The organism is Pantoea sp. UBA5035, assembly GCF_002415245.1.
Classification (GTDB): Bacteria; Pseudomonadota; Gammaproteobacteria; order Enterobacterales; family Enterobacteriaceae; genus Pantoea; species Pantoea septica.
Genome location: NZ_DICD01000007.1, coordinates 1 through 114,464, shown reverse-complemented (window position 1 = coordinate 114,464; position 114,464 = coordinate 1). Strand labels below are relative to the sequence as shown.

At 58.1% G+C, this 114,464-nt stretch carries 105 protein-coding genes, 1 tRNA gene, 1 rRNA gene and 3 pseudogenes (1 of these 110 running past the window's edge); 63 read left to right on the top strand and 47 right to left on the bottom strand.

The features are described 5' to 3' along the window. The 6 genes and pseudogenes from dppB to B3229_RS04710 all read right to left on the bottom strand — a co-directional run. Positions 1-129, bottom strand: partial view of a dipeptide ABC transporter permease DppB gene (gene dppB / locus B3229_RS04735; protein ID WP_033754467.1) — the beginning only. It extends 891 nt beyond the left edge of the window; 129 of the gene's 1,020 nt are visible here — the first part of the coding sequence; its start codon is at positions 127-129; its stop codon lies beyond the left edge, outside the window. 299 nt (positions 130-428) lie between these two features. After that, the gene (dppA, locus tag B3229_RS04730; protein ID WP_048783778.1) at positions 429-2,039 is read right to left on the bottom strand and encodes a dipeptide ABC transporter periplasmic-binding protein DppA; all 1,611 of its coding nucleotides are present in this window, start codon (positions 2,037-2,039) and stop codon (positions 429-431) included. A 1,328-nt stretch (positions 2,040-3,367) separates the two neighbouring features. Then, positions 3,368-3,444, bottom strand: a tRNA-Pro gene (locus B3229_RS04725). A gap of 140 nt (positions 3,445-3,584) precedes the next feature. Next, positions 3,585-5,249, bottom strand: a pseudogene (gene eptB, locus B3229_RS04720) (kdo(2)-lipid A phosphoethanolamine 7''-transferase); the annotation flags it as partial. A gap of 257 nt (positions 5,250-5,506) precedes the next feature. Next, positions 5,507-5,935 (bottom strand): organic hydroperoxide resistance protein, encoded by a 429-nt coding sequence (locus tag B3229_RS04715; RefSeq protein ID WP_033754461.1) that lies wholly within the window; start codon positions 5,933-5,935, stop codon positions 5,507-5,509. Positions 5,936-6,023: 88 nt separating this feature from the next. Beyond that, positions 6,024-6,488 (bottom strand): MarR family winged helix-turn-helix transcriptional regulator, encoded by a 465-nt coding sequence (locus tag B3229_RS04710; protein ID WP_048785091.1) that lies wholly within the window; start codon positions 6,486-6,488, stop codon positions 6,024-6,026. Positions 6,489-6,551: 63 nt separating this feature from the next. Here B3229_RS04710 and B3229_RS04705 point away from each other — a divergent pair, with 63 nt between their 5' ends. Continuing rightward, positions 6,552-7,145: an HD domain-containing protein gene (locus B3229_RS04705; RefSeq protein ID WP_286869821.1), complete on the top strand. Its 594-nt coding sequence runs from the start codon at positions 6,552-6,554 to the stop codon at positions 7,143-7,145. Positions 7,146-7,186: 41 nt separating this feature from the next. Here B3229_RS04705 and B3229_RS04700 read toward each other — a convergent pair whose 3' ends face one another. Beyond that, a complete protein-coding gene (locus B3229_RS04700; protein ID WP_033754453.1) occupies positions 7,187-7,480 on the bottom strand; it encodes an HTH-type transcriptional regulator in 294 nt (97 codons plus the stop codon). A 525-nt stretch (positions 7,481-8,005) separates the two neighbouring features. Here B3229_RS04700 and B3229_RS04695 point away from each other — a divergent pair. Next, complete coding sequence (locus B3229_RS04695) at positions 8,006-9,607, top strand: gamma-glutamyltransferase family protein (protein ID WP_048785086.1); 1,602 nt, start codon at positions 8,006-8,008, stop codon at positions 9,605-9,607. Between the two features lie 37 nt (positions 9,608-9,644). On the opposite strand, the gene metF is transcribed toward B3229_RS04695, so the two are convergent. From metF to metB, 3 genes are all read right to left on the bottom strand, one after another. Further along, positions 9,645-10,541: a methylenetetrahydrofolate reductase gene (gene metF / locus B3229_RS04690; protein ID WP_048785085.1), complete on the bottom strand. Its 897-nt coding sequence runs from the start codon at positions 10,539-10,541 to the stop codon at positions 9,645-9,647. Between the two features lie 212 nt (positions 10,542-10,753). After that, positions 10,754-13,189: a bifunctional aspartate kinase/homoserine dehydrogenase II gene (locus B3229_RS04685; RefSeq protein ID WP_048785083.1), complete on the bottom strand. Its 2,436-nt coding sequence runs from the start codon at positions 13,187-13,189 to the stop codon at positions 10,754-10,756. A gap of 2 nt (positions 13,190-13,191) precedes the next feature. Further along, the gene (gene metB / locus B3229_RS04680) at positions 13,192-14,352 is read right to left on the bottom strand and encodes a cystathionine gamma-synthase (protein WP_048785080.1); all 1,161 of its coding nucleotides are present in this window, start codon (positions 14,350-14,352) and stop codon (positions 13,192-13,194) included. 265 nt (positions 14,353-14,617) lie between these two features. Here metB and metJ point away from each other — a divergent pair, with 265 nt between their 5' ends. The 3 genes from metJ to B3229_RS04665 all read left to right on the top strand — a co-directional run bounded on the left by metJ (position 14,618) and on the right by B3229_RS04665 (position 18,527). Next, the gene (metJ, locus tag B3229_RS04675) at positions 14,618-14,935 is read left to right on the top strand and encodes a met regulon transcriptional regulator MetJ (protein ID WP_033754441.1); all 318 of its coding nucleotides are present in this window, start codon (positions 14,618-14,620) and stop codon (positions 14,933-14,935) included. Between the two features lie 228 nt (positions 14,936-15,163). Next, the gene (locus tag B3229_RS04670) at positions 15,164-16,882 is read left to right on the top strand and encodes a ShlB/FhaC/HecB family hemolysin secretion/activation protein (protein WP_286869813.1); all 1,719 of its coding nucleotides are present in this window, start codon (positions 15,164-15,166) and stop codon (positions 16,880-16,882) included. 64 nt (positions 16,883-16,946) lie between these two features. Beyond that, positions 16,947-18,527: a filamentous hemagglutinin N-terminal domain-containing protein gene (locus B3229_RS04665; RefSeq protein ID WP_286869810.1), complete on the top strand. Its 1,581-nt coding sequence runs from the start codon at positions 16,947-16,949 to the stop codon at positions 18,525-18,527. 202 nt (positions 18,528-18,729) lie between these two features. On the opposite strand, the gene rpmE is transcribed toward B3229_RS04665, so the two are convergent. Next, entirely contained in the window at positions 18,730-18,945 is a 216-nt protein-coding gene (gene rpmE / locus B3229_RS04660) for a 50S ribosomal protein L31 (RefSeq protein WP_033754439.1), read from the bottom strand. A 233-nt stretch (positions 18,946-19,178) separates the two neighbouring features. Between rpmE and priA the strand changes: the two genes are divergently transcribed. From priA to rraA, 6 genes are all read left to right on the top strand, one after another. Continuing rightward, a complete protein-coding gene (gene priA / locus B3229_RS04655; RefSeq protein WP_286869806.1) occupies positions 19,179-21,374 on the top strand; it encodes a primosomal protein N' in 2,196 nt (731 codons plus the stop codon). A 145-nt stretch (positions 21,375-21,519) separates the two neighbouring features. Beyond that, a complete protein-coding gene (gene cytR, locus B3229_RS04650; RefSeq protein ID WP_286869804.1) occupies positions 21,520-22,554 on the top strand; it encodes a DNA-binding transcriptional regulator CytR in 1,035 nt (344 codons plus the stop codon). Positions 22,555-22,707: 153 nt separating this feature from the next. Beyond that, positions 22,708-23,661, top strand: coding sequence for a cell division protein FtsN (ftsN, locus tag B3229_RS04645; RefSeq protein WP_286869803.1), 954 nt, complete (start codon positions 22,708-22,710; stop codon positions 23,659-23,661). A 90-nt stretch (positions 23,662-23,751) separates the two neighbouring features. Further along, a complete protein-coding gene (hslV, locus tag B3229_RS04640; protein WP_071997483.1) occupies positions 23,752-24,282 on the top strand; it encodes an ATP-dependent protease subunit HslV in 531 nt (176 codons plus the stop codon). Positions 24,283-24,291: 9 nt separating this feature from the next. Beyond that, positions 24,292-25,623 carry an HslU--HslV peptidase ATPase subunit gene (hslU, locus tag B3229_RS04635; protein WP_033754427.1) on the top strand — a complete coding sequence of 444 codons (1,332 nt, stop codon included), beginning with the start codon at positions 24,292-24,294 and terminating at the stop codon, positions 25,621-25,623. Positions 25,624-25,784: 161 nt separating this feature from the next. Continuing rightward, positions 25,785-26,270 (top strand): ribonuclease E activity regulator RraA, encoded by a 486-nt coding sequence (gene rraA, locus B3229_RS04630; RefSeq protein ID WP_286869800.1) that lies wholly within the window; start codon positions 25,785-25,787, stop codon positions 26,268-26,270. A gap of 55 nt (positions 26,271-26,325) precedes the next feature. On the opposite strand, the gene zapB is transcribed toward rraA, so the two are convergent. After that, on the bottom strand, positions 26,326-26,565 hold the full coding sequence (gene zapB / locus B3229_RS04625) for a cell division protein ZapB (RefSeq protein ID WP_033754422.1): 240 nt from the start codon (positions 26,563-26,565) through the stop codon (positions 26,326-26,328). A 419-nt stretch (positions 26,566-26,984) separates the two neighbouring features. Between zapB and B3229_RS04620 the strand changes: the two genes are divergently transcribed. The 3 genes from B3229_RS04620 (at position 26,985) to glpX (ending at position 30,512) form a co-directional block, all read left to right on the top strand. Beyond that, a complete protein-coding gene (locus tag B3229_RS04620; protein WP_033754419.1) occupies positions 26,985-27,833 on the top strand; it encodes an MIP/aquaporin family protein in 849 nt (282 codons plus the stop codon). A 27-nt stretch (positions 27,834-27,860) separates the two neighbouring features. Beyond that, positions 27,861-29,378: a glycerol kinase GlpK gene (glpK, locus tag B3229_RS04615; RefSeq protein WP_048782928.1), complete on the top strand. Its 1,518-nt coding sequence runs from the start codon at positions 27,861-27,863 to the stop codon at positions 29,376-29,378. Between the two features lie 123 nt (positions 29,379-29,501). Continuing rightward, complete coding sequence (gene glpX, locus B3229_RS04610; protein ID WP_286869796.1) at positions 29,502-30,512, top strand: class II fructose-bisphosphatase; 1,011 nt, start codon at positions 29,502-29,504, stop codon at positions 30,510-30,512. Here the strand turns inward: glpX and emrD are convergent. Next, positions 30,502-31,692 carry a multidrug efflux MFS transporter EmrD gene (gene emrD, locus B3229_RS04605; protein ID WP_193390079.1) on the bottom strand — a complete coding sequence of 397 codons (1,191 nt, stop codon included), beginning with the start codon at positions 31,690-31,692 and terminating at the stop codon, positions 30,502-30,504. The genes glpX and emrD overlap by 11 nt on opposite strands. Positions 31,693-31,981: 289 nt before the next feature. On the opposite strand from emrD, the gene fpr reads away from it, so the two are divergent. From fpr to tpiA, 3 genes are all read left to right on the top strand, one after another. After that, complete coding sequence (gene fpr, locus B3229_RS04600) at positions 31,982-32,728, top strand: ferredoxin--NADP(+) reductase (protein WP_048782924.1); 747 nt, start codon at positions 31,982-31,984, stop codon at positions 32,726-32,728. Between the two features lie 117 nt (positions 32,729-32,845). Then, a complete protein-coding gene (locus B3229_RS04595) occupies positions 32,846-33,472 on the top strand; it encodes a DUF1454 family protein (protein ID WP_286869793.1) in 627 nt (208 codons plus the stop codon). Between the two features lie 83 nt (positions 33,473-33,555). After that, a complete protein-coding gene (gene tpiA / locus B3229_RS04590; protein WP_072010464.1) occupies positions 33,556-34,323 on the top strand; it encodes a triose-phosphate isomerase in 768 nt (255 codons plus the stop codon). Positions 34,324-34,363: 40 nt separating this feature from the next. On the opposite strand, the gene B3229_RS04585 is transcribed toward tpiA, so the two are convergent. The 6 genes and pseudogenes from B3229_RS04585 to cpxP form a co-directional block, all read right to left on the bottom strand. Continuing rightward, positions 34,364-35,122, bottom strand: a complete 759-nt coding sequence (locus B3229_RS04585) for a CDP-diacylglycerol diphosphatase (RefSeq protein WP_048782920.1) — start codon at positions 35,120-35,122, stop codon at positions 34,364-34,366. Positions 35,123-35,236: 114 nt separating this feature from the next. Then, positions 35,237-36,226, bottom strand: coding sequence for a sulfate ABC transporter substrate-binding protein (locus B3229_RS04580; protein ID WP_033754394.1), 990 nt, complete (start codon positions 36,224-36,226; stop codon positions 35,237-35,239). A gap of 149 nt (positions 36,227-36,375) precedes the next feature. Then, the gene (gene pfkA / locus B3229_RS04575; RefSeq protein ID WP_033754393.1) at positions 36,376-37,338 is read right to left on the bottom strand and encodes a 6-phosphofructokinase; all 963 of its coding nucleotides are present in this window, start codon (positions 37,336-37,338) and stop codon (positions 36,376-36,378) included. A 205-nt stretch (positions 37,339-37,543) separates the two neighbouring features. Further along, positions 37,544-38,446, bottom strand: a complete 903-nt coding sequence (gene fieF, locus B3229_RS04570; protein ID WP_048782918.1) for a CDF family cation-efflux transporter FieF — start codon at positions 38,444-38,446, stop codon at positions 37,544-37,546. Between the two features lie 208 nt (positions 38,447-38,654). Then, positions 38,655-38,840, bottom strand: coding sequence for a general stress protein (locus B3229_RS04565; protein WP_033754389.1), 186 nt, complete (start codon positions 38,838-38,840; stop codon positions 38,655-38,657). A gap of 506 nt (positions 38,841-39,346) precedes the next feature. Next, a pseudogene (cpxP, locus tag B3229_RS04560) lies at positions 39,347-39,856 on the bottom strand (cell-envelope stress modulator CpxP). Positions 39,857-40,005: 149 nt separating this feature from the next. Here cpxP and cpxR point away from each other — a divergent pair. The 3 genes from cpxR to trmL are packed head-to-tail and all read left to right on the top strand — an operon-like array spanning position 40,006 to position 42,586. Continuing rightward, positions 40,006-40,704 (top strand): envelope stress response regulator transcription factor CpxR, encoded by a 699-nt coding sequence (gene cpxR / locus B3229_RS04555; protein WP_033754385.1) that lies wholly within the window; start codon positions 40,006-40,008, stop codon positions 40,702-40,704. Then, complete coding sequence (cpxA, locus tag B3229_RS04550; RefSeq protein WP_096072346.1) at positions 40,701-42,080, top strand: envelope stress sensor histidine kinase CpxA; 1,380 nt, start codon at positions 40,701-40,703, stop codon at positions 42,078-42,080. The genes cpxR and cpxA overlap by 4 nt, the downstream gene beginning before the upstream one ends. A 35-nt stretch (positions 42,081-42,115) precedes the next feature. Then, positions 42,116-42,586, top strand: coding sequence for a tRNA (uridine(34)/cytosine(34)/5-carboxymethylaminomethyluridine(34)-2'-O)-methyltransferase TrmL (gene trmL / locus B3229_RS04545; RefSeq protein WP_048782913.1), 471 nt, complete (start codon positions 42,116-42,118; stop codon positions 42,584-42,586). Here trmL and cysE read toward each other — a convergent pair. From cysE to B3229_RS04520, 5 genes are all read right to left on the bottom strand, one after another. Continuing rightward, on the bottom strand, positions 42,583-43,404 hold the full coding sequence (gene cysE, locus B3229_RS04540; protein ID WP_033754376.1) for a serine O-acetyltransferase: 822 nt from the start codon (positions 43,402-43,404) through the stop codon (positions 42,583-42,585). The two genes, trmL and cysE, sit on opposite strands and share 4 nt — an antisense overlap. A gap of 68 nt (positions 43,405-43,472) precedes the next feature. Next, positions 43,473-44,489 (bottom strand): NAD(P)H-dependent glycerol-3-phosphate dehydrogenase, encoded by a 1,017-nt coding sequence (gene gpsA / locus B3229_RS04535; RefSeq protein ID WP_286869778.1) that lies wholly within the window; start codon positions 44,487-44,489, stop codon positions 43,473-43,475. After that, positions 44,489-44,953 carry a protein-export chaperone SecB gene (secB, locus tag B3229_RS04530; protein ID WP_033754370.1) on the bottom strand — a complete coding sequence of 155 codons (465 nt, stop codon included), beginning with the start codon at positions 44,951-44,953 and terminating at the stop codon, positions 44,489-44,491. The genes gpsA and secB overlap by 1 nt, the downstream gene beginning before the upstream one ends. A 39-nt stretch (positions 44,954-44,992) precedes the next feature. Further along, positions 44,993-45,247 (bottom strand): glutaredoxin 3, encoded by a 255-nt coding sequence (gene grxC / locus B3229_RS04525; protein ID WP_033754368.1) that lies wholly within the window; start codon positions 45,245-45,247, stop codon positions 44,993-44,995. A 20-nt stretch (positions 45,248-45,267) separates the two neighbouring features. Next, entirely contained in the window at positions 45,268-45,699 is a 432-nt protein-coding gene (locus B3229_RS04520; RefSeq protein WP_033754365.1) for a rhodanese-like domain-containing protein, read from the bottom strand. A 254-nt stretch (positions 45,700-45,953) separates the two neighbouring features. Between B3229_RS04520 and envC the strand changes: the two genes are divergently transcribed. The 4 genes from envC to B3229_RS04500 all read left to right on the top strand — a co-directional run bounded on the left by envC (position 45,954) and on the right by B3229_RS04500 (position 50,396). Continuing rightward, entirely contained in the window at positions 45,954-47,255 is a 1,302-nt protein-coding gene (gene envC / locus B3229_RS04515; protein ID WP_286869772.1) for a murein hydrolase activator EnvC, read from the top strand. After that, a complete protein-coding gene (locus tag B3229_RS04510) occupies positions 47,256-48,161 on the top strand; it encodes a divergent polysaccharide deacetylase family protein (RefSeq protein ID WP_286869769.1) in 906 nt (301 codons plus the stop codon). A 104-nt stretch (positions 48,162-48,265) separates the two neighbouring features. Then, on the top strand, positions 48,266-49,492 hold the full coding sequence (locus tag B3229_RS04505; protein WP_286869766.1) for a glycosyltransferase: 1,227 nt from the start codon (positions 48,266-48,268) through the stop codon (positions 49,490-49,492). Beyond that, positions 49,485-50,396: a hypothetical protein gene (locus tag B3229_RS04500; protein ID WP_286869763.1), complete on the top strand. Its 912-nt coding sequence runs from the start codon at positions 49,485-49,487 to the stop codon at positions 50,394-50,396. Before B3229_RS04505 ends, B3229_RS04500 begins: the two co-directional genes overlap by 8 nt. A 25-nt stretch (positions 50,397-50,421) precedes the next feature. Here the strand turns inward: B3229_RS04500 and tdh are convergent, their stop codons facing one another. Next, positions 50,422-51,450 (bottom strand): L-threonine 3-dehydrogenase, encoded by a 1,029-nt coding sequence (tdh, locus tag B3229_RS04495; RefSeq protein ID WP_286869760.1) that lies wholly within the window; start codon positions 51,448-51,450, stop codon positions 50,422-50,424. A gap of 10 nt (positions 51,451-51,460) precedes the next feature. Then, positions 51,461-52,654, bottom strand: a complete 1,194-nt coding sequence (locus B3229_RS04490; RefSeq protein WP_286869845.1) for a glycine C-acetyltransferase — start codon at positions 52,652-52,654, stop codon at positions 51,461-51,463. 232 nt (positions 52,655-52,886) lie between these two features. Between B3229_RS04490 and rfaD the strand changes: the two genes are divergently transcribed. Genes rfaD through B3229_RS04460 form a run of 6 tightly spaced genes read left to right on the top strand, consistent with a single transcriptional unit; the run spans position 52,887 to position 59,278 of the window. Next, positions 52,887-53,819, top strand: coding sequence for an ADP-glyceromanno-heptose 6-epimerase (gene rfaD, locus B3229_RS04485; RefSeq protein ID WP_033754343.1), 933 nt, complete (start codon positions 52,887-52,889; stop codon positions 53,817-53,819). 16 nt (positions 53,820-53,835) lie between these two features. Continuing rightward, positions 53,836-54,894, top strand: a complete 1,059-nt coding sequence (gene rfaF / locus B3229_RS04480; RefSeq protein WP_286869756.1) for an ADP-heptose--LPS heptosyltransferase RfaF — start codon at positions 53,836-53,838, stop codon at positions 54,892-54,894. After that, positions 54,882-55,850 (top strand): lipopolysaccharide heptosyltransferase RfaC, encoded by a 969-nt coding sequence (gene rfaC, locus B3229_RS04475; protein WP_048782894.1) that lies wholly within the window; start codon positions 54,882-54,884, stop codon positions 55,848-55,850. The genes rfaF and rfaC overlap by 13 nt, the downstream gene beginning before the upstream one ends. Beyond that, entirely contained in the window at positions 55,847-57,025 is a 1,179-nt protein-coding gene (locus B3229_RS04470; protein ID WP_286869754.1) for a glycosyltransferase, read from the top strand. Before rfaC ends, B3229_RS04470 begins: the two co-directional genes overlap by 4 nt. Further along, positions 57,015-58,271 carry an O-antigen ligase family protein gene (locus tag B3229_RS04465; RefSeq protein WP_048782890.1) on the top strand — a complete coding sequence of 419 codons (1,257 nt, stop codon included), beginning with the start codon at positions 57,015-57,017 and terminating at the stop codon, positions 58,269-58,271. The genes B3229_RS04470 and B3229_RS04465 overlap by 11 nt, the downstream gene beginning before the upstream one ends. After that, entirely contained in the window at positions 58,271-59,278 is a 1,008-nt protein-coding gene (locus B3229_RS04460) for a glycosyltransferase (protein WP_286869751.1), read from the top strand. Before B3229_RS04465 ends, B3229_RS04460 begins: the two co-directional genes overlap by 1 nt. On the opposite strand, the gene B3229_RS04455 is transcribed toward B3229_RS04460, so the two are convergent. Further along, positions 59,261-60,238: a polysaccharide deacetylase family protein gene (locus B3229_RS04455; RefSeq protein ID WP_048782886.1), complete on the bottom strand. Its 978-nt coding sequence runs from the start codon at positions 60,236-60,238 to the stop codon at positions 59,261-59,263. The genes B3229_RS04460 and B3229_RS04455 overlap by 18 nt on opposite strands. A 329-nt stretch (positions 60,239-60,567) precedes the next feature. Between B3229_RS04455 and B3229_RS04450 the strand changes: the two genes are divergently transcribed. The 8 genes from B3229_RS04450 to coaD all read left to right on the top strand — a co-directional run bounded on the left by B3229_RS04450 (position 60,568) and on the right by coaD (position 68,726). Continuing rightward, complete coding sequence (locus B3229_RS04450) at positions 60,568-61,692, top strand: glycosyltransferase (RefSeq protein WP_286869842.1); 1,125 nt, start codon at positions 60,568-60,570, stop codon at positions 61,690-61,692. A gap of 42 nt (positions 61,693-61,734) precedes the next feature. Next, positions 61,735-62,844, top strand: a complete 1,110-nt coding sequence (locus B3229_RS04445) for a glycosyltransferase family 9 protein (protein ID WP_286869747.1) — start codon at positions 61,735-61,737, stop codon at positions 62,842-62,844. After that, positions 62,841-63,839, top strand: a complete 999-nt coding sequence (locus B3229_RS04440) for a glycosyltransferase (protein WP_075203186.1) — start codon at positions 62,841-62,843, stop codon at positions 63,837-63,839. The genes B3229_RS04445 and B3229_RS04440 overlap by 4 nt, the downstream gene beginning before the upstream one ends. Before the next feature lie 72 nt (positions 63,840-63,911). Next, a complete protein-coding gene (gene rfaQ / locus B3229_RS04435) occupies positions 63,912-64,988 on the top strand; it encodes a putative lipopolysaccharide heptosyltransferase III (RefSeq protein WP_286869744.1) in 1,077 nt (358 codons plus the stop codon). Next, complete coding sequence (locus B3229_RS04430) at positions 64,981-66,114, top strand: glycosyltransferase family 4 protein (protein ID WP_286869741.1); 1,134 nt, start codon at positions 64,981-64,983, stop codon at positions 66,112-66,114. The genes rfaQ and B3229_RS04430 overlap by 8 nt, the downstream gene beginning before the upstream one ends. A gap of 85 nt (positions 66,115-66,199) precedes the next feature. After that, positions 66,200-67,474 (top strand): lipid IV(A) 3-deoxy-D-manno-octulosonic acid transferase, encoded by a 1,275-nt coding sequence (waaA, locus tag B3229_RS04425; RefSeq protein ID WP_048782874.1) that lies wholly within the window; start codon positions 66,200-66,202, stop codon positions 67,472-67,474. Beyond that, on the top strand, positions 67,474-68,250 hold the full coding sequence (locus B3229_RS04420) for a glycosyltransferase family 2 protein (protein ID WP_286869738.1): 777 nt from the start codon (positions 67,474-67,476) through the stop codon (positions 68,248-68,250). Before waaA ends, B3229_RS04420 begins: the two co-directional genes overlap by 1 nt. Further along, positions 68,247-68,726 carry a pantetheine-phosphate adenylyltransferase gene (gene coaD, locus B3229_RS04415; RefSeq protein WP_033754318.1) on the top strand — a complete coding sequence of 160 codons (480 nt, stop codon included), beginning with the start codon at positions 68,247-68,249 and terminating at the stop codon, positions 68,724-68,726. The genes B3229_RS04420 and coaD overlap by 4 nt, the downstream gene beginning before the upstream one ends. Here the strand turns inward: coaD and mutM are convergent, their stop codons facing one another. The 4 genes from mutM to radC form a co-directional block, all read right to left on the bottom strand. Further along, a complete protein-coding gene (mutM, locus tag B3229_RS04410; protein WP_033754315.1) occupies positions 68,727-69,536 on the bottom strand; it encodes a bifunctional DNA-formamidopyrimidine glycosylase/DNA-(apurinic or apyrimidinic site) lyase in 810 nt (269 codons plus the stop codon). A gap of 69 nt (positions 69,537-69,605) precedes the next feature. Further along, positions 69,606-69,773, bottom strand: coding sequence for a 50S ribosomal protein L33 (gene rpmG, locus B3229_RS04405; protein WP_001051798.1), 168 nt, complete (start codon positions 69,771-69,773; stop codon positions 69,606-69,608). An 11-nt stretch (positions 69,774-69,784) separates the two neighbouring features. Further along, positions 69,785-70,021, bottom strand: a complete 237-nt coding sequence (gene rpmB, locus B3229_RS04400) for a 50S ribosomal protein L28 (protein WP_010616494.1) — start codon at positions 70,019-70,021, stop codon at positions 69,785-69,787. 243 nt (positions 70,022-70,264) lie between these two features. Next, the gene (gene radC, locus B3229_RS04395) at positions 70,265-70,921 is read right to left on the bottom strand and encodes a RadC family protein (protein WP_286868983.1); all 657 of its coding nucleotides are present in this window, start codon (positions 70,919-70,921) and stop codon (positions 70,265-70,267) included. Positions 70,922-71,102: 181 nt separating this feature from the next. On the opposite strand from radC, the gene coaBC reads away from it, so the two are divergent. From coaBC to slmA, 3 genes are all read left to right on the top strand, one after another. Further along, complete coding sequence (gene coaBC, locus B3229_RS04390) at positions 71,103-72,335, top strand: bifunctional phosphopantothenoylcysteine decarboxylase/phosphopantothenate--cysteine ligase CoaBC (protein WP_286868980.1); 1,233 nt, start codon at positions 71,103-71,105, stop codon at positions 72,333-72,335. Continuing rightward, a complete protein-coding gene (dut, locus tag B3229_RS04385; RefSeq protein WP_048782859.1) occupies positions 72,304-72,762 on the top strand; it encodes a dUTP diphosphatase in 459 nt (152 codons plus the stop codon). The genes coaBC and dut overlap by 32 nt, the downstream gene beginning before the upstream one ends. 111 nt (positions 72,763-72,873) lie before the next feature. Further along, entirely contained in the window at positions 72,874-73,470 is a 597-nt protein-coding gene (gene slmA / locus B3229_RS04380) for a nucleoid occlusion factor SlmA (protein ID WP_048782857.1), read from the top strand. Positions 73,471-73,530: 60 nt separating this feature from the next. On the opposite strand, the gene pyrE is transcribed toward slmA, so the two are convergent. Together pyrE and rph are read right to left on the bottom strand one after the other, a co-directional pair. After that, complete coding sequence (gene pyrE / locus B3229_RS04375) at positions 73,531-74,172, bottom strand: orotate phosphoribosyltransferase (RefSeq protein WP_286868976.1); 642 nt, start codon at positions 74,170-74,172, stop codon at positions 73,531-73,533. Positions 74,173-74,222: 50 nt separating this feature from the next. After that, the gene (rph, locus tag B3229_RS04370) at positions 74,223-74,939 is read right to left on the bottom strand and encodes a ribonuclease PH (RefSeq protein ID WP_033754298.1); all 717 of its coding nucleotides are present in this window, start codon (positions 74,937-74,939) and stop codon (positions 74,223-74,225) included. A gap of 145 nt (positions 74,940-75,084) precedes the next feature. On the opposite strand from rph, the gene B3229_RS04365 reads away from it, so the two are divergent. Next, a complete protein-coding gene (locus tag B3229_RS04365; protein WP_286868971.1) occupies positions 75,085-76,269 on the top strand; it encodes a NupC/NupG family nucleoside CNT transporter in 1,185 nt (394 codons plus the stop codon). A gap of 35 nt (positions 76,270-76,304) precedes the next feature. Here the strand turns inward: B3229_RS04365 and B3229_RS04360 are convergent, their stop codons facing one another. Beyond that, entirely contained in the window at positions 76,305-76,736 is a 432-nt protein-coding gene (locus B3229_RS04360; protein ID WP_286868968.1) for a DUF3574 domain-containing protein, read from the bottom strand. 158 nt (positions 76,737-76,894) lie between these two features. On the opposite strand from B3229_RS04360, the gene B3229_RS04355 reads away from it, so the two are divergent. The 7 genes from B3229_RS04355 (at position 76,895) to B3229_RS04325 (ending at position 83,250) form a co-directional block, all read left to right on the top strand. Then, positions 76,895-77,758, top strand: coding sequence for a YicC/YloC family endoribonuclease (locus B3229_RS04355; RefSeq protein WP_033754290.1), 864 nt, complete (start codon positions 76,895-76,897; stop codon positions 77,756-77,758). Between the two features lie 384 nt (positions 77,759-78,142). Then, complete coding sequence (gene lpxP, locus B3229_RS04350; RefSeq protein ID WP_286868964.1) at positions 78,143-79,066, top strand: kdo(2)-lipid IV(A) palmitoleoyltransferase; 924 nt, start codon at positions 78,143-78,145, stop codon at positions 79,064-79,066. A gap of 117 nt (positions 79,067-79,183) precedes the next feature. After that, a complete protein-coding gene (locus B3229_RS04345; RefSeq protein ID WP_286868962.1) occupies positions 79,184-80,320 on the top strand; it encodes an alanine racemase in 1,137 nt (378 codons plus the stop codon). 126 nt (positions 80,321-80,446) lie between these two features. Beyond that, positions 80,447-80,842: a polyketide cyclase gene (locus B3229_RS04340; protein WP_286868959.1), complete on the top strand. Its 396-nt coding sequence runs from the start codon at positions 80,447-80,449 to the stop codon at positions 80,840-80,842. Between the two features lie 433 nt (positions 80,843-81,275). Further along, the gene (locus B3229_RS04335) at positions 81,276-81,542 is read left to right on the top strand and encodes a hypothetical protein (protein WP_286868957.1); all 267 of its coding nucleotides are present in this window, start codon (positions 81,276-81,278) and stop codon (positions 81,540-81,542) included. Between the two features lie 71 nt (positions 81,543-81,613). After that, positions 81,614-82,258 (top strand): oligosaccharide flippase family protein, encoded by a 645-nt coding sequence (locus B3229_RS04330; RefSeq protein ID WP_286868955.1) that lies wholly within the window; start codon positions 81,614-81,616, stop codon positions 82,256-82,258. A gap of 374 nt (positions 82,259-82,632) precedes the next feature. Next, positions 82,633-83,250 carry a trimeric intracellular cation channel family protein gene (locus B3229_RS04325; protein WP_033754272.1) on the top strand — a complete coding sequence of 206 codons (618 nt, stop codon included), beginning with the start codon at positions 82,633-82,635 and terminating at the stop codon, positions 83,248-83,250. Here B3229_RS04325 and ligB read toward each other — a convergent pair. Beyond that, positions 83,191-84,934, bottom strand: a pseudogene (ligB, locus tag B3229_RS04320) (NAD-dependent DNA ligase LigB); the annotation flags it as partial. The gene B3229_RS04325 and the pseudogene ligB overlap by 60 nt on opposite strands. A 242-nt stretch (positions 84,935-85,176) precedes the next feature. Between ligB and gmk the strand changes: the two are divergent. The 7 genes from gmk to B3229_RS04285 all read left to right on the top strand — a co-directional run bounded on the left by gmk (position 85,177) and on the right by B3229_RS04285 (position 94,347). Next, positions 85,177-85,800: a guanylate kinase gene (gene gmk, locus B3229_RS04315; protein WP_033754269.1), complete on the top strand. Its 624-nt coding sequence runs from the start codon at positions 85,177-85,179 to the stop codon at positions 85,798-85,800. A gap of 54 nt (positions 85,801-85,854) precedes the next feature. After that, positions 85,855-86,130 carry a DNA-directed RNA polymerase subunit omega gene (rpoZ, locus tag B3229_RS04310; protein WP_013511051.1) on the top strand — a complete coding sequence of 92 codons (276 nt, stop codon included), beginning with the start codon at positions 85,855-85,857 and terminating at the stop codon, positions 86,128-86,130. 20 nt (positions 86,131-86,150) lie between these two features. Continuing rightward, the gene (spoT, locus tag B3229_RS04305; protein ID WP_033754265.1) at positions 86,151-88,259 is read left to right on the top strand and encodes a bifunctional GTP diphosphokinase/guanosine-3',5'-bis pyrophosphate 3'-pyrophosphohydrolase; all 2,109 of its coding nucleotides are present in this window, start codon (positions 86,151-86,153) and stop codon (positions 88,257-88,259) included. 3 nt (positions 88,260-88,262) lie between these two features. After that, entirely contained in the window at positions 88,263-88,961 is a 699-nt protein-coding gene (trmH, locus tag B3229_RS04300) for a tRNA (guanosine(18)-2'-O)-methyltransferase TrmH (RefSeq protein WP_286868948.1), read from the top strand. After that, positions 88,958-91,036 carry an ATP-dependent DNA helicase RecG gene (gene recG, locus B3229_RS04295; protein ID WP_286868946.1) on the top strand — a complete coding sequence of 693 codons (2,079 nt, stop codon included), beginning with the start codon at positions 88,958-88,960 and terminating at the stop codon, positions 91,034-91,036. The genes trmH and recG overlap by 4 nt, the downstream gene beginning before the upstream one ends. Before the next feature lie 125 nt (positions 91,037-91,161). Next, positions 91,162-92,547, top strand: coding sequence for a nucleobase:cation symporter-2 family protein (locus B3229_RS04290; protein ID WP_286868944.1), 1,386 nt, complete (start codon positions 91,162-91,164; stop codon positions 92,545-92,547). Positions 92,548-92,667: 120 nt separating this feature from the next. Then, positions 92,668-94,347, top strand: a complete 1,680-nt coding sequence (locus tag B3229_RS04285) for an AsmA family protein (protein WP_286868942.1) — start codon at positions 92,668-92,670, stop codon at positions 94,345-94,347. A 36-nt stretch (positions 94,348-94,383) separates the two neighbouring features. Here the strand turns inward: B3229_RS04285 and fabY are convergent, their stop codons facing one another. From fabY to typA, 5 genes are all read right to left on the bottom strand, one after another. Next, on the bottom strand, positions 94,384-95,331 hold the full coding sequence (fabY, locus tag B3229_RS04280) for a fatty acid biosynthesis protein FabY (protein WP_033754253.1): 948 nt from the start codon (positions 95,329-95,331) through the stop codon (positions 94,384-94,386). Between the two features lie 59 nt (positions 95,332-95,390). Then, entirely contained in the window at positions 95,391-95,828 is a 438-nt protein-coding gene (gene dtd / locus B3229_RS04275) for a D-aminoacyl-tRNA deacylase (RefSeq protein ID WP_286868938.1), read from the bottom strand. Next, positions 95,825-96,694 (bottom strand): virulence factor BrkB family protein, encoded by an 870-nt coding sequence (locus tag B3229_RS04270; protein WP_096073853.1) that lies wholly within the window; start codon positions 96,692-96,694, stop codon positions 95,825-95,827. Before B3229_RS04270 ends, dtd begins: the two co-directional genes overlap by 4 nt. A gap of 3 nt (positions 96,695-96,697) precedes the next feature. Then, the gene (yihX, locus tag B3229_RS04265; protein WP_033754247.1) at positions 96,698-97,294 is read right to left on the bottom strand and encodes a glucose-1-phosphatase; all 597 of its coding nucleotides are present in this window, start codon (positions 97,292-97,294) and stop codon (positions 96,698-96,700) included. Positions 97,295-97,514: 220 nt separating this feature from the next. Then, positions 97,515-99,335, bottom strand: coding sequence for a ribosome-dependent GTPase TypA (gene typA / locus B3229_RS04260; RefSeq protein ID WP_033754244.1), 1,821 nt, complete (start codon positions 99,333-99,335; stop codon positions 97,515-97,517). Between the two features lie 435 nt (positions 99,336-99,770). Here typA and glnA point away from each other — a divergent pair, with 435 nt between their 5' ends. The 4 genes from glnA to B3229_RS04240 all read left to right on the top strand — a co-directional run bounded on the left by glnA (position 99,771) and on the right by B3229_RS04240 (position 104,095). Beyond that, complete coding sequence (gene glnA, locus B3229_RS04255; protein WP_033754241.1) at positions 99,771-101,180, top strand: glutamate--ammonia ligase; 1,410 nt, start codon at positions 99,771-99,773, stop codon at positions 101,178-101,180. Between the two features lie 220 nt (positions 101,181-101,400). Next, positions 101,401-102,450, top strand: coding sequence for a nitrogen regulation protein NR(II) (glnL, locus tag B3229_RS04250; protein ID WP_033754238.1), 1,050 nt, complete (start codon positions 101,401-101,403; stop codon positions 102,448-102,450). Between the two features lie 7 nt (positions 102,451-102,457). Further along, a complete protein-coding gene (gene glnG / locus B3229_RS04245; RefSeq protein WP_286868934.1) occupies positions 102,458-103,867 on the top strand; it encodes a nitrogen regulation protein NR(I) in 1,410 nt (469 codons plus the stop codon). Positions 103,868-103,969: 102 nt separating this feature from the next. Beyond that, positions 103,970-104,095 carry a YshB family small membrane protein gene (locus B3229_RS04240; protein WP_147632217.1) on the top strand — a complete coding sequence of 42 codons (126 nt, stop codon included), beginning with the start codon at positions 103,970-103,972 and terminating at the stop codon, positions 104,093-104,095. Between the two features lie 24 nt (positions 104,096-104,119). Here the strand turns inward: B3229_RS04240 and hemN are convergent, their stop codons facing one another. Continuing rightward, positions 104,120-105,493 carry an oxygen-independent coproporphyrinogen III oxidase gene (hemN, locus tag B3229_RS04235; RefSeq protein ID WP_286868928.1) on the bottom strand — a complete coding sequence of 458 codons (1,374 nt, stop codon included), beginning with the start codon at positions 105,491-105,493 and terminating at the stop codon, positions 104,120-104,122. A gap of 230 nt (positions 105,494-105,723) precedes the next feature. Beyond that, a complete protein-coding gene (yihI, locus tag B3229_RS04230) occupies positions 105,724-106,251 on the bottom strand; it encodes a Der GTPase-activating protein YihI (RefSeq protein ID WP_286868925.1) in 528 nt (175 codons plus the stop codon). Positions 106,252-106,899: 648 nt separating this feature from the next. Between yihI and yihA the strand changes: the two genes are divergently transcribed. Continuing rightward, positions 106,900-107,532 carry a ribosome biogenesis GTP-binding protein YihA/YsxC gene (yihA, locus tag B3229_RS04225; RefSeq protein WP_033754226.1) on the top strand — a complete coding sequence of 211 codons (633 nt, stop codon included), beginning with the start codon at positions 106,900-106,902 and terminating at the stop codon, positions 107,530-107,532. A gap of 394 nt (positions 107,533-107,926) precedes the next feature. Here the strand turns inward: yihA and polA are convergent, their stop codons facing one another. The 4 genes from polA to B3229_RS04205 form a co-directional block, all read right to left on the bottom strand. Beyond that, positions 107,927-110,713, bottom strand: a complete 2,787-nt coding sequence (polA, locus tag B3229_RS04220) for a DNA polymerase I (RefSeq protein WP_033754223.1) — start codon at positions 110,711-110,713, stop codon at positions 107,927-107,929. A gap of 377 nt (positions 110,714-111,090) precedes the next feature. Then, the gene (gene dsbA, locus B3229_RS04215) at positions 111,091-111,720 is read right to left on the bottom strand and encodes a thiol:disulfide interchange protein DsbA (RefSeq protein WP_048782817.1); all 630 of its coding nucleotides are present in this window, start codon (positions 111,718-111,720) and stop codon (positions 111,091-111,093) included. Positions 111,721-111,747: 27 nt separating this feature from the next. Then, a complete protein-coding gene (locus tag B3229_RS04210; RefSeq protein ID WP_286868918.1) occupies positions 111,748-112,731 on the bottom strand; it encodes a serine/threonine protein kinase in 984 nt (327 codons plus the stop codon). Positions 112,732-112,776: 45 nt separating this feature from the next. Further along, complete coding sequence (locus B3229_RS04205) at positions 112,777-113,052, bottom strand: YihD family protein (RefSeq protein WP_048782812.1); 276 nt, start codon at positions 113,050-113,052, stop codon at positions 112,777-112,779. Positions 113,053-113,104: 52 nt separating this feature from the next. Between B3229_RS04205 and mobA the strand changes: the two genes are divergently transcribed. Together mobA and mobB are read left to right on the top strand one after the other, a co-directional pair. Continuing rightward, the gene (gene mobA, locus B3229_RS04200; RefSeq protein ID WP_048782810.1) at positions 113,105-113,674 is read left to right on the top strand and encodes a molybdenum cofactor guanylyltransferase MobA; all 570 of its coding nucleotides are present in this window, start codon (positions 113,105-113,107) and stop codon (positions 113,672-113,674) included. Next, the gene (mobB, locus tag B3229_RS04195) at positions 113,671-114,174 is read left to right on the top strand and encodes a molybdopterin-guanine dinucleotide biosynthesis protein MobB (RefSeq protein ID WP_286868915.1); all 504 of its coding nucleotides are present in this window, start codon (positions 113,671-113,673) and stop codon (positions 114,172-114,174) included. Before mobA ends, mobB begins: the two co-directional genes overlap by 4 nt. Before the next feature lie 99 nt (positions 114,175-114,273). Here mobB and rrf read toward each other — a convergent pair. Further along, a 5S ribosomal RNA gene (gene rrf / locus B3229_RS04190) occupies positions 114,274-114,389 on the bottom strand. Positions 114,390-114,464: the final 75 nt, after the last annotated feature.

The window sequence follows — 114,464 nt, the reverse complement described above, 5'->3', positions numbered from 1 at the left end:
CCCGCGTTCGCCCGCCATGATCAGCACCGGATCGCCGGGGATCATATGCACGAATGCGAAGGTCAACAGGGTAATGCCGATAAATGTCGGGATGACAAGTCCCAGACGTCGGAGTATGAACTGCAGCATAAGCCGGATTCTCAGTCTTTTCCCGCCGCGATAAGCTGCGGGATCTATTGCTCACAACTCGCTCCCGAAAAAAATCGCGGGGGCGACGCAAAGTGCGTTAACCGTCATCTTTCGCTGCGCAGGCGCGAGGGCCCCGGCCCGACGTTTACCGCGGCAAATGTCGGAGACTGGTCGGCTCGCCGCTTTCCTGCAGCGCGAAGATGTTGGGTTTTATTCGAAGAAGTTAGCCGAAAATGCGCGTCGACCGAGCGGGCAAGCGCCCGCTCAGGGGCCGAACAGGTCGGCCCGTACCGCAGGCGTTATTCCTGGATATCGACGTTTTCGAAATGGTGTTTACCTAACGGATCGACCACGTAGCCAGAGACTTTTTTGCTCACCGGCTCAAACACCGTAGAGTGCGCGATAATCAGCGCCGGCGCCTGGTCATGCATCACCACCTGCGCCTGCTTATAAAGCTCGATACGTTTATTGTGGTCCGACTCCGCGCGCGCCGGCTGGATCAGATCTTCAAACGGCTTGTAGCACCAGCGCGAGTAGTTGGAGCCATCTTTTGCCGCCGCGCAGCTAAACAGCGTGGCGAAGAAGTTGTCCGGATCCCCGTTGTCGCCGGTCCAGCCCATCATCACCGACTGGTGTTCGCCCGCTTTCGCGCGCTTCAGGTATTCACCCCACTCGTAGGTCACGATTTTGGCTTTCACGCCGATTTTCGCCCAGTCAGCCTGAACCATTTCCGCCATACGGCGCGCGTTCGGGTTGTAAGGACGCTGAACCGGCATCGCCCACAGGTCGATAGAGAAGCCGTCCGGCATACCCGCTTCTTTCAGCAGCGCTTTGGCTTTTTCCGGATCGTAGGCGTAGTCCTGAATCGCGTCGTTGTAGCCCCACATGGTCGGCGGGATCAGGTTCTTCGCGGCCTGGCCTGCGCCCTGATAAACAGCGTCGATAATCGCTTGCTTATTCACCGCCATGGTCAGCGCCTGACGCACCTTGACGTTATCCATCGGCTTCTTCTCGGTGTTGAACGAGAGGTAGCCAACGTTCAGGCCCGGCTGCTCCATCAGGTTGATCTTGTTGTCTTTCTTCATGCTGGCGATATCGGCCGGGTTCGGGTACGGCATCACCTGGCACTCGCCCTTCTGCAGCTTGGCGTAACGCACGGAGGCATCCGGCGTGATAGAGAAGACCAGACGATCGATTTTCGGCTTAGTACCCCAGAAGTCCGGGTTAGCCTTATAGAGAATGCGCGAATCTTTCTGGTACTGCTGCAGCACGAACGGACCGGTGCCAACCGGGTTCAGATCCAGCTTCTCCGGCGTACCGGCTTTCTGCATCTTGTCCGCATACTCTTTCGACAGAATCGACGCGAAGTCCATGCCGAGGTCGGCAAGGAACGGCGCTTCCGGGCGCGTCAGGGTAAAGCGCACGGTGTAGTCGTCAACTTTCTCGATTTTGCCGATCAGCTTCGGCATATCCATGCCTTCGAAATATTCGTAGCTGCCGCCGGAAACGTTGTGGAAGCTGTTGTTTTTATCCAGCTGGCGCTCGAACGAGAACACGACGTCGTCGGCGTTGAATTCACGCGTCGGCTTAAACTCTTTGGTGGTCTGCCACTTCACGCCTTTACGCAGGTGGAAAGTGTAGGTTTTACCGTCATCGCTGACGTCCCACTTCTCCGCCAGGCCAGGCTGCAGCTCGGTGGTGCCTATTTTGAACTCAACCAGACGGTTATAGATTGGCACGGAGCTGGCGTCATAAGTGGTGCCAGAGGTGAACAGCTGCGGGTTAAAGCCTTCCGGCGAGCCTTCTGAACAGTAAACGAGGGTTTTTGCCTGAACACCTGCGGCGACGGTCATAGCAATCAGGCTCAGACCGACCTTCAGCATCCTGGATTTGGCCAGGGAGTTGATCATGCTTTTGCTCCATTGTGATGTGATGTTGTGTGTATTGCCCGACCTCTGTTTTTTTTATGCGGTTCAGGCGGACCACTGACGTGGTCGAAAGTGCGGAGCGTTCTTGTTGTGTTTTCCCGACGCCGTGGAAACTGCCGGATCACGCCGCTTCTGCAACTTTATTGACGCATCAATTTGTCAACAGTTGCAATGAACGTCAATACAGCCGCGAGTTATTTACACAGAGTGTGAGGAATAGCAAGCAACGGTAAAAAAAAGCCTTCTCGCTTAATCGCCAGATATTGCACAGCGCTTTTCGCCGTCAGACCATATATCTCACTAACCCTGACGATAATTGACAGTGATTCTCACCGCTAAAAAACAGCGGCGCTTGCGCGATAAATGTTGAATAACTGAACGATTTAGCGTGCGTTATCGCGTCCAGCCAGTGGAAAATGCTGGGATTCAGGCATAAGCAATCCGCATGACGATAAAAAAGGTCATAAGAAAAACGCGATGCGAAATAAGCGTCTGGGCCAGACGCGGCGCGCGTTAGCGCGTTGAAAGCGGCAATAATCAGATGAAACCCGCCGGAATGGCGGCAAGGAGGAATTTTGTGACGTTTTTAATAAAACGGTGGGAAAAAGTAGAAACAATCACAGGCGATATTATTTCGAAAAAAGAGCCGGCGAAATTGTTTGATACGCGCGGTTAACGCCTCACAAAAACTTATGCGAATGACATTTTAATCATGCCTGCTTTTTATTGGATAGCGCATTCGAGCATGAAGAGAATGACATTAAAGCAAGTGCCCATATGCTGCATTAAAGTTCTCAGGCGACATATGTTCAAACAGGCCGTACCTGAGCTTAAACGCGGATGGCATGGGCGGAGAAACACGAGTCGCGAGCAATCTCTTTTCAAACAAACAGCGCCACAGTCGAAACGCGGATGGTATGGACGGAGAAACACGAGTCGCGAGCAATCTCTTTTCAAACAGACAGCGCCTCAGTCGAAACGCGGATGGTATGGACGGAGAAACACGAGTCGCGAGCAATCTCTTTTCAAACAGACAGCGCCTCAGTCGAAACGCGGATGGCATGGACGGAGAAACACGAGTTGCGAGCAATCTCTTTTCAAACAGACAGCGCCTCAGTCGAAACGCGGATGGCATGGACGGAAGAGCAAAGCGTCCCGCGACAGGGCCGTCGCGGGCCGAGCGCGCAGGGATGCGTACAGCGACTTTGCGATCCGTCCATACCATCCGCGTCGGCAAAAAGCTTGCAGCCAGCAGCCCGCTTTTCTACAGACGAAAAAAAACCTGCTTTTTCAAGCAGGTTTCTTAAATCTGGTCGGTGAGAGAGGATTCGAACCTCCGACCCCTTCGTCCCGAACGAAGTGCGCTACCAGGCTGCGCCACTCACCGATGGGGGCGCATGTTACTGCGCCCGATTGTCAGCGTCAACCGCTTTTTAGCGGTTTAGCCGCGTTCGCCTGGAAAGCAGCCTGCCCGCCAAAATTCTGGTGCTTCTCAGTCACATCGCGCGCGTCGCTATGTGGCGAAACCGGCGCCTGGCACCAGTTATTCGCCGCTTTAATACCGCCGTTCGGCGAACTGTAGCCCAGACAGCCCAGAATCGTATCGAACAGCTCAACGTGGCGATGCGTCTTCCCGACGCGCTGCTGCGCCTGCAGACGCTCGAAATTAGCGCGGTTATTGGCATCGGCCAGATACTTATCCGACGCCCACACCATCATCGGCACGCGGAACTGCTCCGGCGGCGCCAGCTCGCGCGGCGTACCGTGCAGATGCATATTCTCGCTAATCGACTCGCCGTGGTCGGCGGCATAAAACACAATCGCTTTCTTATCGCGCAGCTGATCGAACACGCTATCGAGCATGCTATCCACGTAAAGAATCGAGTTATCGTAGGCGTTAATCAGCTGCGCCTTGCTGCAGGTCTCATCGACGCCCATACACTCCGGCTGATAGCGCGCGAAACTGCGCGGATAGCGTTGCGAATAGAGATAGTGCGAACCTTTGGTATGCAGCACCACCAGATGCTTGCCGTGCGGATAGCGATCCAGCGACGCCTTCAGCTCCGGCACCAGCAGCATATCGTCAACCGACTTGCCTGCGTTGCGCGGCTCCGAGCCAATCTGCTCGCGGAAGGCGAAATTATCGACCTCCGCATTATCGTAAAACCAGACCTCGCTCTGCATGGCGAACAGCTCGGACGAAAAGCCCAGCTCCTTCATCACGGCGAAAATATTCTTCTCTTTCAGCGTGCGTCCCGGACTATCCTCGGTACCGCCTTCGCGCACGAACATACAGCGCAGCGACAGCTTGGTGGCGGTGTCGCACGACTCGCCGCGGAACGCCACCAGATTCTTCTCTTTGGAAAGCTTCGGCGTGGTATCGCGATCGTAGCCCAGCATGCCCATATGATCCCAGCGCGTGGTCTCGCCGATCACAAACACCACATAGGTATCGTCGATACCCGGCGGCGCGACATAGGTAAACTTCTTCGCCGGATCGAGCAGCTCCTGACTGTCCAGCGTCTCATCAATGCGCGTCCAGGCAAACAGCCCTACCGCTGCCAGCCAGTTTGACGGCAAATAAGAGTGCGCCACCACGCCGCCGTAGCTCGGCAGATCGATATTGGTGATCTCTTCATTGGCCTTTTGCAGCTTGTCGAAATAGCGGATCGGCAGCCACACCAGCGCCACGCACAGCACCATCAACAGCGCAGGCTTAAGGCGCTGTCCCGGCGTGCGCAGCTGCTCCATCAGCGTCTGGCTGAGGTTATTACGCCAGATCATCAGCAGCGGCAGCGCGCTGACGCCGACCATCCAGAGCACGAAGTGCAGGCCGACCACCTCTTTCGACAGGTCAACGTCGGTGGTCATCACCGAGGCGACGATGCCGTAGCCGATGACCACGTTAAAAAAGGCCATATAGTAGGCTGCGGCGACGGAAATCAGTACCAGCAGCGTCGCGAGTACGCGATAGAGCCGCTTGCCGCCCAGCGACAGCAAACGCATCAGGAAAAAAGTCAGCACGACGATAGCCATCACTTCCGTGAAAGCCGTCAGCCAGTTGGTGGGTGTGGATTTGGTAAGAAAGCCGTCAAAACGACGGTAAAAGATCGGCAAATTCAGCAGGATGCCGATATATAACGCCAGCAGCAGCGACAGCTTTTGCTGAGTTATGGTCTTAATATAATTCATCTTAAAGGGTTTTCCCGGGACTTAAGCACGATGTTGAACGCTATTGTGACTATCGCAACGCGGAAGAGTTCGTTTAATTAGCGCAGAGACATGACGATTGTCAGGCGAACAGGAAGAATCTGAACGGGATCGGACGGCTCTTTCACGAGGCTGCACAGTAGAACATAAAATAACCAGCGAGGCCAGAAAAGACGGCGGCGAAGAGGCGCCAGAAAGCGGGGAAAATGAAAGCGGGCCCGCTGCCGGGCCCGTAAAACTTAGCGAATGATATTCAGCGTCACGTCGATATTATTGCGCGTGGCGTTAGAGTACGGACAAACGATATGGGCGGCGTCAACCAGCTTCTGCGCTTCCGCTTCGTCCATCTCCGGCAGGTGAATATTCAGTTTGGCTTCGATGCCGAAACCGTTCGGAATCGGGCCGATACCGACTTCGCCTTCAATCCACGCGTCTTTCGGCATCGCGATTTTGTCGCGGCCCGCTACAAATTTCATCGCGCCGAGGAAACAGGCGGAATAGCCGGCAGCGAACAGCTGCTCCGGGTTGGTCACTTCGCCGCCGGCGCCGCCCATCTCTTTCGGCACGCCCAGCTTCACGTCCAGCACGCCGTCAGAAGAGGTTGCACGACCATCACGGCCGCCGGTTGCTTTGGCTTTTGCGGTATAAACAACTTTCTCTAAAGACATAACTTCCTCTCTTTATAAACGATTTAATCGTACGCGATTAATAAAAGTGTAGCAGGTGTTTCGACGGGCGCGAGCGCCCGCTAAATCTTCAGCGCGACCGGTTAAGATTGTCGCGCAGTAAATCGAGCCCGTTCTTCAGCGCCAGCAGCGTCTCTTCATCGCAGGCCGTGGCGCACTGGACCGTCTCCGGAATGGCGCTCGCCTGGCTTTGCAGTTCGCGACCCTGATCCGTCAGCGTCACGACCACCTGACGTTCATCCTGACGCGAACGCTGGCGGTTAATCAATCCTGCGCTTTCCAGCCGCTTCAGCAGCGGCGTCAGCGTGGCGGAATCGAGAAACAGCTGCTCGCCGATTTCAGAGACGGTGAGATCGTCCTGCGCCCACAGCACCAGCATCACCAGATATTGCGGATAGGTGAGGTCGACCTGCGACAGCAGTTGCCGATAGACTTTATTCATCGCCAGGTTGGCGGAATAGAGCGCGAAGCAGAGCTGTTGATTGACCAACAGTGGCGCCGCCTTCACTTTTTTGTCATTTTGGTTACTGTTCATGGCAATCAATATAAATAGCGCGCTAGATAATTGCAAGCAACTTTTCACCAGGAGGGCTTTTGCATGCTGGAATCTCTGGAAGAGCAGGCGCGACGCTACGCGACGCGCGCTCATGCTGAAGCCGGTCAACGGCGCAAATACACCGACGAACCCTATATCGTTCATCCCGCCGCCGTGGCGGAGCTGGTGCGCAGCGTCAGCGCAGACGACGCCCTGCTGGCGACCGCCTGGCTGCACGATACGGTTGAGGATACCGCCACCACGCTAGCCGACATTGAATCACACTTCGGTTCGCGCGTGGCGCAGCTGGTCGGGATGCTGACCGACAGCGCCCAGCCGCAGGCGAAAAACCGCGCCGCGCGCAAGCTGGCGCACTTTCGCCATACCGCCGAGGCGTCGCCCGAGGCGCAAACCATCAAGCTGGCCGATATTATCGATAATACGCGCGCCATCGTACGCTTCGATCCCCACTTCGCCCGTATCTATCTGGTAGAGAAACGCGTTCAGATCCAACTGCTGAAGCAGGGAGACGCCCAGCTATGGCAGCAGGCCAGCGCCATTATCGAACAGGGGATCGCGCAGCTCGGCCAACCGCCCTACAGCGTGCCGGAAAGCTGGTTCGTTAAACAGGCGGCGAAATATGGCGAGCTGAGCTAAAAAAAAACCCGCCGCTGGCGGGTTATCTTTTTTTCTTGTTTTTAGTCCAGTAACTGCCGTCCGAGATAGGGATTTGCATGCAGCAATTTCATCAGTTTCTGCGCCGTCGCGGAAGGACGTGTACGGCGCGCTTCCCAGCTTTTTACCGAGGAGACGCTGACGCCCATCACTTTGGCAAATTCATCTACTTTCATTCCGGTTAACTCACGCAGGCGCTGCGGCTCTGGCATGGCGGGCTGAAGCTGAATTTCGGTTGTGGCAGGTGTTGCATCACGTGTCAGTACAATCTGCTCAAGGCTGCTGAGCAATTCAAAAACAGGATCTTTTACTTCCATAGAGAACTCCTTAAAACTCACTATGAATCACGTGAAAGTAGAGGTAAAAACCAAATGGTTCACACACCGATCTTTGCAGGCTGTATCCCGCAAGGGTTTATGGTTATCGTTAGTGAAACCCCTACGGGACACAGCCTGATGCCCACTGCCTGATAAGTTTGTCAGAGCAATGCGCCATCTCGCCGGGATTCTAAGTATGGATAGAGACCTGACGATTTGCTGCGTGAATATCGATTATTTTTTTAGCTAAAGCTGTCCTTTTTGCTATAAGCAAAACAAGCCCTTGATCACAAAAGGCAAACCCGCCGCGCTGCGCTTAAAAAAAGCGCAAAAATTGCAAAAAATGCGCACCGTTTACACTGCTACTGTAACGCTTTCTGTCTAATAATCAGGCAAAAATCGCGCCAGGATGCAAAGCCTGTGATTTTTTCTTGTTTCACCTCTCCCCCGGCCTGCGACAGGATAGGCATTGCACCACCTCGGCGCATCGTTATGGCGCAGCTGCACTCAGCTAAGGAACGGGAAATGCATTCTGAGTTCGATTTTCACGCCAGCTACGCGTCGCATCGCGTGCCGGTGATGGGCCGCAACGCGGTGGCCACTTCTCAGCCGCTGGCGTCGCAGGCGGGTTTGCGTATGCTGCTGCAGGGCGGCAACGCGGTGGACGCGGCGATCGCCACCGCCATGGCGCTGACGGTGCTGGAGCCGACCGGCAACGGCATCGGCAGCGACGCCTTCGCCATCATCTGGGACGGCAGTCGGCTGCATGGTCTGAACGCGTCGGGCCGCGCGCCGGCCGCCTGGCATCCCGGGCGCTTCGTTGGCCGCAGCCGCATGCCGGAGATCGGCTGGGAAGCGGTCACCGTGCCGGGCGCGGTATCGGCCTGGGCGGCGCTGGCGCAACGCTTCGGCACCCTGCCGCTGACCACGCTGGCGCAGCCTGCCATCGACTACGCGCGCAACGGTTTTCCGGTCTCGCCGCTGATCGCCGAACTCTGGCAGCGCGGTTTCGACAAGCTCCAGCATCAGCCCGGCTTTTGCGCATGTTTTGCGCCCGACGGCAGGCCGCCGCGCGCTGGCGAACTGTTTCGCAATCCGGCACAGGCCGACACGCTGCAAGCGATCGCCGAAAGCAACGGAGAGAGTTTTTATCGCGGCGAGCTGGCGCAAAAGATGGTCGCCTTCGCCCGCCAGCATAACGCCGCGCTGACGCTGGAGGATCTCGACAGACATCGCGCCGACTGGGTCAGCGTGCTGTCGCAGCCGTTTGCCGGCGGATCGGTACAGGAGTTGCCGCCCAACGGCCAGGGGATCGCCACGCTGATTGCGCTGGGCATCCTCGAACAGCTTGATATCGGCCGCTACGCGCCCGACTCCGTTCCCTGGCTGCACCTCTCTATTGAGGCGATGAAGCTGGCGCTGGTGGATCTGGCGCGTTACGTCAGCGATGAAGATCATCTTGAGTTTCCGGCGCAGCGGCTGCTGAGCGAGAGCTATCTGCGTCAGCGCGCGGCGCTAATCGATCCTCAACGCGCGGGCGACTTCGTCTTCGGCGCGCCGCAGCAGAGCGGCACCGTCTATCTCAGCGCCGCCGATGCCAGCGGCATGATGGTCTCTTTTATTCAGTCGAACTTTATGGGCTTTGGCTCCGGCGTGGTGGTGCCTGGCACCGGCATCAGTTTGCAAAATCGCGGCGCGGGTTTCTCGCTCGATCCCGCGCATCCCAACGTGGTGGCGGGCGGCAAGCGCCCTTTCCATACCATTATCCCGGCTTTCGCGCTCGACGCGCAGGGCGCGCCGCTCATGTCATTCGGCGTCATGGGCGGGCCGATGCAGGCGCAGGGCCACCTGCAGCTGGCGCTGCGCATTATGCTGCACAAACAGAATCCGCAGGCGGCAATCGACGCGCCGCGCTGGCGCGTGGAGCAGGGTCGGCACGTGGTGTTCGAATCCTCGCTTGAGCGCAATACGCTGGCGGCGCTGCGTCGGCTGGGACATCAGGTGACGCTGGAGGATCCGCTGCAGGGCTATAACTTCGGCGGCGCGCAGGCGATCGTTCGCGACCCGCAGGGGTTCTATATCGCGGCGACAGAGAGCAGAAAGGATGGTCAGGCGGTGGTGTTTTAGCGATACATGGGGCAGCAGCGCTGCCCCGTCAGGCCCCTCAGGCGGCCAGAACCGGCCGTACGCCCAGCGTATGGCAAATGGCGTAGCTCATTTCTGCGCGGTTTAGCGTATAGAAGTGGAAATCCTTCACCCCTTCGCGCGACAGAATTTTTACCATATCCATGGCGATATTGGCGCCGACCATTTTGCGCGTTTCCGGGTCATCGTCCAGCCCCTCAAACATCGCGTTCATCCAGCCCGGCACGCGCACGTTGGTCATAGTAGCGAATCGCGTTAGCTGTTTAAAGTTCGATACCGGCAGAATACCCGGCACGATCTCGACGTCGATGCCGGTGGCGACGCAGCGGTCGCGAAAGCGCAGGTAGCTCTCGACGTCGAAAAAGAACTGGGTGATGGCGCGGCTGGCGCCCGCATCGATTTTACGCTTCAGGTTGATGAGGTCAGCCTGGGCGCTTTTCGCTTCGGGATGCACTTCCGGGTAGGCGGCCACCGAAATATCAAAATCCCCGACCTCTTTCAGCAGCGACACCAGATCGCAGGCGTACATATCAGGTTTGCCGCCGTTCGCCGGCAGATCGCCGCGCAGCGCCACGATATGGCGAATGCCGTTGTTCCAGTAATCTTCCGCAATCGCGCGCAGCTCGTCGCGCGAGGCGTCAATGCAGGTCAGGTGCGGTGCCGCTTCGAGGCCAGTGCGATCTTTAATGCCTTTAATAATGCTGTGGGTGCGGTCGCGCTCGCCGGAGTTGGCGCCGTAGGTAACGGAGACGAATTTCGGCTTCAGGCTGCTGAGACGATCGATGGAGTGCCACAGGGTCTCTTCCATTTCGCTGGTGCGGGGCGGAAAAAACTCGAATGAGACATTAATTTGCCCGTTCAGCTCCGCCAGGCTCTGATTCAGCGCTTCGCGCTGGTTGGCATGAAAGAAACTCATCCTGCTTACCTCATCAAAAACGTCGGGTTAATTTGCGATCTGCGAACATCCATACGTTTAGACGTCCAGATGCACAAAATGACCCAATCTCAGGGAGTCGTCAACTGAAAAGTGATAAAGCGGCGTGACAAATGTTCAAACAGAGTGAGGGAAATTCATGCGGAGGAAAAAGCGGCGTTGCGCGCCTGCCTCCGGGGCAGGCGCGCAAAAGATTACAGCAGTTGAGCAAGTCGATGAATATCGGACTGAATTGCGCCGGCGGTGACGTCGCGTCCCGCGCCAGGACCGCGGATTACCAGCGGATTGTCGCGATACCAGCGGCTTTCGATTGCGAAGACGTTATCGCACGGCAGCAGCGACGCCAGTGGATGCTCCGGCCGCACCGCTTCGACGCCGACGCGCGCTTTGCCGCTGGCGTCGAAACGCGCCACATAGCGCAGCACCAGCCCCATCTCCTGCGCCGCTTCCAGACGCTGCAGCATCTGCTCGTTAAGCGCGTCGCCATGCTCGAAGAAGTCGTCGATCGATCCCGCCTCGCAGCCGGTCGGCACCAGCGACTCGACGCGCACCTGGTCAGGCTCAATATTGTAGCCCGCCTCGCGCGCGAGGATCACCAGCTTGCGCTTCACGTCCTGACCTGACAGGTCGACGCGCGGATCGGGTTCGGTCAGGCCCTGCTGCCACGCCTGATCCACCAGCTCGGTAAAGGGCACCGTGCCGTCAAACTGCAGGAACAGCCAGGAGAGCGTGCCGGAGAAGATGCCGCTGATGGCTAAAATGGTGTCGCCGCTGTCGCGCAGATCGCGCACCGTGTGGTTAATCGGCAACCCGGCGCCCACCGTGGCGTTATAGAGCCAGTGTCGCCCGGTTTTGGTAAAGGCATCACGGATCTGCCGCCAGGTCTGGCTGTCGGACGCCCCGGCGACTTTATTCGCGCTGATGACGTGAAAGCCGTGGCTGGCGAAATCGAGATACTGCTGCGCCAGCGGCGTGCTGGCGGTGACGTCGAGCACCACCAGATCGTCGAACGGATGCGCGCGCATCCACAGGAACAGCGACTCTTCGTCGCGCTCCTCCGCTTCGTCATCGAAGAAGGCGAGCGCGCGGCTGGCATCGAGCCCCTCATAGCTCAGCAGGCTGCGTCGACTGTCCGCCACGCCCGCCAGCACATATTCAAAGCCGGTGCGCGCCGACAGCGCCTCCTGCTCGCGCGCGAACAGCTCCAGCCAGCGCGAGCCGATATTGCCTTTGCCGAACAGCATCAGGCCGATGCGTTTTTCCGCGCGGAACAGCGACTGATGCAGCCCCTGCACCAGCGACTGCGTCGGCCCGACGCGCAGCACCGCCACCAGACTAATGTGATCTTCCGACTGCCAGACGAACTCGACCGGCTGGTCCTGGATCTCCTGCCAGAAACGGTGGCTGTGCAGCGGGTTGCGCGTGACGCCCGCGCCGACCAGCGCCACCAGCGCCAGCCCTTCGCGCAGCTGCAGATGAGCGGGCAGGCCCGCATCCTGCAGCAGCTGAAACACGCTGTTGACCACTTCGGCGGTATAGCAGAGCTGCAGCAGCTGGCGATCCGGATGCACGCCGGTCGCCAGCGGGCGTAGCTGCGCCCGCTTGAGGTGAAGCTCGACCTCTTTATGCAGCGCCGCGAAATCGTGCCGATCCGGCACCTGAACCTCAATCAGGCAGACATCGTCATGGCTGGTGACGATGCGCGCGCCGGTGCCGGACGCCAGCACGCGCTCGATGCGCGTCGAGCCCTGCTCCGGCTGATAGCTGCAGCGCAGTTGCAGATCGATATCGCTGCCGGAAACCGGCTGCAGCGTGCGCGTATGCAGCACCGGCGCGGCGAGGCGCGCCAGTTCGCTCGCTTCGTCGAGGCGCAGCAGCGGCAGCAGGCAGGCGTCGGAAACTTTACGCGGATCGGCGCTATAAACGCCGGCGACGTCGCTCCAGATGGTGACGCGGCCGACGCCCGCCAGCGCGCCGATCTGCGTGGCGGAGTAGTCGGAACCGTTGCGCCCCAGCAGCACGGTCTCGCCCGCGTCGTTGCGGCTAATAAAGCCGGTCACTACGATACGCTGGTGCGGATGCTGCGCCAGCAGCGTTTGCAGCAGCGGCCAGGATTTGCCTTCGTCGACCTGCGGCTGCGCGGCGCGCTCTGCCCGCAGGAAGTCGCGCGCGTCGAGCCAGCAGGCGTCGATCTCGCGCTGGCTCAGCACCGCCGCCATCAGCCGCGCCGACCACACTTCGCCATGGCCGACCACTTCGGCGTAGACCGCGTCGCTGATGACGCCGTCGAGCAGCGCGGCGAGTTTTTCCAGATCGCGAATAAAATTCGCCATAAGCGGCTCGGCATATTCAACCGGCAGCAGTCCGGCGATCAGCTCGCTGTGATAACGCCGTAAAGCCTGTTGCACCTGATGCGCGGCCAGGCGATCGCTCTGGCTAAGCTTTAGCCAGCTAATCAGCTGGTTAGTGGTAGAGCCAGCCGCGGACACTACCATCAAATCGCCCGGCTGACTGTAATCCGCCATGATGCTGGCGACGCGCTGGTAACAGCGCGCATCCGCCAGGCTGCTGCCGCCAAATTTGTGCAACTGCTTACTATTCGGCGTTGCCGCGCCGGCTGAAATCGTCATTTTTAACCCTCGGATGCCGTCCGGAACGCATTATCCAGATCGGCAATTAAATCTTCATGATCCTCAATGCCCACCGAGACGCGCAGCAGCGTCTCGGAAATGCCTGCCGCCGCGCGCGCTTCCGCCGACATGCCGGCGTGCGTCATGGTCGCCGTGTGGGAAATCAGGCTTTCTACGCCGCCGAGCGATTCCGCCAGCGTAAACAGCTGCAGCGCCTTGAGAAAACGACGCAGCAAGGCTTCGTCGCCGTCCAGCTCGAAACTCAGCATCGCGCCGAAGCCGCGCTGTTGACGCGCCGCGTATTCATGTCCGGCGTTTTCCGGCAGCGAAGGATGATACAGCTTTTTTACCAGCGGTTGCTGTTGCAGATAGCTCACAATCGCCAGCGCGTTGCGCTGCGCCGCCGCCATACGCGGCGCCAGCGTGCGCAGCCCACGCAGCAGCAGGTAGCTATCGAAAGCGGCGCCGGTGACGCCTATATTGTTCGCCCACCAGGCAAGTTCAGTTACCCGCGCCGGATCTTTCGCAATCACCGCGCCCGCCACCACGTCGGAGTGGCCGTTGAGATATTTGGTGCAGGAGTGGATCACCAGGTCCGCGCCCAGCGCCAGCGGATTTTGCAGCGCCGGACTGAGGAACGTATTGTCGACCACGCTAACGGCGCCTGCGCCGCGCGCCGCCTCGCAGATGGCAGCGATATCCACCACGCGCAGTAGCGGATTGCTCGGGCTCTCCACCAGCACCAGCTTCGGTTTTTCCGCCAGCGCCGCATCCAGCGCCGCGCGATCGCCCTGATCGACAAACTTCACGCGGTAAGCGCCGCGCTTCGCCATGCTGTCGAACAGGCGATAGCTGCCGCCATAGCAGTCGTGCGGGGCGACAAGCAGATCGCCCGGCTTCAGGAACACCGTCGTCACCAGATGGATCGCCGACATGCCGGTATTGGTCAGCACCGCGCCCGCCCCGCCCTCCAGCTCTGCCAGCGCGCGCTGCACCACGTCGCGCGTCGGGTTGCCGCGGCGCGAATAGTCATGCGCGCGCGGTTCGTTAAAATCGAGGAAGTTATAGGTGCTGGAGAGGTGAATCGGCGGGACAACGCAGCCATATTGCTCGTCATCATTCAAACCGCTGCGGACTGCGATGGTTGCCTGTTTACGCGTCATGGTGCTTTTTGTTCCTGAAGAGAGTAATAAAGAGGCATCAGGATAACATTCCACAATTGGACGTCAATACATCTGGACATCTAAATGTCTTTGCGTATAGATTGAGCAGAATGCTATAACCCGCTAAAATTACCCCTCATTGCCTGCGTTTTGCGTCCGCTTTTGCGGCCAGGATGAAGAAACCCCGCAGTTCAAGAGGTCAGGCACGGTAAAATCGGGCATAATCCACGGATTTCCCACTTTCAACTTTTGATTAAGGTAACCCATGGCTGAATGGAACGGCGAATATATCAGCCCCTACGCTGAACACGGTAAGAAGAGTGAGCAGGTTAAAAAGATCACTGTCTCTATCCCGTTGAGCGTGCTGAAAATTTTAACGGATGAGCGCACTCGTCGTCAGGTGAACAACCTGCGTCACGCCACAAACAGCGAACTGCTGTGTGAAGCCTTTCTGCATGCCTTCACCGGACAACCGCTGCCGGACGATGTCGATCTGCGTAAAGAACGCAGCGATGAAATTCCGGAAGAAGCGAAAAAAATCATGCGCGAAAAAGGCGTCGATCCCGACACCTGGGAATATTGATAGCGTCGCCTGCCGCTGGCAGCAGATTATCGTTTGAGACTCTGCTGCCATAGTTTTCTCCCGCCTTATTAGTAATAAAGCATTCACATCAAAAATAATGAATGTCTGTCTTATTTCAATTTAACATCCGTCATCAAATCATCACCACATTAAATTAAGCGCTATTGTTCGCCAGGGGCAAAAACCGTAAACTCCTCCGCTGCTTAATTCACCCATGTGGCGTAATAAATGGATATTTTTCTAAATACAAGGAGCAGCCTTTCTGTTTTAATTATAATTTTATCTGTATGGAATAACGCAGCCAAAGCGGCATCCGAATTACCTGAAAACAGAATAGAAACGTTAAGCAGTCAGGCAGCCGGCCAAATCGAACGGGATAAAATCAGAAAACAGCGCCTGCAGGCGACTCTGCCCGACACGCGCTCCAGTCGTGAAGAGGAAAATAAAGCCATTTTGCACTTTCCTCAGGAAAGGCCCTGCTATCCTGTCGATAAAGTAAAATGGACGCAGGACTCCCCGCAGTTAAAACTTGCGAGCCTGAATAACTTTACTCGCCAGGCTGAAGGACAATGCCTGGGAATTAAAGGCATACGCCTGTTAGCGAGCACATTACAAAATGAGATTATTCGCCTGGGCTATATTACGACTCGCATAGATATGCCGGCTCAGGATTTACATCGCCGAACGCTGCAGTTTGATATTAAAGCGGGTAAGGTCGGCAAAATTAAGCTTGTTAAAGGCAGCTCTGACTATATCAACCTGCGAAATACGCTGCCGTTCGGCGAGGGCGATCTGCTGAACCTCAGCGAACTGGAACAGGGCAGTTTCAATTTACAACGTACACCAGGCGCGACGGTAAAAATTCAGGTGGTTCCCGGCGAGGAAAAAGGGGAAAGCGATATCCTGATTAACCGCCATCAGGATAAATACTGGCAGGTGGGCGCCTGGCTAAACGACGCGGGCAGCAAAAGCACCGGGCGCTATCAGGCAGGTGGCGCAATCTATCTGCATAACGCCACTTCACTCAGCGACACCCTGTTTTTCTCGATGGGCCAGGATATCAGCACGCGGCACAAGCCTGAAGGGAGCCGCAACCGCGCGTTAGGCTACTCCCTTCCCTGGGGCTTCTGGTCGCTGGATCTCTACGCCAGCCAGAGCCGCTACCACCAGCATATTCAGGGCAGCTATGCCGACTGGATGCTTAATAATAAAAACAGCTATTACAGCGCACAGCTTAATCGCCTGCTGTCGCACACGGTGCACCAGAAAACCACCGCCGGACTACAGCTTTATCGCGCCGCGACGCGCTACTACTTTGATGATTATGAATTAAGCAGCATGCATAAAAAAAGTGCGGGCTGGAAATTGCTTCTTTCGCATCAGCGCTATTTTGATCGCGCCGCCGTTGCCGCCACGCTGAGCTATCAAAACAATATGCCTTGGTTCGGCAGCGACGACACGCTGGAAAAAAAGAGCGGGCTGGTAGATAAGCGCGGACGCATTATTATTTTGGATGTAAAAGCAGCCGTTAATTTTGCGCTGTTTGATGAGAAATTTAATTACTCCCCTTATTTAAATATCCAGCTTTCGCCCGACTCACTCTCTTCGCTCGATCGGCTGGCGTTAGGCAATCGCTGGAACGTACGCGGTTTCGACGGCGAATATAGCCTGCAGGATAATCAGGGCTGGTTTCTGCGCAACGATATTAGCTGGATAAGAGATGGAAAGCATTATCAGCCCTATATAGGACTCGATATCGGCCAGGCAATCGGCCATAGCAGCCAGCAATATTATTCTGGCAAAACCTTAGCGGGAGGCGTGGCTGGCGTACAGGGTGATCTGTGGCAGACCCACTACGATCTCTTTGCCGGCCTGCCGCTTTACCAACCTCAGGCGTTTCACACTGACCCGCTTACGCTGGGCTTCTCTCTGCAGTGGAAATATTAATAAGGAGGAACACACTACGTTGGCTTGCTTATTAAGGAAAAATGAAACTTGAATATAAGGATAAATGATGAAAAAAAGTAAACTCAACCCGCTATTTTTAGTTATTTCAGTGCTGGCTTCGCCAGCGGTTCTGGCGAATCCATCTACCTGGCAACATGCCAACGGCACCACTGTCGTCGATATCAACGCCGCTGACGCCAATGGCCTGTCGCATAATATGTGGACGGAATTTAACGTCGGCAGCAATGGAACAGTACTGAACAACAGCACCGCCGATCTGGTACGCGAAAGCGGCAATATCGCGAAAAACCCTAACCTGGCCGCCTCCGCGAAAGTCATTCTGAACGAAGTGATCTCTAATAAAGCCAGTCAGCTTAAAGGCGCGCTGGAAGTGGCAGGCCAGACTGCCGACGTGATCATCGCTAACCCGAACGGCATTACCTGTACCGGCTGTAGCTTTATCAACACCAGCCGCACCACCCTTACTACGGGTACGCCGGTGATGACGGACGGCGCGCTGACCGGCTTCAATGTCAAAGGTAGCACCGTTACCGCCAGCGGCCTGAAGAATGCCCAGAGCTACACCGATATTCTGGCTGAGACGATTAAAATCAGCGGTCAGCTTGAAACCGGCTCGCTGAACGCCATTGCCGGCAAATACAGCTATGACCGCAGCACGGGCGCAGCAGTCAGCGACGGCGCCAGCGCCAGCGGCGTCGGCATCGATATCAGCGCATTGGGCGGCGTGACCGCCGGCGTGATTCAGCTGCAAACGACGCAGGCCGGCTCCGGCGTCAATAATAAGGGCATTCTCTCCGCCGATACGCTGCAGATCTCCTCTAACGGCATTCTCAGCAATGATGGCACTCTTAGCGCGCAAACCCTGCGCGCTTCTTCCACAGGCAACATGTCCAATAATGGCGCGCTGAAAGGCACCAACATTCAGCTGATTTCGTCGAAAGAGCTCAGCAACAGCGGCACCGTCGACGCCAGCGGCGTTCTCGCTGCGACCACCGCCAGCCATATCGTTAATAAAGGAACGATGCAGGGCACGTCGGTTAATCAGCTGGTCTCCTATGCAGGTAACATCACCAACAACGGCACGCTCGCTTCAGCCGGCACGGTCAACCTGATAAGCGGATTTGCGCCCGATCAAACCGGCGCTCTTGCGCCCTACGCGAATACCAGCATCACCAACAGCGGTAACGGCACCATCAGCGGCAACGGCGGCGTGACCCTACAAGCGGTAAACGGCGTGAGCCTGACGTCTGGTTCGCTTTCGTCGCAGGGTCAGGTTTATCTGGCGGCGAACAGCATCGATAACCGTGCCGCCGTTGACGGCCAGAATCTGATTGTTTATTCAAGCGATTTTGCTAACCAGGGCACGATGACGGCCAGCAAACAGTTGACAGCGACCGGCCTGAAAAGCATCACCAACAGCGGCGTCCTGAAAGGCGACGTGGTGACGCTCAATACCAACGGCAAGCTGGATACCCAGAAGTGCTCGCTGTTTATCTTCTGTTCGGCGGGCACGATCTCTGCCGGGTCGAAACTGCACATTAACGCAGCTTCAGTAGAAAGCATCAGCAGCATTGGCGGTAAGGTGATTGCCCCAGTGGTTGAGCTGAATACCTCAGGCAGCTAAATGCGCTCTGCTTGCCGACGCTCGCCGCGTCGGCAAGTCAGCGACGGAGTATAAAATCAGGGCGTAAGCGTGCGCTGCGCATACAGGCAGTAAAAGGATTTTTATCAGGGAGTAGAGAACGGAGAGAAAGAGAGATAATGCGTGGGGAAACAGCAGAGCAGAATGACTCAGCGCCAGGCGCGAATCATTCCGCTCAGAAAACTTATTTTTTAGCGCCCGGCACGCTGAAACGCTTGTTGAAGCGGTCAACGCGGCCACCGGTGGCAACTTCACGCTGCTTACCAGTGTAGAACGGGTGACATTTACCGCAGACGTCCAGGTTCATGTCGTGAGCCATAGTAGAGCGAGTGTGAATCACGTTACCGCAGGTGCAGGTGATGGTCACAGCTTCGTATTTCGGGTGAATACCTTGTTTCATGGGAGAACCTCATAAAAGGCCGTGTCGCTCTCCGTGCCAGGCTAAAAACCCGCACAGCACCACACGCGGTTGAACATTAATGTTTAGGCTCTGGCGAGACCTTTCTCACCAAAGGCGGCATACTATACAGAAAATAACCGCTTTTAGCAAATCTTCTGCAAGATACCCGCTGGTCGCGCCAGCGTGTACACTAGGCGTCCCGCTATGAATCGTTGAACCGGAAAGAGATCGCCATGCCCGTCGTTCAGGTTGCCCTGCCCGTTCCGCTACCCCGTCTGTTTGACTATCTGCTGCCGCACGGCGCGCAGCCGGTGCTGGGCGGGCGCGTCAGCGTGCCGTTCGGCAACCGGAAAATGGTCGGCGTCGTGGTGGGATTCCGCGAACAGAGCGATCTGCCGGAGGCGCAGCTCAAGCGCGTCGCCGACGTGCTGGACAACGAATCCCTCTATCCGCCTTCGCTATGGCGACTGCTCAACTGGGCGGCGGGCTACTATCATTCGCCCGTGGGCGAGGTGCTGAGCCACGCGCTGCCGGTGCTGCTGCGCCAGGGCAAGCCGGCGCAGGACGCGCCGCTGTGGCAGTGGATCATTACCGAACAGGGCCAGGCGACCGCGCCGGAGAGCCTGAAGCGCGCGCCGAAGCAGCAGCAGGCGCTGGCGGCGTTGCGTAATCAGCCGCTCTATCGCCATCAGGTTGCGGAGCAGGATCTTACCGAAACCGCTTTTCAGGCGCTGCGTGCGAAAGGCTTGTGCGACCTGCGCGAACACCAGCCGCAGCGGCTGGACTGGCGCACGCGCTACGCCGTCAAAGGCGAGCGCCTGCGGCTCAATACCGATCAGGCGATGGCGGTCGGCGCTATCCGCAGCGAAGATGAGCACTACGCCGCCTGGCTGCTGGCCGGCATCACCGGCTCCGGCAAAACCGAAGTCTATCTTAGCGTGCTGGAAAATGTGCTGGCGCGCGGCAAGCAGGCGCTGGTGCTGGTGCCGGAGATCGGCCTGACGCCGCAGACCATCGCTCGCTTCCGCGAGCGCTTCGACGCGCCGGTCGACGTGCTGCACTCTGCGCTCAACGACAGCGAGCGTCTTGCCGTCTGGCTGCGCGCACGCCAGGGCGAAAACGCCATTATCATCGGCACGCGGTCGGCGCTGTTTACGCCGCTGGCGCGTCCGGGCGTGATCATTATCGACGAAGAGCACGACAGCTCTTATAAACAGCAGGAAGGCTGGCGCTATCAGGCGCGCGACCTGGCGGTATTCCGCGCGCGCGAAGAGGATATCCCGATCGTGATGGGCTCGGCGACGCCCGCGCTGGAGACGCTGCACAACGTGCGCAGCGGCAAATATCGCCAGCTCGACCTGACGAAGCGCGCCGGCAATGCGAAACCGGCCCTGCAGCAGCTGGTGGATCTCAAAGGCCAGCAGCTTATTGGCGGGCTGGCACCCGCGCTGATCGGCAAAATGCGCCAGCATCTTCAGGCAGATAATCAGGTGCTGCTGTTTCTCAACCGCCGCGGCTATTCGCCCGCGCTGCTCTGCCATGATTGCGGCTGGATTGCGGAGTGTCAGCGCTGCGAACGTTACTATACCCTGCACCAGCAGCAGCGCCAGCTGCGCTGCCACCACTGCGACAGCCAGCGACCGCTGCCCAATCAGTGCCCGCAGTGCGGCTCGACGCATCTGCTGCCGGTCGGCGTCGGCACGGAGCAGCTGGAGCAGCAGCTCGGCACGCTCTTCCCCGGCGTGCCGATATCGCGCATTGACCGCGACACCACCAGCCGCAAAGGCGCGCTGGAGCAGCATCTGGCCGACGTGCATCGCGGCGGCGCGCGCATCCTGGTGGGCACGCAGATGCTGGCGAAAGGCCACCACTTCCCGGACGTGACGCTGGTGTCGTTGCTGGACGTCGACGGCGCGCTTTTTTCCGCCGACTTCCGCGCCGCTGAGCGCTTCGCGCAGCTTTATACCCAGGTTGCCGGCCGCGCCGGCCGCGCTGGCAAACAGGGCGAAGTGCTGTTGCAAACCCACCATCCGGAACATCCGCTGTTGCAGACGCTGCTGCACCAGGGCTATTTCGCTTTCGCCCAGCAGACGCTGCTGGAACGCCAGTCGGTTATGCTGCCGCCCTGGACCAGCCACGCGCTGTTTCGTGCCGAGGATCACGACAACCAGCAGGCCGCTGAATTCCTGCAGCAGCTGCGCAATCTGCTCGACGCCAGTCCGCTGAAGGATACCGCGATGTGGCTGATGGGCCCGGTACCGGCGCTGCAGCCGAAGCGCGGCGGACGCTGGCGTTGGCAGCTGCTGGTGCAGCACGCCTCGCGTAAGCGGCTGCAGCAGCTGCTCGACGGCTCGCTGCCGCTGATCGCGACCCTGCCCGCGGCGCGCAAAGTCAAATGGACGCTTGATATCGACCCCACCGAAAGCTGAGCCTGCGAGCCAGATCGAAAAAAGTCGCACAAGTCACAATTTTTATGCAAATTAAGTAACAACCCAGCCGCGCAATCGTTAACAATGTGCGCGGCGTGGCTTTTTTCGGCCACAACTATCCTTTGAATGCGTCAGGAGTAGAGTGTTGGAGCAGACCCCTCAAGCGCCCGCCACCATGAAAGATGTGGCTGAAAAGGCCGGCGTTTCCACCGCCACCGTCTCACGCGCGCTGATGAATCCTGAAAAAGTGTCGGCGGCGACGCGGCAAAAAGTCGAACAGGCGGTGATCGCCGTCGGCTATGCGTCGCACGGCCTGACGCGCAACGCCCGTCGCGGCGACACGCAGACCATCCTGGTGATTGTCCCCGATATCTGCGATCCCTTCTTTAGCGAAATTATTCGCGGCGTTGAAGTGACGGCGGCGCAGGAAGGCTATCTGGTGCTGATTGGCGACTGCGCGCACCAGAATCAGCAGGAGAAAACCTTTCTCGATCTGCTACTGACGCGCCAGATCGACGGCATGGTGCTGCTCGGCTCGCAGATCCCGTTCGATCCCGTTCACGAGGAGCAGCGCAATCTGCCGCCGATGGTGATGGCGAACGAGTTCGCCCCGGAGATGGCGCTGCCTACCGTGCATATCGACAATCTGACGGCCGCTTTCGAGGCGGTCAACCATCTGCTGCAGCTGGGCCATCGCCAGATCGCCTGCATCGCCGGGCCGGAAGCGATGCCGCTGTGTCAGTACCGCACCCAGGGCTATATTCAGGCGTTGCGCCGCAGTAATCTCACCGTCGATCCCACCTATATCGTGCGCGGCGACTTCAGCTTTGAAGCGGGCGCGCAGGCGCTGAAACAGCTGATGGCGCTGCCGCAGCCGCCGCGCGCGCTCTTCTGTCACAGCGATATGCTGGCGCTCGGCGCGATGAATCAGGCTAAACGCCTCGGCCTGCGCGTACCGCAGGATCTCTCGATTGTCGGCTTCGACGATATCGAGCTCTCGCGCTACTGTGAGCCGCCGCTCACCACCGTAACGCAGCCGCGCTATCAGATTGGGCGCGAAGCGATGCTGCTGCTGCTAGATGAGCTGCAGGGCAAGCGCGTGAATAACGGTTCGCGTCTGCTGGACGCCGAACTCACCGTGCGCGGCAGTACGGCGCCTGAGAAGAAGCGCGAGAAATAGCCGCACTTTTGGGTTATTTTCAGTAGATTCTTAAGGCGAACACTGCTGGTCAAAGTTCCAACCCTTAAGTAACATGGCGGACTCCTTGCCGGGCGGTCTTTTCAGGCGTTTTCGCCCCGTTGGCACGATTTTTTGAAGGGTATCAGAACGAGAGTGGCACAGAGAGATTACGTAGGCCGCGGGCGTTCAACAGGGACGCGTCGCAAAAAAAGCAGCACCAGCCGTGGAAAGAAAAGCAAAGGCGGTTCAGGTGTTTCCAAACTCATGATAGGGCTGGCCGTCGCGGTGCTGGTGACCTTTGCCGGTGGTTTATGGTTCCTTGCGCATCATAAAAAAGAAGATGTGCCGGTGATCCCGGATCATAAAGCCAACGGCAACGGCCTGCCGCCGAAGCCTGAAGAGCGCTGGAAATATATTAAAGAGCTGGAGAACCGTCAGGTGACGGTGCCGACGCCGACTGAACCTTCGGCGGGCGGCGAGGTCCAGTCGCACACGCAGCTCACCGACGAACAGCGCCAGCTGCTGGAGCAGATGCAGGCGGATATGCGTCAGTCGCCGACGCAGCTGAATGAAGTGCCGTGGAACGAACAGACGCCGGCGCAGCGTCAGCAGACCCTGCAGCGCCAGCAGCAGCTTCAGATGCAGTCGCGTCAGCAGCAGCAGGCGACGCAAAGCGCGCCGGCGCGTCAACAGACCACGCAGCCGAGCCAGCCTGCGCGTCAGACGCAGACCTCGCATCAGTCTCAGCCGCAGCAGCAGCCGAGCGCGCGTCCGGCACCGCAGCCGCGTCAGACCCAAACTCAGACGCAGCAGCCTGCGCCCGTCACGCGCGAACCTGCGCAGGAGACGCCGAAGAAAACCGCGGAAAAGCCGGCCTCTTCGCAGCGCTGGATGGTACAGTGCGGTTCGTTCAAGGGCTCCGATCAGGCGGAATCGGTGCGCGCCGGTCTGGCATTCGAAGGTTTCGAAAGCCGCATTACTACCGGCGGCGGCTGGAATCGCGTGGTGATAGGTCCATTTAAGGATCGCAGCGCCGCCGACAGCACCCTGAAGCGGCTGCGCGGCAACGGCCATTCAAACTGTATTCCGCTCGCCGTCGGGGGTTGAAACCCGCCAAAGCCGCCCCATATCTGGTTGCATGATGCGCCGCGCCTTGCCGCGCGGCGCTTTTTTTCTACTGCAACAAGGGGTCTGCCCGTGACAACAATAGTAAGCGTACGACGCAACGGACGAGTCGTTATCGGCGGTGATGGCCAGGCAACGCTCGGCAATACCGTGATGAAAGGCAACGTGAAAAAAGTGCGTCGTCTTTACAACGATAAGGTAATTGCCGGTTTCGCTGGCGGCACTGCAGATGCCTTCACGCTCTTTGAACTCTTCGAACGTAAACTGGAAATGCATCAGGGCCACCTGGTGAAAGCCGCCGTCGAGCTGGCGAAAGACTGGCGTACTGACCGTATGCTGCGCCGTCTTGAAGCGCTGCTGGCGGTTGCCGATGAAAACGCCTCGCTGATCATCAGCGGCAACGGCGACGTTATCCAGCCCGAAAACGATCTCATCGCCATTGGTTCCGGTGGCCCCTTCGCTCAGGCGGCGGCGCGTGCGCTGCTGGAGAATACCGAGCTGGGCGCGCATGACATCGTCGCGAAATCCTTAGATATCGCAGGCGACATCTGCATCTACACCAACCACAATGTTAACTTCGAAGAACTGCCGTCCAGGGCGTAAGGATTAAAGATGTCTGAGATGACTCCCCGCGAAATCGTCAGCGAACTGAATCGCTTTATCATCGGCCAGGACGGCGCAAAAAAAGCCGTCGCCATTGCGCTGCGCAACCGCTGGCGTCGTATGCAGCTCGACGAAGAGCTGCGCCACGAGGTGACGCCGAAAAACATTCTGATGATCGGCCCGACCGGCGTGGGTAAAACCGAAATCGCTCGTCGCCTGGCGAAACTCGCCAACGCGCCGTTTATCAAGGTGGAAGCGACCAAATTCACCGAAGTGGGCTACGTCGGTAAAGAAGTCGACTCCATTATTCGCGATCTGACCGACGCCGCCGTGAAAATGGTGCGCAGCCAGGCGATTGAAAAGAACAAATACCGTGCCGAAGAGATGGCGGAAGAGCGCATCCTCGACGTGCTGATCCCGCCGGCCAAGAACAACTGGGGCCAGCCGGAACAGAGCAGCGAACCTTCCGCCGCGCGCCAGTCGTTCCGTAAGAAGCTGCGCGAAGGCCAGCTGGACGATAAAGAGATTGAGATCGACCTCGCGGCCGCGCCGGCTGGCGTCGAAATCATGGCGCCTCCGGGCATGGAAGAGATGACCAACCAGCTTCAGTCGATGTTCCAGAATCTGGGCGGCCAGAAGCAGAAGCCGCGTAAGCTGAAAATCAAAGATGCGATGAAGCTGCTGATTGAAGAAGAAGCGGCCAAGCTGGTCAATCCGGAAGAGCTGAAGCAGGACGCGATCGAAGCGGTAGAGCAGCACGGCATCGTGTTTATCGACGAGATCGACAAAATCTGTAAGCGCGGCCAGTCGTCCGGCCCGGACGTGTCGCGCGAAGGCGTACAGCGCGATCTGCTGCCGCTGGTAGAAGGCTGCACCGTATCGACCAAGCACGGCATGGTGAAAACCGATCACATTCTGTTTATCGCCTCAGGCGCGTTCCAGGTCGCCAGCCCGTCGGATCTGATCCCGGAACTGCAGGGCCGTCTGCCGATCCGCGTTGAGCTGCAGGCGCTGACCGTGAACGATTTCGAGCGCATTCTCACCGAGCCGAACGCCTCTGTGACCGTGCAGTACAAAGCGCTGATGGGCACCGAAGGGGTTAACGTCGAGTTCACCGAGGACGGCATTCGCCGCATCGCTGAAGCGGCATGGCAGGTCAACGAAACCACCGAGAATATCGGCGCGCGCCGTCTGCATACCGTGCTGGAGCGTCTGATGGAAGATATCTCCTATGACGCCAGCGATCGCCACGGCGACTCCGTTACCATCGACGCGGAGTATGTCAGCAAGCATCTGGATGAGCTGGTGGCAGACGAAGATCTCAGCCGCTTTATTCTGTAATTCCGTTTTTTCTATGCGCTTGCGCAAAGCCCGGCCACTGAGTCGGGCTTTTTTTTTCTGCATGCTGCTGATGCAGCGCCTTTTTTTCCGCTGATGATTTTGCCAACAATCCGCAACTGGCGGTATACTTACCCCTCCTGTGGCAAACAGATGAACCCATCATGAAATACGATACCTCTGAACTCTGCGACATCTACCATGAAGAAGTGAACGTTGTTGAACCGCTTTTTTCAAACTTTGGTGGCCGCACCTCATTTGGTGGTCAGATAACCACAGTGAAATGTTTTGAAGACAACGGCCTGCTCTACGATCTGCTGGAAGAGAACGGCCGGGGCCGCGTGCTGGTGGTTGACGGCGGCGGTTCGGTGCGTCGCGCACTGGTGGATGCGCAGCTGGCGCGTCTGGCGGTCGAAAGCGAATGGGAAGGCTTAGTGGTTTACGGCTCCGTGCGTCAGGTAGATGACCTGGAGGAGCTGGAGATCGGCATTCAGGCGATTGCCGCTGTGCCGGCGGGCGCGGCGGGCGAAGGCATCGGCGAAAGCGATGTGCGCGTTAACTTCGGCGGCGTCACCTTCTTTTCCGGCGATCATCTCTACGCCGACAATACCGGCATAATTCTCTCTGAAGATCCGCTCGATATCGAGTAATGCCGAAAACGAAAACGGGAGCGATGCGCTCCCGTTTTTCATTCTAATGAGGCGCTTACACCTCTTCCATTTTTCCCAGCAGCGCACGCAGGCGATCCTGCCACAGATGCTGCTCTTCCTTCAGCTGCTGATTTTCACGCACCAGCGAGTCATGATTGCCCGCCGCCTGTTGCGCTTCGTTTTTCAGCGCGTTGTTCTGCTCTTTCAGCTCTTCGATTTCCATCTGCAGCAGGGTGATGGTATCAATCGCCTGCTGTACTTTCGCTTCCAGTTTCTCGAATACTTCAAATGACATCTTTCTGACCTCTCCTAAATTCTCGCAGGGCGTTGATGATGCCAGCCTTAGCGCGTGACGCCCTGTATCAGCCAGGCCAGCAACAATGTTTCCGATTGTATGTAGCCTGATAGCGCAAGTCCAGCGACGCGGGCACTGCGGGCGCAGTCTGTAACACTTTTCGGCTTATACCTGGCCTCTTGCCGCTGCGCGCGGCCGCCGCGAAAAACGAGGCGGCTAAAAAGTTGAAATGATGTTTCATGAAAGTGAAAAGGCGCGAAAACGCGCATTTTTTTGACTCAGCACACAGATTTAGATTTCGCTATTTCTCGTTTATGCTCGTTAACGATAAATTTACACCAGCCCTACAAGAGAGCTGGGTGACTCATGGATTGAGAACAAAAACTGATAAAATTTAACCTCGCTTCAGGAATACCATTATGAGTCAGACATCGAACACACTGAAAGGGCAGTGCATCGCCGAATTTATCGGAACCGGCCTGATTATCTTCTTTGGCGCAGGCTGCGTAGCCGCGCTGAAAGTCGCCGGCGCCGCCTTCGGGCAATGGGAAATCTGTATTATCTGGGGACTCGCCGTCTCCATGGCCGTCTACCTTACCGCCGGCGTATCTGGCGCCCATCTTAACCCTGCCGTCACGGTGGCGCTTTGTCTGTTCGCCAACTTTGAAGGGCGCAAGGTGGTGCCTTATATCCTGGCGCAGGTCGCAGGCGCATTCTGCGCTGCCGCGCTGGTTTACGGCCTTTATTACAATCTGTTCTTCGATTACGAGCAAAGCCATCAGATGGTGCGCGGCACGGTTCAGAGTCTGGATCTGGCCGGTATCTTCTCAACCTACCCTAACCCGCACATCAGCGTAGGACAGGCGTTCCTGGTTGAAATGGTGATTACGGCGGTACTGATGGCGGTGATTATGGCGCTGACCGACGATGGCAATGGCGTACCGCGTGGTCCGCTGGCGCCGCTGTTGATTGGCCTGCTGGTTGCCGTTATCGGCGGCGCAATGGGTCCGCTGACCGGCTTCGCCCTGAACCCGGCGCGTGATTTCGGACCCAAGCTGTTCGCCTTCTTTGCGGGTTGGGGTAACGTGGCCTTCACGGGCGGTAAAGATATCCCCTACTTCCTGGTACCGATCTTTGGCCCGTTAGTGGGAGCCTGTCTGGGCGCCTTCGGCTATCGCGCGCTGATTGGCCGCCACCTGCCTGGCGCCGTACTGGCCAGCAGCAAAACAGAAAAACCGGTCGCACGCGCTGAGCAGCGTAAAGCGTAAGTTTCACCTTTTCATCGGGAATGCATTATGACGACTACCACTGATAAAAAATATATTGTTGCGCTCGACCAGGGCACGACCAGCTCACGCGCCGTCGTGCTGGATCACGACGCCAACATCGTTGCGGTATCGCAGCGTGAATTTACCCAGATCTACCCGAAAGCGGGCTGGGTCGAACATGACCCGATGGACATCTGGGCATCGCAAAGCTCGACGCTGGTAGAGGTGCTGGCGCACGCCGACATCCGTTCCGATGAGATCGCCGCGATCGGCATCACTAACCAGCGCGAAACCGCCATCGTCTGGGACAAAGAGACCGGCAAGCCGATCTATAACGCCATCGTCTGGCAGGATCCGCGTACCGCGGACTACTGCAACAAGCTGAAAAAAGAGGGTCTGGAAGAGTATATCCAGCACACCACCGGCCTGGTCATTAACCCCTACTTCTCCGGCACCAAAGTGAAGTGGATCCTCGACCATGTAGAAGGCGCGCGCGAACGCGCGAAGCGCGGCGAGCTGCTGTTCGGCACCGTCGATACCTGGCTGGTGTGGAAAATGACCCAGGGGCGCGTGCATATTACCGATCACACTAACGCCTCGCGTACCATGATGTACAACATTCACAAGCTGGAGTGGGATCAGCGCATGCTGGAGATCCTTGATATCCCGCGTGAAATGCTGCCGGAAGTGAAAGGCTCTTCAGAAGTGTACGGTCAGACCAATATCGGCGGTAAAGGCGGCACGCGTATTCCTATCGCCGGTATCGCAGGCGACCAGCAGGCGGCGCTTTACGGCCAGCTCTGCGTTCAGCCGGGCATGGCGAAAAATACCTATGGCACCGGCTGCTTTATGCTGATGAACACCGGCACCGAAGCGGTGACCTCTTCGCACGGCCTGCTGACCACCATCGCCTGCGGCCCGCGCGGCGAAGTGAACTATGCGCTGGAAGGTGCCGTGTTTATCGGCGGCGCCTCGATTCAGTGGCTGCGTGACGAGATGAAGCTGATCAGCGACTCGACCGACTCGGAGTACTTCGCCCTTAAGGTGAAGGATACCAACGGCGTTTATATGGTTCCGGCCTTTACCGGCCTGGGCGCGCCTTACTGGGATCCCTATGCGCGCGGCGCGATTTTCGGCCTGACGCGCGGCGCTAACGCCAACCACATTATTCGCGCCACGCTGGAGTCTATCGCCTACCAGACGCGCGACGTGCTGGAAGCGATGCAGAACGACGCCGATACCCGCCTGCAGTCGCTGCGCGTGGACGGCGGCGCGGTCGCGAACAACTTCCTGATGCAGTTCCAGTCGGACATTCTCGGCACGCGCGTTGAGCGTCCGGAAGTGCGCGAAGTCACCGCGCTGGGCGCCGCCTATCTGGCAGGTCTGGCGGTAGGCTTCTGGGGCGACCTGGAAGAGGTGCGCGCCAAGGCGGTCATCGAGCGCGAATTCCGCCCGAGCATCGAGACCACCGAGCGCAACGTTCGCTACGCCGGCTGGAGAAAAGCAGTGGCGCGCGCGCAGGCGTGGGAAGATCACGACGAGTAATATGAGCGTATGCCAGCCGCCGCTGGCAAACATCTCAACCTTCCGGGCCCGCGACGCTGTCGCGGGCTTTTTTTTGCCCTTCCCCGCTATGCTACACTGCCCTTTTTTCAGCAGGTGCAGGCCATGAAACGAGAACTTGCCATAGAATTTTCCCGCGTAACCGAAGCGGCGGCGTTAGCTGGCTATCGCTGGCTGGGGCGCGGCGATAAAAACGGCGCCGACGGCGCTGCCGTCCACGCGATGCGACACGTCCTGAATACCATTGATATCGACGGCCAGATTGTGATCGGCGAAGGGGAGATCGACGAAGCGCCGATGCTCTATATCGGCGAAAAAGTCGGCAGCGGGCGCGGCGACGCGGTCGATATCGCAGTGGATCCGATCGAGGGCACGCGAATGACCGCGATGGGCCAGGCCAACGCGCTGGCGGTGCTGGCGGTGGGCGACAAAGGCAGCTTTCTGCACGCGCCAGATATGTATATGGAGAAGCTAATCGTCGGCCCGGCGGCGCGCGGCCATATCGATCTCAATCTGCCGCTGGAAACCAACCTGCGAAATATCGCCGCGGCGCTGGATAAGCCGCTGGCGCAGCTGACCGTGTCCATTCTGGCGAAACCGCGCCACGACGCGGTTATCGCGCAGCTACAGCAGCTTGGCGTGCGCGTCTTCGCTTTCCCGGACGGCGACGTAGCGGCCTCTATCCTGACCTGCATGCCTGACAGCGAGGTCGACGTGCTCTACGGCATCGGCGGCGCGCCGGAGGGCGTGGTATCGGCGGCGGTGATCCGCGCGCTGGATGGCGATATGCAGGGGCGTCTGCTGCCGCGTCATGAGGTTAAGGGCGAGAGCGAAGAGAATCGCCGCATCGGCGAGCAGGAGCTGGCGCGCTGCGACGAGATGGGCATTAAAGCGGGCGAAGTGTTGCCGCTGGCGCGGATGGCGCGCAACGACAACGTCATCTTCGCCGCTACCGGCATTACCAGCGGCGATCTGCTGAAAGGCATTACGCGTCAGGGCAATATCGCCACCAGCGAAACCCTGCTGATCCGCGGCAAATCGCGCACTATTCGCCGCATCCAGTCGATCCACTATCTGGACCGCAAAGACGCGGCGCTGCATCCCTTTATCCTGTAACCGTGCCGCTCTGACTTTCTGGCTGGCGCGACAGCGGCAGCCAGCAGAGCAGCATCACCAGCGCGGTGGCGAACATCAGCATGCCCAGGCTGAACTGGTCGCGCTGCGGCAGCAGCGCAGACGCCCAGGCGACCACGCCCGATCCCAGGTTTTGCAATCCCCCAATCAGCGCGCCGGCGCTGCCGGCCAGCCACGCGTAGGGCTCCATCGCGCCTGAGGTCGCCAGCGGGAACAGCATGCCCGCGCCGAAGAAGAAGAGCGCGGCGGGCACCAGCAGCGTCCAGATATTCATGATGCCGAACCACGCCGGGATCCACATCAGCGCGCCCGCCAGCAGACAGCTGTTGACGCCGGTCCACATCAGGCTATGCCAGGAGCGCGCCTCGCGTCCGGCGAACCAGGCGCCGAAAAAGGCGGCGGGGATCGGCAGAATAAACAGAATGCTGACGGTAAAGGCATCCAGCCCCAGCACGCCGCCCAGCAGCACGCCGCAGCTCGCTTCGAAAACCGCAATGCCCGCCAGCGCGCCGATCAGCAGCACAATAAAGCGTACAAAGCTGGCATCGCGCAGCAGTCGCTGATAGCGGCGGAAAAAAGGCGTGACTTCGCCGCCTTGCGGACGCGTCTCCGGCAGCCACCGCATCATCGCGCCGGTCACTGCGACGCAGAGCAGCAGCAGGAAAGCGAAACAGGCGTGCCAGCCGAACAGCTTCGTCAGCAGCGCGCCGATAACCGGCGCCAGCAGCGGACTGACCAACAGGCCCATATTGAGCAGGCTATTAGCCTGACGCAGCGCGACGCCCGCATAGAGGTCGCGCGGCATAGTACGCGCCATCACGCCCGCCACGCCGGTGCCCAGCCCCTGAATGGCGCTGCCCAGCACCAGCACGTTCAGCGACGGCGCCAGCATCGCGGTCACGGCGCCGATCATAAAGATCGTCATGCCGGCGAGGATCACCGGGCGGCGCCCGATGCTGTCGGAGAGCGGACCGTAGATCAGCTGCGATCCGCCATAGGTCATCAGATAGGCCGCCATCACGCGCTGCAGCGTGCCGTCGTGCACGTTGAGCGCGTCCGCCATCTCGGCCATCGCCGGGACATAGATCGTCTGCGCCATTTGCCCAACCGCCAGCATTAAAATCAACATCAGCAACAGCGGACGATTTTCCATCTTCTTCATCGACATCTCGGTCTGGGAAATAAAGTTAATTCAGCAGCAAAACGCGCTGCATCGGGTTAATGGCGGGAAAAATATCAGGATTACGTGACAAATCGAGAGACGGGCGTAAAGAGGCTGGCGTAAAGGCGTCAAGTTTTCGTACCACCTTGTCAACCGCGGGCAACGGCGTGTTGAGACGTGCGGCGCATTTGTCGATTAGAGCCAAAAAAACGGCGCGCGGGTGGAAAAAGCGCCGTGCAGCCGCGATGATAACACTGTGCCTGAAAAATCAACGACCAGGAGAGTAACGATGGCTGAATGGGTCAATGCGCAAGTAAAGGAAGTGAAGAACTGGACGGACGCGCTGTTCAGTCTGCGGGTGCATGCGCCGATCGATGCATTCACCGCCGGTCAGTTCGCCAAGCTGGCACTGGAGATAGACGGCGAACGCGTGCAGCGCGCTTACTCTTACGTGAACGCGCCCAGCGATCCTTTACTGGAGTTCTATCTGGTCACGGTGCCGGAGGGCAAACTGAGCCCGCGTCTGCAGGCGCTCAGGCCGGGCGACACCGTGATGGTAACGAAAGAGGCTGCCGGCTTTTTTGTGCTGGATGAGATCCCGCCGTGCAAAACGCTATGGATGCTGGCGACCGGCACGGCGATTGGGCCTTACCTCTCTATTCTGCAACAGGGCGAAGGGCTGGATCGCTTTGATCATATCGTGCTGGTGCACGCGGTGCGCTATGCCGCCGATCTCAGCTACCTGCCGCTGATGCAGTCGCTGCAGCAGATCTACAACGGCAAGCTGCGCATTCAGACGGTGGTGAGTCGCGAAAACGCAGTGGGATCCCTTACCGGCCGCGTGCCGGCGCTGATCGAAAGCGGCGAACTGGAGCGCGCGGTGGGCCTGCCGATAGAGGCGGAGTCGGGCCATATTATGCTGTGCGGCAACCCGCAGATGGTGCGCGATACTCAGCAGATGCTGAAAGAGACGCGCGATATGCGCAAGCATCTGAAGCGTAAACCCGGGCATATCACCAGCGAGCACTACTGGTAAGCCGCGCTGGGATGAGATAATTCTTATCCTGGGGCAAATTTTGCCCGTCGCGCTTTTGACTTTCGCAGGTAAAACCCGTTCTAATTTGGCGCAGAGTTTACTGGTCGAGCCTACGAAATGAAGAATTTGCCTGGCGCGCTGCTGCTGAGCCTTGCGCTAACGGCCCCGGCATTTGCCGCCGATCCCACGCTGCGCGAGCGCAGCGAATCCGTGCCTGCCGCACCCTATTTGCTGGCGGGCGCGCCTACCTTTGATATGACCATCGGCCAGTTCCGCGAAAGGTATAACGCCGCCAACGCCGACCTGCCGCTGATGGAGTATCGCGCTATCGACAGCAGAAACGACAGCAGCCGCCTGACGCGCGCGGCGAGTAAAATCAGCGAAACGCTCTACGCCTCTACCGCGCTGGAACAGGGAACCGGAAAAGTGAAGACGCTACAGCTGACCTGGCTGCCGGTGCCGGTACCCGATCAGAAAGCGTCGCAGGAGAAAGCGCTCGCCTACATGACGGCGCTGCTGCGCTTTTTTGTGCCAGGTCTTTCCCCGGACGAAGCGCGGCAAAAGCTGAACGCGCTGCTGAGCGAAGGCAAAGGCGCGCGCTATTTTTCCCGCACCGAAGGCGCGCTGCGTTTCGTGGTGGCGGACAATGGCGACAAGGGCCTGACCTTCGCCGTCGAGCCCATAAAACTGGCGCTGCCGCCTGCCGATCAGGGCGGCAAAAATGACGAAAAGCAAAGCCATTGACCTGATAGATCTCTATACTGTCTGGCAGTCTACGCTGCCTGACGGCAGTGCAATTTAATGAATCGCGTAACGCGGAGGATAGAATGCGACATCCATTGGTTATGGGTAACTGGAAACTGAATGGCAGCAAGCAGATGACAGGCGAGCTGATCGAAGGCCTGCGCAAAGCGCTCTCCGGCGTTGACGGCTGCGGCGTGGCGATCGCCCCGCCGACCATCTACCTCGACCAGGCGAAACACGCCATCTCCGGCAGCCACATCGCTCTGGGCGCGCAGAACGTCGACGTTAACCTCTCGGGCGCCTTCACCGGCGAAACCTCCGCGGACATGCTGAAAGATATCGGCGCGAAATATATCATTATCGGCCACTCTGAGCGTCGTACCTACCACAAAGAGAGCGACGAGTTCATCGCGAAGAAATTCGCCGTGCTGAAAGCAGCTGGCCTGGTGCCGGTGCTGTGCATTGGTGAAACCGAAGCGGAAAACGAAGCGGGTCAGACTGAAGAAGTCTGCGCGCGCCAGATCGACGCAGTGCTGGAAACCCAGGGCGCGGAAGCGTTTAACGGCGTGGTTATCGCCTATGAGCCGGTCTGGGCTATCGGCACCGGCAAATCAGCGACCCCGGCGCAGGCGCAGGCGGTACACAAATTTATTCGCCAGCACATCGCGAAGAAAGATGCTGCGGTCGCCGAGCAGGTGATCATTCAGTACGGCGGTTCTGTTAACGACAAGAACGCGGCTGAACTCTTTACCCAGCCGGACATCGATGGCGCGCTGGTCGGCGGCGCCTCGCTGAAGGCTGACGCCTTCGCCGTTATCGTTAAAGCGGCGGCGGAAGCGAAAAAAGCGTAACTTTCGCTACGTAAAAAAGGCGGCCTGATGGCCGCCTTTTTTATTGCCGCAAAATCTCGCAGCTGTGGTCCTGTAGCTCTTCCGCCGAGCCGCGGTTTAGCAATAGCCAGTTGCGCTCAAGCGCCATTACCACCAGACGCCCATCCGGCAGCGCCGCCAGCGCCAGCCCATATTTGCCCATTTCGCCGCGCGCGTTAGGGATCTCGTTGGCCACGCGGATAAACAGGCTCTGCTGCGTCAGCTCCGGCAGGGTCAGCGCGCGTATTCGGTAAGCGTGCTGGCGCAGCTGTTCCGTCTGCCAGCGGCTGGAGAGCGCAGGCGCGAGGCGATCCAGCGCGCGGCGCACATCAGGACGCAGGCAGGAGATATGAATATGCAGCTGATTCTGGGTGCGGCCATACTCGGCGTTGATCGCCAGCGACAGCGCGCTATCGGCGACAGGCGCGCCGCGCTTTGCCGCCAGCTGCGTACGCGCCTGCCAGGCGAAGGCGAAGAAATCAGGCGTCGCGGGATTGAGCAGCGCCGGGCTTTCCATGCCGCTGATTTTCGCCAGCGGGATCAGCAGATACTGCAGCGGCCCGTTCAAATCTTTGAGCAGCGCATAGCCTTGCTCAGGCTCGACGCGCTGGCAAGGCGCGGGCTTGCCGGTTGCGCGCTGATTCGGCTCGCACTTTTCACTGACGATGTGCCACAGCGCATCGCTGTTTTTGTGCAGGTGGAATGCGGCAATCGCTAAACCGCCTGTCAGCATCAACAGCAGCAGCGCAATCAGGCCCAGCCCACGGCGACGTCCCTGCATAGCAAGGCTCCTCTTTCCGCTTTTTTCCGCATCCTCGCCTGCCTGCCGTGGAATGTCACGCACAAATAAAAACGGCCAGCATGCTGGCTGGCCGTCTTTACTGCACTTGCGCGATTAAGGCTTCATCACCTGGTCATAGGTGCCGCCATCGGCAAAGTGCGTTTTCTGCGCCTGCGTCCAGCCGCCGAACTTATTATCGATGGTAAACAACTTCACCGGCGCGAAGGTGCTGGCGAATTTCTTCGCCACTTCCGCATCGCGCGGACGATAGTAGTTTTGCGCTGCGATAGTTTGGCCTTCCGGCGAGTAGAGATACTTCAGATAGGCGTCCGCAACGGCGCGCGTACCCTGATCGTCTACCACTTTATCCACCACGGAAACGGTGGGTTCAGCCAGAATAGATTCGCTCGGCGTAACGATTTCAAACTTGTCTTTACCCAGCTTATCGACCGCCAGGTAGGCTTCGTTTTCCCAGGCGATCAGCACGTCGCCGATGCCGCGTTCTACGAAGGTATTGGTTGCGCCGCGCGCGCCGGAGTCCTGCACCTCGACGTTTTTAAACAGCGCTTTTACGTAAGCCTGCGCCTTCGCCTGATCGCCGTTATTTTGATCCAGCGCCCAGCCCCATGCCGCCAGATAGTTCCAGCGCGCGCCGCCTGAGGTTTTCGGATTCGGGGTAATGACTGAAACGCCTGGCTTAATTAAATCGGACCAGTCGTGAATGCCTTTAGGATTGCCTTTGCGCACCAGGAAAACAATGGTGGAGGTGTAAGGCGCGGAGTTATCCGGCAGACGCTTGAGCCAGTTCTTATCGATACGGCCGCGTTCGGCGATGGCATCGACATCGGATTGCAGCGCCAGCGTGACGACATCGGCGCGAATGCCGTTAATAACCGAGGTTGCCTGCTTGCCTGAGCCGCCGTGCGACTGGCGGATTACCACGTTATCGCCGGTTTCCTGCTTGTAGTGCGCCGCAAAGGCTTTGTTGTACTGCTCGTACAGCTCGCGCGTCGGATCGTAAGAGACGTTTAACAGCTGGTAATCCTTTGCCAGAACGCTGGCAGAGGCCAGCAGAAGGGTAATACCAATACTCCACTTGTTCATTATGCACGCTCCCGATGTCATTATGCCGGTAGCGTGACATAAACCATTTTAGAGCTAAAAGAATTAAAAATAAGCATTTATAACTGGCAGGAATATAGACAGCTAAAATAAAAGCGCGCCGGAGAGGCGCGCCTGAAGCGTGTTTAGGCTTAATAGAGTTTTTTCGCGGTTTCCAGCCAGTCACGCTTAAACGGACGCTTCATGTTTTCGATAGCGTCGATGATGTCGTGATGCACCATCTTCTCGTTCTGGATGCCGACGCAGCGGCCGCCGTAACCCTGCAGCAGCAGCTCAATGGCATAGGCGCCCATGCGCGACGCGAGGATACGGTCGTAAGCACAGGGCGCGCCGCCGCGCTGAATATGACCGAGCACGGTCGCGCGCGTTTCGCGTTTAGTTTCCGCTTCGATGTACTTCGCCAGATCGTCGATATCGCAGATATGTTCGGTGATCGCCACAATGGCGTGCTTTTTGCCTTTGGCGATGCCCGCTTTGATCTCCATTACCAGCTCTTCGCGGGTATAAGGAATTTCCGGCAGCACGATAAATTCGCAGCCGCCCGCAATCGCCGCCGCCAGAGTCAGGTCGCCGCAGTAGCGTCCCATCACCTCGACAATAGAGATACGCTGGTGCGAAGAAGAGGTATCGCGCAGGCGGTCAATCGCTTCGACCACGGTTTCCAGCGCGGTGAAGTAGCCGATGGTGTAGTCGGTGCCCGCAACATCGTTATCGATGGTGCCCGGCAGGCCAATGCATGGGAAACCCATTTCGGTCAGACGCTTCGCGCCCATGTAGGAGCCGTCGCCGCCGATGACAACCAGCGCGTCGATGCCGCGTTTTTTCATATTCTCAATCGCGACCTGGCGCACTTCATCGTTGCGGAACTCGGGGAAACGCGCCGAGCCCAGGAAGGTGCCGCCGCGGTTAATCATGTCTGATACGCTGTAGCGGTCGAGATTGATCATCCGATCTTCGTACAGTCCCAGATAGCCGTCATAGATACCAAAAACTTCCAGTCCTTCGCTCAGCGCTGATCGCACAACGCCGCGAATGGCTGCGTTCATGCCGGGGGCGTCGCCGCCGCTGGTCAATACACCAATTTTTTTGATCATGACAACCTCTGGATTGTTAAAACGAAAAGTTAATCCTGCCTGTCGTGCGCCGCTAAGCGGCATACCCTATGCGCGACCCGTGATGGCAGATAGTATATCAAAGGCTTGCTGCTGAATTGATTCAGGTCAGACAAGTTTTCACTAATTTTTTTGCAGTAATGTTAGCGCTTCGTCATTTTAAATAGATTAAATTGATTCAATCCGGTTAAAAGCCGGGTGAATTCTGCTGTTCAATCGGCACCACAGAGCAGGGATCCTGATGAATAATCACGTCCGAGCCGGGGAAACGCTGACGCAGCGCCTTCTCTACCTGATCCGCTACGCGATGCGCCTGCACCAGCGGCAAATCGTCATTAAGCTCCAGATGCAGCTGGATAAATTTAGTCGGCCCCGACTGACGCGTACGCACGTCATGCACGCCCTCCACGCCCGGCCAGTTCAGCGCCAGATCGAGAATGATATTGTGCTCTTCCTCCGGCAGCGCGCGATCCAGCAGCGACTGCACGGCGTCATAGCCCATCCGCAATGCGCTGTACAAGATGTAGACGCCGATGCCTAACGCGAACAGCGCGTCTGCGCGAGCGAAGCCATAGCTGCTTAAGCCCAGGGCGATCAGAATAGCGCCGTTCATCACTACATCGGACTGATAGTGCAGCATGTCGGCGCGAATCGCCTGGCTGTGCGTGTGACGCACGACCCAGCGTTGAAACGCTACCAGCAGCAGCGTCGAACAGAGCGCCACCACGGTAACCACCACCCCGACCAGCGGCGCGCGCAGCGTATTCGGCGAAGCCAGATGCTGAATGCCGGTCAAAAACAAGAACAGCGCCGAACCAGAGATAAACATGCTTTGCGCCAGCGCCGCCAGTGATTCCGCCTTGCCGTGACCAAAAGTATGGTTAGCGTCAGCAGGTTGCAGCGCGTAGCGCACGACTAAAAGATTAGTTAGCGAGGCGGCGATGTCCACCAGTGAGTCGACCAGGCCCGCCAGCAGACTGACCGAACCGGTATACCACCAGGCAAAAATTTTGACGATAAGCAGACAGGTCGCCAGGATCGTCGCCGCCAGCGCCGCGCGCTTGACCAGACGAGCATAGGTGGGTTGCATAGTGTGCTCCCTCAGCCATTACAGGCATGCACCCGAAACAAAGTAATGGCTAAAGTTTAACATCCAGATTGTCGCTGCGCATAAACCCTGCGTCATCAGAAGAAAAAAGCTGACAGAATGCCAGAAAAAACAAACCCCGCCCTCAAAGAGGACGGGGTACCGTTTCCCGCATGGGAAACGCACGGTTTACCGCTAAGCTCTAACCTCGTCAGGAAGAGCTACGGCCGCCGCCGTGGCTGTTCTGACCGCCTTTTTTGCCTGCTTCAGAGGCTTTTTCACGATCGTTTTTGAAATTACCGCTGCCGCCGCTGCTTTTTCCGCCTTTTTTACCGGCTTCAGAGGCTTTTTGCGGGTTGTCTGCGAAATTGCCTGAACCACCACGATGTTCTGCCATAACTTACTCCGTTAATATATTCAGATTGTTTACGTAATGTGGTTACTGCACTCCATTTAAATTCCCGGGGTGTGCACTTTCCTTGCTGCGACAGAATTAAGTGTAGAGGTAAGCCAGAAGAATTCAAGAAAACGGTAAAATAATTAAATTATTGATATTTATAAAATTTAAATATAATCGCAAAGCTTAGTTTCTTCTTATCATATATTTAAATAAATCGTCGCTTCGCTTTTTTATTTAAATCCGTTTCGCTTGTAGATATATTTTCACGACATAACATATGCCTTATAAAAAATAAACGAGACGACAAAGAAGAATAGTTTGCTAAATGCCTGAAGATTTAAGGGGTTAGTGCCTTTCATAAATAAAGTGTTAATACTGAAGCGAGATCGGTCTGCCAACGTTGACACTACGGCCGGAAACGCGCAAAAAGGCAAAAAAAACCCCGCCATCATGGCGGGGAAGACAGGGATGGTGTCTATGGCAAGGAAAACAGGGATACTATGTTACTGGTTACTGCTGGTACTACTCACTGCTTGCAGCGATGAAGCCGACTGCAAATTTGAGAGCTTGCGCAGCTCGGCAAGCCGCCGCTCGTAATTCTTCTGCAACGCGGCCTGCTGAGCCGGCGTGAGCAAGTGATACATCTGGTTGCGAATGCGCGCCATCTCGACATGCTGTTCGATCTGCGCCTGAGCGATTTTCTCAGCCTGGGCGCGGATAGCCGCTTCGTTAAAAGTGTCCGCCGTAATCAGACCATGCATGTTTTCGATATCGCCGATGCTGACAGGGGAACGTTCATATCGCGCCTGCGTCATCAGGTCTCGCATCTGTTGACGCTGTTCTTCCGTCAACTCGATGCCGTCGAACATGTGGCTTTGCGGATTTTGCGTCATACTGCCTGTCGTCAATCCGCCGTGATGCATTTCGTCAATCGTCGTCGTGTCTGCCACTCATGCGCTGGCGTGATTGAGAACCATCGCTGAGGCAATGACGACGGCGGTTACTGTGCGCATCGTTTACTCCAGTCCGTTCCGTTTTGCGATTCAACGAGGACCAGTGTACGGCGACAGCTGCAAACATCCGTCAGGGGGTGTAAAACTACGTAAAGCGTTGGATTGACAAGTCAGGAACACGGTATTTTGCCTGCGGAGGGCAATAAAAAATGAATAAAATCCTGTTGGTTGACGATGACCGCGAATTGACTTCGCTGCTTAAAGAACTGTTAGAAATGGAAGGGTTTGAAGTGGTGGTAGCCAGCGACGGCGAACAGGCGTTAAGCCTGCTGGATACCTCTATTGATCTACTTTTGCTCGATGTGATGATGCCGAAAAAGAACGGTATCGACACGCTGAAAGAGCTACGCCAGCAACATCAGACGCCCGTTATCATGTTGACCGCGCGCGGCAGCGAGCTGGATCGCGTGCTGGGGCTCGAACTGGGCGCAGATGACTATCTGCCTAAGCCGTTTAACGATCGCGAACTGGTAGCGCGTATACGCGCGATTCTGCGCCGTTCCAACTGGAGCGAGCAGCAACAGCAGCACGACAGCAGCTCGCCGACGCTGGAAGTGGACTGCCTGCGCCTGAATCCAGGCCGTCAGGAAGCGAGTTTCGACAATCAAACGCTGGATCTCACCGGCACCGAGTTCACTCTGCTCTACCTGCTGGCGCAGCATCTCGGCCAGGTCGTCTCGCGCGAGCATCTGAGCCAGGAGGTGCTTGGCAAGCGTCTGACGCCGTTCGACCGCGCGATCGATATGCATATCTCTAACCTGCGCCGCAAACTGCCTGAGCGCCGCGACGGCCATCCCTGGTTCAAAACCTTACGCGGCCGCGGCTACCTGATGGTTTCGGCTTCATGATTGGCAGCCTCACCACCCGCATCTTCGCCATTTTCTGGCTAACTCTGGCGCTGGTGTTGATGCTGGTATTGATGGTGCCTAAGCTGGATTCCCGCCAGATGGTTTCGCTGCTCGATAGCGAGCAGCGCCAGGGCACCATGATTGAACAGCATGTCGAAGTGGAACTGGCGCAGGATCCGCCCAACGACTTGATGTGGTGGCGCCGCCTCTCGCGCGCTATCGACAAATGGGCGCCGCCGGGCCAGCGCCTGCTGCTGGTTACCAGCGAAGGCCGCGTCATTGGCGCGCAGCATAATGAAATGCAGGTGATCCGCAACTTTATCGGACAGTCCGACAATGCCGATCATCCGCAGAAAAAGAAGTATGGCCGTATCGAAATGGTCGGCCCCTTCGCGGTGCGCGACGGCGAAGATAACTATCAGCTCTACTTGATTCGACCGGCGACCAGCTCGCAGCTCGATTTTATCAATTTGCTGTTTGACCGGCCGCTGCTGCTGCTGATCGTCACCATGCTGATCAGTTCGCCGCTGCTGCTGTGGCTGGCGTGGAGCCTGGCGCGTCCGGCACGCAAGCTGAAATACGCGGCGGATGAAGTCGCCAGCGGTAATTTGCGCCAGCATCCGGAACTGGAATCGGGACCGCAGGAGTTTCTCGCCGCCGGTTCCAGCTTCAACCAGATGGTGAGCGCGCTCGAGCGCATGATGACCTCGCAGCAGCGTCTGCTGTCAGATATCAGCCACGAGCTGCGCACGCCGCTGACGCGTCTGCAGTTGGCCACGGCGCTGCTGCGCCGCCGTCACGGCGAAGGTAAAGAGCTGGAGCGTATCGAGATGGAAGCGCAGCGTCTGGACGGCATGATCAACGATCTGCTGGTGCTGTCACGTACCCAGCACAAGAACGCGCTGGTCAGCGAGGCGATGAAAGCGAATCAGCTCTGGAACGACGTGCTGGAAGACGCGAAGTTTGAAGCCGAGCAGATGGGCAAGCAGCTCGACGTGCCCTATCCGCCCGGCCCCTGGCCGCTTTACGGCAACCCGCATGCGCTGGAGAGCGCGCTGGAGAATATCGTACGCAACGCGCTGCGCTACTCGCACTCGCATATCAGCGTCAGCTTTTCGGTGGATATCAGCGGCTTGACGGTGCATGTCGACGATGATGGCCCGGGCGTCAGCCCGGAAGATCGCGAGCAGATATTCCGTCCCTTCTACCGCACCGATGAGGCGCGCGACCGCGAGTCAGGCGGCACGGGGCTCGGTCTGGCGATTGTCGAAACCGCCATCCAGCAGCACCGCGGCTGGGTGAAGGCCGACGACAGCCCGCTCGGCGGCCTGCGCCTGACGCTCTGGCTGCCGCTCTACTCCTCCAGCCGCCAATAATTTGCTATGCTTCGGCCCCTGTTATCGGGGGCCTTATGCTTAACATCGTCTTATTTGAACCAGAAATCCCGCCGAATACCGGCAATATTATTCGCCTCTGCGCTAATACCGGCTTCAGGCTGCATCTGATTGAGCCGCTCGGATTCGCATGGGACGACAAACGGCTGCGCCGCGCCGGTCTCGACTATCACGAATTTACCGCGATTCAGAAGCATGAAAGCTATGAGGCGTTTCTGCGCGACGAGCAGCCCGCGCGGCTGTTTGCGCTGACCACCAAGGGAACGCCAGCGCACAGCGCGGTAAGCTACCAGGCGGGCGACTATCTGCTGTTCGGCCCGGAGAGCCGCGGACTGCCCGCCGAGATCCTCGACGCGCTGCCGCCTGCGCAGAAAATTCGCATCCCGATGCGTGCGGAGAGCCGCAGCATGAATCTGTCGAATGCGGTATCGGTGGTGGTGTATGAAGCCTGGCGCCAGCTTGATTACGCAGGCGCGCGGCTCAGTTAGATCCCGTCGCCAAACTCAAAACCCGGCACGGTGCCGTTGAAGTGTTGATCCATGTCCATTGAGGGTTTGTCGCTCGCCGGTTTGCCGACGATGCGCGCCGGCACGCCTGCGGCGGTGGTATGCGGCGGCACCGGCTGCAAAACCACCGAGCCTGCGCCGATCTTCGCACCGCGCCCGACCTCAATATTGCCGAGGATCTTCGCCCCTGCGCCGATCATCACGCCCTCGCGGATTTTCGGATGGCGATCGCCGCTGGTTTTGCCGGTACCGCCCAGCGTCACCGACTGCAGGATCGAGACATCGTTCTCTACTACCGCCGTTTCGCCGATAACGATGCCGGTGGCGTGGTCAAGCATAATGCCGTGGCCGATGTTCGCCGCCGGATGAATATCCACGGCGAAGGAGACGGAAATTTCGTTTTGCAGATAGACCGCTAAAGCGCGACGCCCTTCGTTCCATAACCAGTGGCCGATGCGATAGGCCTGCAGCGCATGAAAGCCTTTCAGGTAGAGCAGCGGCGTAGAGTATTTATCTACCGCCGGGTCGCGCTGGCGCACCGCCTGGATGTCGAGCGCGGCCGAGGCGATCATCGAAGGATCCTGACGATAGGCCTCTTCAACGATTTCGCGAATGGCGATAGCGGGCATAATGGGATTGGCAAGCTTGTTGGCCAGCATATAGCTCAGGGCGCTGCCGAGATTTTCGTGTTTCAACAAAGTCGCATGATAAAAGCTGGCCAGCATCGGCTCGCAATCGGCCAGCGCGCGCGCTTCCGCTTTGATGTTGTTCCAGACCAGTTCTAACTCATCAGACGACATTGCAGTTTTCTCCCGAAAAAAAAAAGCGCCTGAATGGCGCTACAGGTGACTATGCTGCGCATCCCGCATCAGCCTGAACCGTTTTCATCCTTCCTTGTACGGCCTAACAGGCTCAATGCTGCCTCTCGCGCCGGTTTTCCGCAATAGAGCACCTGATAGATTTGCTCGGTAATCGGCATTTCAACGCCGACACGCTCAGCCAAAGCCCTGACTTCTTTGGTGTTTTTATAGCCTTCTACAACTTGTCCGATAATGCGTTGCGCGTTATCCACCTCTTCGCCCTGGCCCAGCATCAGGCCGAAACGACGGTTGCGCGACTGATTATCGGTACAGGTCAGCACCAGATCGCCTAAGCCGGCCATGCCCATAAAGGTGGTGGCATCGGCCCCCAACGCGGCGCCGAGACGACTCATTTCCGCCAGGCCGCGCGTAATCAGCGCGGTACGCGCATTAGCGCCGAAGCCGATGCCGTCGGAGATGCCCGCGCCGATGGCGATGACGTTTTTCACCGCGCCGCCAAGCTGCACGCCGATAAAGTCAGGATTGTTGTAAACGCGGAAACTCTTGCCGCAGTGCAGCTTTTGCTGCAGATCGTCGGCGAAAGTGGCATCGGTCGCCGCCAGCGCGATCGCGGTTGGCAGGCCTGCCGCCAGCTCTTTGGCAAAGGTCGGCCCGGAGATTACCGCGAGCGGCGTCGCGTCGCCGAGGATGTCACGCGCCACATCCTGCAGCAGTCTTCCGGTCTCTCTCTCCAGCCCTTTGGTCGCCCAGACGATGCGCGACTCAGAACGCAGATGCGGTTTGATTTGCTTCAGCACGTCGCCGAACACATGGCTCGGCACCACCACCAGCAAATCGCGGCTGGCCGCAATGGCGCGGGCTAAGTCGGGCTCAAGCTCAAGATTGTCGGGAAAAGGCACGTCGGGGAGAAAAGCGCTGTTGCAGCGTTCGGCCTGCAGCTGCGCCAGATGCGCGGGATTGTGTCCCCACAGCAGCACGGGATGGCCGTTGCGGGCTAAGGTAATGGCCAGAGCGGTGCCGTAAGAGCCGGCACCGATGACGCTAATCGAAGCGTGTGTAGTCATCAGGCATCCTGATGTGGTTCGGCACCTTCGCCTTGCTGCTGCAGGTAGTTCATGAACAGCGCGTCAAAGTTTACCGGCGCCAGGTTAAGCTGCGGGAAGGTGCCGCGAGACACCAGGCTGGTGATGCATTCGCGCGCGTACGGGAACAGGATGTTCGGGCAGTAAGCGCCCAGGCAGTGCGCCATCTGCGTCCCTTCGATGCCGCTGATGGTGAAGATGCCCGCCTGCTGCACTTCGCACAGGAATGCGGTTTCTTCGCCAACGCTGGCGGTCACGGTCACGCGCAGCACCACTTCATAAACTTCGTCAGCCAGCTGTGATGACGCAGTATCCAGATCCAGCTTCACTTCCGGTTCCCACTCTTTCTGGAAAACCTGCGGCGCGTTCGGCGCTTCAAAAGAAACGTCTTTGGTGTAAACGCGTTGAATCTGGAATTGCATTTCGTTGGTGTTTTGTTCTGACATCTGACTAAGTCCTGTGAGTTGAAAAATCCTGCGCCGCTCTTACGCCTGCAGTAGCGGATCTAATCCTTCACGACTGTCCAGCGCGTAAAGGTCGTCGCAGCCGCCGATGTGCTGCGCGTCAATGAAAATCTGAGGCACGGTGGTGCGGCCGCTGCGTTTGATCATCTCTTCGCGTTTCGCGGCGTTCCCGTCGATAGGGATCTCCTGAAACGACACACCTTTTTGACTCAACAGCGCCTTCGCCCGGTGGCAGAAAGGACAGGTCGCCTTGGTGTAAATCTCAACATTAGCCATGTTACGTACCTCGGTAGATGTTATTTTCCGCGCACCAGCGGAAGGTTGTCTCCGCTCCAGCCGCTGATGCCGTCTTTCAGAACGGTCACCTGGCTAAAGCCGGCGGCGCTCAGTTTTTCAGCCGGCTCGCTCGCGCTCTGGCCGGTGGCGCACACCACAATTATGGGCTGAGCTTTATGCTTTTCCAGCTCGCCGAAGCTGCCTTTTTTGATGTCCGCCGCCGCAACGTTCAGCGCGCCCGAAATATGTCCTCTGCGGTAATCGTCACGCGACCGCACGTCCACTACTACCGCCTCTTCTTTGTTAATCAGGCGGGTCGCTTCGCCGCGGCTGATAACTTTCACCTTAGAAAACATCCCTTTAAAGGTGGTCACAATCACCAAAACCAGTAAAACGACCCATGCCAGACTGAGGATGGTGTGATTGCTTGCAAACTGCATAATTTCTTGCATGAGGGGTAAAGACTCCAGACCGGGCTAATTAAGCTAAAAACAAGGGTTCTGAGTATACCTGCGCCACTTCTCATGTACAGACGCTAAGCGGCCAGAGTTACGATTTGTGCGTCATTTTCTAAAAAAAATTGCCGTATGGCAAAAATGACGCAACCCTTATTTGGCATCAGGATTAATACCGACATCTTTGGAAAAGGAAATCCCGCGGCGTTGCGCTGGTAAGCGGCTGTTCATCGTGGAATAATCACTGGCCTATGAAGGGAAAAGCGACTGTTTTAGCCACAAGGACTCGTCACAGCGGAAAGAAACGCCCGTTGCCTGCACACCTGTCCACTCTCTCCTTCAGCCTGCTCTGCGCGGGCGTTCTGTTATTGCCTGCCGCCGCGCACAGCGCCGACGACAGCAAATCGCAGCTGAAATCCATTCAGCAAAATATCGCCGAAAAAGAGAAAAGCGTTAAGGCGCAGAAGCTTGCGCGCAGCAAGCTGCTCGATCAGCTGCAGAGCCAGGAAAAGATCATTGCGCAGGCCAGCCGTCAGCTGCGCGATACCCGCAACAGCCTGAACGCGCTCAGCCGCGAAGTCAGCCAGCTCACCGCCTCGATCGCGCGGCTTGAAAAGCAGCAGGCGCAGCAGGAAACCCTGCTGGCCCAGCAGCTGGATGCGGCTTTCCGTCAGGGCAAGCATAACGGCGTGCAGCTCCTGCTGGGCGGCGAAGAGAGCCAGCGCAGCGAACGTATTCTCGCCTACTTCGGCTACCTCAACGACGCGCGCCAGCAGAGCATCGACGCGCTGCAAAAAACGCGTCAGACGCTGGGTGAGCAAAAAGCGTCGCTGGAGCAGAAACAGCAGCAGCAAAAAACGCTGCTGACCCAGCAGCAAGGCCAGCAGGAGAAGCTGCAGCAGGCGAGCGCGGCGCGCAAGAAAACGCTGAGCGAACTGGAGAACGCGCTGGAAAAAGACCAGGCCGATCTGGTGGAGATGCGGCAGAACGAAAGCCGCCTGCAGGACAAAATCGCCCGGGCCGAACGCGAGGCGCGCGAGCGCGCGGCGCGTGAGGCGCGGGAAGCGGAAAAAGTGCGCCAGCGTCAGGCGCAGGCGAAAGCCAAAGGCTCGACCTACCAGCCTACCCAGAGCGAGCGCGAACTGGTGGCGCGAACCGGCGGTCTGGGCCGCGCAGGCGGCCAGGCGCTGTGGCCGGTGCGCGGTCGTATCGAACATCGCTTCGGCGAACAGCTTCAGGGCGAACTGCGCTGGAAAGGGCTGGTGATCGATGCGCCGGAAGGCGCCGAAGTCAAAGCGATTGCCGACGGGCGCGTGCTGATGGCCGACTGGCTGCAGGGTTACGGGCTCGTCGTGGTGCTTGAGCACGGCAAAGGAGATATGAGTCTCTACGGCTATAACCAGAGCGCGCTGGTCAGCGTTGGCGCCCAGGTGAAGGCAGGACAGCCTATCGCCCTGGTGGGCACCAGCGGCGGACGCGGTACGCCGTCGCTCTATTTTGAAATCCGACGTCAGGGACAGGCCGTCAATCCACTCCCGTGGTTAGGAAGATAAGTGTTTTTTCAACGTCGCCATCTCGCCGCCGCTATCGGCGGACTGCTGTTAAGCTGCGCCGCCCATGCCGGCAAACTCGCCATCGTTATTGACGACTTCGGCTATCGCCCTTCTGAAGAAAACAAAGTGCTGCAGATGCCCGCCGCGATCTCCGTCGCGGTGCTGCCTGATGCGCCAGGCGCGCGCCAGATGGCAACGAAAGCGCATCAAAGCGGCCATGAGGTGCTGATCCATCTCCCTATGGCGCCGCTCAGCAAACAGCCGCTGGAGAAGGATACCTTGACGCCGGAGATGAGCAGCGAAGAGATCGCGCGCATCCTGCGCAGCGCGGTCAATAGCGTGCCTTACGCCGTCGGTCTGAACAACCATATGGGCAGCAAAATGACCTCCAGCCTGCCCGGCATGGTAAAGATGATGCAGGCACTTAATCAGTACAATTTTTACTTTCTCGACAGCATGACCATTGGCAACAGCCAGTCGGTGCCCGCCGCGCAAGGCACGCACGTGAAGGTGCTGAAGCGCCGCGTCTTTCTGGACGACAGCCAGGATATCAACGCGATTCGCCAGCAGTTTACGCGCGCCGTGAAGCTGGCGCAGCGCGACGGCTATGCCATCGCTATCGGCCATCCGCATCCCAATACGGTGCGCGTGCTGCAGCAGATGCTGCCGACGCTGCCTGCGGATATTACGCTGGTGCGCCCAAGCCAGCTGCTGAACGAACCGCTGCGCGGCACGACGTCGCCAGCGAAACCGCAGCAGCCGCCGCGTCCGCATAAACCGGGCTTCCAGCCGCCGGGCATTTGTAAAGTGCAGCCGCAGCCGGTTCCGGCGACCAGGGCGCTTGATGCGGTGTGGGAGAGTGCGAGCCAGAGCGTAGTGGTAACAGGACTGAAACAGCTTTTTTAACACGCTATTTCACGCGGTGTTTCAGCCTTAACATTCTTTTCTGATCAGAAATCACTATAATCCGGTGCGAGCGACGCAGACCGGTTATAAGGATTTCTGTCAGGATGAGGACGGCGAAACAAAAGATTATGCTGCTGGATAACGGCAGAGAATGGGGCGGCGGCACCAACAGCATGCTGGAGCTGCTTAAGCGCATCGACCGCGACGCTTTCGATATCACCTGCTGCTTTTACCACAATTATGCGCGCGGCAACGGTGAAACCATCGAGTCGGTGCTAAACGCCATCGCTATACCGGTCGTTTTTATTCCTCAGAGAAAGCAGCCCCGCTGGGCGAAGCTCGCTAAGGAAGCGGCACGCGCCCTGCTTTTCTTCAATCGCCGCCTGAAAAAAGAGGCGGTCGACGCTATCGACGCGCGCTGGCGCGTCCGGCCAAATGCCCGCAAGCTGCGCGCGCTGCTGCAGCAAGGCCGCTACGATACGCTCTATATGAATAATCAGCCCAGCACCAATGTTGAAGGCTACCTCGCCGCACAGGATCTTGATATTGCCGTGGTACAGCACTGTCGCATTGAGCCGCTGATGAATGCCCGCCTGGCGAAAATGGTGAATGATGGGTGCGATGCCGTTATCGCCGTTTCCCACGGCGTGAATCAGACCTTACGTGACGGCGGCGTTGAGGCGTCGCGCTGTTTTACCGTTTCCAACGCCATTGATATCCACCAGCCGTTGCCTGACCGCAAAGAGGTGCGCCAGCGCTTAAACCTGCCGGCAGAGACCTTTATTTTCGGCACCATCGGCTCGCTGATCCTACGTAAGTCGAACCACCATGTTCTGCAGGCGCTGAGCCATTTCAAACAGGCCTGTCCCGAAGCAAACTGGAAAATGATCGTGGTCGGCGATGGACCTGAAGCTGCTGCGCTGCGCCAGCAGGCCGCCAGAGAGGCGATGCTCGATCGGGTCATCTTTACCGGCTTTCAGAATAACGCGCTGGATTATCTCGCCGCTTTCGACGTCTTTATTCTGGCTTCCCGCAGCGAGGGTCTGCCGCGCGTGGTGCTGGAAGCGATGCTGGTCAATACGGCGGTGATAGGCTCACGCGTGGTCGGCACAGAGGAGCTAATCAGCCCTGACGACACCGGCCTGCTGTTCGAATATGGCGACGTGGCGCAGTTAGCTCAGCACCTCGTCACGCTCTGGCAGGACGAGGCCTTACGTCAACGATTAACTCATGCCGCGTCGGCGCGCGTTCGATCGCAGTACGCCATTGAAAACTATGTAAACGGCGTGGAAACCATTCTAAAAAGCGTCACAAGGAAGAAGCATGCTTAACTTTCTCAATCCCCGTTTTCGCCGCGTGCGCGCACGCCATAATCTGCCTTACGCGCAGTCCGACGTGCAGGGCACCATCCCCGTGACCTCTATCGTCATTCCCTGTACCGGGGAGGATTACGTTGAGGAAGCGAAGCTCAGCGCGCTGTTTGCCGAGCGCTTTGCCACGGCGGCGCAAGAGATCGTTATCGTTAGCGACCAGCCCGCCGCCGCATTTGGCGAGCTGACGCGTAAAACCCGCATTGTGACGCTGGAGGTGCCGCATCGCGAAGAGGCCTATCCCTACAAGCAAATTTATCGCAGCCGGCTGATAAAAATGCAGGCGCCGCTGCATGCGCAGGGCGAAGGGATCCTGATGATCGATTCCGATCTCAACCTGCTTAAAATGCCTGACATTCACATGAAAGACGGCCATTTTTACTCCAGCTTTCGCCAGGGCAAGATGATTGCCAAACTGGCCGGCGCGGCGCAGGAGACGATTCCCGCCTACTATCAGCTCAGCGTGCGTCCCTACCTCGAAGATCACGTTAACGGCGCCTATCTGGCGGCCACGCGCCAGACCTGGCAGCGCGTCTGCCCGCTCTGGCTGACGCTGTTCGACGACACCTGGAAATTAATGAACGACAGCCAGCCGCCGACCGATCAGCTGCCGCTGGCGTGCCTGCTGGATCTGCTCGACCTGCGCACCGTCAATCTGGGCGAGTGGGCGAACTGGCCGGTATCCAAGCGCATCGGCGGCAAGCCGGGCGTCATACCGCCAGAGGTGGTCGGCGCACACGGCGGCTTCCCGCTTTCCGAATGGCAAAAATATCTGGCCGATCCTCGCCAGCCGCTGACCTTTAAAGGTCAGGACTACACCCGCAAGGTGCGCTACCTGACGGATGCGGAGAAGCAGCAGCAATAAACCAAAGCCGCCGACGCGGCTTTTTTTAATCCCAGCTCAGCACCACTTTCCCTGAACGTCCAGAGCGCATCTCATCAAAGCCCTGCTGGAAGTCATCGATAGCGTAGCGGTGCGTGATGATGGGCGTCAGATCGAGCCCTGACTGAATCAGCGCCGCCATCTTGTACCAGGTTTCAAACATCTCGCGGCCGTAGATGCCCTTAATAAACAGCCCTTTGAAGATCACCTGATTCCAGTCGATCGCCATCTCGCCCGGCGGAATACCCAGCAGCGCAATACGCCCGCCGTGGTTCATCACCTCCAGCAGGGTACGAAACGCCGGCGGCGCGCCGGACATCTCCAGCCCCACGTCGAACCCTTCCGTCATGCCCAGCTCGCGCATCACCGCGCGCAGATCTTCATGCGCCACGTTGACCGCGCGCGTCACGCCCATGCTGCGCGCCAGCTCAAGGCGATAGTCGTTGATGTCGGTGATCACCACATTGCGCGCGCCGACATGTTTACACACTGCCGCCGCCATAATGCCGATAGGGCCGGCGCCGGAGATCAGCACATCTTCGCCCACCAGATCGAACGACAGCGCGGTATGCACCGCATTGCCGAAGGGATCGAAAATCGCGGCCAGCTCGTCGGAAATATTGTCGGGAATGCGGAAGGCGTTGAAGGCGGGGATCACCAGATACTCGGCAAAGCAGCCCTGTCGGTTGACGCCAACGCCAATGGTATTGCGGCACAGATGGGTGCGGCCGGCGCGACAGTTGCGGCAGTGTCCGCAGGTAATATGCCCTTCGCCGGAAACGCGATCGCCGATGCTGAAGCCACGTACTTCCTGGCCGATAGCGACAACTTCGCCGACATACTCATGTCCGACGATCATCGGCACCGGAATGGTTTTGCGCGACCAGTCATCCCAGTTGTAGATATGGATATCGGTGCCGCAGATGGCGGTTTTACGGATCTTGATCAGCAAATCGTTATGGCCCGGCTCCGGGATCGGCGCATCGGTCACCATCCAGATGCCTTCCTGGGCGTGAAGTTTGGCTAACGCTTTCATACAGAGCTCCTCAGGCGATTACGCCAAGCTGTTGTCCAATACGGGTAAAGGCCTCGACCGCGCGCTCCAGTTGCTGCTGGGTATGCGCCGCCGAAATCTGCGTGCGGATACGCGCCTGGCCGCGCGGCACCACCGGATAGAAAAAGCCGGTGACGTAAATGCCTTCCTGCTGCAGCAAACGGGCGAACTCCTGCGCCACGCTCGCTTCACCCAGCATGACGGGAATAATGGCGTGATCGGCGCCCGCCAGGGTAAAACCGGCCGCCGTCATCTTTTCGCGGAAGAAGCGGGCGTTGTCCCACAGGCGCTGTCGCAGACCGTCGCCCTCGCTCAACAGATCAAGCACGCGGATGGAAGCGGCAACGATTGCCGGCGCCAGCGAATTAGAGAAGAGATAGGGACGCGAGCGCTGGCGCAGCCATTCGACGACCTCGGCGCGAGCGGCGGTATAGCCACCGGAAGCGCCGCCCAGCGCCTTGCCCAGCGTGCCGGTAATAATGTCGACGCGATCCATGACGTCGCAATATTCATGCGTGCCGCGACCGGCCGCGCCGACAAAGCCCACCGCATGGGAGTCATCTACCATCACCAGCGCATTGAACTCGTCGGCGAGATCGCAGATGCCGCGCAGGTTGGCGATCACCCCGTCCATAGAGAAGACGCCGTCGGTGGCGATAAGAATATGGCGCGCGCCTTTCTCCCGCGCCTCAACCAGACAGGCGCGCAGCGCCTGCATATCGTTATTGGCGTAGCGATAGCGCTGCGCCTTGCAGAGCCGTACGCCGTCGATAATCGAAGCGTGATTGAGCGCGTCGGAAATAATCGCGTCTTCCGCGTCGAGCAGCGTTTCAAACAGGCCGCCGTTGGCGTCGAAGCAGGAGGAATAGAGAATGGCATCCTCCATGCCGAGAAACGCCGCCAGCTTTTTCTCCAGCTGCTTATGCGTGTCCTGCGTGCCGCAGATAAAGCGCACCGATGCCATGCCGAAACCGTGCGTTTCCATGCCCTCTTTCGCCGCCTGAATCAGCGCCGGATGGTTTGCCAGGCCTAAGTAATTGTTGGCGCAGAAGTTAATGACCTGCTGCTCGCCCACCTCAATATCGGTTTGCTGCGCGGAGGTAATAATGCGCTCCTGCTTAAACAACCCTTCCCGGTGTGCCGTATCCAGCTGCTGGCGGATCTGCTGATAAAATTGCGCTGTCATCATTGTTCTCCTCAGATGGCATAAATTCGGCACATCTTACTGAAGAAGAAGGGTGCTAACGATAAATCCACCAGGAGAATGTTAATTTTGCAGCATAGTTCACGTCAGAGAGCGTGCAGGCAGCGGCGTGTCGGAGTCATCTGGCTGTCTGCTCCGTGATGAAATGTTATGATGTGAGACATTAGCGCGTGAAACCGCCTGTTTCATGCCCCAACGTTTAAAGGTAGAGCACATGATTATCGTCACTGGCGGCGCAGGAATGATTGGCAGCAATATCGTCAAGGCGCTCAACGATCGCGGCATCAGCGATATTCTGGTCGTCGACAACCTGAAAGACGGCACCAAGTTCGTCAATCTGGCCGATCTGGATATCAGCGACTACATGGATAAAGAGGAGTTTCTGACCTATATCGCAGCGGGCGAGGATTTCGGTCCGATCGAGGCGGTATTCCATGAAGGCGCCTGCTCCGCGACCACGGAGTGGGACGGCAAGTACATGATGGACAATAACTATCAGTACTCGAAAGATCTGCTGCACTACTGCCTCGAGCGCGAAATTCCTTTCCTTTACGCTTCCTCCGCTGCCACCTACGGCGGCCGCAACGACAACTTTATCGAGAAGCGCGAGTATGAGCAGCCGCTGAACGTTTACGGCTACTCTAAAATGCTGTTCGATCACTATGTGCGCCAGATCCTGCCGGAAGCGGACTCGCCGGTGTGCGGCTTCCGCTACTTCAACGTTTACGGCCCGCGCGAAGGCCACAAAGGCAGCATGGCGAGCGTGGCGTTTCATCTCAACACCCAGATCGCTAACGGCGAAAACCCTAAGCTGTTTGAAGGCAGCGAAGGCTTCCAGCGCGACTTTATCCACGTTGACGACGTGGTCGCGGTAAATCTGTGGTGCTGGGAAAACAAGATTTCCGGTATCTATAACTGCGGCACCGGTCGCGCCGAATCGTTCCAGGAAGTGGCGGACGCGGTGCTGAAATTCCATCAGAAAGGGCAAATTGAGTACATTCCCTTCCCGGAAAAACTCAAAGGCCGCTATCAGGCCTATACTCAGGCAGACCTCACCAGTCTGCGCGCGGCCGGATATGACAAGCCGTTCAAAACCGTCGCGCAGGGCGTGGCCGAGTATATGGCCTGGCTGAACCGCAGCGCATAAGGAACGCGTACCCGCGATGAAAATTCTGGTTATTGGCCCATCGTGGGTCGGCGATATGATGATGTCGCAAAGCCTCTATCGCTCCCTCAAGGCCCAACATCCGGACGCCGTGATTGATGTGATGGCGCCAGCCTGGTGCCGTCCGTTACTGTCACGCATGCCGGAAGTGAGTCAGGCGCTGGCGATGCCGCTTGGACACGGCGCGCTGGCGCTCGGCGAGCGTCGGCGCATCGGCAAATCGCTGCGCGCCAGCGGCTACGATCGCGCCTATGTGCTGCCGAACTCCTTTAAATCCGCACTGGTGCCTTTTTTCGCCGGGATTAAACGTCGCATCGGCTGGCGCGGCGAGATGCGCTACGGCCTTCTGAACGATATGCGCGTGCTGGACAAGACGGCGTTTCCGCTGATGGTGGAGCGCTATATCGCGCTCGCCTGTGACGTGCCGGTCGCTTCGGCGCAGCAGCTGCCGCAGCCGCTGCTCTGGCCCCAGCTTCAGGTAGACGACCAGGAAAAAATCGAAACCTCCGCCCAGTTTCAGATCTCGGCGGAGCGGCCGCTGATCGGTTTTTGCCCGGGCGCGGAGTTTGGTCCAGCGAAGCGCTGGCCGCACTATCACTATGCCGCGCTGGCACAGCAGCTGATTGCCGAAGGCAATCAGGTCGTGCTGTTCGGCTCGGCAAAAGATCGCGAGTGCGGCGAAGAGATTATCGCGGCGCTGCCCGCCGAGGCGCGCCACTACTGCCGTAACCTGGCGGGCGAGACGCAGCTTGAGCAGGCGGTTATCCTGATTGCGCGCTGTAACGCCGTGGTCAGCAACGATTCGGGACTGATGCATATTGCCGCCGCGCTCAACCGGCCGCTGGTGGCGCTGTACGGCCCAAGCAGCCCCGATTTCACGCCGCCGCTTTCAAAGCAGGTGCGCATTATTCGCCTGATTACCGGCTACCATAAGGTTCGCAAAGGCGATGCCGTGCAGGGCTATCATCAGAGCCTGATCGACATCCCGCCGCAGCGCGTTTATCAGGAACTGAGCGAACTGCTGGCTCATCCGCAGGAGACGGCATGCACGTCCTGATCGTCAAAACGTCGTCGATGGGCGATGTGCTTCATACCCTTCCCGCGTTAACCGACGCCATGCAGGCGATCCCTGGCATTCGCTTCGACTGGGTGGTGGAAGAGAATTTCGCCCAGATCCCCTCCTGGCATCCGGCGGTGGACAAAGTCCTGCCGGTCGCCATTCGCCGCTGGCGCAAACACTGGTTCGGCAGTCAGCAGCGCGAAGAGCGGGTGCGCTTCAAGCGCGATTTGCAGTCGCGCCAGTATGATGTGGTGATCGACGCGCAGGGGCTGATCAAAAGCGCTGCGCTGGTGACCCGTCTCGCCAGAGGCGTCAAGCATGGCCAGGACAGCCGCAGCGCGCGCGAACCCTTCGCTAGCTGGTGGTACGACCAACGCCATGAGATTGATAAAAAGCAGCATGCGGTAGAGCGCACGCGCGAGCTATTCGCGAAGAGCCTTGGCTACGAGAAGCCGCAAACCCAGGGCGACTACGCCATCGCCGCGCACTTTCTGCGCGACGTGCCGCAGGATATTGCCCCCTATCTGGTGTTTCTTCACGCCACGACGCGCGACAACAAGCACTGGCCGGAAAGCCACTGGCGCGAGCTGATCGGCCTGCTCCAGCCCTCGGGACTGCGTATCAAGCTGCCGTGGGGCGCCGAGCACGAGCATCAGCGCGCCCAGCGCCTGGCGGAAGGCTTCGACTATGTCGAGGTGCTGCCGAAGCTGACGCTGGAAGCGATAGCGCGCGAGCTGGCGGGGGCGAAGGCGGTGGTGTCGGTAGATACCGGGCTAAGCCATCTTACCGCGGCGCTCGATCGCCCTAACATTACGCTCTACGGGCCGACGGATCCGGGGCTGATTGGGGGATATGGGCAGAATCAGCAGGCTCTCTGCCCACCTCAGGGCAACAGCATGTCAGAGATCAGTGCGCAAGCGGTCGCCGAAAGGCTGGAGACGTTTTTGGGATGAAAAAGCTCCACATTATCAATCTCGGCAAGATGGGCGGCGTCGAGCGTCTTTTTCTTCAATATATCAACGACTTTTCTGATGGCAAAGATGACGTTATCTGCATCAGTAATGAGATTGACGAAGATATCCGACGCCAGATGCCGCAGCAAAAGATCGTTTTCGCCAACCGGTTAGTTAATGGCCTTACGCTAAAAGCGCCTCAGTTTCTCAGGAAGTACCTGCTGCAGAAGCGGGCTGAAGCCAGCGATGCGCAGGTGATCGTCGTCTGGGACCTGGTGCCGCGGCTGACGGCAAGGCCGAAACGCGCGAAGCTGGTCTATTACGATCATGGCTGTTCCTGGCGCTATCCAGAGAATCATAAGACCCTGAGCTTTATGCGCATGTTAGATGGCGTCATCTCCGCCTCGTCAGCCTCTTCTCAAGTGATGAAGCATCGTTTCAACCTGCCCTGCCCCCATTATGTGGTTATTAACCGCATCATGACGCCGCCCGGCATACGCCAGGAACCGCGCGCGCTCACGTCGCCGATCAAAATCGGCACCGCCTCGCGTCAGGTCAGCCTGAAAGGCATAAGCGTTACGCTGTTGACGCTAAAAGAGTTGCTGCGTCGCGGCCATGACGTAACGCTTGAGATCGCCGGCAAAGGGCCCGATCGTGACGCTTTTATCGCGCTGGCCAGCAGGCTGGGCATTGAGGATAAGGTCATCTTTAGCGGCTTCCAGCAGGATATTGCGCCCTTTTTCAACCGCATCGATATCTATATGAGCACGCCGGTAACGGAGCCCTTTGGTCTCTCCTGCATGGAGTCTCTCTATTTCGGCGTGCCGGTTATTTATCCTCTGGTAGATGGGCAGCCTGAAGTAATAAAAAACGGCGTATGCGGCATCGGCCTTACTCCTTCCGTCTCTATTGAAGAGCATGAAAAGCTGACGGGAATACGCGTCGATTTTCCTTACGACGTCTACGATCCCGTGCGAAATATCATGACCCGGCCGCTGCTGCTTTCTCATGTCGCCTGTGCGGATGCGGTAGAAACCTTATTTGATCAGCAAACCTATCAGCGTTTTAGCCAACAGGCGAAGCAGTGGACAAAAGAGCATTTTGATTACGCCGTTTTCAGGACTGAATTCAACGGCGCGTTGAGCGCTATAACGGGTAGTAACGATGAACATTAAGCTGACTCTATTTCGACAGGATACGCCGCATCTCTATTTTAGCCTGCTCATTTTCGCCGGCTGCGCGCTCGCCTTTTTGACCGCGCCCTTTGGCGGATCATTCGGCAGAAACGTTTTTTACATCACCAGCTATCTGGCGCTAGCGGGTTTTATCATTCACGCCAGATATTATCTGCAAGATAAAAAGCATCTGGTGTTGCCCATCGCCCTTTTTCTGGTCGGCCTGGTGAGCATTCTCTGGACGACGATCTATAAACAGCCGGGCGATTACATCACGCTCTACCGCCAGTATCAGTCAACCGGCAGGCTGCAAATTGCAGCCTCGTTTCTGCTGCTGGTTACGCTGAATGACCAGCGCATTCGCCAGCGAAGCGCGCTGGTTGCCGCCATGATTACAGGACTCGCGGTAAACGCCTATGCGCTGTATCAGGGTATCCATCTCGAGATCGGCCGCGTAGAGCTTAATTACGATCGCGCCACCATCGCCGCCTATATCCTTACAGCGGTGAACCTGATTTTTATTAAATCCGCGCTGTTATTCAGAACGCGGCATAAAATCTGGCTGTTTGCCCTGCTGTTTATGGTGACCTATACCACCATCATTCTGACCGGAACGCGCGCGGCTATGCTGGCCTATCCCATTCTGGTGCTGATCCAGGTGCTGTTCACCAAAGATGTCATACAGCGTAAGCATAAAATTATTCTCTTTACCGCCCTGCCGGTATTGCTGGTGATTAGCGCGCTGGTATTTCAGAGCAAAATTCAGGCACGAATTCAGGATCTCAAAGATAACATTGCGATGATGCACGAGACGCAGGGAGAGAATTCGATTATCTCCCGTCTTAGCATGCAGACCGTCGCCATGAAAACCGGCGCCACCGCTCTGGCAGGGCAATCGGCTGAGGAGCGCGGCGAGAAAGCGGAAGCCCTTATCAAACAAAACCCCAGCCTGTACGGCGCGCAAATCTACCTCACCGTGCATATGCATAATGAAGTGCTGGAAAACTTTTCAATTAAGGGTCTGTTCGGCATTGTGTCGCTTATCGGCCTCTACCTGAGCCTGATTTACAGCGCCTTCAGGCCGCTGCGCAACCCGGCGTTACTCTCTGTCGGGATCTCGCTCATCATTTATGGCCTGAGCGACGTTATTTTCTTTAGTACGGAAGGGACGCTGCTTTATTGTCTGGCAATTATCTTTAGCGTCATGATTGTGAAACAGCCTTATCTATCCGAGGATCGGCGTTAATGGCAGAACAGCGCTATTTGCTGAGCGTCATTGTTCCTTTTCACAATGACGAGGCGTTTATTACCGCCTGTCTGACCTCGCTGCTGACCCAGGCTGATGACGATATGCAGATCGTTATTATCGATGATGGCTCGACCGATGGCTCAACGCAGCAGGTTACGGCGCTGGTGGCGCGCTACGCTCACTGCCACATCACCTTTATCCGCCAGCAAAATCAGGGCATTGCGACAACGCGCAATGTGGGATTACGGCATGCGCACGGCGAGTTTGTGACCTTCCTGGACGGCGACGACCTGGTAAGCAGCAACTACTATGCGATCATTAAGCCCGTGCTGCTTGCAGGCAGCGATGACCTGATTGATTTCAACTATGCACGCTTTGATGAGACGCCGCCTGTCGCGCCGCAGAGCGAAACGGCGCAGCGAACGCCCTATGATTTTTCTTCGCAGGGCCTCGCCTGCTTGCAGCCGCTGTTTCAACGCGCGATGTGGCATTTGTGGAATCGGATCTATCGCCATACCCTGCTGGCTGATGAGCGTTTCGAGGATGGCCGTCGCTATGAAGATGTTATTTTTACGCCCTTTCAGTACTTCAAAACGCGCCGGATTAGCCATCTGGAGAACACGCTCTACTACTACCGCGACAACCGCCGCGGCATAACGCGCAACGTTCGTCCGAGCGATATAAGCGACATGCTGTTCGCTCTGGAAAAAATACGAACAATGGCTAAAGCGAGACGCAGTGAGCCTGATTTTCGAAGGCTGGCGACGGGCATGATGCTGAACTGCTTTAGCGAAGTAAAAAGCATGTCAAAGGCGCTGTATGGCTACTACTACTACTCCGCCGATACCCGAAAAGCGCTAAAAGCCGCCGCCGTGCTGTGTCGAGGCTACTGCCGACCGAAGAAGTACTGGCAGATGCGCTATCCCGGTCTGGACACCTTTTTCTCGTCGCTGCGCCGCATTGGCAAAAAAAAGCCCGCTGCGGCGCTATACCGCCGGGAGTAACTGCTGCTTTTTCTGCACGGCAAACTCGGTCAGCGTCAAGCCCCGGGTGCGGCTCTGCAACCAGCTAAACAGCTGCTCCAGATCCTCATACAAACGCTCAATATCCGCCTCATTTTTAAAGGTCGGGCTGCCGTCGGGCATGAACTCGGAAGAGTGCAGCATAAACTCCACGTAGTCGCTGCCCTGGCTTAAGCACTGCTCTGCCACCCGCTTCATCTGCGCCACGTTGCCGCCGACCGGCCGGAGCCAGTTTACCGAAGGCCCCCGCCGTTTGCCGCGCAGGCCATCCCAGGCTTTTTTCAACCGGCTGGCAAAAATCCCGTGCCGATACTGGATGCTCATGGGCACTTCCAGCAGGCCTGACTGGCCAGGCTGCGAGATATCGTTGAGATTGAGGAAATAGGCATGGTCAGGGAAACGGCTGTAATCGGTGCCGCCCTTTCCCTGCGGCGCGCCGGCGGAGCCGCGCCAGTCAACGCGCGGCGTGACGGAACAGTCGACAAGGTAGCCGTTATCTACCAGCGCCTGCGCGTAGATTTCGTTGAACGCCCAACGTCCTGCGCGATGGCTACGCATTTTGGTCTGAAACGTCTCCTCCAGCAGATCGGTCATAAAGGCGACCTTGTCGCGCAGGATCTGCTCAGGATATTCGATAAGGTAGGGCTGATAGCGCCAGTCATCATCGGTCAGCGCGTGAGCGGGCGGACTATGCCAGGCGTGCAGGTGCATACCCACTTCGCCTTGTCCGCGCGCCAGAAAATCACGGGCAAAATCGACATAGGCGGGATCGCTCGCCATCTCGTAATTGGTCAGCCAGGTCGGTTTAAAACCATATTTCTCGCAGAGCGCCTGAAAACGCGGCAGAAAACGGACGTTATGCGTCGTGACCTGGCCGCTACGGTTGCGCCACAGGTTATCGCCTTCAGTATCGAGCGTAATTAAAAATGCTGGTTTTTCCATGACTTATCCGTAATACGAGGTGTCGCTTTAAAGCGTTATGTTACGCAGGCTGAGCACAAGTCGCAAAAAATTTAACCGCACGCCCCTTTGCTTCTCTTAAAGCAGAGCATGTTTGGTTAAACTAAACTTATTTACGCTGTAATTTCTTACGTGTTGTTAAGTTAAGGTTATGAAAAACAAGGTTAGGCTTTTCTGTCGCGACTCCCTTAAAATTGAGCGATAACGAGATTAGTGTTTATACACTTTTTGCTGCCAGGTCGAGACAGCCTTAGGTTTCACACTATACAGGCTGGCATGTTGAGGTAGGTATTTTGTCGAAACGCATACTGATGATCATTGATGGCTTGCCTGGCGGAGGCGCTGAGAAAGTCGTGCTGACGCTGGCGGAAGGGCTGGTGGCGCTGGGACATCGCGTTTCGCTCTTCTCTTTGCGTAGCGTATGCGACTACCCTATTCCCGAAGGCGTCGATTACAAGGTGATTAAAGACCGCTGTAAACTGCCCTGGCGTAAACTCACCGAAACGCATCGTCGCGCGCGCCTGCTCGATCAGGCCGTTAACCAGGCGCAAAGGGCTGAGGGCGCGTTCGACCTGGCGCTGTCACACCTCCATAAAACCGATCGTATCGTCAAGCACTCACGCGTGCTGGATCCCCGTAAAACCTGGTATTGCCTGCACGGCGTCTTTTCTGCCTCTTACCTGGCGCGTAAGTCGGGGTTCTCTCTGTGGCTGAAACGCTTAAAAATTCGCCACGTCTACCAGAATCGCCAGCTGATTGCCGTTTCGCCTTACGTGCTGGAAGATTTAATTGAAAACGTCGGCGTGCGACCGAGCCGTACCCAAGTGATCGCCAATCCATTCGATTTTGAACAGATCAAACAGCTGGCGGCGAAACCCTGCCCGCTGGCCGGTACCGATTTCATTCTGCACGTTGGCCGCTTCCACGAAACCAAACGCCACGACAGGCTGCTTGAGGCCTATGCGCAAAGCGGCATTCAGGCTCCGCTGGTGCTGCTTGGCCAGGGCAGCCCTGAACGCGCGGCGCAGCTGCGCCGCCTGGCGGATAGCCTGGGTATTGCAGAGCGGGTGATCTTTCAGGGATTCCAGGCGAATCCCTATCCCTGGATACGCCATGCCCGGCTGCTGGTCGTCAGCTCCGATAGCGAGGGATTCGGCAACGTGCTGGTCGAAGCGTTAATCTGCCAGACGCCGGTCGTTAGCACGCGCTGCCCGGGCGGACCGGCAACGATCCTGACGCACGATTTGGCGCGTGGACTCGCTGAGATGAACGCCGCCTCGCTGGCGGAGAAAATGCGTGAAATCTATCATTACCCGCCTGAGTTGCATCATCTCGACCTAAGCATTTATAGTCTCTCCGTTATTTGCGAGCAGTATCTACAGCTTGCGCAGCGGTCGCACACGGAATTATCTGCCGCTCCGCAGCTTACGAGCTAAAAAGGTCTCCCTTTCGGCGTGACCGGATAAAGGGAAAATATTTTGAATTACGTCATACTTTTTCTGCTGTTTCTGCCGGTCAAGTGGGTGATGAAGCTGCTGCATCCTCGCACGGGTAAAAATCTGGTAATTCAGACAGCAAAAATCGGCGATTTCGTGAATATCACGCCGCTGCTTGCCCATCTGCAAAAAAGTGATGCGCTGCTAAGCCGCAGCGTTGCGCCGCTGGCGGAGCGCGACGATACGCTGGAAACCCTCTGGTATATCGAAGATCACAAAAGCAGCCTGATAAAGAAGTTCAGGCTGATATGTCAGCTACTCAATCGTTACGACAATATCTATCTGCTGCATCCCAACAACCTCAATTTATTTATCGCCGCCTGCTGCAACGCCAGCAATAAGCAATTTTTAACCACCTATAAGCGCAAAGCCTATCAGGACATTTTTTACCTGACCGCCAGCGGCGTGGTCAGCCATGAAAAAAACACGCTAACGGTAGAGAACTATTTAAAACTGGCCGACCGCTCTTTTACTAAAGAGAGCTACCCTACTCACGCTACCCGCCCGCTCTGGCAGCCGGAAAAGCTGCCGGAAGAGATTTATTCGGGTCAGGGCGCCAGGATCGGCTTTAGCATCACCGCTGGCAACCAGGCTAAAACCATACCACCCGCCATCTGGAAAACGCTGTTCGATAGCCTGGACGATTTACCCTGCACTTTTTACGCCTTTGGCGCCCCCAATGAGCAGACCCGCATGCAGGAGCTCTTCAAGGTAACCGGCGAGCGAGAGAATATTGTAAATCTCATCGGTAAGCTTCCGCTGGAGAGCCTGCCGGCCGCTATTGGCGAAATGGACTTTTACGTCGCCTCGGACTCCGGGAATGTCTATATTGCGGACGCGCAGCAGGTGCCGGTGATCCTGATATACGGGCCGTGCAGCGTTGAGGAGCAACGCCCTCTTGGCGACGTGCTGTTGATTGGCCCCGATCACATAGCGCCCTCCTCGTTTGTCTTTGAGGCGCTCTATCAGTTTCATCATCCGGCTGAACAGCTCTATAAGCTGGACGCACGCAAGCTTAACGATATCCACGATTTTATTTCCGCCAGGCTGGACAAGCAGCTGGCGCGACGGAAAAACAAACGAACAATATGACAGGACAGCCTGATTCTTCCCCTTTGCTCAGCATCATCTCTCCCATGTACAACGCAGGCGAGATGTTCGATGCCTTTATGCAGTCGCTGCTGGCGCAGACCCTGACCTCGCTGGAAATCATTATCGTCGACGACGGCTCTACCGACGATTCCGGCGCGCGCGCCGACGCCTGGGCGGCGCAGCATCCCCATATCAGGGTTATTCATCAGGAAAACGGCGGCGTATCGCGCGCGCGCAATGCCGGACTGCGCGTCGCGCGCGGCAAGTACGTCACCTTCCCCGATTCAGACGACACCATGCGGCCCGAGATGTATAAGACGCTGGTAGAGATGGCGGAACAGGACGATCTCGACGCCGCGCAGTGCAACGCCGAATGGTTTTTCCAGCGCGACCAGCGCACCAGGCCGATGATCCCGCTGGAGCGCCTGCGCAGCACGCAGGTGCTGGACGGCGCGGCGTGGCTGAATACCGCGCTGAAAACCCGGCGTTACCTGCATGTGGTCTGGCTGGGCATCTACCGCCGGTCGCTGATCGAGCAGAAGCAGCTCTGGTTCGAACCCGGTTTGCATCATCAGGATATTCCCTGGACCACCGAATTTATGTTTAACGCGCGGCGCGTGCGCTATACCGAACAGGTGCTCTATCGCTACTACATGCACGACGCCTCGATCAGCAACCGCAAGCGTACCGGCCAGCGCAACGTGGAGTATCAGCGCCACTACCTGAAGATCGCCCGCATGCTGGAAGAGATCAACGCGCGCTACAAAGAGAGCGTGACCATCTATCCGGCTTTTCATGCGCAGATTACTCACGAAGCGTTGAGCGTCTGCCACTGCGTGCGCCGCGAGCCCGACCCGGCCGCGAAACAGGCGATTATCCAGGATATTTTCGCCAGCAAGACGCATCTGCGTATGCTGCGCAACGCGCGCGGCGTCAAACAGTGGTATCAGCTGCTGCTGTGGCTGAGTCGCCTCTGGCGCTGGCGAGACAAATAACCGCCGCCGCAGGTTTCCCCTCTGAAGGGTTTGCCCTACAATCGCCTCACTGAAAATTAAGAGCATTTGTGTATGGCAAACCCGACTCACGCAGACGTTACCCCACACAATATTTTGCTAATCAAGCTGCGCCACCATGGCGATATGCTGCTTACCACGCCGGTTATCAACGCGCTGCGCCAGCGCTACCCGCAGGCCAATATCGACGTGCTGCTCTACAAAGAGACGCGGCCGATGCTGGAGGCGCATCCGGCGATTCGCCAGCTGCACGTTATCGACCGCAAGTGGAAGCAGGAAGGAAGCTGGCGCAAACTGCGCCACGAGCGCGACCTGCTCGCCGCCGTGCGCGCCAGCCATTACGATATCGTTATCAATATTGCCGACCAGTGGCGCAGCGCGCTGATTACCCTGGTTAGCGGCGCGCCGCTGCGTATCGGCTTCGCATTCAATAAGCGCAACAACGCCTTCTGGCGGCGCTGCCATAACTGTCTGGTGCCGACCAGCAACCATAATCAGCTGCATACGGTAGAGCAGAATATGACGGCGCTGACGCCGCTCGGTATCGCGCCGCAGGGCGCGCGCGCCTCTATGCACTACAGCGCCGTCGACGGACAAAAAGTCGATGCGCTGCTGGCTGAACAGGGCGTCGACTCGGCGTTTATCGTCTTCCAGCCGACTTCACGCTGGAACTTTAAGTGCTGGGAAGAGGAGAAGGTCGCCGCGACCATCGACCAGCTGGCGCAGGCGAACCGCAAAGTGGTGCTGACCGCCGCGCCCGACAAGCATGAGATGGCGATGATCGCGCGCATCCAGGCGCTCTGCACGACGCCGCATCTGGTGACGCTGGCGGGCCAGCTCACGCTGCCGCAGCTGGCGGCGCTGATCGATCGCGCCCGACTCTTTATCGGCGTCGACTCCGCGCCGATGCATATGGCCGCCGCGCTCGACACGCCGTGCATCGCGCTGTTCGGGCCGACCAAGCTGCAGTTCTGGCGGCCATGGGGCGATCACAATCGCGTTATCTGGGCAGGCGATTACGGCCCGCTGCCCAATCCCGACGCCATCGATACCAACACCCGCGAGCGCTATCTCAGCGCCATTCCGGTCGACGATGTGGTCGAGGCTGCAAGGGATTTCTTACATGACTAAATTACGCCTGGCGATCGTCCGACAGAAGTATCGTCCCGACGGCGGCGCCGAACGCTTTATCTCGCGCGCGCTGGAAGCGCTCGGCAGCGAGCAGCTCGATCTCAATATCATCACGCGCAGCTGGCAGGGCACGCCGAATCCCGACTGGCATCTGCACATCTGCAATCCGCCGAAGCTGGGTCGGATCTCGCGCGAGCGCGGCTTTGCACGCGCGGCACGCGCCTGCTGGGAAAAAGAGCGGTTCGATATCGTCCAGAGCCACGAGCGCATCGCGGGCTGCGATATTTTTCGCGCCGGCGACGGCGTGCATCGCGTCTGGCTGGAGCAGCGGGCGCGCATCGTCTCGCCGTGGCAGCGCATGAGCGCCGCCCTCAGCCCCTATCATCGCTACGTGCTTCGGGCGGAAGCGGAGATGTTCAACGCTGCGTCTCTGAAGGCGGTTATCTGCAACTCGGAGATGGTGAAGCGCGACATCCTGCGCTGCTTTTCGCTCAGCGCGGAGAAAATTCACGTGATCCATAACGCTATCGACGCACAGCGCTTTCAGCCCGCCAGCGAGGCGAGCCGCCGTGCGACGCGCCAGCAGCTGCAGCTGCCGGAGAACGCGACGGTACTTATCTATGTCGGCTCCGGCTTCGAGCGCAAAGGATTAAAGGCGGCGATCGAGGCGCTGGCGAACAGCGACCGCTATCTGATCGTGGTCGGTCAGGACAAGCAGCTGTCGCGCTATCAGCAGCTCGCCAATCAGCTCAACTGCCTCGACAGGCTGCGGTTCGTCGGCGTGCAGCAGGATGTGCAGCCCTTTTATCACGCCGCCGACGGGCTGCTGCTGCCGACGCTCTACGATCCCTTTCCGAATGTCGTGCTGGAGGCGATGGCCTGCGGCTTGCCGGTGATCACCAGCACCGGCTGCGGCGGCGCGGAATTTATTACCGCTGGTCAGGAAGGCTTCGTTTGCGATGCGTTAGATATCAAAGCGTTGAACCAGGCTATTATGTCAATACCGGCGCTTTCGGTTGATTCACGTTTAGGCGAAGCCGCAAGGCGCAGAATCGAGCCTTACGGTCCTCAGCGTCTGGCGCAGTCGCTGACTTCCCTTTATCAGCAGGTCCTGCTGCGACACTGACAAAGTGGTGAGCGTATCTGGGCTTTCTGGTAACATAGATTGATTTATGTGAAATTTTTTCTGCCAGGCTGTCGAAACGATAACTATGACAACCCTCTATACCGTTCTGCTTTACCTCATCCAGCCGCTCATCTGGCTGCGCCTCTGGCTGCGCGGCCGTAAAGCGCCGGCGTACCGTAAACGCTGGGCAGAGCGCTACGGCTACTGCACGGGAAAAGTGGAGCCGGACGGTATCGTGCTGCATTCGGTCTCTGTCGGCGAAACCCTGGCAGCGGTTCCTCTGGTGCGCGCGCTGCGTCATCGTTATCCGACCTTGCCGATTACCGTGACTACCATGACGCCGACCGGCTCTGAGCGCGCGCAGTCGGCGTTCGGCAAAGATGTGCATCACGTTTATCTGCCTTACGATCTGCCTGGCGCCATCAACCGTTTTCTCGACACGGTCAATCCGCGGCTGGTGATCATCATGGAAACCGAGCTGTGGCCCAATATTATCCGCATCCTGCATCAGCGTCAGATCCCGCTGGTCATCGCCAATGCGCGCCTGTCGGAGCGTTCCGCTAAAGGCTATCGCAAACTGGGCGGCTTTATGCGCGACCTGCTGCAGCGCATTACCCTGATTGCCGCGCAGAATACGGAAGATGCCGACCGCTTTCTTGCGCTGGGGCTAAAACGCTCGCAGCTGGCAGTGACCGGCAGCCTGAAATTCGATATTTCCGTAACGCCCGAACTGGCCGCCAGAGCGATAACGCTGCGTCGTCAGTGGGCGCCGCGCCGTCCGGTCTGGATCGCCACCAGCACTCACGAAGGGGAAGAGGCGATCGTGCTGGACGCCCATCGTCGCCTGCTGCAAACCTTTCCCGATCTGCTTTTAATTCTGGTGCCGCGCCATCCGGAACGTTTCACCGATGCGCGCAACCTGACGCAGAAACGCAACTTCAGCTTTATTCTGCGCAGCAGCGGCGAAATTCCTTCCGGTTCGACCCAGGTGGTGATCGGCGACACCATGGGCGAGCTGATGCTGCTTTATGGCATCGCCGACCTCGCTTTCGTCGGCGGCAGCCTGGTAGAGCGCGGCGGACACAATCCGCTGGAGCCTGCCGCCCACGCCATTCCGGTGCTGATGGGCCCCCATATCTGGAACTTTAAGGATATCTGCGCCAGGCTGCAGCAGGCTCAGGGCCTGATAACCGTCACCGACGTGATATCGCTGGAGAAAGAGGTGACCAATCTGCTGCAGGATGAGGATTACCGTCTTTATTACGGCCGTCATGCGGTCGAAGTGCTGCATCAGAATCAGGGCGCGCTGCAGCGTTTGCTGCAGTTGCTTGAACCCCATTTACCGCCGCGGGCCCACTGATGACCGCTCGCCAACGCCTTTCCGTAGTGATGATCGCCAAAAACGAAGCGGCACTACTGCCCGATTGTCTCGCCTCCGTCAGCTGGGCGGACGAGATTATCCTGCTGGACGCCGGCAGCAGCGACGAGACCGCCGAGATTGCGCGCCAGGCTGGCGCTAAAGTCTATCACGCCGAGGCGTGGGCCGGATTCGGCAAACAGCGCCAGCGCGCGCAGCGCTACGCCAGCGGCGAGATGATTCTGATGATCGATGCCGACGAGCGCGTGACGCCGACGCTGCGCGCCAGCATTGAAGCGGTACTGACGCAGCCGCCTTCCGGTACCGTCTACAGCCTGAACCGCAGCAACCTCTTTCTCGGCCGCTTTATGCGTCACAGCGGCTGGTACCCGGATCGCGTTATGCGCCTCTATCCGCGCGCGCTGAGCTATAACGATAACCTGGTGCACGAGTCGCTGGAAACGCAGGGCGCGCCGGTGGTGCGGCTGCAGGGCGACCTGCAACATCTCACCTGCCGTGACCTGATCGTTTTCCAGCAGAAGCAGCTGGCCTACGCCGCCGCCTGGGCGCAGGAGCGCCATCAGCGCGGCAAGCGCTGCGGCCTCTTCTCTGTTTTTTCCCATACGCTGGGCGCCTTTCTGAAAACGCTTTTGCTGCGCGCAGGCTTTCTCGACGGCAAACAGGGCTGGATTCTGGCCGTGGTCAACGCGCAGTACACCTTTAACAAATATTCCGCGCTGTGGGCGCTGAATCATGCCGCAGACAAAGGCCGTCTATGAGCACTAAAGCGATTTATCCCGGAACCTTCGATCCCGTTACGCTCGGCCATCTCGATATCGTGACGCGCGCCGCGCGGATGTTCGATCGGGTGGTGCTGGCGGTCGCCGCCAGCCCGAGCAAGAAGCCGATGTTTAGCCTGGACGAGCGCGTCGAACTGGCGCAAAACATGGTGGCGCATCTGCCGAACGTCGAGGTGGCGGGATTTAGTGATTTGATGGCGAACTTCGCCCGGGCGCAGCAGGCCAACGTGCTGGTGCGCGGCCTGCGCGCGGTTTCCGACTTCGAGTATGAGATGCAGCTCGCCCATATGAACCGCCATCTGCTGCCGACGCTGGAGAGCGTGTTTCTGATGCCGACCGAAGGCTTCTCTTTCGTCTCTTCTTCGCTGGTCAAAGAGGTGGCGCGTCACGGCGGCGACGTCAGCGCCTTTCTGCCGCCGCACGTGCTGCAGGCGCTGCTGGCGAAGCTGGCCTGATTAACGCTGGCAGTTGGGGCACCAGAAGGTGCTGCGCTGCCCATGCTTGCCGCTGACGATGGGCGTGCCGCAGGCGCGACAGGGTTCGCCGGCGCGGCCGTAAACCTGCAGCTCCTGAGCGAAATAGCCGGGCTTGCCGTCGCTCTGTAAAAAGTCACGCAGCGTGGTGCCGCCCTGCTCTATCGAACGCAGCAATACCGCTTTAATGGTCGCGGCCAGACGCTGCGCCTCTTCATCGCTCAGGCTCATTGCCGGACGATCGGGCAGGATCCCTGCCGTGAACAGCGACTCGCTGGCGTAGATATTGCCGACGCCGACCACCACCTTGTTGTCCATCAGCCACTGTTTAACCGCCGTACGCTTGCCGCGCGACTTCTCATACAGATAGTCGCCGCTAAAGGCGTCGCCGAGCGGTTCAGGCCCCAGGTGCGCCAGCACGTTGCTGCCTTCAGGATCGGTGCTCCACAGCCAGGCGCCGAAGCGGCGCGGATCGGTGTAGCGCAGCACTTTGCCGTTGCTCATCACCAAATCGACATGATCGTGTTTCGCAGCGGGCTGCTCTTCCGGCAGCACGCGCAGGCTGCCGGACATGCCGAGGTGGATAATGATCCAGCCATGCGGCAGCTCCAGCAGCAGATATTTGGCGCGGCGCTGCACGCTCAGCACAGGCTGGTCGCTGAGCGCATGGATCTCCTGCGACACCGGCCAGCGCAGGCGACCATTGCGCACCACCGCATGTAAAATTTTTTCGCCCACCAGATGCGGTTCTATGCCGCGTCGGCTGGTTTCGACCTCGGGTAATTCCGGCATGTTCTCTCCTCAAAAAGCGGCAAAAACAAAAAACCCGGCCGAAGCCGGGTTTTTCACAGAACACCAAAATTATTTAATTTTGGCTTCTTTGTAGATCACGTGCTGACGTACAACCGGATCGAACTTTTTCAGTTCCAGCTTCTCAGGTTTAGTACGTTTGTTCTTCGTGGTGGTATAGAAGTGACCTGTACCAGCAGAGGAAACCAGCTTGATCTTCTCACGAATACCTTTAGCCATGATTCAGTTCCTTAGTACTTCTCACCACGGGCGCGGATTTCGGCCAGAACCGTATCGATGCCCTTTTTATCAATAACACGCATACCTTTAGCAGATACACGAAGAGTAACGAAGCGCTTCTCGCTCTCAACCCAAAAACGGTGTGAGTGCAGGTTCGGAAGGAAACGGCGTTTCGTCGCGTTCATTGCGTGGGAACGGTTGTTACCGGTCACCGGACGCTTTCCAGTTACCTGGCAGACTCGTGACATGTCTATTCTCCAAAAATCAAATCAGCTCGAGCTTTAAAAACTAGGTCTTGGCCGCCTCGTCAGGCTCATAGCCCGCCAGGCGAGTTCCATGTGAACCCGCTAAGCTGGCCCAAACGCCAAACCCGAGATTCTCAAAGGTGGCGTAGTATACGCCGCTCAGCGCAAGTGCTCAAGTCCCGAACAGATAAAGATCCCGGAAGATCGTGCAAAAACCCGCCATCTGCACCTGCCGGCCCTGGCTTTTTACAGCCAGCCGCGCTCCGCAAAAGAGACATATTCGCCGTGACCGATCACCAGATGATCGAGCAGGCGTATATTCAGCAGGGTGCAGGCCGCGCTGACCTTATGCGTAATATGGCGATCGGCGCGGCTCGGCTCCGCCATGCCGGAAGGATGATTATGCGCGAGAATAATCGCCGCCGCGTTAAGCTTCAACGCCTCGCGCACGATTTCGCGCGGATGCACCTCGACGCTGTTGATAGAGCCCATAAAGATCTTCTGCGCCTGTAATACGCGGTGCTGATTATCAAGAAACAGCGCCATAAAGATTTCCCGCTCCTGATGCGCCAGCACGCTCTGCAGATAGTGTCGCGTGACCTGCGGGTTCGCCATGACATCTTCCCGCGCCATCTGACTGGCGAAAAAGCGCCGCGCCAGTTCAGCGATGGCGTGCAGCTGCGCCAGCTTGGCGGCGCCGACGCCTTTTATCGCGTCGAACTCCGCCGGCGCCGCGGTCATGATGTGGTAAAGGGAGCCGAATCGCTGCAGCATCTGCTGCGCCAGCGTGATGACATTCGCGCCGACCGTGCCGGTGCGCAGAAAGATCGCCAGCAGCTCGACGTCGCTTAACGCCTCTGCGCCCATCAAACGCAGTTTTTCCCGTGGTGTCATACTGTCCATAAATGCCTCCTGCCGTTGACGACATCATGATTAAATACTGTATACTTAACCAGTAACCTCTGCCGGATTTACGAGGCGGCTCGCAAACGCAGGAGGTGAAAAGGCGCGGGGTCGGCTTTATGATACAGTCCTGCCACCCGGCCGCGTCTGACGCGGCATCCAGCGAAATGAGGCCTACAGCATGATGGGATTAGCCGGAAAAAAAATTCTGCTTGGCGTGAGCGGCGGCATCGCGGCGTATAAAGCGCCCGAGCTGGTGCGTCGCCTGCGCGATCGCGGCGCCGAGGTGCGCGTTATGATGACGCCCGCCGCCAAAGCCTTTATTACGCCGCTCAGCCTGCAGGCCGTTTCCGGCCATCCGGTATTCGAAGACCTGCTCGATCCCGCGGCCGAAGCGGCGATGGGCCATATCGAACTGGCGAAATGGGCCGATTTAGTGGTGCTGGCGCCGGCGTCGGCCGATCTTATCGCCCGTCTGAATGCTGGCATGGCCAACGATTTGGTGACCACCGCCTGTCTCGCCACCGCCGCGCCCGTGGCTGTGGTGCCAGCGATGAATCAGCAGATGTATCGCGCCGCCGTCACGCAGCATAACCTGCAGCAGCTTGCGGCGCGCGGCCTGCTGATTTGGGGGCCCGACAGCGGCAGCCAGGCGTGCGGCGACGTGGGCCCTGGCCGCATGCTCGATCCGCTGGCGATTGTCGACCATGCGGCGCAGTGGGCGTCGCCCGTCAACGATCTGCAACATCTCAACATTATGATCACCGCCGGTCCAACGCGCGAAGCGCTCGACCCGGTGCGCTATATCAGCAACCATAGCTCCGGCAAGATGGGCTTCGCCATTGCCGCCGCCGCCGCCAGCCGTGGCGCCAGCGTGACGCTGGTGAGCGGCCCGGTAAGCCTGCCGACGCCGCCGGCGGTTCGCCGAATCGACGTGACCTCCGCGCTGGAGATGGAGGCCGCCGTCATGGCTGACGCGGCGAAACAGCACATTTTTATCGCCAGCGCCGCCGTTGCGGACTATCGCGCCGCGACGATCGCGGCGGAAAAGATGAAAAAGCAGGGCGGCGAAGATGATGCCGTCACGCTCCAGCTGGTGAAAAACCCGGATATCGTGGCGGGCGTCGCCGCACTGCCGCAGAACCGGCCCTACGTGGTTGGATTTGCCGCAGAAACCCAGAATGTGGAAGAATACGCACGACAAAAACGGGTAAGAAAAAATCTGGACCTGATCTGCGCTAACGACGTAGCGGAAGCCGGACAGGGCTTTAACAGCGATACCAACGCGCTTCACCTTTTTTGGCAGGAGGGAGAAAAACGCTTACCGCTTAGCGATAAGACGCTCCTTGGCCAACATTTATTAGACGAGATTGTCCGCCTTTATGATGAAAAAAATCGACGTAAAGATTCTTGATGCGCGCGTGGGCGCGGAGTTTCCGCTGCCGACCTACGCGACCTCTGGCTCCGCCGGGCTCGATTTGCGCGCCTGCCTGGAGAGCGCGCTGGAAATCACGCCCGGTATGACCACGCTGGTGCCGACCGGCCTGGCGATCCACATCGGCGATCCCGGCCTGGCGGCGGTTATCCTGCCGCGTTCCGGCCTGGGTCATAAGCACGGCATCGTGCTGGGCAATCTGGTGGGCCTGATTGACTCTGACTACCAGGGCCAGCTGATGGTATCAGTCTGGAACCGCGGCCAGCAGAGCTTTACGCTGCAGCCGGGGGATCGTCTCGCGCAGCTGGTCTTCGTGCCGGTCGTACAGGCGGAGTTCAACCTGGTGGAAGATTTCGACGCCAGCGCCCGTGGGGAAGGCGGTTTCGGCCATTCAGGCCGTCAGTAACGCCCATTTTTGCTTAACCATCTGTTTATTTCCACTCAGCCTTAAGCCTCGCGCTTAGGGCTGACAGGAAGGTGTGCCTGTTTAAGGTGAATTTCAGGGGTTTTTAAGGTCATGGCAGAAAAAAAACTCGCCAAACGGAACCGTCGCGAAGAAATTTTGCAGGCGTTGGCGCAAATGCTGGAATCCAGTGACGGTAGCCAGCGCATTACCACCGCCAAGCTGGCGGCTAACGTCGGCGTTTCTGAAGCGGCGCTCTATCGCCACTTTCCCAGCAAAACGCGCATGTTCGACAGCCTGATTGAATTTATTGAAGACAGTCTGATTACCCGCATCAATCTGATCCTGAAAGATGAAAAAGAGACGATGGCGCGCCTGCGTCTTATCGTGCAGCTGATTCTGGGATTTGGTGAGCGTAATCCGGGGCTGACCCGCATTTTGACCGGTCATGCGCTGATGTTTGAGCAGGATCGCCTGCAGGGACGCATCAATCAGCTGTTTGAACGTATTGAAGTGCAGCTGCGTCAGGTGATGCGCGAACGCAGAATGCGTGAAGGCGAAGGTTTTGAGACGGACGAGGCGCTGCTGGCAAGCCAGCTGCTGGCTTTTTGCGAAGGCATCCTGTCGCGCTACGTGCGCTCGGAGTTTCGTTTTCGGCCGACCGCCGACTTCGATATCCGCTGGCCGCTGCTGGCCGCGCAGCTGGTGTAGTCCGGGCACGCCAGCCGGGCTGGCTTCCCTTTCCCGAGCGGGAAAGGGAAGCTATCGACATTAAATACCGTACTCTTTCTGATAGGCGCGCACGTTCGCCAGATGGTCCGCCATTTCCGGCTTCTCTTCCAGGTAGTTAATCAGATCCTTCAGGGTAATGATGGCGGTAACCTGACATTTATAGTCGCGCTCCACCTCCTGAATCGCTGAAATATCGCCGCGTCCGCGCTCTTGTCGATCGAGAGAAATCAGCACGCCGGCCAGCGTGGCGTTATGCGCGTTGATAATATCCATCGATTCGCGGATCGCCGTGCCGGCGGTGATGACGTCATCCACCAGCATGACGCGGCCCGCCAGCGGGCTGCCTACCAGCAGGCCGCCTTCGCCATGATCTTTCGCCTCTTTGCGGTTAAAGCAGTAAGGCACGTCGCGGTCATGGTGATCGGCCAGCGCCACGGCGGTGGTGGTGGCGATAGGAATGCCTTTATAGGCGGGTCCGAACAGCAGATCGAAGTCGACGCCGCCGTCCACTAACGCCTGCGCGTAGAAACGGCCCAGCAGCGCCAGATCGCGACCGCTGTTGAACAGGCCGGCATTGAAAAAATAGGGGCTTTTACGGCCAGACTTCAGGGTAAATTCGCCGAACTTCAGCACCTGCTTGTTCAGGGCGAATTCAATAAACTGACGCTGCCAGGCTTTCATCTCTCACTCCTCTCGCAAAAAAAAAGGCGACTCTCTGGTCGCCTGGTAAATCAGTTGTTCAGCGCCGCTTTCTGCGCCTGAATCAGTTCCTCGATGCCACCGCGCGCCAGCGCGAGCAGCGACAGCAGCTCCTCATGGCTGAACGGCTCGCCTTCCGCCGTGCCCTGCACTTCGATCATGCGGCCATCTTCCAGCATCACCACGTTCATGTCGGTTTCGGCGGCGGAGTCCTCTACATACTCCAGATCGCAGCGCGCTTCGCCTTCGACGATGCCGACGGAAATCGCCGCCACCATGCCTTTCATCGGATTCGCCTTCAGCTTGCCGTCGGCCACCAGCTTGTTCAGCGCATCGGCCAGCGCTACGCAGGCACCGGTAATCGACGCGGTGCGCGTGCCGCCGTCTGCCTGGATCACGTCGCAGTCCAGCGTGATGGTGAATTCGCCCAGCGCTTTGAGATCGACCGCCGCGCGCAGCGAGCGGGCGATCAGGCGCTGAATTTCCAGCGTACGTCCGCCCTGTTTGCCTTTGGCCGCTTCACGCGCCATACGGCTATGGGTAGAGCGCGGCAGCATGCCATATTCGGCGGTTACCCAGCCTTGTCCCTGACCTTTCAGGAAACGCGGGACACTCTCTTCCACGGTAGCAGTGCAGAGCACTTTGGTTTCGCCGAACTCCACCAATACTGAGCCCTCGGCATGTTTGGTGTAGTTTCGGGTCAGGGTGACGGGACGCACCTGCTGTGCGCTTCGGCCTGCTGGACGCATGGTAATCTCCGGCTGCAATGAATTGGCTGCGCATTATACGGACTTCCTCGTCGCCTGTCTTGCTGACGGGATGACGCATCGGCGGATGAATTTCCGCGCGGTCTGTGGCTAAATGCGCCTTCCTCACTCACTGAAAATAAAAAGTATGAACTCAATTCTTCATTTCCTGCTGGCGCTGGCGGTGATTTTCGCCCTTGCGCTGCTGGTCAGTCATGACCGCAAACAGATACGCCTGCGTTATATCGTGCAGCTGATCGTGGTGGAAGCCGCGCTGGGCTGGTTTTTCCTGCACTCCGCCAGCGGACAGGCGGCGGTCGGCGCCTTCAGCGGCTTTTTTGAGAAGCTGCTGACCTTCGCCGCGCAGGGCACCGACTTCGTGTTTGGCAGTATGAGCAAGCAAGGGCTGGCCTTTATCTTTCTTGGCGTGCTCTGCCCCATCGTGTTTATCTCGGCGCTAATCGGCATTCTGCAGCACTGGCGCATTTTGCCGCTGCTGATTCGGCTGGTGGGCATGCTGCTGTCGAAAGTCAACGGCATGGGCAAGCTCGAGTCGTTCAACGCCGTCAGCACGCTGGTGCTCGGCCAGTCGGAAAACTTTATCGCCTATAAAGGCATTCTGGGCGATATTCCGCCAAAGCGCCTTTACACCATGGCCGCCACGGCGATGTCTACCGTGTCGCTCTCTATCGTCGGCGCCTATATGTCGATGATCGAGCCGAAATATGTGGTCGCCGCGCTGCTGCTCAATATGTTCAGCACCTTTATTATTCTCTCGATTATCAATCCCGGCAAAGCGCAGGATGAAGCGGCGATCCCGCTCGATAAGCTGCATGAAGAGCAAAGCTTTTTCGAGATGCTCGGCGAGTACATCCTGGCAGGCTTCAAGGTCGCGATGATTATTCTGGCGATGCTGATCGGTTTTATCGCGCTGATCGCCGCGGTCAATGCGCTATTTAGCGCGCTTTTCGGCTACAGCTTCCAGCAGATCCTCGGTTATCTCTTCTATCCGTTCGCCTGGCTGATCGGCATTCCTGCCGCCGACGCCCTGCAGGCCGCCAGTATTATGGCGACCAAGCTGGTGGCGAATGAGTTCGTGGCGATGATTGAGTTGCAGAAGGTGGCGGCCGGCATGACGCCGCGCGGGCTGGGCATTCTCTCAGTGTTCCTGGTGTCGTTCGCCAACGTCGCCTCGATCGGCATCGTTGCCGGCGCGATCAAAGGACTGAACGAACAGCAGGGCAATGTGGTCTCCCGGTTCGGCTGGAAGCTGGTCTACGGCTCCACGCTGGTGAGCCTGCTGTCGGCCGCCTTCGCCGGTCTGTTTATCTAATCTCTGTACGGCGGCCTTCCCGCCGCCGTTTTTATTCAGAATCCCACGCACACCGGCGCGTCGACGCGCATTACTGACTCCTGGCCGAAGCGTTGCTTGTAAAGCGTGCGCAGCGCTTCGATATCGTCGTTGACGCCGTTCTCCGCGCCGTGAATAAGCATCAGCGCCTTGCTCGGCTCACGCGCCAGCTTGCCGCTTTTCTCCAGCCACTGGCCGTTGGCGTCGTAGACGCTGAGTCCCGCTTTGAAGCGCGGCGTCACCTCTTTATCAAGGAACTGCTGCCAGTCATTGCGGCTCACCATTCCGCCCTGCGGTTTGCTGAGACCGAACCAGAGCGTGGTCTGCATCATCATTTCGCCGCCGGCGCATACGGCAATCGGTTTGGTCGGCGGCGGAAGCGGACGCGGCGCCTGGCAACCGGCCAGCAGCGCGGCCAGCGCCACGGAAAGAGCAACAGAGCGGAACATCGGCGGTATCCTTATCAAAACGGTTAGCGGCCATCATAAGTGTCTGTCCGCAAAAGCGGAAATGTTTCCTTATTCGCCCGCACCTGCGCTTATGCCTGTTAGCGCGCGGCGGGTGTCGCTATACTTGCTGCATAATTTCTGACAAAGAGTAGCCGATTATGATCCGCAGTATGACCGCTTACGCCCGCCGCGAAGCCAAAGGCACCTGGGGCAGCGCCGCCTGGGAGCTTCGCTCCGTTAACCAGCGTTACCTTGAAACCTATATCCGTCTGCCGGAGCAGTTTCGCAGCCTGGAGCCGGTTATCCGCGAACGCATTCGTCAGCGCCTGACGCGCGGCAAAATCGAGTGCAACCTGCGTTTCGACGCCGATCCCGGCGCGCAGGGCGAACTGATGCTGAATGAAACCCTGGCGAAGCAGCTGGTGCAGGCCGCCAACTGGGTGAAGATGCAGAGCGACGAAGGCGCCATCAATCCGATGGATATTCTGCGCTGGCCTGGCGTCATGTCCGCGCAGGAACAGGATCTCGATGCGATTAACGCCCAGCTACTGAGCGCGCTGGACGGCGCGCTGGATGACTTCATCGTCGCGCGCGAAAGCGAAGGCGCCGCGCTGAAAGGTATGATCGAACAGCGCCTCGAAGGCGTGAAGCAGGAAGTAGCGAAAGTACGCGCCCAGATGCCTGAGATCCTGAAATGGCAGCGCGAGCGTCTGGTGGCGAAGCTGGAAGAGGCGGAAGTGCAGCTGGAAAACAACCGTCTCGAGCAGGAGCTGGTGATGATGGCGCAGCGCATCGACGTTGCGGAAGAGCTGGATCGCCTGGAAGCGCATGTTAAAGAGACCTATAACATCCTTGGCAAAAAAGAGGCCGTCGGCCGCCGCCTCGACTTTATGATGCAGGAGTTCAACCGCGAATCGAACACGCTGGGGTCGAAATCGATCAATGCGGACGTCACCGCATCGGCGATTGAGCTGAAGGTATTAATCGAACAGATGCGCGAGCAGATTCAGAACATCGAGTGACAGGCGACGCCTGCTGAACGCAAGACTCGCCTTCGGGCGAGCTTTTCGCCGTTTTCTCTGTCCGCTAGCGTAAATTCTGCGTAAATAAACATAAGCATTCATTTCCAGACCACTCTTAATGTTAGTGCGCCTGCTATAGGCTACCGCTTCGATTTTTATTTAACCATTTGTTTATGTTGGTTATTTTATCAGACACATTATTCCTCTCTACGATAATCACCTGTTCAATGAAACATTCATCTCCATATGATTCCGCAGTTTCACTTTCTTTCGCGGCACTTTTTGCTAATGTGCCGGTCCGAATGACTACAAGCTGTAGCGCCTGGGGAACTTAGGGAAGTGCTTCTTTATGCGATACATACACTCATCACATAAAGGTGCGCTATGAAAAAGACCGGAGCTTTCTGCCGTTCAATGCTGCATCCGCGGTACTGGTTAACCTGGTTAGGTCTGGGCATCCTGTGGCTGCTGGTTCAGCTTCCTTATCCTGTTCTGATGCGTCTCGGCGCCAACGCCGGCACGCTCTCTCGTCATTTCCTTAAGCGTCGGGAACGCATTACGCGACGCAACATCGAACTCTGCTTTCCCGGCATTGCCGAACACGACATAGAACGCATGATTGCGGGCAACTTCGCTTCGCTGGGCATGGCGCTGGTGGAAACCGGCATCGCCTGGTTCTGGTCCGATCGCGCGGTGAAAAAACTGTTTCACGTGTCAGGCATGCACCATCTGCGGTCCGCCATGGAGCAGAAGCGCGGCGTAATGGTTATCGGCGTGCACTTTATGTCGCTGGAGCTGGGCGGCCGTATCAGCGGCTTGTGTCAGCCGATGATGGCGATGTACCGCCCTCACAATAACCGTGCGATGGAGTGGGCGCAGACCAAAGGCCGTATGCGATCCAACAAGGCGATGATCGATCGACGCGATCTGCGCGGTATGGTGCATGCGCTGAAGAAAGGCGAATCGGTGTGGTTTGCGCCGGATCAGGATTACGGCCCGAAAGGCAGCGTCTTTGCTCCGCTGTTCGCCGTTGAGAAAGCCGCAACGACCAACGGCACCTTCGTTCTGTCGCGCCTGGCCAATCCGGCGATGCTGACCATCTCGCTGATCCGTAATCCCGATAACTACGGCTATCAGCTGATTATCGATCCCGAGCTGGAAAACTACCCGCACACCGATGAAGCGGCCGCCGCCGCCTATATGAACAAGGTGATCGAAAGCCAGATTCTGCGCGCGCCGGAGCAGTATCTGTGGCTGCACCGCCGCTTCAAAACCCGCCCGCCGGGTGAAGCCTCGCTCTACGTTTAGTCTGTTCCCTGTCCGCATCATGACGACGTTCATGATGCGGTTTTCGCTTTCTGCGGCTGGCATCTCGCAGCAGATTGCTGAATGATGAGGTTTTCTCTGTTTGTGCAGGAACCTCGTATGGATATGAACCAACGCTGGCAACGTCCTCTGCCTGACGATCGCCTGACGCCCTATATTGAAATCGACGCCGACAGGCTGGAAACCAATCTGCAGAGCATGCAGGAAAAAGCCAGCCGCGCAGGCGTCGCGCTTCGTCCCCATATCAAAACGCATAAAAGCCTCTATATCGCCCGCCGCCAGCGTTCGCTGGGCGCCTGCGGCATCACCGTATCCAAACCAGGCGAAGGCGAAGTCTTTATACGCGGCGGCGAGCGCGACATCCTGCTGGCCTACCCGGTGATTCGCGCCGACAGCATTGCGCCGCTGCTGAAGCTGGCGGCGCAGCATCAGGCGAAAGTGACGCTGATTGTCGATGCGCCGCATGGCGTAGCCGCTATCGCCGAGGCGCTGCGCCAGCAGCCTGATGCCGATGTTCGGGTAGCGATTAAAGTAGATGTCGGACTCCACCGTATCGGTATCGATCCGCATCGCGACGACGCGGTAAAGCTGGCGCAGGCAATGCAGGCAGCGCGGCTACGTTTTGCAGGTCTGGTCTCGCACGCCGGGCACGCCTACGGCGCGGGGAACCGCAACGCCATTGCGGAGATCGCTCTGGAAGAGGCGCGGCTGATGCAGCAGGTGCAAAGCCAGCTGCGCGCAGCGGGTTTCGACGACTGCCCCGTTTCCGTCGGCGCGACGCCCACGGCGCTCGCCGCGCCGGTAGCCGACGGAACCGATGAGATCCGTCCGGGAAACTACGCCCTGCTCGATCTGACCGCCTGCCGCCTCGGCCTGAGCCGCGTTGATGAGCTGGCGCTGAGCGTGATCGCTCGCGTGGTGGCGGTAAACCGCTATTTCGCTATTATCGATGCCGGTTCCAAAATGTTGAGTTCGGATAAAGGGCCGCACGGCACCAGCGCCAGCGGCTTCGGCATCGCCGTCGATGAGAGCGGCACCTGCTATGAAATTAGCAAGCTGTCGGAGGAGCATGGCTTTATCGCCTGGCAGGATCGCGCGCCCCGCGTCGGCGCCCTGCTGCGTATCTACCCTAATCACAGCTGTGCGGTTATGGCGCAGTCGGACAGCTATGTGCTGCGTTACGCCGATGGTCGCGCTGAGTGCCAGCTGATTGACGCGCGCGGACGTTTCCTCTGACCGCTCCCGGCAGGCCGTCCGGCCTGCCGGATGAAACCCTGTCTGCGCCACACTTCTGGTTGCGCGTGATTCTCCCCCTGCACCCAACATGCTTTAATGCCTTTTTAACCCGGTTCCGGAGGTAGCATGTTGTTGTCCCAGGTTGTCAGTCAGACCATTGCGCGTAACTGGTTAGATTTGTATGAAACTATCTGGAAGCCGGAATACTTCGCCAAATGGGCTTCCGGGCTAAGCAGCAGCACGCTGGAGCAGGAAGGCAGTTACTGGCGCGCTCGCGGGCCTGAAGGTTCAGTAAAGCTTCGCTTTACCCCGCATAATCCCTTTGGCGTCATGGATCACTGGATTGACAACGGCTTTGGTAAAGAGATTTATATGCCGATGCGCGTGGTCGCCAATGAACAGGGCGCGGAAGTCGTGATGGTGGTTTATCGCCAGCCACTTATGTCTGATGGGAAGTTTTCTCAGGATATTGAATGGGTAAAAAGCGATCTTGCGCGTCTCAACTGCCTGCTCACCCAGTAAAACCGGCGAAGAAGCCGCCGATCTTTAGTCATGGCTGGGCCTTACGGCTCAGAAAAGTGAAAAAAGTTCAGTAAAAACGCATAAGCGCTTTCACCTTTTTCATAAGCCCTCTTCTCGATTCACAACAGTTTCATTAAAGCCCGCTATCCGGGAAAAGTCCTGGGTAGCGAGCGCTGCCGTTTCGCTGTAACGCCTGAAATACATGCATTCTCTGCGGATGCGCATTTTTTATACCCGCGGTTTACCCTTTTTACTGCACAACGATTAATAAACCTTTAGAACGGAAGTTAAAAAATTTTCATGCAAAGAGTGAATCCATTTATTTCTGCAGCGACGTTATCGGACTTTTCTGATGGTGTGGAATTAAAAAAAACGAGGTATAAATTAGCCACACACAGCAACACTTAAAAATAACAACACCAGGAAATAAAAAATGGATTGCTCAACTACGGCTCTGCTGTCAGAAGAAGAACTTGTTGAGATCGCCGGTAGGATGCTGGCTGGAGAATATAAAAATATAAAAGGATTTGCCCAGGACCTGGCCGCTTTTCTGTTAACCACAGAAAAGACGGCCCTGTGCCGGGATAATAATAATAATGGGGAAATTATTTACGTTTCAGAAATCCATCGCATTGAATCAATAATAACAGGTGAGGCCTGGCGTACTGCGTCTGGACTTCGCGCAGGCGAATGGCATTAATTATTAGTGTGAAATAGCCTGCTATTTCATACGTCACATTTTACTCGGTACCTGTACCTAACGAGCATATCATGGCGATACGTGAACGAAGCTTTACCGGCGCAAAGTGGTCGATTCTTTCATCGATTAAAATCATCGGCATTGGGGTGCTTCAGCTCTCTTTACTGGCGCAAATACTGCAGGCTAACGAGCTGAACCTGCTGGCGATCGCCATCATCGGGCTGCTGGTCATCGATACGCTGGCTGACCGCAGCTTTTCCAACGCACTGATCCGCAGCGGCACGCTGTCGGTACGCGATCAGTCGATGCTTTACTGGGGCAATATGCTGCTGAGCCTGGTTATTTTCGCCGTGCTGTTTACCGGCAGCGATCTTATCGGCAACTACCTGCAGCAGCCCGAACTGGCTATTATGCTGGAAATGGTCTCTGTAATTTTTATTATTATTCCTCAGGGACAACATTACCGCGCCGTTTTACAGCGCGAAAAACAATATACTCGCATCGCCTTTACTGAAACGTTGTCTGTGCTTGTTGGACTTGGCGTAACGTTATTTACTGTCTGGCTGACGCCGTCGGTACTGTGCGTCATCTGGGGTTATCTGGCAATGGCTTCTATTCGCATGCTGATCTACTGCTATTATGGCCGCTCGAGCTTTCAGCCGGAATATCGTTTTAATCTCAAAGACTACAGTCGCATTCGCGCAAGAATCGCATAATAAAAACAAGTCTGTATGGTGGGCTCTGGGCATCTGACAAGATGCATTCGCGTGCTGGCGACAGCACGCTTTTTTCTTTTTATCCGCGCTATATTTTTTATTTCTTTCCCAGACGTTCCTGACTGACTAAGCGGCGTTTTTCGCGCTTTCCCCGTAAACCTCGCCTTAATAGCGCTTCGCTTAATCTCTGGCCGTACTGATAATTCGTTTTTCTTATCCCGCAGCCGCAGCGCTGCGCTCGCTTTCCCGCTACGTCGGCGTTTTTCCGCAGGCCGTCATAAGTTAAACTGATGCGAAGCGATCGCCTGAGAAATTCTCAGTTGCTGATATTTTACTCACCCCGTAGCCTTGTCGCCCACCTTCTGGAGCCAGCTATGTTATTAACCGTCCTCTATATTATCGGCATTACGGCGGAAGCCATGACAGGCGCGCTTGCCGCCGGACGACGCAAAATGGATCTGTTCGGCGTGATTATCATCGCGTCGGTAACGGCGATTGGCGGCGGATCGGTGCGGGATATTTTACTGGGTCATTACCCGCTCGGCTGGGTGAAGCATCCAGAATACATCATGATCGTTGCCGCCGCCGCCGTGCTGACGACCTGGCTTGCGCCGCTGATGACCCACCTGCGCAAAGTATTCCTGGTGCTGGATGCGCTGGGCCTGGTGGTTTTCTCGATTATTGGCGCGCAGGTCGCGCTGGACAGCGGCCATGCGATGATTATTGCCGCCATCGCCGCAGTGATTACCGGCGTATTCGGCGGTGTGCTGCGCGATATGTTCTGTAATCGTATTCCGCTGGTGTTTCAGAAAGAGCTCTATGCCGGTATCGCCTTCGCCTCCGGCTGGATCTATATCCTGCTGCTGAAAACCTCGCTGGCGCATGAGGCCGTGGTGATTATTACCCTGTTGTTCGGTTTTCTGGCGCGCCTGCTGGCGCTGCGCTTCCGGCTTGGCCTGCCTGTTTTCAACTATCCCCACCCGGAGCACTGACCTCACCCGGTATGCCCTGCCGCCGCAGAAACGCGATCAGTTTTTGTATGCGCGCGTCCTGCAGCATAGTGTGAATACGCTGTGCCAGGATCGCGCCGACGCCCGGCAGCGCCTGCCACTGCTGCACGTCGCGCTGCTGCACCTCATCCCAGGTCCTGTCCGGCAAGGCGTTTAGCGCGCGCTGCGGCAGCGGTATGCCGAGCGCGCCGATCCAGCGGCGCAGCGGCTGCTGACGCGTCAGGTTGAACCTATGCCAGAGCTGCTGCGCGCGCGTCGGACTGATGCCTGAGCTCTGCGCGATTTGATCCGGCGTCAGCGTCAGCCAGGAGAAAAGATGCGACATGGCGCGGTTCTCCAGCAGCCGCAGCCAGGTGCTGCGCTGCACGCCGGCGATATCCAGCACCGATTTCTGGCTTAGCCAGCTCAGACGCGCCAGTAGCTGCTGGCGGCAGGCGGGCGTCACGCTCAGGCAGCTGAGCGGCGTAAAGCTTTCAGCATCCGGCGGCTGCGGGTAGTCGCGTTTTGCGACTCGCCATATCACTCTTTCCAGACGAGGAATGCCCTGTCCCGCCAGGCTAATGGCCACCTGATCGCCGGCGATAACGTCCCATGTCCGCCAGCGCCGCAGCGAGCCGATGTTCACGCGCCGGACGATTTTGTCGTCGAGCGCGACCGGCTGAAGGGTAAGCACCACGGTAATATTGCCGGTGCGACCGGTGGTAAAATCTACCGAACGTACTTCACTGGTGACGTCCGGCGGCTCAAATTTCCACGCCACCGCCCAGTCACCTTCGCCAGGCATCCAGCTTTGTCCGGCGGGACGCGTCGTCTGATGCACCACCACGCCGTCCGTTGCGAAAGGCAACGGCGCGTTGAACCAGCGATCGCGCCAGACCGCCACCTCTTCCTCGTCGCGTACGGACTGACTCCACGTTTGCGCCAGACCCAGTCCCCAGCCGGCAAGCTGCCGCAGGCGATCCGTCATCGCGGCGGGCCCATCCGGCCATCCCCAGATAAACAGACCGATATCGGCCAGCAGTGGCCCAAGGCTCTGACTCATCAGCGCGCCCGCTACCTGCGCCCGCGCGTTTTTGCCGCCGTCGCGCGACTGGCGATGATCGGTCATCTTCAGAAAGAGTTCGCCCTGCAGCACCACCCGCGGCGCATCGCTCTCGATCTTCAGCGGGATGGCGGAAATATAGGGCGCTTTCGCTAACCAGGACTCGCCGTGCAGGCCATCGCCGCGGCTAATTAACGCCGCCAGCTTTCCCGCCTCGTAGACCAACGTAACCGCGACGCCGTCGATTTTGGGCTGCACCCATAGGTCGCGCCGATCCTGCATCCAGTACGCCAGCGCCAGCTTATCGCGCACTTTTTTTACGCCGGTATGCGCCACCGGATGCGCGACCCTGCCGCTGGCGGGCAGCTGAGAAGCATAGCTCGGGCGAGTGGGCACGAAGCAGCGCTGCCAGCTTTTTAGCCGCTGCAGCAGCGTATCGTAGTCCGCATCGCTGACCAGGCTCTTGCCGTCGCGATAGTAGGCTTCGTCCCAGCGCTCCAGCTGCCGCTGCAGACGGGCGATCTCCTCTCCGGCGCGCGCAGGCGTCCATACCGGGCAAAGCGCGCGTGCCGGATAGGCAGCCAGCAACAACAGGCACAGCAGCAGGCGTAGCGTCTCTTTCATCATGAGCCTCCTCGACGTTTCGCCTATTGAAACGGCACGGAAGCAACAAGGCGACAGCCAAAACAGCAGAACGGAAGGGAACAGGCAGAAAACAGGGGCGTTTGCAGGCTGGAAAAGGCCGTTTTACGCGCCGTGCCGCAAAAGATTTAGCGCAGCGCCATGCGCAAACGCTGCGTGACGGCCCTAAGCCGTGTATACTTTGCAGGAAATCGACTCCGCTCTTTACTCAATTCAAGAAGACCATGGCTCAAGGCACGCTTTTTATTGTTTCCGCCCCCAGCGGCGCGGGTAAATCCAGCCTGATTCAGGCGTTACTGAAGACACAACCGCTGTACGATACGCAGGTGTCTGTTTCTCACACCACCCGCGGCATGCGTCCCGGTGAAGCCCATGGCGAACACTATTACTTCGTCTCAAAAGATGAATTTGAAGCGATGATCGCGGAAGACGCCTTCCTCGAGCATGCAAAAGTCTTCGACAACTATTACGGCACGTCGCGTAAAGCGATCGAGCAGGTGCTCTCTACCGGCGTCGATGTGTTCCTTGATATCGACTGGCAGGGCGCGCAGCAGATCCGTGCGAAAATGCCCGCCGCGCGCAGCATCTTCGTGCTGCCGCCTTCGCAAGACGAGCTCGACCGCCGTCTGCGCGGCCGGGGTCAGGATAGCGAAGAGGTGATTGCCCGCCGCATGGCTCAGGCGGTCTCCGAGATGAGCCACTACGCCGAATACGACTATTTAATTATCAATGATGATTTCGATCTGGCGCTGTCCGATCTGAAGACCATCATCCGCGCTGAACGCCTGCGCATGGGGCGCCAGAAGGCGCGTCATGATGCTTTAATCAGCAAACTATTGGCAGTCTGAAGACAGTTTCAGTATTATGCCCAGTCATTTCTTCATCTGTGGAGTAGCACACCTATGGCACGCGTAACCGTTCAGGACGCAGTAGAAAAAATTGGTAACCGTTTTGACCTGGTGTTGGTCGCTGCACGTCGTGCACGTCAGATGCAGGTAGGCGGCAAAGATCCGCTGGTTCCGGAAGAGAACGATAAAGCCACCGTTATCGCCCTGCGCGAAATCGAAGAAGGCCTGATCACCAACCAGATCCTCGACGTGCGCGATCGTCAGGAACAGCAAGAGCAGGAAGCCGCTGAATTACAAGCCGTTACCGCTATCGCTGAAGGCCGTCGTTAACAGCAACCTGCAGGCCAACCTTGTATCTGTTTGAAAGCCTCAATCAGCTGATTGAAAAATACCTGCCGGAGGAGCAAATCAAGCGCCTCCAGCAAGCGTATCTTGTCGCACGTGATGCTCACGAGGGACAGACACGCTCCAGCGGCGAGCCCTACATTACCCATCCTGTTGCGGTCGCCTGCATTCTGGCGGAAATGAAGCTCGACCATGAAACGCTCATGGCCGCGCTGCTGCACGACGTGATCGAAGACACGCCGGCAACCTATCAGGATATGGAGCAGCTGTTCGGCAAAAGCGTGGCGGAGCTAGTGGAAGGCGTATCCAAGCTGGATAAGCTGACCTTCCGCGACAAGAAAGAGGCGCAGGCTGAGAACTTCCGCAAGATGATCATGGCGATGGTGCAGGATATCCGCGTCATTCTCATCAAGCTGGCCGACCGCACGCACAATATGCGTACGCTGGGCTCGCTGCGTCCAGACAAGCGTCGTCGCATCGCGCTGGAAACTCTGGAGATCTACAGTCCGCTGGCGCATCGCCTGGGTATCCATCACCTGAAAATCGAGCTGGAAGAGCTGGGCTTCGAGGCGCTCTATCCTAATCGCTATCGCGTGATTAAAGAGGTCGTCAAAGCGGCGCGCGGCAACCGCAAAGAGATGATTCAGAAGATCCTGTCGGAAATCGACGGGCGTCTGCAGGAAGCGGGCATTCCCTGCCGCGTCAGCGGCCGTGAAAAACATCTCTACTCTATCTACCGCAAAATGACGCTGAAAGAGCAGCGTTTTCACTCCATCATGGATATCTACGCTTTCCGCGTGATCGTGAAGGACGTGGACACCTGCTATCGCGTGCTCGGTCAGATGCACAGCCTGTACAAACCGCGTCCAGGCCGAATGAAAGATTATATCGCTATCCCCAAAGCCAACGGCTATCAGTCGCTGCATACCTCGATGATCGGTCCGCACGGCGTGCCGGTCGAGGTGCAGATCCGTACCGAAGATATGGATCAGATGGCAGAAATGGGGGTCGCCGCGCACTGGGCTTATAAACAGGCGGGCGAAAGCGGCACTACCGCGCAGATTCGCGCCCAGCGCTGGCTGCAAAGCCTGCTGGAGCTGCAGCAGAGCGCGGGCAGTTCTTTTGAATTTATCGAGAGCGTGAAATCCGATCTCTTCCCTGACGAAATTTACGTCTTTACGCCGGAAGGCCGCATCGTCGAACTGCCGGCCGGCGCGACGCCGGTCGATTTCGCCTATGCGGTGCATACCGATATCGGCCATGCCTGCGTCGGCGCGCGCGTCGATCGCCAGCCCTATCCGCTCTCGCAGCCGCTGACCAGCGGCCAGACGGTAGAGATCATTACGGCGCCGGGCGCGCGACCCAACGCCGCCTGGCTCAACTTCGTCGTCAGCTCCAAAGCGCGCGCCAAAATTCGTCAGCTGCTGAAAAACCTCAAGCGCGAAGACTCCGTCAATCTTGGCCGTCGTCTGCTGAGCCACGCGCTCGGCGGCAGCCGCAAGCTGGCGGAGATCTCGCCCGCGAACATCAAGCAAGAGCTGGATCGCATGAAGCTGACGTCGCTGGACGACCTGCTGGCGGAGATCGGCCTCGGCAACGCCATGAGCGTGGTGGTGGCGAAGAACCTGCTGCAGTCGAGCAATGCGACGCCGCCGAGCAGCAGCAAACGCGGCAAACTGCCGATCAAAGGCGCAGACGGCGTCCTGATCACCTTCGCTAAATGTTGCCGTCCGATTCCCGGCGATCCCATCGTGGCCCACGTCAGTCCCGGCAAGGGACTGGTGGTGCATCACGAATCCTGTCGTAATATTCGCGGCTACCAGAAAGAGCCGGAAAAATTCATGCCGGTGGAATGGGATAAGGTCACCGACCAGGAGTTTGTGGCGGAGATTAAAGTCGACATGTTCAACCATCAGGGCGCGCTGGCGAACCTGACGGCGGCGATTAATACCGCGGGCTCGAATATCCAGAGTCTCAACACCGAAGAGCGCGACGGCCGCGTTTACAGCGCGTTTATCCGCCTGACCGCGCGCGATCGCGTCCATCTGGCGAATATTATGCGTAAAATTCGCGTGATGCCGGACGTTATTAAAGTCCACCGTAACCGTAACTAGCGCATGAACGCCCAACGCTTCGCTCGTATTCAGGAGATGCTGGCGCTTCGCCAGCACGACCTCACCGTCTGTATGGAACAGGTGCATAAACCGCACAACGTATCGGCGGTGATCCGCACGGCGGATGCGGTGGGCATTCACGAAGTGCACGCCGTCTGGCCCAGCGAACGGATGCGCACCATGGTCTCCGCTTCCGCCGGCAGCAACAGCTGGTTGAAGGTCAAAACCCATCGCAATATCGCCCAGGCGGTTACCCACCTGAAAGATCGCGGCATGCAGGTGCTGGCGACCAACCTGTCGGCCAGAGCGGTCGATTTTCGCGAAATAGATTACACCCGCCCGACCTGCATTCTGATGGGTCAGGAAAAAACCGGCATTACCGCCGAGGCGCTGGCGCTGGCCGATTGCGACATCATTATTCCCATGGTGGGCATGGTGCAGTCGCTGAACGTTTCCGTGGCCTCCGCGCTGATCCTCTATGAAGCGCAGCGCCAGCGGCAGAACGCCGGACTCTATCAGCGTCGGCACAGCCTGCTGGACGAAGAGGAGCAGCAGCGCCTGCTGTTCGAAGGCGGCTATCCGGTGCTGGCGCGCGTGGCGAAGCAGAAAGGTCTGCCCTATCCGCATATCAACGCCCAGGGCGAAGTGGAAGCTGACGCCGACTGGTGGGCCAGCATGCAGGCCACGGGGAAAAAGAAATGAAAGGCCGCCTGCTGGATGCCATTCCGCTCAGTACCCTGACCGGCGTCGGCGCCAGTCAGGCGGCGAAGCTGGCTAAGCTCGGCCTGCATACCATTCAGGATCTGCTGCTTCATCTCCCGCTACGCTACGAAGACCGCACTCAGCTCTACGCCATTAACGATCTGCTGCCCGGCATCTGGGCCACGGTAGAGGGCGAGGTGTTACAGTCCGATATCTCCTTTGGCCGACGCCGCATGCTGGTGTGTCAGATCAGCGACGGCAGCGGCGTGCTCACCATGCGTTTCTTCAACTTCAATGCCGGGATGAAGAACAGCCTGGCGCCGGGTCGTCGCGTGACCGCCTATGGCGAGATCAAGCGCGGCCAGCGCGGCGCGGAGATTATTCATCCCGAGTATCGCGTTCAGGGCGAGCAGAGCCCGGTTACGCTGGAAGAGACCCTGACGCCGGTCTATCCCACCACCGAAGGCATTCGTCAGGCTACGCTGCGCAGCCTGACCGATCAGGCGCTGACGCTGCTGGAGAGCGTGCCGATCGCCGAACTGCTGCCGCAGGAGCTGGCGCAGGGATTAATTAGCCTGCCGGAGGCGCTGCGCACGCTGCATCGCCCGCCGCCGGACCTGCGCCTGAGCGAGCTGGAGCACGGCCGCCATCCGGCGCAGCGTCGTCTGATCCTTGAAGAGCTGCTGGCGCATAACCTCAGCATGCTGGCGGTACGCGCCGGCGCGCAGCGCTATTACGCGCTGCCGATGGCGCCGCGCCATACGCTGAGCGACAAATTGCTGGCGGCGCTGCCCTTCTCCCCGACCAACGCGCAAAAACGCGTGGTGCAGGAGATTGAGCGCGATCTGGCCAAAGATTTCCCGATGATGCGCCTGGTGCAGGGCGACGTCGGATCCGGTAAAACCCTGGTCGCGGCGCTGGCGGCGCTCGACGTGATCGCGCACGGCAAGCAGGTGGCGCTGATGGCGCCCACCGAGCTGCTGGCAGAGCAGCACGCGAACAACTTCCGCAGCTGGTTCGCGCCGCTGGGCATCGAAGTCGGCTGGCTGGCCGGCAAGCAGAAAGGCAAAGCGCGACAGGCGCAGCAGGAGGCAATCGCCAGCGGACAGGTGGCGATGGTGGTCGGCACGCATGCGCTGTTCCAGGAGCAGGTGCAGTTCAACGGGCTGGCGCTGGTGATTATCGACGAGCAGCATCGTTTCGGCGTCCATCAGCGGCTGGCGCTGTGGGAGAAAGGCGAAGAGCAGGGCTTCCATCCGCATCAGCTGATCATGACCGCGACGCCGATTCCGCGCACGCTGGCGATGACCGCCTACGCCGATCTCGATACCTCGACCATTGACGAGCTGCCGCCAGGCCGTACGCCGGTTACCACTGTCGCCATCCCCGACAGCCGGCGCGACGACATCATCGCTCGCGTGCGGCATGCCTGTCAGGACGGCCGTCAGGCTTACTGGGTCTGCACGCTGATCGAGGAGTCCGATTTGCTGGAGGCGCAGGCGGCGGAAGCGAGCTGGGAAGCCCTGAAAGTCGCGTTGCCCGACCTGAATATCGGTCTGGTGCACGGCCGCATGAAGCCCGCGGAGAAGCAGGCGGTAATGGCGGCCTTCAAGGCCAACGAGATGCAGCTGCTGGTGGCGACCACGGTGATTGAAGTCGGGGTCGACGTGCCTAACGCCAGCCTGATGATTATCGAAAACCCGGAACGCCTGGGACTGGCGCAGCTGCATCAGCTGCGCGGACGCGTCGGGCGCGGCGCGGTGGCGTCGCACTGCGTGCTGCTCTACAAAGCGCCTCTGAGCAAAACCGCGCAGCGTCGTTTGCAGGTGCTGCGCGACAGTAATGACGGCTTCGTCATCGCCCAGCACGATCTGGAGATTCGTGGTCCAGGCGAGCTGCTGGGCACGCGCCAGACTGGCAACGCCGAGTTTAAGGTAGCGGATCTGCTGCGCGATCAGGCGATGGTGCCGGAAGTACAGCGCGTGGCGCGCCATATCCACCAGCACTATCCTGAACAGGCGAAAGCGCTGATCGAGCGCTGGCTGCCGGAAACTACGCGCTATACCAACGTCTAATTCCCTCTCTGTTTTGATCTGACTGCGCATGCGCCTGCGTTCGCGCAAGATAAAGACTGGCAAACGATTGCTTTCAGCCATCAGCGGTTTAAAATCCCCCTCTTCACAGATTGGGAAGCCACTTTATGTCCGTTAATCAGCCAGACGCCACACTCCAAAAATTGACGACGCCGCGCCAGAGCGAACTGATTTACCGTCTTGAAGATCGTCCGCCGCTGCCGCAAACGCTGTTTGCCGCCGGTCAGCATCTGCTGGCGATGTTTGTGGCGGTCATCACGCCCGCGCTGCTGATTTGTCAGGCGCTGGGCCTGCCTGCGCAGGATACGCAGCACATTATCAGCATGTCGCTGTTCGCCTCCGGCGTCGCCTCGGTGCTGCAGATTAAAACCTGGGGCCCGGTCGGCTCGGGCCTGCTGTCGATTCAGGGCACCAGCTTCAACTTTGTGACGCCGCTGATTATGGGCGGAATGGCGCTGAAAAACGGCGGCGCCGACGTGCCAACCATGATGGCGGCGCTGTTCGGCACGCTGATGGTGGCCTCCTGTACCGAAATGGTGCTGTCGCGCGTTCTGCACCTGGCGCGCCGCATTATCACCCCGCTGGTCTCCGGCATCGTGGTGATGATTATCGGCCTGTCGCTGATTCAGGTCGGTCTGACCTCTATTGGCGGCGGCTTTGCCGCGATGAACGATCACAGCTTCGGCGCGCCGAAAAACCTGCTGCTGGCGGGCGTGGTGCTGGCGGTGATCATCGTGCTCAACCGTCAGCGTAATCCTTATTTGCGCGTCGCGTCGCTGGTTATCGCCATGGCGATCGGCTATCTCGCCGCCTGGCTGATGGATATGCTGCCGCAAACCGCCGCGCCGGCCAGCCAGCCGCTGGTCGCGGTGCCGACACCGCTCTACTACGGGCTGGGCTTTGACTGGAACCTGCTGGTCCCGCTGATGCTGGTGTTTATGGTCACCTCGCTGGAGACGATCGGCGATATTACCGCGACCTCGGACGTTTCAGAGCAGCCGGTGAGCGGTCCGCTCTATATGCAGCGTCTGAAAGGCGGCGTGCTGGCGAATGGGCTGAACTCCTTTGTCTCCGCGCTGTTCAATACCTTTCCCAACTCCTGCTTCGGCCAGAACAATGGCGTTATCCAGCTTACCGGCGTCGCCAGCCGCTACGTCGGCTTTGTCGTGGCGCTAATGCTGATCGTGCTGGGTCTGTTTCCGGCAGTGAGCGGTTTTGTACAGCATATTCCGGAACCGGTGCTGGGCGGCGCGACCATCGTCATGTTCGGCACCATCGCCGCCTCCGGCGTGCGCATCGTGTCGCGCGAGCCGCTCAACCGCCGCGCGATTATGATTATCGCCCTGTCGCTGGCGGTCGGGCTGGGCGTCTCGCAGCAGCCGCTGATCCTGCAGTTCGCGCCAGACTGGCTGAAGACCCTGCTCTCCTCCGGCATCGCCGCCGGCGGGATCACCGCCATCGTGCTGAACCTGATCTTCCCGCAGGAAAAGTAACCTCTCCGGCGGGCTGCGGCCCGCCTCCTCTATTTATTCGTATTTACATCCAGGCTGTTGAGCTACAACGGTAATTCAGGCATAACAAGCACTGACCGGAAAGATGGCGGGATGGATACAATGAAATTTCTTGGAAAATTTTTTCTTACGGTACTGTTGCTGCTGGTGCTGAGCCTGGTGGTGATCTACGTTCTGCTGCAGACGCAATGGGGCGCAGGCTGGTTCAGCCGCTACGTGAGCGATAAAACGGCCTGGCATCTCTCCCTCAGCAAGATAGAGCACAACTTCTCCTCGCCTTCGCACATCATTCTCGACAACTTCACCTTTGGTCATGACGGCCAGCCGGCCGCTGTTGTAGCGAAGCGCGTCGATCTCGGACTCGCACTGCTGCAGTTCAGCGATCCGCTGAACTTCGGCAGCATCGAGCTGCGCGACGGCGTGGTGAATCTGGCGAACCTGACGCCTGGCGACGCCCTGCCTTTCCAGGCGGGACGCCTGCAGCTGAACAATATGCGCATCGACAGTCCAGACACGCCGCTGCCGCTTGCGGCTCAGCAGGTAAACGGCGGCGTTATGCCGTGGAGACCCACGACGAAGAGCATGCTGGGCAGCGACGCGCAGTTTCAGATGAGCGCCGGCGACCTGACGCTGAACAAGGTGTCAGGCGCTAACGTCCTGATTCAGGGCAGCGTATCGCAGGGCCGCATGTTGTTCAGCAACGTCGGCGCCGATCTGGCGCGCGGTTCGATGACCGGCAGCGCCGAGCGCGACGCGCAGGGCAACTGGCTGATCCGCCAGCTTCGCCTCAACGATATTCGCCTGCAAACCGCTCAGAGCCTGGCGGACTTTCTGCGGCCGATTCAGGCGCTGCCTTCCGTCACCATTAATCGTCTGGATATGACCGACGCGCGCCTTCAGGGCCCGGACTGGGCGGTCACCGATCTCGACCTGACGCTGAAAAACCTGACCTGGCAAGGCGACGACTGGCGCAGCGACGACGGTTCGCTCTCGCTGAACGCCAGCAACTTTATCAACGGACGCTTCGAGCTTAACGATCCGATCCTCAATCTCGACCTGTCGCCGCAGGGCATCGCGCTGACCCAGTTCAGCTCGCGCTGGGCCAACGGCGTGATCCGCGCCGACGGCAGCTGGAGCCGCAGCGACAAGCGTCTGACGCTGAATAATCTGGCGGTCGCCGGACTGGAATACACGCTGCCGGAAGCCTGGCGCGATCGCTGGCAGGCGGCGCTGCCGACCTGGCTTGATTCGCTGGAGGTGCGACGTTTCACCTCTAATCGCAACCTGATCATCGATATCAATCCGGCGTTTCCGTTTCAGATGACCTCGCTGGAGGGCAGCGGCGAAAACCTGCTGCTGGCGCGTCAGCATCAGTGGGGGATCTGGTCAGGCAAGCTGAGTCTCAACGCCGCCGAAGCGACCTTTAACCGCGTCGATCTGCGCCATCCGTCACTGTCGCTTATCGCCGACGAGCGGCAGATTCAGGTCACGGAGATGAGCGCCTTTAGCGGCAATGGACTGCTGGAAGGATCGGCCAGCGTCGGCCAGCAGCCGGATCGGCCGGTGACGCTGACGCTGAAAGGCCAGGCGGTGCCCGCAGGGATGCTGCAAAACTGGGGCTGGCCTGCGCTGCCGGCGAGCGGCCCGAGCAATTTCCAGCTTGAGCTCAACGCCTCGCTCAAGGCTAACGCGCCGCTGAAATCCTCGGCCAACGGCTCGCTCTCGCTGCGCACCGATACGCAGCAGGTTCAGCAGCAGATGCAGGCGGGCGAAGTGAGATAAAGAGAGCATCAGGGCCGCATTATCGGCCCTGATGCTTTAGTTGATGCGCGCGCCGGAACCGCCCTCTTCTAACGGCTCGTCGGGATCGGCGGGCAGCACGATATAGACCCCTTCAAACACCGCGCCCGGCTCCTCATTGCCGTACAGCTCGACTTCAAGGCGCACGCGCGCTTTGCGACCGCGCGCCAGGCGATCCAGATCGCCGCTCATCGAGCCGATATCGGCAATCGCGCCGGGACGTCCGGCGATCGGCTTGCTGTAGCGAATATGGGCGTCCGCCAGGATGATGGTGCCGCCAAGATGGCGCTCGCGCAGCAGCAGCCAGATTAACCCCCAGCCGGTCAGGGTCGCCAGCGAGAAGAGGCTGCCGGCAAACAGCGTGTGGTGCGGGTTCTGGTTGCCGGTTTCCGGCATGGTGGTGATAAATTTCTGCCCGGTGAACTGCAAAATACGCACGCCCATCTTCTCGCTGAGCGGAATATTGTCGTACCAGGCCTGCTGCAGCTGACCGCACCAGTCGGCGCGATGCAGAATATCGTCCAGCGTCACCACCGGTTTAATCATCAGGAAGTGGCGCACCGGCGTGGTTTGCGGCGCGGTGATCTCTCCCTGATTGAGGTAGCCCAGCTTGGCGAAGAACTCGACCGCGTCTTCGCGCGCGGCGCAGGTCACGCGCTTAACGCCTTCCTGCCGCGCGACCGATTCCAGCGTCATCGCCACCAGCGTGCCCAGCCCTTTCCCCTGCACCGACGGATGCACGGCGAGGAAGCGAATCGACGCTTCGTTGTCGGCATTGATATAGAGACGTCCGGCGGCCACCGGCTGGCCGTGCTCGTCCACCACCATCTGATGATGCGCCAGCGCGTCCCAGCCGTCCCGCTCCGAGCCCTGCGGCTGGCGCAGCGGCTTGCGTAGCATTTCCCAGCGGAACTGGTAGTACATATCCAGCTCTTCCGCAGTTTGCGGTACCCGAAGATGATACATAAAGTGGTTCTCTCGTTCAGAGCTTGCGTGGCCGATCCCGTGCCGCTCGGCTGCCAGACTCACACCTGCAACCAGAAGGTCACAGGACCATCGTTGACCAGCGCGACCTGCATATCGGCGGCGAAACGTCCGTTGGCGGTGGTTACGCCCTGGCGACGACAGCAGTCGCTGAAATATTCATACAGGCGGTTCGCCTCAGCGGGCGCCGCGCCGCCGGAGAAAGAGGGGCGCATGCCTTTTTGCGTATCCGCCGCCAGCGTAAACTGCGACACCACCAGCACGCTGCCGCCCGCCTGCTGGACGTTAAGGTTCATCTTTCCCTGCTCGTCGCCGAAGATGCGGTAGCCCAGCACTTTTTCCGCCAGCCGCTCGGCGCGCTTCTCATCGTCCTCTTTTTCTACGCCTAACAGTACCAGCAGGCCAGGACCGATTTCGCCTACCACCACGCGATCCACGCTGACGCTGGCGCTGAGTACTCGTTGAATCAACGCAATCATGCAACCTCTCGTTCTTTTTCGCCTTCCTGTTGTTTTAGCTGGCGATAATCGCCCAGCGTCACGGTAATTTCCGCGCCCAACAACACAATACACCAGGTCCAGTAGACCCAGAGAAACAGGATTGGAATAACCGCCAGCACGCCATAAATCAGCTGGTATGAAGGAAACATCGTAACATAGAGAGCAAAGCCCTTTTTACCCAGCTCGAACAGCGCGCCCGCCACCAGCGCGCCGATTAAGGCGTCGCGCGACGGCACGCTGCGCGTCGGCACAATGCTGTAAAGCAGCCAGAACGCGAGCCAGGAGAGTAGCAAGGGGAACACCCTCAGCACCTGATCGATAACGCCGTACACCCCGCTGGCGCTTATCCAGCGCAGCGAGAGCAGGTAGGAGCTGATCGCCAGGCTGGCGCCGGCCAGCAGCGGCCCCAGCGTCAGGATCATCCAGTAGACGGCGAAAGAGTAAACCAGCGGACGCTTCTTACGGCTGCGCCAGATGGTGTTGAGCGCGGTATCGACCGAATGCATCAGCAGCAGCGCGGTGACAATCAGTCCTATCGCGCCCAGCGCCGTCATACGGTGCACGTTGGCCACGAACTGATCGAGATAGCGCTCCACCACGTTGCCGGTCGCCGGCACGAAATTGGCAAAGATGAAATTTTTCAGCTGAACGCTGACTTCAGAAAAGACCGGAAACGCGGAGAAAAGCGCGAACACCACGGCGATCAGCGGCACCAGCGCCAGCAGCGAGACAAAGGCCAGATTGCCGGCCTGCGTCGTCATGTTGTCTTCGTCGATGCGTTTCCACAGCAGCCTGAGCCACAGCCAGAGCGCGTGGCAGGTCGAAATAAAAGGGCGCGACGTCATCATTCAGCGATGGCTTGCCAGCCAGGTCGGCACGGTTTTGCTGTCGGTAACCAGTACGCTTCTGATGCCCAGCGCCTCCGCGCCTGCGATATTGTCCGCGTTATCGTCAAAGAAGATCGCCTGATCGGCCCGATAGCCCTCTTGCTGCAGCACGTGCTCGAAGATGCGCGCTTCAGGCTTGCGCATTCCCAGCTCCTGCGACAGATAGATGGCGTCCGCTGCAGCGCGCACTTCCGGATACTGCGTCGGCCAGAATTCGGTGTGCAGCTTGTTGGTGTTGGAGAGGATCACCACGCGATGTCCATCGGCGCGGAGCTGGTTCATCAGCGCCAGCGTATCGGCGCGCGCGCCCATAAATACCGCCTGCCAGCCCGCCACGAACTGCTCGTAGCTCAGCGCAATGTCGAGCCGCTCGCACAGCTCCGCGGCGAAATGTTCGTCGCTGATCTCGCCGCGCTCGTGCTGCTCAAACGCCTCATCCATCTGGAAGCGGCTTTGCAGCAGCGCCAGCGGTACGCGGCCGAGGTCACTCCAGACGCCCAGCACGCGATTGAAATCGATATCAACAATCACATTGCCTAAATCAAAAATGTACAACATGTCGTTACTCCTCTGGTTCCCTGGATCATTCACTCTAGCGGCAAAACCAGGGGCTGAACAGGTAACAGGCAGGAGAAAATCCGTTATGGAAGCTGGCGCATGCGGGCTTAAGGCGCGTGGGCGGCGGGCGGCGCTGTCGCAGCGGGACAACGCGCGTCAGAAAGGCGGCAGGAATAAAAAAAGCCCCGATGAGCGGGGCTTTTTATCAGAGCGAAACGTCTTACTCTTTCGGACCGCGCGACGCGCGTTTGCGGTCGTTTTCGGTCAGGTGACGTTTACGGATACGGACCGACTGCGGCGTAACTTCAACCAGCTCGTCGTCATCGATGAATTCGATGGCCTGCTCAAGGGTCATCTTCACCGGCGGCACCAGCGTAGTCGCTTCATCCGTACCGGAAGCACGCATGTTGGTCAGCTTCTTACCGGTCAGGCAGTTAACGGTCAGGTCGTTGGAACGGCTGTGAATACCGATAATCTGGCCTTCATAGACTTCCGCGCCGTGGCCCAGGAACAGCTTGCCGCGATCCTGCAGACCGAACAGGGCGAAGGCAACCGCTTTACCCTGGCCGTTAGAGATCAGCACGCCGTTCTGACGCTGGCCCACTTCGCCCGGACGAATGTCGTCGTAGTGGCTGAAGGTGGAATAGAGCAGACCGGTACCTGAAGTCATGGTCATGAATTCGTTACGGAAGCCGATCAGACCACGGCTCGGAATAACGTAGTCAAGACGCACGCGGCCTTTGCCATCCGGATCCATGTTTTTCAGATCGCCTTTACGCTCGCCCATGGCTTGCATAACCGCGCCCTGATTGTTTTCTTCGATATCCAGCGTAACGTTCTCGAACGGCTCTTGTTTACGGCCGTCGATTTCACGGAAGATAACTTTCGGACGGGAAACCGCCAGTTCGAAGCCTTCGCGACGCATGTTTTCGATCAGCACCGACAGGTGCAGTTCGCCACGGCCCGATACGCGGAACGCGTCCGCATCTTCAGTTTCTTCTACGCGCAGCGCAACGTTGTGCACCAGCTCTTTGTTCAGGCGCTCAAGGATCTGACGCGAGGTCACATACTTGCCTTCCTGACCGCAGAACGGCGAGGTGTTGACGTTGAAGAACATGGTCACGGTCGGTTCATCGACGCTCAGCGCCGGCAGCGCCTCTACATTCTGCGGATCGCAGATGGTATCGGAGATGTTCAGCTCGCCCAGGCCGGTGATCGCGATGATGTCGCCCGCTTCCGCCAGATCGGTGTCGATACGCTCCAGGCCCAGGTGGCCCAGCACTTTACCGACTTTACCGTTGCGCGTTTTGCCTTCGCTGTCGACAACGGTCACCTGCTGGTTCGGCTTGACTTTGCCGCGCTTGATGCGGCCGATGCCGATTACGCCCAGGTAGTTGTTGTAGTCCAGCTGCGAGATCTGCATCTGCAGCGGCGCGTCAACTTCCACCTGCGGCGGAGAAACATGCTCGACGATCGCCTGGTACAGCGGGGTCATATCTTCAGCCATGTCGGTGTGATCCAGACCGGCGATGCCCTGCAGCGCAGACGCGTAAATGATCGGGAAATCAAGCTGCTCGTCGGTAGCGTCCAGGTTGACGAACAGGTCGAATACCTGGTCAACAACCCAGTCAGGACGCGCGCCCGGACGGTCAATCTTGTTGATTACAACGATCGGCTTCAAACCATGGGCAAAGGCTTTTTTGGTCACGAAGCGAGTTTGCGGCATAGGGCCATCCATCGCATCCACAACCAGCAGCACCGAATCAACCATGGACATGACGCGCTCTACCTCACCGCCAAAGTCGGCGTGTCCTGGGGTATCAACGATGTTGATACGGTAGTCATTCCATTTGATAGCGGTGTTTTTAGCGAGGATGGTAATTCCACGCTCTTTCTCCAAATCGTTGGAGTCCATCACACGCTCAGTCGCTTCGGTACGCGCGTCAAAGGTACCGGACTGTTGCAGCAGCTTATCAACCAGGGTGGTCTTACCATGGTCTACGTGCGCGATGATGGCGATGTTACGCAAATTTTCGATCACAACTTTGCCTCAGGCATTAGAAATAGCGCGCTATTGTACACGGATTAAGCGGGATACTGAACACGATCACACTTTTCACCTGAAGTTTATTGCACTGGCGGAAATTTGCGCTGGATGCGGTGCACTTAATGCACTAAGTTGGAGGTTCGCACCATTTTGGTGCCGCCAAAAGGTGGTAAAGCACAATTTTGGTGCAAATTCGCCAGTCTGGTGCAGCACGCTGGCAACAAAAGGGTGCGCACAGGCGGGATTTAGCTGCAAAAAAGAAAGTTGGCACAGAATTCGCTTTATCTCTTGCAAGCGAAAACAGCAGTTGCACGACGGTTGCAGAGCTTGCCGAGATCGGTTGGTTGGGAATGGCGGTCAGACACTTCAGGTTTCAGACGACGCAGCCACTCACCACGATGACAATGACCATTTCCAGGAGAGTTGAGTATGTCCGCTGAACACGTTCTCTCGATGATGAACGAGCACGAAGTTAAGTTTGTTGACCTGCGTTTTACCGATACCAAAGGTAAAGAACAGCACGTTACTATCCCTGCTCACCAGGTTAACGCTGACTTCTTCGAAGAAGGCAAAATGTTTGACGGCTCCTCTATCGGCGGCTGGAAAGGCATTAACGAATCAGACATGGTGCTGATGCCGGACGCGACCACCGCCGTTCTGGATCCGTTCTTCGAAGACCCGACGCTGATCATCCGTTGTGACATCCTCGAGCCAGGCACCATGCAAGGCTACGATCGCGACCCGCGCTCTATCGCCAAACGCGCTGAAGAGTACCTGCGCGCGTCCGGCATCGCCGACACCGTGCTGTTTGGACCGGAGCCGGAGTTCTTCCTGTTCGACGACATCCGTTTCGGCTCGTCAACTTCCGGTTCGCACGTCGCTATCGACGATATCGAAGCGGCCTGGAACACCGGCAAAGAGTACGAAGGCGGCAACAAAGGCCACCGTCCGGGCCTGAAAGGCGGCTATTTCCCGGTTCCGCCGGTCGACTCCGCGCAGGATATCCGCTCCGCCATGTGTCTGACCATGGAGCAGATGGGCCTGGTGGTTGAAGCGCACCACCACGAAGTGGCGACCGCTGGTCAGAACGAAGTGGCGACCCGCTTCAACACCATGACCAAGAAAGCGGACGAAATTCAGATCTACAAATATGTGGTGCACAACGTCGCGCACGCCTACGGCAAAACCGCGACCTTTATGCCGAAGCCGATGTTCGGCGACAACGGTTCAGGTATGCACTGCCATATGTCTCTCTCTAAAGGCGGCGTAAACCTGTTCGCAGGCGACAAATACGGCGGCCTGTCTGAAACTGCTCTGTTCTACATCGGCGGCATCATCAAGCACGCGAAAGCGATCAACGCCCTGGCGAACCCGACCACCAACTCCTACAAGCGTCTGGTGCCTGGCTACGAAGCGCCGGTTATGCTGGCTTACTCTGCCCGTAACCGCTCCGCCTCCATCCGTATTCCGGTTGTCGCCAGCCCGAAAGCACGCCGTATCGAAGCGCGCTTCCCGGATCCGGCCGCTAACCCGTACCTGGCGTTCACCGCGCTGCTGATGGCTGGCCTGGACGGCGTGATCAATAAGATCCACCCGGGCGATGCTATGGACAAGAACCTGTACGATCTGCCGCCGGAAGAAGAAGCGGAGATTCCAAAAGTTGCGGGTTCGCTGGAAGAAGCGCTGAACGCACTGAACGAAGATCGCGAGTTCCTGACCCGCGGCGGCGTGTTCACCGACGACGCCATCGATGCCTACATCGAACTGCGTAAAGTCGAAAACGACCGTATCCGCATGACGCCGCACCCGGTCGAGTTCGAACTTTACTACAGCGTTTAATCTTTATTCTGCACCGGTCGCGTTGCCGCCCAGGCGGCAACAGGATAGATCCCGAGGCTGCTAACGCAGCGGCGACGCGCAAGGCGCAGAAGATTTTTGTTGCCGTGGAAACTTTAGCCCATCTCCGGATGGGCTTTTTTCGCCGCGAAATCATCGTTCAGCCGTCTGGAAACAGGCGCGGAAGAGTATAATGCACTAAATTAGTGCAGAGGAACGCTGTATGGCAACTGGCTCCCTGCCCGACGCGGGGCAAATTCTCAACTCCCTGATAAACAGTATTCTGCTGGTGGACGACGATCTGGTTATCCATTACGCCAACCCGGCGGCGCAGCAATTACTGGCGCAAAGCTCACGCAAATTGTTCGGCACGCCGCTGCCCGATCTGACCGGCTACTTTTCGCTGAATATCGAGGTGATGCGCGAGAGTCTGGAGGCTGGCCAGGGCTTTACCGACAGCGAAGTGACGCTGGTGGTCGACGGCCGCGCGCACGTGATGGCGCTGACGGCGCAACGGCTGCCGGACGGTTTTATTCTGCTGGAGATGGCGCCGATGGATAACCAACGCCGTCTCAGTCAGGAGCAGCTTCAGCATGCGCAGCAGGTGGCGGCGCGCGATCTGGTGCGAGGACTCGCACACGAAATTAAAAATCCGCTGGGCGGACTTCGCGGCGCAGCGCAGCTGCTGTCGCGCGCGCTGCCCGATCCGTCGCTGAACGAATATACCAAAGTCATTATCGAGCAGGCAGACCGCCTGCGTAATCTGGTGGATCGTCTGCTCGGTCCGCAGCAGCCTGGCATGCATATCACGCAGAGCATTCACCAGGTGGCGGAACGGGTGGTGAATCTGGTGTCGATGGAGCTGCCGGAGAATGTCGCGCTGGTGCGCGATTACGACCCTAGCCTGCCGGAGCTGCCGCACGATCCCGATCAGATTGAGCAGGTGTTGCTGAACGTGGTGCGCAACGCGCTGCAGGCGCTAGGCGACGAGGGCGGCACCATTATTTTACGCACCCGCACCGCCTTCCAGCTTACCCTGCACGGCACGCGCTATCGTCTGGTGGCGCGCATCGACGTTGAGGATGACGGCCCGGGCATTCCGGCGCAGCTGCAGGATACGCTGTTCTATCCGATGGTGAGCGGGCGCGAAGGCGGCACCGGCCTGGGTCTCTCTATCGCCCGTAGCCTGATTGATCAGCATTCAGGAAAAATTGAGTTCAACAGTTGGCCTGGACACACCGAATTTTCGGTTTATCTGCCTATTCGCCAGTGAGGTTTCTATGCAACGAGGGATAGTCTGGATCGTCGATGACGATAGCTCCATCCGCTGGGTGCTTGAACGCGCGCTTACTGGAGCCGGGTTAAGCTGCGCCACTTTCGACAGCGGCAATGAGGTGCTGGACGCGCTCTCAAGCAAAACCCCAGACGTTTTACTGTCAGATATTCGCATGCCGGGCATGGATGGGCTGGCGCTGCTGAAACAAATTAAACAGCGTCATCCGATGCTGCCGGTCATCATTATGACGGCGCACTCCGACCTCGACGCCGCCGTCAGCGCTTATCAGCAAGGGGCGTTCGACTATCTGCCGAAACCCTTCGATATTGATGAGGCGGTAGCGCTGGTCGAGCGCGCCATTAGTCACTATCAGGAGCAACAGCAGCCGCGCAATCAGCCTGTCAGCGGCCCCACCACCGATATCATCGGCGAAGCGCCGGCGATGCAGGATGTGTTCCGCATTATCGGCCGCTTGTCGCGCTCGTCGATCAGCGTGCTGATCAATGGCGAATCGGGAACCGGGAAAGAGCTGGTCGCGCATGCGCTGCATCGTCACAGCCCGCGCGCCAAAGCGCCTTTTATCGCCCTCAATATGGCGGCTATCCCGAAAGATTTGATCGAGTCAGAGCTGTTCGGTCATGAAAAAGGGGCATTTACCGGCGCGAATCAGATTCGTCAGGGCCGTTTCGAGCAGGCGGACGGCGGCACGCTGTTTCTGGATGAGATCGGCGATATGCCGCTCGACGTGCAGACGCGCCTGCTGCGCGTGCTGGCAGACGGGCAGTTTTACCGTGTCGGCGGCTATGCGCCGGTCAAAGTGGACGTGCGCATTATTGCGGCCACGCACCAGAATCTTGAGCTGCGGGTGCAGGAAGGCAAGTTCCGCGAGGATCTGTTCCATCGCCTGAACGTGATCCGCGTGCATCTGCCGCCGCTGCGCGAGCGCCGTGAGGATATTCCTCGCCTGGCGCGCTATTTCCTGCAGGTGGCGGCCCGCGAACTGGGCGTCGAGGCGAAAATCCTCCATCCGGAAACCGAAGCGGCGCTGACGCGTCTGCACTGGTCCGGCAACGTGCGCCAGCTGGAGAACACCTGCCGCTGGCTGACGGTGATGGCGGCCGGTCAGGAAGTGCTGATTCAGGATCTGCCTCCTGAGCTGTTCGAGTCCAGCATGCCGGAAAGTCCGGTGCAGTCGCTGCCGGACAGCTGGGCGACCCTGCTGGCGCAGTGGGCCGATCGCGCGCTGCGTTCCGGTCATCAAAACTTGCTCTCCGAAGCGCAGCCGGAGATGGAGCGCACCCTGCTGACCACCGCCCTGCGTCATACGCAGGGACACAAGCAGGAAGCGGCAAGATTGCTGGGCTGGGGACGTAATACCCTCACGCGCAAGCTGAAAGAGCTGGGCATGGAGTAACGAGCGAGTGGCAAGGCGATTTTTTACACAGCGCGTCGCCTTGTCCCGCTTTACATGCCGATGCCGTTCAGTATCATACGGGCGGCTATCGGGAGATGAACGATGTTAGATTCCTTTCTTCACATGATTTCGCACAATGTCGCCGTTATCGGCAGCGCCTTCGGCCACTCGCCGCAGGCTGCCTTCGCGACCGTGCTGTGCGCCATCATGGTCAACCTGTTTAACTAAACTCCGCGCCAGCGCGTTTTCGCCTTAAATCACGCGCGAAAACTGCTGCTGGCGCGCCTTCTGGCGCAGATAAACGTCAAAGCACATGCAGATGTTGCGGATCAGCAAACGGCCAGCGCCGGTGACCTGCAAACCGCCAGCGCGCTGCTCCACCAGCCCATCGTCGATCAGCGGCTGCAACAGCGCTAAATCCTCGGCGAAATAGTCGCAGAAGCGAATCGCGTGCTGCGCTTCAATGGTGCTGAAATCGAGCGAGAAGTTGCAAATCAGCTGCTTGATGACGTCGCGCCGCAGGCAATCGTCCGCGCTAAGCGCTACGCCGCGCCACAATGCCTCGCCGCGCGTTGCTACCGCATCGTACCAGCGATTCAGCTCTTTCTCGTTCTGCGCATAGCTGTCGCCAGTCATGCTGATGGCGGACACGCCAAGCCCCAGCAGATCGCTGTCGCCCTGAGTGGTATAGCCCTGGAAGTTGCGATGCAGCAATCCGGCGCGCTGCGCCTGCGCCAGCTCGTCCTGCGGTTTCGCAAAGTGATCCATGCCGATAAAGTCATAGCCCTGCTGCGTTAGCGTCGCGATGGTCTGCTGCAGGATTTGCAGCTTCTGCTGCGCAGACGGCAGCTCCTGCTCTTTGATTTTACGCTGCGCCGCAAACAGCGCCGGCAGATGTGCGTAGTTGAACACGCTCATGCGGTCCGGATTAAGCGCAATCACGCGCTGCAGGGTATAGGCGAAGCTCTCCGGCGTTTGCAGCGGCAAGCCGTAGATAAGATCGATGCTGGTCGAGTGAAAGCCCTGCTCGCGCGCACGCGCCATCAGCGCAAAGATCGCCTCTTCGTCCTGAACGCGATTTACGCGTTCCTGCACCGCTTTATTGAAATCCTGCACGCCCATGCTCAGCCGGTTAAAGCCGAGCTGGCGCAGGTACGAAATGGTATCGGGATCGATTTCGCGCGGATCGACCTCGATCGACATCTCCAGATCGTCCGCCAGGCTGAAGTGATCCCTCAGCAAGGCCACCAGCCGTGAAAGCTGGTCGTGATTAAGAAAGGTCGGCGTGCCGCCGCCCCAGTGCAGCTGGGTGACGCGCCGGTCGCGGAACAGCGGCGCGCGCTGGCGGATCTCCTGCGCCAGCGCGTCCAGATAGCGGTCAGCTTTATGCAGCTGGCGCGTCACGACCTTATTGCAGCCGCAGAAATAGCAGAGCTTATGGCAGAACGGGATATGAACGTAGAGCGACAGCGGGCGCTCCGGATAGCGCGCCACGGCACGCAGAAAATCCGCCTCGCCGTAGCTGTCGCTGAATTCAAGCGCAGTAGGGTATGAGGTATAGCGCGGACCGGCGTAATTGTATTTTTCAATAAGCCGCTGGTCCCAGGAGACAGGTTGCAAAGACATGCTTACTCCTTCCGGTGACGTCTGAGAGAAGGTCGCGATGCAGAAGAGAGGAAAGGTGGGCGGGACTGAACCCGACGTAAACGTGACTTCAGACGCGACAGGCGGCGTAGTTTAGCCAATAACCAGATGAGATAACACGACAGCAGCAGCGCTAAAATTGATCCAGGCCAAAACATAACGATTTACCTGTCTGGCGCGGCATGCGCCAGAGCGCATGCCGATCAAAAAACTCAGTTGCCTTTCAGCAGGCGATACATATCTTCTTCGGCCTGTTCATCTTCCGCTTCATCATCCATGTCGATGCCGAGCTGCTCCATCAGTTCATCGATGCGGTCCAGGGTTTCATCCAGCCAGGCCTGCTCTTCCGCCGACAGCGTCTCGCCGTTTTCCATGCGATCCAGCAGCGCGTCGAGACGCTCGCTGTTTTCCAGCTGCGCCAGCTCCTCTTCCGGGCTCAAACGCACTTTTTCCGCAGCGGGTTTCGGCGCTTTTTTTACCGCTTTTACCGGCGCGCTCGCCGTTGCGCCATCCGCCACCAGCGGGATCGGTTTTTTACTGCCGATGCGCGGATCTTTGGCTTTATTGCCCTGGCCAGATTTTCCTGCGCTGGCGACAGGATTGGCGCGGCTGCCGGATGCGTTGCCGCGATGCTTTTTATCACGCTTGCGATCGCGTGCGGCCTCGTTAAGTTCTTCGCGCGATTTACGCTTTGTTTTACTTGCCGGTTTAGCGTGCGCGCCGCGTACAGGTTGCTTCATGATGTCAGGTCTCACTGTTTTTAATCAGTATCAGTATAACCCTCTCACTCCTGACGCTGCTTTTTTGTCGGCGATGCGCACCTTGACGTACGTATCCTCTTCTCAAGCTCGTCTGACAACAGAGGGGACAGAATTGCGGCGAAATCTAGCAGAAAGCGGACAAAGAAAAAAGGCGACAGCCTATGCTGTCGCCTTATTTCGCACCTTCCGCAGAAGGAATCATATTTTTAATCCCTTTTGGCTCGCAACGTCCCGGTCGATCCCGCGCCTGCCCAACTCCTGAGCGAATCCCTGTCCTTGTCCGGCCTGTTATCCCTGACCGTCTCCTTTCCTTTGCTCGCGGTCGTCCCGACGCTCCTGAGCACATCATCCTGATGGGTGCTGCCCTGCACTGCCCAATAATGTAGACCAACCTGCGGAACCCACAACCTGACATCAGGCTTTTTTGCGCATTTAAACGTCTCATCATCCTTAAAGACATGATTGTAAAGGTTTTAAATCTTCAAATTTTTTAGTAAAAACAGTAATCGCTGGCAGCTTTTATGGCTGATATCTTACAAAAGCCGGCCGATCGATGCTCTCGGGCACTTTTGCGCCATAACGCGTATAATCAGCGTCAATGCCCGCATTCGTCTCTGGAGTTAAACTTTGTCTGCACTGAATTATCACGTTACCCATTTCATCCTCAGCGCCCCGGATATCCGCCATCTGCCGGCCGACACCGGTATTGAGGTCGCCTTCGCCGGGCGTTCCAACGCGGGTAAATCCAGCGCGCTGAATACGCTCACTAATCAAAAAAGCCTGGCGCGCACCAGTAAAACACCAGGGCGCACGCAGCTGATCAACCTGTTTGAGGTCACTGAAGGCAAACGTCTGGTGGATTTGCCCGGCTACGGCTATGCCGAAGTGCCGGAAGAGATGAAGCGCAAATGGCAGCGCGCGCTGGGCGAATATCTGCAAAAGCGCGAAGCGCTGAAAGGCCTGGTGGTATTGATGGATATTCGTCATCCGTTAAAAGATCTCGACCAGCAGATGATTCAGTGGGCGGTAGAGAGCGGGATCCCGGTGATGGTGCTGCTGACTAAGGCGGATAAACTCGCTTCCGGCGCGCGCAAGGCGCAGCTCAATATGGTGCGCGAAGCGGCGCTGGCCTTTATGGGCGATGTGCAGGTGGAGATGTTCTCCTCCCTGAAAAAGATGGGCGTCGACAAGCTGCGTCAAAAACTGGACGTCTGGTTTAACGAACTGGCGCCTGCGCAGGATGATTCCGCTGAGGCGTAACACAGCCTTGCGGAATTTATCAAAAGCCCAATAAAAAACGCCCCAGTCATAAAATGACTGGGGCGGCTAATATTCAGCCAAATCCGATTACGTGAAGTAAAAGGTCTGAAAGATAGAACATCTTACCTCTGTACCCTACGCCTCGAACTTTACCTGATTTTTTCTGACGGACAAAGGGTTTTTTGTAGTTAGCTTTCATCAAACGACATGATTTTTCATGCGTTCGTCACAAAAATCGCCTTTGACTGTAGTTTAATTACTAAAAAAATGCTTAACCGAGAAGCAGTTAGAAACCGCGTGCTTTTGTCTCGCGCTGAATCGGTTAAACAGACTTTTTTCTTATATCCTGAGCAGGCTGGCAACAAAGCGTCGTCGCCAGCCTGAGCAATCTCAATCAGTGTGCCTCGTCCCAGTTTTCGCCGACGCCGACCTCAACCTGCAGCGGCACGTCCAGCTTCATGCTGCCTTCCATTAGCGCGCGGATCTGCTGGCTGGCGGACTCAACCTCATCGCCCTGCACTTCGAACACCAGTTCATCGTGGACCTGCATGATCATCCTGATGGCGCCGTCGTTGCGCTGTTGCAGCCAGTCGTCCACCGCAATCATTGCACGCTTAATGATATCCGCCGCCGTACCCTGCATTGGCGCGTTGATAGCCGCTCGTTCAGCCGCTTTACGGCGAATAGCGTTGCTGGAGTTGATGTCCGGCAGCCACAGGCGACGTCCGTCCAGGGTTTCGACATAGCCTTTGCTGGCCGCCAGCTGGCGCGTGTTTTCCATATAGCGCAGCACGCCGGGATAGCGTTCAAAGTAGAGATCCATATAGCGCTTCGCTTCGCCCGCGCCGATATTGAGCTGACGCGACAGGCCAAACGCGCTCATGCCGTAAATCAGGCCGAAGTTAATCGCCTTCGCGCTGCGGCGCTGTTCGCCGCTCACCTTATCCAGCGCGACGCCGAAGACTTCTGACGCGGTGGCGCGGTGGATATCTTCGCCGTGCGCAAAGGCGTCCAGCAGGCCTTTATCCTGCGACAGGTGCGCCATGATGCGCAGCTCGATTTGCGAGTAGTCCGCCGCGACAATGCGGTTGCCTTTCCCGGCAATAAAGGCCTGGCGGATGCGGCGGCCCTCGTCATTGCGCACCGGAATATTCTGCAGATTAGGATCGGTAGAGGAGAGACGCCCTGTCGCGGTTACCGCCTGGTGATAGGAGGTATGGACGCGGCCAGTGAGCGGATTGATCATCTGTGGCAATTTGTCGGTGTAGGTGGACTTGAGCTTCGACAGACCGCGATGCTCCAGGATGACTTTTGGCAGCGGATAATCGAGCGCCAGCTCCGCGAGCACCTCTTCGCTGGTAGAAGGCGCGCCGCCCGGCGTTTTCTTGGTCGGTTTGATGCCCTGTTTTTCAAACAGGATGGTCTGCAGCTGTTTGGTAGACGACAGATTAAAAGGCTCGCCCGCCAGCTCATGCGCCTTCTGCTCCAGCTCCGCCAGCCTGAGCGTCAGCTCTTTGGAGTGCTGCGCCAGAATGCCCTGATCAATCAACACGCCGTTACGCTCGACGCGCGAGATCACCGTGACCAGCGGCATTTCGATTTCTTCGAAGACGTGCTTCGGGCCCGCCTCTTTTTCCAGCTCCGCCCACATTTTCAGGTGCAGCTGAAGCGTGACGTCGGCATCTTCCGCCGCGTAGTGCGCTGCCTGCTCCAGTGCGATTTGGTTGAACGTCAGCTGATTTTTTCCTTTGCCGGCGATCTCTTCGAAAGTCACGGTTTTATGATTCAGCCAGCGCGCCGACAGGCTGTCCATGTCGTGTTTGCCCACCACGCTGTTGAGGATGTAGGACTCCAGCATGGTATCGAACTTAATACCGCCCAGCTCGATATCGTAGTTTTTCAGGACGCCACGGTCGTACTTCAGGTTCTGGCCCACCTTCAGCGCGTTGTCATCTTCAAGAATCGGCTTAAGCTGCGCCAGCACCTCGCGGCGATCAAGCTGATCCGGCGCATCAAGATAGTCGTGGCCTACAGGCAGATAGGCGGCCTCGCCCGGCGCGACGGCCAGCGCGATGCCGACGATGTTGGCGCTGAGCGTATCAAGCGAGTCGGTTTCGAGATCAAAAGCAAACAGATCGCTCTGTTGCAGCTTCTCCAGCCATTCGTCGAGCGTCGCCTGATCGAGAATGGTGACGTACCCGTCAGAGGCGAGCACGCTGGTCGCCTCTGGCTTAGCTGGCGCTTCATCCGGCAGCGCCTGCTGCGCTTTCAGATTGCTCTTTTTGCCCTGCAGCCATTTGCCGTCCTGCAGATCGGCCAGCCAGCGTTTGAATTCGTAACGGCTGAATAACGCCTGCAGAGCGGCGACGTCCGGCTCGGCGACCGTCAGCTCGCTGCAGCTGAGTTCAAGCTCAACGTCGGTTTTAATGGTGGCCAGCTGATAAGAGAGAAAGGCGACGTCGCGATTTTGCTCCAGCTTGGCCGCCATGGTTTTCGCGCCGCGGAAAGAGAGCTCCGCGACCTTATCCAGATTTTCATAAATCGACCGCATGCCGCCTAATCCCTGCAGCAGCGCCTGCGCGGTTTTTTCGCCGACGCCCGGCACGCCTGGAATGTTATCCGAACTGTCGCCCATCATCGCCAGAAAGTCGATAATCAGCGCTGGCGGCACGCCATACTTTTGCTCGACCTCTTCAGGGCCGAGGATGGTATTGGTCATGGTGTTGATCAGGGTGATATTGGGTGTCACCAGCTGCGCCATATCTTTATCGCCGGTGCTGATCAGCACGGGACGGCCCTCTTTCTCCGCCTGCAGCGCCAGCGTGCCGATCACGTCGTCCGCCTCGACGCCGCTTACCGCCAGCAGCGGCAGGCCCATCGCCTTCACCATCTCGTGCAACGGCGCGGTTTGCGCGCGCAGATCGTCCGGCATCGGCGGGCGGTGCGACTTATAGTGCTCGAACAGCTCATCCCTGAAGGTTTTGCCCTTGGCGTCAAATACCACGGCAACGTGGCTTGGATTGTATTGCGCCAGCAGACTTTTCAACATGTTGAGCACGCCATACATCGCGCCGGTCGGCTCGCCTGCGCTATTGGTGAGCGGCGGAAACGCATGATAAGCGCGGTAAAGGTAGGATGAGCCATCAACCAGAATCAGGGGATTTTCTGCAATTTGCGCCATAAGTCTGTGTAATCTTCGTTGCCATGGATTGGACTATAAGGATGCCACAGCTTGAGCAGAATGTTGAACGCAGGCCGCCCATGCTGCGATTTTTTCGCGCTTTTACGGTGCGGATCGCAAGGATCTTTCTGTGGATAACTTTGTGCGCAAAAATCATAACGTATTACGGCTAACGGTATAAAATGCCGACATCTTTTATAAAAACAATTTAAATCAGTAGGTTAAGTTATTACTGTGACAGGGTGTGCCTTTCTGCACAGGCAGTGGCTTATGTGGATATTAAATCTGAAAGGATGCAGATGGACTATTTAGCTAAATAATTTCAATCATAAAAAAACGCCGACATGGTCGGCGTTTTCAGACGAAATGCGCGTTTATTATTTCTGGCTGACCAGGAATTTCACCACGTTGGCATATTCCGCGACAAAGTTATCCATGGAGCTGGTGTCGAGACCGCCATTATTGACCATATATTTGCCGTTGACGAACATCGCCGGCACGCCGCGCAGATCGACGTCAGCGGCGGCTTTTTGCTGCTGCGCAACCAGCGCTTTTACGGCAAAGCTGTTCCATGCGGCGTCATATTCCTGAGAAGAGATGCCTGCCGCGTTAATAAAGGCGGCTTTCAGGCTGTCGGCATCGGTAATAGTCTGGCTTTTCTGAATGCCGTCAAAGAGCGGCGCCGTGACTTTATCCTCGACGCCCAGCGCCATTGCCACCGCCCATGCATGCGTCACAACCGGACCGAAATCGCCGCCCAAAAAGTCGACGTGATATTTAACCACTTTGGTATCAGCGGGCAGGTTTTTTCTCACAGCCTCGCCGACGTGGTAAACACGCTCGAACTGATAACAGTGCGGGCAAAAGAAGGAGAAGAACTCCAGCACCTGCGGTTCGCCAGCAACGGGTTTCGGCAGGCTGACGTATTGCTGACCATCGGTAAACTGGGCAGCAGAAGCGCTGAACGCCAGCACTAAACCAACCAGTGCAAACCAAATTTTCTTCATTGTGAAAAATTCTCCTGACTTCTCTATTTAAAATTGCGGGGTCAGCTGCAGCGGCGGTTCCTGCAACAGCTTCTCCTGCTCGGTAAATTGCGAAATCTGTCTGCGCCAGAAATCCTCATCCGTCATCCATGGAAACGCACGGGGAAAGGCTGGATCCTGCCAGCGGCGCGCAACCCAGGCCAGATAATAAACCATGCGCATGGCGCGTAAAGGCTCAATCAGTGACAATTCATTAATATCAAAATCGCTGAACTCAGTATAAGCCTCAAGCAAGATATCCCACTGGATGCGCTGCTCCTGCCGATCGCCGTTGATCAGCATCCAGAGATCCTGCACCGCCGGCCCGTTACGCGCATCGTCGAGATCGACGAAGAACGGCCCGTCGCGCCATAGAATATTGCCCGGATGGCAATCGCCATGGAGACGCAGCGGCTGCCAGCTGTGATGCCAGCGCTGCTGTAAGGCGACGCCAAGCTTATCTACGGCCTGCAACAGCGCTGGCTTCAGGGAAGCGGGCACCAGGGCATTGCTCGCCAGTTCGGCGCGCGGCTGATGCAGATACTCTTCTAGGTCCATAGTGGGACGGTGTTCAAAGCGCTGCTTGCGCCCAGTCTGGTGTATGCGCCCGAGAAAGCGGCCGACCCACTCCAGATGCTCATCATTGTCGGTTTCATACTGACGACCGCCAAGACTGGGAAACACAGTAAACATGAAGCCAGCATGGGTATGCAGCGTTTTTCCCTGCAGGATCAGAGGCGCGGCAACCGGCACCTCATCCGCCTGCAGATCGCGCGTGAAGCTATGTTCTTCTTCAATCTGCGCCGCGCTCCAGCGCTGCGGCCGATAAAACTTCACCACGTAGCGATGACGGTCTTCATCACTAAACTGATAGACGCGGTTTTCATAGCTGTTAAGCGCGGTTAATCCAGACTCAACCCGAAGTCCGGTTTCCCATAGCGCATCGAGGATGGCGTCAGGCTCAAGCGTCTGGAAATTAAAAGCGGCATCCATAGGATTATCCGTTACAGTCTTTACTCGAAGCCGCCAAGCATAGCATTAGTTATCATCCTTAATCACACCGCGCGCGCGCAGCAGCGCAGTTTTAAAATCCATTTCATAATCTTTTTGTCGGCCGGGAATTTCCGCATACTTATCGGCATTGCGCATTTTCAGATGGTAAATCAATACGTCATCGGTTAATTCACTTAATGGGCCACTGAAACCCGATTCCTGCCCCAGTATTTGTAAAAACTGCGTCAGGTTAAGGTCAGGCTCCTGTTGCCACGCAGGACGCAGCAGCTCAAGCAATTCATTCAGGCGATGGTATTTCATCTATTAGTCCTCATCACAGCTTTGTTATAAGCCTTTAAACAGGAGTATCGACATGACAGCATTAACCGGCGTTATTCTGGCCGGCGGACAGGGGCGTCGCATGGGCGGTCAGGATAAAGGGCTGGTGCTGTTTCGCGGCATCCCGCTTTATCAGCATGTTCTTCAACGGCTCAGGCCGCAAGTCGACATTGTCATGATAAGCGCCAACCGGAACCTTGATCGTTATCAGTCGAGCGGCTGTAGGGTAATCTCTGATACCTTGCCTGACTATCCGGGACCGCTGGCGGGCATGCTGAGCGGCCTGCAAGCCGCGCAAACGGAATGGGTGGCCTTCTGTTCCTGTGACACGCCCTTCGTGCCCGTTGATTATGTAGAGCAGCTAGGACGACGCAAAGCGGAGGCGCCTGCCGTGTGGGCGCGCTCGGCCGAGCGCGATCATCCTGCCCTGGCGCTGTTGCATCGCAGCCTGGCGGAGCCACTCGCTGATTATCTGCAGCGCGGGGAGCGACGCCTGATGCAGTTTTTACGCGAACAGGGCGGCCATGCGGTGACGATAAGCCAGGATGACGCCGCGTTTCGCAATGTAAACACGCCTGACGATCTTGAGGATAACGCGCTATGACGCTGCCGTTACTGGCTATCGCCGCCTGGAGCGGCACCGGGAAAACCACCCTTTTGCAACAGGTGATCCCACAGCTGAAAGCGCGGGGCATCCGGCCCGGCTTGATAAAGCATACCCATCATCAGATGGAGATCGATACGCCGGGAAAAGACAGTTATCTGCTGCGAAAAGCGGGTACTGATCAGGTTATTGTCGCCAGTTCACAGCGCTGGGCACTAATGTGCGAGACGCCGGATGCCAGGCTCGATTTGCGCTATCTGGTCAGTCGTATGGATGCAAGGCTGCTGGATATGGTGCTGGTGGAAGGATTCAAAGATGAGCCGGTACCGAAAATTATTCTGTGGCGCGCCGGCGTAAAAGGGGAGGATTTGCCGCTGCTGGACGAGCACGTTATTGCTGTCGCCAGCGATAGCCGCTTTGACACAGATGTGCCCTTGCTGGATCTCAATCGTCCCGACGAGATTACTGCCTTTATCGCCAAATGGTTAGGCAGAGGGTAAGGCGATCCGACGTGCTGAAGGAGGATCTTTTAGCGCGTTTTTACTGGCCTGAAAACGAAAAAAACCCTGACCATGAGGTCAGGGTTCTCGCAGATCGATGCCTGGCAGTTCCCTACTTTCGCATGGGGAAACCCCACACTACCATCGACGCTACCGCTTTTCACTTCTGACTTCGGCATGGGGACAGGTGGGACCGCCGCGCTAAGGCCGCCACGCGACTACTTCCTCCGCCACGCCCGCCGGCACTCCCCGCATTAACCGACACATCCAGCAAAACTCACTCGCCTCAA

Excerpts from the sequence above, each read along its gene's own strand:
- dppA (WP_048783778.1), bottom strand. The coding sequence starts at position 2,039 with ATGATCAACTCCCTGGCCAAATCCAGGATGCTGAAGGTCGGTCTGAGC.
- B3229_RS04715 (WP_033754461.1), bottom strand. The coding sequence starts at position 5,935 with ATGTCTTTAGAGAAAGTTGTTTATACCGCAAAAGCCAAAGCAACCGGC.
- B3229_RS04710 (WP_048785091.1), bottom strand. The coding sequence starts at position 6,488 with ATGAACAGTAACCAAAATGACAAAAAAGTGAAGGCGGCGCCACTGTTG.
- B3229_RS04705 (WP_286869821.1), top strand. The coding sequence starts at position 6,552 with ATGCTGGAATCTCTGGAAGAGCAGGCGCGACGCTACGCGACGCGCGCT.
- B3229_RS04700 (WP_033754453.1), bottom strand. The coding sequence starts at position 7,480 with ATGGAAGTAAAAGATCCTGTTTTTGAATTGCTCAGCAGCCTTGAGCAG.
- B3229_RS04695 (WP_048785086.1), top strand. The coding sequence starts at position 8,006 with ATGCATTCTGAGTTCGATTTTCACGCCAGCTACGCGTCGCATCGCGTG.
- metF (WP_048785085.1), bottom strand. The coding sequence starts at position 10,541 with ATGAGTTTCTTTCATGCCAACCAGCGCGAAGCGCTGAATCAGAGCCTG.
- B3229_RS04685 (WP_048785083.1), bottom strand. The coding sequence starts at position 13,189 with ATGACGATTTCAGCCGGCGCGGCAACGCCGAATAGTAAGCAGTTGCAC.
- metB (WP_048785080.1), bottom strand. The coding sequence starts at position 14,352 with ATGACGCGTAAACAGGCAACCATCGCAGTCCGCAGCGGTTTGAATGAT.
- metJ (WP_033754441.1), top strand. The coding sequence starts at position 14,618 with ATGGCTGAATGGAACGGCGAATATATCAGCCCCTACGCTGAACACGGT.
- B3229_RS04670 (WP_286869813.1), top strand. The coding sequence starts at position 15,164 with ATGGATATTTTTCTAAATACAAGGAGCAGCCTTTCTGTTTTAATTATA.
- B3229_RS04665 (WP_286869810.1), top strand. The coding sequence starts at position 16,947 with ATGATGAAAAAAAGTAAACTCAACCCGCTATTTTTAGTTATTTCAGTG.
- rpmE (WP_033754439.1), bottom strand. The coding sequence starts at position 18,945 with ATGAAACAAGGTATTCACCCGAAATACGAAGCTGTGACCATCACCTGC.
- priA (WP_286869806.1), top strand. The coding sequence starts at position 19,179 with ATGCCCGTCGTTCAGGTTGCCCTGCCCGTTCCGCTACCCCGTCTGTTT.
- hslU (WP_033754427.1), top strand. The coding sequence starts at position 24,292 with ATGTCTGAGATGACTCCCCGCGAAATCGTCAGCGAACTGAATCGCTTT.
- rraA (WP_286869800.1), top strand. The coding sequence starts at position 25,785 with ATGAAATACGATACCTCTGAACTCTGCGACATCTACCATGAAGAAGTG.
- zapB (WP_033754422.1), bottom strand. The coding sequence starts at position 26,565 with ATGTCATTTGAAGTATTCGAGAAACTGGAAGCGAAAGTACAGCAGGCG.
- B3229_RS04620 (WP_033754419.1), top strand. The coding sequence starts at position 26,985 with ATGAGTCAGACATCGAACACACTGAAAGGGCAGTGCATCGCCGAATTT.
- glpK (WP_048782928.1), top strand. The coding sequence starts at position 27,861 with ATGACGACTACCACTGATAAAAAATATATTGTTGCGCTCGACCAGGGC.
- glpX (WP_286869796.1), top strand. The coding sequence starts at position 29,502 with ATGAAACGAGAACTTGCCATAGAATTTTCCCGCGTAACCGAAGCGGCG.
- emrD (WP_193390079.1), bottom strand. The coding sequence starts at position 31,692 with ATGAAGAAGATGGAAAATCGTCCGCTGTTGCTGATGTTGATTTTAATG.
- fpr (WP_048782924.1), top strand. The coding sequence starts at position 31,982 with ATGGCTGAATGGGTCAATGCGCAAGTAAAGGAAGTGAAGAACTGGACG.
- B3229_RS04595 (WP_286869793.1), top strand. The coding sequence starts at position 32,846 with ATGAAGAATTTGCCTGGCGCGCTGCTGCTGAGCCTTGCGCTAACGGCC.
- tpiA (WP_072010464.1), top strand. The coding sequence starts at position 33,556 with ATGCGACATCCATTGGTTATGGGTAACTGGAAACTGAATGGCAGCAAG.
- B3229_RS04585 (WP_048782920.1), bottom strand. The coding sequence starts at position 35,122 with ATGCAGGGACGTCGCCGTGGGCTGGGCCTGATTGCGCTGCTGCTGTTG.
- B3229_RS04580 (WP_033754394.1), bottom strand. The coding sequence starts at position 36,226 with ATGAACAAGTGGAGTATTGGTATTACCCTTCTGCTGGCCTCTGCCAGC.
- pfkA (WP_033754393.1), bottom strand. The coding sequence starts at position 37,338 with ATGATCAAAAAAATTGGTGTATTGACCAGCGGCGGCGACGCCCCCGGC.
- fieF (WP_048782918.1), bottom strand. The coding sequence starts at position 38,446 with ATGCAACCCACCTATGCTCGTCTGGTCAAGCGCGCGGCGCTGGCGGCG.
- B3229_RS04565 (WP_033754389.1), bottom strand. The coding sequence starts at position 38,840 with ATGGCAGAACATCGTGGTGGTTCAGGCAATTTCGCAGACAACCCGCAA.
- cpxR (WP_033754385.1), top strand. The coding sequence starts at position 40,006 with ATGAATAAAATCCTGTTGGTTGACGATGACCGCGAATTGACTTCGCTG.
- cpxA (WP_096072346.1), top strand. The coding sequence starts at position 40,701 with ATGATTGGCAGCCTCACCACCCGCATCTTCGCCATTTTCTGGCTAACT.
- trmL (WP_048782913.1), top strand. The coding sequence starts at position 42,116 with ATGCTTAACATCGTCTTATTTGAACCAGAAATCCCGCCGAATACCGGC.
- cysE (WP_033754376.1), bottom strand. The coding sequence starts at position 43,404 with ATGTCGTCTGATGAGTTAGAACTGGTCTGGAACAACATCAAAGCGGAA.
- gpsA (WP_286869778.1), bottom strand. The coding sequence starts at position 44,489 with ATGACTACACACGCTTCGATTAGCGTCATCGGTGCCGGCTCTTACGGC.
- secB (WP_033754370.1), bottom strand. The coding sequence starts at position 44,953 with ATGTCAGAACAAAACACCAACGAAATGCAATTCCAGATTCAACGCGTT.
- grxC (WP_033754368.1), bottom strand. The coding sequence starts at position 45,247 with ATGGCTAATGTTGAGATTTACACCAAGGCGACCTGTCCTTTCTGCCAC.
- B3229_RS04520 (WP_033754365.1), bottom strand. The coding sequence starts at position 45,699 with ATGCAAGAAATTATGCAGTTTGCAAGCAATCACACCATCCTCAGTCTG.
- envC (WP_286869772.1), top strand. The coding sequence starts at position 45,954 with ATGAAGGGAAAAGCGACTGTTTTAGCCACAAGGACTCGTCACAGCGGA.
- B3229_RS04505 (WP_286869766.1), top strand. The coding sequence starts at position 48,266 with ATGAGGACGGCGAAACAAAAGATTATGCTGCTGGATAACGGCAGAGAA.
- B3229_RS04500 (WP_286869763.1), top strand. The coding sequence starts at position 49,485 with ATGCTTAACTTTCTCAATCCCCGTTTTCGCCGCGTGCGCGCACGCCAT.
- tdh (WP_286869760.1), bottom strand. The coding sequence starts at position 51,450 with ATGAAAGCGTTAGCCAAACTTCACGCCCAGGAAGGCATCTGGATGGTG.
- B3229_RS04490 (WP_286869845.1), bottom strand. The coding sequence starts at position 52,654 with ATGACAGCGCAATTTTATCAGCAGATCCGCCAGCAGCTGGATACGGCA.
- rfaD (WP_033754343.1), top strand. The coding sequence starts at position 52,887 with ATGATTATCGTCACTGGCGGCGCAGGAATGATTGGCAGCAATATCGTC.
- rfaF (WP_286869756.1), top strand. The coding sequence starts at position 53,836 with ATGAAAATTCTGGTTATTGGCCCATCGTGGGTCGGCGATATGATGATG.
- rfaC (WP_048782894.1), top strand. The coding sequence starts at position 54,882 with ATGCACGTCCTGATCGTCAAAACGTCGTCGATGGGCGATGTGCTTCAT.
- B3229_RS04470 (WP_286869754.1), top strand. The coding sequence starts at position 55,847 with ATGAAAAAGCTCCACATTATCAATCTCGGCAAGATGGGCGGCGTCGAG.
- B3229_RS04465 (WP_048782890.1), top strand. The coding sequence starts at position 57,015 with ATGAACATTAAGCTGACTCTATTTCGACAGGATACGCCGCATCTCTAT.
- B3229_RS04460 (WP_286869751.1), top strand. The coding sequence starts at position 58,271 with ATGGCAGAACAGCGCTATTTGCTGAGCGTCATTGTTCCTTTTCACAAT.
- B3229_RS04455 (WP_048782886.1), bottom strand. The coding sequence starts at position 60,238 with ATGGAAAAACCAGCATTTTTAATTACGCTCGATACTGAAGGCGATAAC.
- B3229_RS04450 (WP_286869842.1), top strand. The coding sequence starts at position 60,568 with ATGATCATTGATGGCTTGCCTGGCGGAGGCGCTGAGAAAGTCGTGCTG.
- B3229_RS04440 (WP_075203186.1), top strand. The coding sequence starts at position 62,841 with ATGACAGGACAGCCTGATTCTTCCCCTTTGCTCAGCATCATCTCTCCC.
- rfaQ (WP_286869744.1), top strand. The coding sequence starts at position 63,912 with ATGGCAAACCCGACTCACGCAGACGTTACCCCACACAATATTTTGCTA.
- B3229_RS04430 (WP_286869741.1), top strand. The coding sequence starts at position 64,981 with ATGACTAAATTACGCCTGGCGATCGTCCGACAGAAGTATCGTCCCGAC.
- waaA (WP_048782874.1), top strand. The coding sequence starts at position 66,200 with ATGACAACCCTCTATACCGTTCTGCTTTACCTCATCCAGCCGCTCATC.
- B3229_RS04420 (WP_286869738.1), top strand. The coding sequence starts at position 67,474 with ATGACCGCTCGCCAACGCCTTTCCGTAGTGATGATCGCCAAAAACGAA.
- coaD (WP_033754318.1), top strand. The coding sequence starts at position 68,247 with ATGAGCACTAAAGCGATTTATCCCGGAACCTTCGATCCCGTTACGCTC.
- mutM (WP_033754315.1), bottom strand. The coding sequence starts at position 69,536 with ATGCCGGAATTACCCGAGGTCGAAACCAGCCGACGCGGCATAGAACCG.
- rpmG (WP_001051798.1), bottom strand. The coding sequence starts at position 69,773 with ATGGCTAAAGGTATTCGTGAGAAGATCAAGCTGGTTTCCTCTGCTGGT.
- rpmB (WP_010616494.1), bottom strand. The coding sequence starts at position 70,021 with ATGTCACGAGTCTGCCAGGTAACTGGAAAGCGTCCGGTGACCGGTAAC.
- radC (WP_286868983.1), bottom strand. The coding sequence starts at position 70,921 with ATGGACAGTATGACACCACGGGAAAAACTGCGTTTGATGGGCGCAGAG.
- coaBC (WP_286868980.1), top strand. The coding sequence starts at position 71,103 with ATGATGGGATTAGCCGGAAAAAAAATTCTGCTTGGCGTGAGCGGCGGC.
- dut (WP_048782859.1), top strand. The coding sequence starts at position 72,304 with ATGATGAAAAAAATCGACGTAAAGATTCTTGATGCGCGCGTGGGCGCG.
- slmA (WP_048782857.1), top strand. The coding sequence starts at position 72,874 with ATGGCAGAAAAAAAACTCGCCAAACGGAACCGTCGCGAAGAAATTTTG.
- pyrE (WP_286868976.1), bottom strand. The coding sequence starts at position 74,172 with ATGAAAGCCTGGCAGCGTCAGTTTATTGAATTCGCCCTGAACAAGCAG.
- rph (WP_033754298.1), bottom strand. The coding sequence starts at position 74,939 with ATGCGTCCAGCAGGCCGAAGCGCACAGCAGGTGCGTCCCGTCACCCTG.
- B3229_RS04365 (WP_286868971.1), top strand. The coding sequence starts at position 75,085 with ATGAACTCAATTCTTCATTTCCTGCTGGCGCTGGCGGTGATTTTCGCC.
- B3229_RS04360 (WP_286868968.1), bottom strand. The coding sequence starts at position 76,736 with ATGTTCCGCTCTGTTGCTCTTTCCGTGGCGCTGGCCGCGCTGCTGGCC.
- B3229_RS04355 (WP_033754290.1), top strand. The coding sequence starts at position 76,895 with ATGATCCGCAGTATGACCGCTTACGCCCGCCGCGAAGCCAAAGGCACC.
- lpxP (WP_286868964.1), top strand. The coding sequence starts at position 78,143 with ATGAAAAAGACCGGAGCTTTCTGCCGTTCAATGCTGCATCCGCGGTAC.
- B3229_RS04345 (WP_286868962.1), top strand. The coding sequence starts at position 79,184 with ATGGATATGAACCAACGCTGGCAACGTCCTCTGCCTGACGATCGCCTG.
- B3229_RS04340 (WP_286868959.1), top strand. The coding sequence starts at position 80,447 with ATGTTGTTGTCCCAGGTTGTCAGTCAGACCATTGCGCGTAACTGGTTA.
- B3229_RS04335 (WP_286868957.1), top strand. The coding sequence starts at position 81,276 with ATGGATTGCTCAACTACGGCTCTGCTGTCAGAAGAAGAACTTGTTGAG.
- B3229_RS04330 (WP_286868955.1), top strand. The coding sequence starts at position 81,614 with ATGGCGATACGTGAACGAAGCTTTACCGGCGCAAAGTGGTCGATTCTT.
- B3229_RS04325 (WP_033754272.1), top strand. The coding sequence starts at position 82,633 with ATGTTATTAACCGTCCTCTATATTATCGGCATTACGGCGGAAGCCATG.
- gmk (WP_033754269.1), top strand. The coding sequence starts at position 85,177 with ATGGCTCAAGGCACGCTTTTTATTGTTTCCGCCCCCAGCGGCGCGGGT.
- rpoZ (WP_013511051.1), top strand. The coding sequence starts at position 85,855 with ATGGCACGCGTAACCGTTCAGGACGCAGTAGAAAAAATTGGTAACCGT.
- trmH (WP_286868948.1), top strand. The coding sequence starts at position 88,263 with ATGAACGCCCAACGCTTCGCTCGTATTCAGGAGATGCTGGCGCTTCGC.
- recG (WP_286868946.1), top strand. The coding sequence starts at position 88,958 with ATGAAAGGCCGCCTGCTGGATGCCATTCCGCTCAGTACCCTGACCGGC.
- B3229_RS04290 (WP_286868944.1), top strand. The coding sequence starts at position 91,162 with ATGTCCGTTAATCAGCCAGACGCCACACTCCAAAAATTGACGACGCCG.
- B3229_RS04285 (WP_286868942.1), top strand. The coding sequence starts at position 92,668 with ATGAAATTTCTTGGAAAATTTTTTCTTACGGTACTGTTGCTGCTGGTG.
- fabY (WP_033754253.1), bottom strand. The coding sequence starts at position 95,331 with ATGTATCATCTTCGGGTACCGCAAACTGCGGAAGAGCTGGATATGTAC.
- dtd (WP_286868938.1), bottom strand. The coding sequence starts at position 95,828 with ATGATTGCGTTGATTCAACGAGTACTCAGCGCCAGCGTCAGCGTGGAT.
- B3229_RS04270 (WP_096073853.1), bottom strand. The coding sequence starts at position 96,694 with ATGACGTCGCGCCCTTTTATTTCGACCTGCCACGCGCTCTGGCTGTGG.
- yihX (WP_033754247.1), bottom strand. The coding sequence starts at position 97,294 with ATGTTGTACATTTTTGATTTAGGCAATGTGATTGTTGATATCGATTTC.
- glnA (WP_033754241.1), top strand. The coding sequence starts at position 99,771 with ATGTCCGCTGAACACGTTCTCTCGATGATGAACGAGCACGAAGTTAAG.
- glnL (WP_033754238.1), top strand. The coding sequence starts at position 101,401 with ATGGCAACTGGCTCCCTGCCCGACGCGGGGCAAATTCTCAACTCCCTG.
- glnG (WP_286868934.1), top strand. The coding sequence starts at position 102,458 with ATGCAACGAGGGATAGTCTGGATCGTCGATGACGATAGCTCCATCCGC.
- B3229_RS04240 (WP_147632217.1), top strand. The coding sequence starts at position 103,970 with ATGTTAGATTCCTTTCTTCACATGATTTCGCACAATGTCGCCGTTATC.
- hemN (WP_286868928.1), bottom strand. The coding sequence starts at position 105,493 with ATGTCTTTGCAACCTGTCTCCTGGGACCAGCGGCTTATTGAAAAATAC.
- yihI (WP_286868925.1), bottom strand. The coding sequence starts at position 106,251 with ATGAAGCAACCTGTACGCGGCGCGCACGCTAAACCGGCAAGTAAAACA.
- polA (WP_033754223.1), bottom strand. The coding sequence starts at position 110,713 with ATGGCGCAAATTGCAGAAAATCCCCTGATTCTGGTTGATGGCTCATCC.
- dsbA (WP_048782817.1), bottom strand. The coding sequence starts at position 111,720 with ATGAAGAAAATTTGGTTTGCACTGGTTGGTTTAGTGCTGGCGTTCAGC.
- B3229_RS04210 (WP_286868918.1), bottom strand. The coding sequence starts at position 112,731 with ATGGATGCCGCTTTTAATTTCCAGACGCTTGAGCCTGACGCCATCCTC.
- B3229_RS04205 (WP_048782812.1), bottom strand. The coding sequence starts at position 113,052 with ATGAAATACCATCGCCTGAATGAATTGCTTGAGCTGCTGCGTCCTGCG.
- mobA (WP_048782810.1), top strand. The coding sequence starts at position 113,105 with ATGACAGCATTAACCGGCGTTATTCTGGCCGGCGGACAGGGGCGTCGC.
- mobB (WP_286868915.1), top strand. The coding sequence starts at position 113,671 with ATGACGCTGCCGTTACTGGCTATCGCCGCCTGGAGCGGCACCGGGAAA.